The 113901-nt window shown below is 70.5% G+C and carries 98 protein-coding genes and 1 pseudogene (1 of these 99 only partly in view); 40 read left to right on the forward strand and 59 right to left on the reverse strand.

Features of this window, described 5'->3' with window-relative positions; genetic code table 11:
• Nucleotides 1–44 precede the first annotated feature (44 nt).
• A complete protein-coding gene (locus ACFT7S_RS25525; protein ID WP_382735624.1) occupies nt 45–347 on the reverse strand; it encodes a hypothetical protein in 303 nt (100 codons plus the stop codon).
• Between the two features lie 135 nt (nt 348–482).
• Nucleotides 483–1637, reverse strand: a complete 1155-nt coding sequence (locus ACFT7S_RS25530) for an adenosine deaminase (RefSeq protein ID WP_382735626.1) — start codon at nt 1635–1637, stop codon at nt 483–485.
• 103 nt (nt 1638–1740) lie between these two features.
• Between ACFT7S_RS25530 and ACFT7S_RS25535 the strand changes: the two genes are divergently transcribed.
• On the forward strand, nt 1741–2502 hold the full coding sequence (locus ACFT7S_RS25535) for an alpha/beta hydrolase (RefSeq protein WP_382735628.1): 762 nt from the start codon (nt 1741–1743) through the stop codon (nt 2500–2502).
• Nucleotides 2503–2597: 95 nt separating this feature from the next.
• Here ACFT7S_RS25535 and ACFT7S_RS25540 read toward each other — a convergent pair whose 3' ends face one another.
• Entirely contained in the window at nt 2598–3551 is a 954-nt protein-coding gene (locus ACFT7S_RS25540; RefSeq protein WP_382735630.1) for a LysR family transcriptional regulator, read from the reverse strand.
• Nucleotides 3552–3613: 62 nt separating this feature from the next.
• Here ACFT7S_RS25540 and ACFT7S_RS25545 point away from each other — a divergent pair, with 62 nt between their 5' ends.
• The 3 genes from ACFT7S_RS25545 to ACFT7S_RS25555 all read left to right on the forward strand — a co-directional run bounded on the left by ACFT7S_RS25545 (nt 3614) and on the right by ACFT7S_RS25555 (nt 6794).
• Entirely contained in the window at nt 3614–4909 is a 1296-nt protein-coding gene (locus ACFT7S_RS25545; protein WP_382735631.1) for an MFS transporter, read from the forward strand.
• Nucleotides 4910–4994: 85 nt separating this feature from the next.
• Complete coding sequence (locus ACFT7S_RS25550) at nt 4995–5711, forward strand: L,D-transpeptidase (protein WP_382735633.1); 717 nt, start codon at nt 4995–4997, stop codon at nt 5709–5711.
• A gap of 93 nt (nt 5712–5804) precedes the next feature.
• A complete protein-coding gene (locus tag ACFT7S_RS25555; protein WP_382735635.1) occupies nt 5805–6794 on the forward strand; it encodes a sigma-70 family RNA polymerase sigma factor in 990 nt (329 codons plus the stop codon).
• Between the two features lie 390 nt (nt 6795–7184).
• Here the strand turns inward: ACFT7S_RS25555 and ACFT7S_RS25560 are convergent, their stop codons facing one another.
• On the reverse strand, nt 7185–7556 hold the full coding sequence (locus tag ACFT7S_RS25560; RefSeq protein WP_382735637.1) for an STAS domain-containing protein: 372 nt from the start codon (nt 7554–7556) through the stop codon (nt 7185–7187).
• A gap of 289 nt (nt 7557–7845) precedes the next feature.
• Here ACFT7S_RS25560 and ACFT7S_RS25565 point away from each other — a divergent pair, with 289 nt between their 5' ends.
• Nucleotides 7846–11121 carry a S8 family serine peptidase gene (locus tag ACFT7S_RS25565; protein ID WP_382735810.1) on the forward strand — a complete coding sequence of 1092 codons (3276 nt, stop codon included), beginning with the start codon at nt 7846–7848 and terminating at the stop codon, nt 11119–11121.
• A gap of 73 nt (nt 11122–11194) precedes the next feature.
• On the opposite strand, the gene ACFT7S_RS25570 is transcribed toward ACFT7S_RS25565, so the two are convergent.
• The 7 genes from ACFT7S_RS25570 to ACFT7S_RS25600 all read right to left on the reverse strand — a co-directional run bounded on the left by ACFT7S_RS25570 (nt 11195) and on the right by ACFT7S_RS25600 (nt 19769).
• A complete protein-coding gene (locus ACFT7S_RS25570; RefSeq protein WP_382735639.1) occupies nt 11195–12472 on the reverse strand; it encodes a thymidine phosphorylase in 1278 nt (425 codons plus the stop codon).
• Between the two features lie 192 nt (nt 12473–12664).
• Entirely contained in the window at nt 12665–13063 is a 399-nt protein-coding gene (locus ACFT7S_RS25575; protein ID WP_382735641.1) for a cytidine deaminase, read from the reverse strand.
• Complete coding sequence (locus ACFT7S_RS25580) at nt 13060–14349, reverse strand: ABC transporter permease (RefSeq protein WP_382735643.1); 1290 nt, start codon at nt 14347–14349, stop codon at nt 13060–13062. The genes ACFT7S_RS25575 and ACFT7S_RS25580 overlap by 4 nt, the downstream gene beginning before the upstream one ends.
• Nucleotides 14346–15458 carry an ABC transporter permease gene (locus tag ACFT7S_RS25585; protein ID WP_382735645.1) on the reverse strand — a complete coding sequence of 371 codons (1113 nt, stop codon included), beginning with the start codon at nt 15456–15458 and terminating at the stop codon, nt 14346–14348. Before ACFT7S_RS25585 ends, ACFT7S_RS25580 begins: the two co-directional genes overlap by 4 nt.
• Nucleotides 15455–17077, reverse strand: a complete 1623-nt coding sequence (locus tag ACFT7S_RS25590) for an ABC transporter ATP-binding protein (RefSeq protein WP_382735812.1) — start codon at nt 17075–17077, stop codon at nt 15455–15457. Before ACFT7S_RS25590 ends, ACFT7S_RS25585 begins: the two co-directional genes overlap by 4 nt.
• A 268-nt stretch (nt 17078–17345) precedes the next feature.
• Nucleotides 17346–18386 carry a BMP family protein gene (locus ACFT7S_RS25595; protein WP_382735647.1) on the reverse strand — a complete coding sequence of 347 codons (1041 nt, stop codon included), beginning with the start codon at nt 18384–18386 and terminating at the stop codon, nt 17346–17348.
• A gap of 138 nt (nt 18387–18524) precedes the next feature.
• Nucleotides 18525–19769 (reverse strand): amidohydrolase, encoded by a 1245-nt coding sequence (locus ACFT7S_RS25600; protein ID WP_382735814.1) that lies wholly within the window; start codon nt 19767–19769, stop codon nt 18525–18527.
• A 386-nt stretch (nt 19770–20155) separates the two neighbouring features.
• Between ACFT7S_RS25600 and ACFT7S_RS25605 the strand changes: the two genes are divergently transcribed.
• Together ACFT7S_RS25605 and ACFT7S_RS25610 are read left to right on the forward strand one after the other, a co-directional pair.
• Entirely contained in the window at nt 20156–22630 is a 2475-nt protein-coding gene (locus tag ACFT7S_RS25605; RefSeq protein ID WP_382735649.1) for a SpoIIE family protein phosphatase, read from the forward strand.
• Between the two features lie 70 nt (nt 22631–22700).
• Nucleotides 22701–22976, forward strand: a complete 276-nt coding sequence (locus ACFT7S_RS25610; RefSeq protein ID WP_382735816.1) for a N,N-dimethylformamidase beta subunit family domain-containing protein — start codon at nt 22701–22703, stop codon at nt 22974–22976.
• 13 nt (nt 22977–22989) lie between these two features.
• Here ACFT7S_RS25610 and ACFT7S_RS25615 read toward each other — a convergent pair whose 3' ends face one another.
• From ACFT7S_RS25615 to ACFT7S_RS25630, 4 genes are read right to left on the reverse strand one after another with little or no spacing between them, the layout of a single operon-like run.
• Nucleotides 22990–24048, reverse strand: coding sequence for a hypothetical protein (locus tag ACFT7S_RS25615; protein ID WP_382735651.1), 1059 nt, complete (start codon nt 24046–24048; stop codon nt 22990–22992).
• A 10-nt stretch (nt 24049–24058) separates the two neighbouring features.
• The gene (locus tag ACFT7S_RS25620; RefSeq protein WP_382735653.1) at nt 24059–24988 is read right to left on the reverse strand and encodes an N-acetylneuraminate synthase family protein; all 930 of its coding nucleotides are present in this window, start codon (nt 24986–24988) and stop codon (nt 24059–24061) included.
• A 13-nt stretch (nt 24989–25001) separates the two neighbouring features.
• The gene (locus tag ACFT7S_RS25625) at nt 25002–26270 is read right to left on the reverse strand and encodes a cytidylyltransferase domain-containing protein (RefSeq protein WP_382735654.1); all 1269 of its coding nucleotides are present in this window, start codon (nt 26268–26270) and stop codon (nt 25002–25004) included.
• Nucleotides 26271–26320: 50 nt separating this feature from the next.
• Nucleotides 26321–27709 (reverse strand): DUF6716 putative glycosyltransferase, encoded by a 1389-nt coding sequence (locus ACFT7S_RS25630; protein WP_382735656.1) that lies wholly within the window; start codon nt 27707–27709, stop codon nt 26321–26323.
• 213 nt (nt 27710–27922) lie between these two features.
• Here ACFT7S_RS25630 and ACFT7S_RS25635 point away from each other — a divergent pair, with 213 nt between their 5' ends.
• Nucleotides 27923–28915: a glycosyltransferase family 2 protein gene (locus ACFT7S_RS25635; protein WP_382735817.1), complete on the forward strand. Its 993-nt coding sequence runs from the start codon at nt 27923–27925 to the stop codon at nt 28913–28915.
• On the forward strand, nt 28912–30327 hold the full coding sequence (locus ACFT7S_RS25640; RefSeq protein ID WP_382735658.1) for a polysialyltransferase family glycosyltransferase: 1416 nt from the start codon (nt 28912–28914) through the stop codon (nt 30325–30327). The genes ACFT7S_RS25635 and ACFT7S_RS25640 overlap by 4 nt, the downstream gene beginning before the upstream one ends.
• A 75-nt stretch (nt 30328–30402) precedes the next feature.
• Here the strand turns inward: ACFT7S_RS25640 and ACFT7S_RS25645 are convergent, their stop codons facing one another.
• The 4 genes from ACFT7S_RS25645 to ACFT7S_RS25660 all read right to left on the reverse strand — a co-directional run bounded on the left by ACFT7S_RS25645 (nt 30403) and on the right by ACFT7S_RS25660 (nt 34606).
• A complete protein-coding gene (locus tag ACFT7S_RS25645) occupies nt 30403–31467 on the reverse strand; it encodes an acyltransferase (RefSeq protein ID WP_382735660.1) in 1065 nt (354 codons plus the stop codon).
• Nucleotides 31468–31493: 26 nt separating this feature from the next.
• A complete protein-coding gene (locus ACFT7S_RS25650) occupies nt 31494–32837 on the reverse strand; it encodes a polysialyltransferase family glycosyltransferase (protein WP_382735662.1) in 1344 nt (447 codons plus the stop codon).
• Nucleotides 32838–32840: 3 nt separating this feature from the next.
• Nucleotides 32841–33806 (reverse strand): glycosyltransferase family 2 protein, encoded by a 966-nt coding sequence (locus tag ACFT7S_RS25655; RefSeq protein WP_382735663.1) that lies wholly within the window; start codon nt 33804–33806, stop codon nt 32841–32843.
• 155 nt (nt 33807–33961) lie between these two features.
• Nucleotides 33962–34606, reverse strand: a complete 645-nt coding sequence (locus ACFT7S_RS25660) for a TetR/AcrR family transcriptional regulator C-terminal domain-containing protein (protein WP_382735665.1) — start codon at nt 34604–34606, stop codon at nt 33962–33964.
• A gap of 38 nt (nt 34607–34644) precedes the next feature.
• Between ACFT7S_RS25660 and ACFT7S_RS25665 the strand changes: the two genes are divergently transcribed.
• Nucleotides 34645–36093 carry an FAD-dependent monooxygenase gene (locus ACFT7S_RS25665; protein ID WP_382735667.1) on the forward strand — a complete coding sequence of 483 codons (1449 nt, stop codon included), beginning with the start codon at nt 34645–34647 and terminating at the stop codon, nt 36091–36093.
• A 20-nt stretch (nt 36094–36113) separates the two neighbouring features.
• Here the strand turns inward: ACFT7S_RS25665 and leuE are convergent, their stop codons facing one another.
• The gene (leuE, locus tag ACFT7S_RS25670; protein ID WP_382735669.1) at nt 36114–36779 is read right to left on the reverse strand and encodes a leucine efflux protein LeuE; all 666 of its coding nucleotides are present in this window, start codon (nt 36777–36779) and stop codon (nt 36114–36116) included.
• 89 nt (nt 36780–36868) lie between these two features.
• Nucleotides 36869–38449 (reverse strand): methylmalonyl-CoA mutase, encoded by a 1581-nt coding sequence (locus ACFT7S_RS25675; protein ID WP_382735670.1) that lies wholly within the window; start codon nt 38447–38449, stop codon nt 36869–36871.
• A 235-nt stretch (nt 38450–38684) separates the two neighbouring features.
• Here ACFT7S_RS25675 and ACFT7S_RS25680 point away from each other — a divergent pair, with 235 nt between their 5' ends.
• Complete coding sequence (locus tag ACFT7S_RS25680) at nt 38685–39614, forward strand: L,D-transpeptidase family protein (RefSeq protein ID WP_382735672.1); 930 nt, start codon at nt 38685–38687, stop codon at nt 39612–39614.
• A gap of 207 nt (nt 39615–39821) precedes the next feature.
• On the opposite strand, the gene ACFT7S_RS25685 is transcribed toward ACFT7S_RS25680, so the two are convergent.
• Both ACFT7S_RS25685 and ACFT7S_RS25690 read right to left on the reverse strand, forming a co-directional pair.
• Nucleotides 39822–40982 (reverse strand): hypothetical protein, encoded by a 1161-nt coding sequence (locus tag ACFT7S_RS25685; protein ID WP_382735674.1) that lies wholly within the window; start codon nt 40980–40982, stop codon nt 39822–39824.
• Nucleotides 40982–41722, reverse strand: a complete 741-nt coding sequence (locus ACFT7S_RS25690) for an RNA polymerase sigma factor (RefSeq protein WP_382735819.1) — start codon at nt 41720–41722, stop codon at nt 40982–40984. Before ACFT7S_RS25690 ends, ACFT7S_RS25685 begins: the two co-directional genes overlap by 1 nt.
• 965 nt (nt 41723–42687) lie before the next feature.
• Between ACFT7S_RS25690 and ACFT7S_RS25695 the strand changes: the two are divergent.
• Nucleotides 42688–42966 (forward strand): annotated as a pseudogene (locus tag ACFT7S_RS25695) (sulfatase/phosphatase domain-containing protein); the annotation flags it as partial.
• A gap of 67 nt (nt 42967–43033) precedes the next feature.
• Entirely contained in the window at nt 43034–43276 is a 243-nt protein-coding gene (locus ACFT7S_RS25700; protein WP_382735830.1) for a hypothetical protein, read from the forward strand.
• Nucleotides 43277–43280: 4 nt separating this feature from the next.
• Here the strand turns inward: ACFT7S_RS25700 and ACFT7S_RS25705 are convergent, their stop codons facing one another.
• The 7 genes from ACFT7S_RS25705 to ACFT7S_RS25735 form a co-directional block, all read right to left on the reverse strand.
• Nucleotides 43281–47684 (reverse strand): trypsin-like peptidase domain-containing protein, encoded by a 4404-nt coding sequence (locus ACFT7S_RS25705; RefSeq protein WP_382735676.1) that lies wholly within the window; start codon nt 47682–47684, stop codon nt 43281–43283.
• On the reverse strand, nt 47681–48097 hold the full coding sequence (locus ACFT7S_RS25710; RefSeq protein WP_382735677.1) for a CU044_2847 family protein: 417 nt from the start codon (nt 48095–48097) through the stop codon (nt 47681–47683). Before ACFT7S_RS25710 ends, ACFT7S_RS25705 begins: the two co-directional genes overlap by 4 nt.
• A 77-nt stretch (nt 48098–48174) precedes the next feature.
• Nucleotides 48175–49149, reverse strand: coding sequence for a helix-turn-helix domain-containing protein (locus ACFT7S_RS25715; RefSeq protein ID WP_382735679.1), 975 nt, complete (start codon nt 49147–49149; stop codon nt 48175–48177).
• A 720-nt stretch (nt 49150–49869) separates the two neighbouring features.
• Nucleotides 49870–50688, reverse strand: a complete 819-nt coding sequence (locus tag ACFT7S_RS25720; protein WP_382735681.1) for a hypothetical protein — start codon at nt 50686–50688, stop codon at nt 49870–49872.
• On the reverse strand, nt 50685–51311 hold the full coding sequence (locus tag ACFT7S_RS25725) for an RNA polymerase sigma factor (RefSeq protein WP_382735821.1): 627 nt from the start codon (nt 51309–51311) through the stop codon (nt 50685–50687). The genes ACFT7S_RS25720 and ACFT7S_RS25725 overlap by 4 nt, the downstream gene beginning before the upstream one ends.
• Before the next feature lie 133 nt (nt 51312–51444).
• A complete protein-coding gene (locus ACFT7S_RS25730; protein ID WP_382735683.1) occupies nt 51445–51885 on the reverse strand; it encodes a hypothetical protein in 441 nt (146 codons plus the stop codon).
• Between the two features lie 269 nt (nt 51886–52154).
• Nucleotides 52155–53138: a hypothetical protein gene (locus tag ACFT7S_RS25735; protein WP_382735684.1), complete on the reverse strand. Its 984-nt coding sequence runs from the start codon at nt 53136–53138 to the stop codon at nt 52155–52157.
• A 189-nt stretch (nt 53139–53327) separates the two neighbouring features.
• Between ACFT7S_RS25735 and ACFT7S_RS25740 the strand changes: the two genes are divergently transcribed.
• Nucleotides 53328–53606, forward strand: coding sequence for a type II toxin-antitoxin system Phd/YefM family antitoxin (locus ACFT7S_RS25740; protein WP_382735686.1), 279 nt, complete (start codon nt 53328–53330; stop codon nt 53604–53606).
• 4 nt (nt 53607–53610) lie between these two features.
• Nucleotides 53611–53889 (forward strand): type II toxin-antitoxin system RelE/ParE family toxin, encoded by a 279-nt coding sequence (locus ACFT7S_RS25745; RefSeq protein WP_382735688.1) that lies wholly within the window; start codon nt 53611–53613, stop codon nt 53887–53889.
• 32 nt (nt 53890–53921) lie between these two features.
• Here ACFT7S_RS25745 and ACFT7S_RS25750 read toward each other — a convergent pair whose 3' ends face one another.
• Nucleotides 53922–54563 (reverse strand): DUF4328 domain-containing protein, encoded by a 642-nt coding sequence (locus ACFT7S_RS25750; protein ID WP_382735690.1) that lies wholly within the window; start codon nt 54561–54563, stop codon nt 53922–53924.
• 162 nt (nt 54564–54725) lie between these two features.
• The gene (locus tag ACFT7S_RS25755; protein WP_382735692.1) at nt 54726–55295 is read right to left on the reverse strand and encodes a hypothetical protein; all 570 of its coding nucleotides are present in this window, start codon (nt 55293–55295) and stop codon (nt 54726–54728) included.
• Nucleotides 55296–55497: 202 nt separating this feature from the next.
• Between ACFT7S_RS25755 and ACFT7S_RS25760 the strand changes: the two genes are divergently transcribed.
• Nucleotides 55498–58239, forward strand: a complete 2742-nt coding sequence (locus tag ACFT7S_RS25760; RefSeq protein ID WP_382735694.1) for an FG-GAP-like repeat-containing protein — start codon at nt 55498–55500, stop codon at nt 58237–58239.
• Between the two features lie 128 nt (nt 58240–58367).
• Here the strand turns inward: ACFT7S_RS25760 and ACFT7S_RS25765 are convergent, their stop codons facing one another.
• The 3 genes from ACFT7S_RS25765 to ACFT7S_RS25775 form a co-directional block, all read right to left on the reverse strand.
• A complete protein-coding gene (locus ACFT7S_RS25765) occupies nt 58368–58946 on the reverse strand; it encodes a hypothetical protein (protein WP_382735696.1) in 579 nt (192 codons plus the stop codon).
• A 133-nt stretch (nt 58947–59079) separates the two neighbouring features.
• Complete coding sequence (locus ACFT7S_RS25770) at nt 59080–59778, reverse strand: DUF4328 domain-containing protein (RefSeq protein ID WP_382735698.1); 699 nt, start codon at nt 59776–59778, stop codon at nt 59080–59082.
• Nucleotides 59779–60047: 269 nt separating this feature from the next.
• Nucleotides 60048–61658: a family 20 glycosylhydrolase gene (locus tag ACFT7S_RS25775; protein ID WP_382735700.1), complete on the reverse strand. Its 1611-nt coding sequence runs from the start codon at nt 61656–61658 to the stop codon at nt 60048–60050.
• 381 nt (nt 61659–62039) lie between these two features.
• On the opposite strand from ACFT7S_RS25775, the gene ACFT7S_RS25780 reads away from it, so the two are divergent.
• From ACFT7S_RS25780 to ACFT7S_RS25805, 6 genes are all read left to right on the forward strand, one after another.
• On the forward strand, nt 62040–62600 hold the full coding sequence (locus ACFT7S_RS25780) for a 2-oxo-4-hydroxy-4-carboxy-5-ureidoimidazoline decarboxylase (protein WP_382735702.1): 561 nt from the start codon (nt 62040–62042) through the stop codon (nt 62598–62600).
• A 166-nt stretch (nt 62601–62766) separates the two neighbouring features.
• Entirely contained in the window at nt 62767–63147 is a 381-nt protein-coding gene (sdhC, locus tag ACFT7S_RS25785) for a succinate dehydrogenase, cytochrome b556 subunit (protein WP_328905432.1), read from the forward strand.
• A gap of 5 nt (nt 63148–63152) precedes the next feature.
• Nucleotides 63153–63629 (forward strand): succinate dehydrogenase hydrophobic membrane anchor subunit, encoded by a 477-nt coding sequence (locus tag ACFT7S_RS25790; RefSeq protein ID WP_382735704.1) that lies wholly within the window; start codon nt 63153–63155, stop codon nt 63627–63629.
• A gap of 29 nt (nt 63630–63658) precedes the next feature.
• The gene (sdhA, locus tag ACFT7S_RS25795) at nt 63659–65413 is read left to right on the forward strand and encodes a succinate dehydrogenase flavoprotein subunit (protein WP_382735706.1); all 1755 of its coding nucleotides are present in this window, start codon (nt 63659–63661) and stop codon (nt 65411–65413) included.
• Entirely contained in the window at nt 65413–66189 is a 777-nt protein-coding gene (locus ACFT7S_RS25800; RefSeq protein ID WP_382735708.1) for a succinate dehydrogenase iron-sulfur subunit, read from the forward strand. Before sdhA ends, ACFT7S_RS25800 begins: the two co-directional genes overlap by 1 nt.
• Nucleotides 66190–66327: 138 nt before the next feature.
• On the forward strand, nt 66328–66924 hold the full coding sequence (locus ACFT7S_RS25805) for a hypothetical protein (RefSeq protein ID WP_382735710.1): 597 nt from the start codon (nt 66328–66330) through the stop codon (nt 66922–66924).
• Between the two features lie 12 nt (nt 66925–66936).
• On the opposite strand, the gene ACFT7S_RS25810 is transcribed toward ACFT7S_RS25805, so the two are convergent.
• Nucleotides 66937–67431, reverse strand: coding sequence for a MarR family winged helix-turn-helix transcriptional regulator (locus tag ACFT7S_RS25810; protein WP_382735712.1), 495 nt, complete (start codon nt 67429–67431; stop codon nt 66937–66939).
• Nucleotides 67432–67518: 87 nt separating this feature from the next.
• Here ACFT7S_RS25810 and ACFT7S_RS25815 point away from each other — a divergent pair, with 87 nt between their 5' ends.
• The 4 genes from ACFT7S_RS25815 (at nt 67519) to ACFT7S_RS25830 (ending at nt 70510) form a co-directional block, all read left to right on the forward strand.
• A complete protein-coding gene (locus ACFT7S_RS25815; RefSeq protein WP_382735714.1) occupies nt 67519–68754 on the forward strand; it encodes an MFS transporter in 1236 nt (411 codons plus the stop codon).
• Between the two features lie 91 nt (nt 68755–68845).
• On the forward strand, nt 68846–69280 hold the full coding sequence (locus ACFT7S_RS25820) for a hypothetical protein (RefSeq protein WP_382735716.1): 435 nt from the start codon (nt 68846–68848) through the stop codon (nt 69278–69280).
• Nucleotides 69277–69720, forward strand: coding sequence for a thiol-disulfide oxidoreductase DCC family protein (locus ACFT7S_RS25825; RefSeq protein WP_382735718.1), 444 nt, complete (start codon nt 69277–69279; stop codon nt 69718–69720). The genes ACFT7S_RS25820 and ACFT7S_RS25825 overlap by 4 nt, the downstream gene beginning before the upstream one ends.
• A 49-nt stretch (nt 69721–69769) precedes the next feature.
• Nucleotides 69770–70510 carry a TetR/AcrR family transcriptional regulator gene (locus tag ACFT7S_RS25830; protein WP_382735823.1) on the forward strand — a complete coding sequence of 247 codons (741 nt, stop codon included), beginning with the start codon at nt 69770–69772 and terminating at the stop codon, nt 70508–70510.
• A gap of 77 nt (nt 70511–70587) precedes the next feature.
• Here ACFT7S_RS25830 and ACFT7S_RS25835 read toward each other — a convergent pair whose 3' ends face one another.
• The 3 genes from ACFT7S_RS25835 to ACFT7S_RS25845 all read right to left on the reverse strand — a co-directional run bounded on the left by ACFT7S_RS25835 (nt 70588) and on the right by ACFT7S_RS25845 (nt 74048).
• Nucleotides 70588–72141: an ABC transporter substrate-binding protein gene (locus ACFT7S_RS25835; RefSeq protein WP_382735720.1), complete on the reverse strand. Its 1554-nt coding sequence runs from the start codon at nt 72139–72141 to the stop codon at nt 70588–70590.
• Between the two features lie 244 nt (nt 72142–72385).
• Nucleotides 72386–73720 (reverse strand): metallophosphoesterase, encoded by a 1335-nt coding sequence (locus tag ACFT7S_RS25840; protein ID WP_382735825.1) that lies wholly within the window; start codon nt 73718–73720, stop codon nt 72386–72388.
• 82 nt (nt 73721–73802) lie between these two features.
• A complete protein-coding gene (locus ACFT7S_RS25845; RefSeq protein WP_362836018.1) occupies nt 73803–74048 on the reverse strand; it encodes an SCO4848 family membrane protein in 246 nt (81 codons plus the stop codon).
• A 157-nt stretch (nt 74049–74205) separates the two neighbouring features.
• On the opposite strand from ACFT7S_RS25845, the gene ACFT7S_RS25850 reads away from it, so the two are divergent.
• Nucleotides 74206–75468, forward strand: coding sequence for a D-alanyl-D-alanine carboxypeptidase family protein (locus ACFT7S_RS25850; RefSeq protein WP_382735723.1), 1263 nt, complete (start codon nt 74206–74208; stop codon nt 75466–75468).
• On the opposite strand, the gene ACFT7S_RS25855 is transcribed toward ACFT7S_RS25850, so the two are convergent.
• Nucleotides 75416–76414 (reverse strand): YihY/virulence factor BrkB family protein, encoded by a 999-nt coding sequence (locus ACFT7S_RS25855; RefSeq protein ID WP_382735725.1) that lies wholly within the window; start codon nt 76412–76414, stop codon nt 75416–75418. The genes ACFT7S_RS25850 and ACFT7S_RS25855 overlap by 53 nt on opposite strands.
• 162 nt (nt 76415–76576) lie before the next feature.
• Here ACFT7S_RS25855 and ACFT7S_RS25860 point away from each other — a divergent pair, with 162 nt between their 5' ends.
• Both ACFT7S_RS25860 and ACFT7S_RS25865 read left to right on the forward strand, forming a co-directional pair.
• Entirely contained in the window at nt 76577–77926 is a 1350-nt protein-coding gene (locus ACFT7S_RS25860; RefSeq protein WP_382735727.1) for an FAD-binding protein, read from the forward strand.
• Nucleotides 77927–77999: 73 nt separating this feature from the next.
• Complete coding sequence (locus ACFT7S_RS25865; RefSeq protein WP_382735729.1) at nt 78000–78755, forward strand: decaprenylphospho-beta-D-erythro-pentofuranosid-2-ulose 2-reductase; 756 nt, start codon at nt 78000–78002, stop codon at nt 78753–78755.
• 73 nt (nt 78756–78828) lie between these two features.
• Here the strand turns inward: ACFT7S_RS25865 and ACFT7S_RS25870 are convergent, their stop codons facing one another.
• Both ACFT7S_RS25870 and trpS read right to left on the reverse strand, forming a co-directional pair.
• On the reverse strand, nt 78829–79419 hold the full coding sequence (locus ACFT7S_RS25870; protein WP_382735731.1) for a 2'-5' RNA ligase family protein: 591 nt from the start codon (nt 79417–79419) through the stop codon (nt 78829–78831).
• Nucleotides 79420–79509: 90 nt separating this feature from the next.
• Nucleotides 79510–80523, reverse strand: a complete 1014-nt coding sequence (gene trpS, locus ACFT7S_RS25875; protein WP_382735733.1) for a tryptophan--tRNA ligase — start codon at nt 80521–80523, stop codon at nt 79510–79512.
• 55 nt (nt 80524–80578) lie between these two features.
• On the opposite strand from trpS, the gene ACFT7S_RS25880 reads away from it, so the two are divergent.
• From ACFT7S_RS25880 to rocD, 3 genes are all read left to right on the forward strand, one after another.
• Nucleotides 80579–81301, forward strand: a complete 723-nt coding sequence (locus ACFT7S_RS25880) for an RNA polymerase sigma factor (RefSeq protein WP_382735826.1) — start codon at nt 80579–80581, stop codon at nt 81299–81301.
• On the forward strand, nt 81255–81800 hold the full coding sequence (locus ACFT7S_RS25885; RefSeq protein WP_382735735.1) for a hypothetical protein: 546 nt from the start codon (nt 81255–81257) through the stop codon (nt 81798–81800). The genes ACFT7S_RS25880 and ACFT7S_RS25885 overlap by 47 nt, the downstream gene beginning before the upstream one ends.
• Before the next feature lie 210 nt (nt 81801–82010).
• Nucleotides 82011–83216 (forward strand): ornithine--oxo-acid transaminase, encoded by a 1206-nt coding sequence (rocD, locus tag ACFT7S_RS25890; protein WP_382735737.1) that lies wholly within the window; start codon nt 82011–82013, stop codon nt 83214–83216.
• A 64-nt stretch (nt 83217–83280) separates the two neighbouring features.
• Here rocD and ACFT7S_RS25895 read toward each other — a convergent pair whose 3' ends face one another.
• Nucleotides 83281–84681 carry a PLP-dependent aminotransferase family protein gene (locus ACFT7S_RS25895; RefSeq protein WP_382735739.1) on the reverse strand — a complete coding sequence of 467 codons (1401 nt, stop codon included), beginning with the start codon at nt 84679–84681 and terminating at the stop codon, nt 83281–83283.
• A 47-nt stretch (nt 84682–84728) separates the two neighbouring features.
• On the opposite strand from ACFT7S_RS25895, the gene ACFT7S_RS25900 reads away from it, so the two are divergent.
• Entirely contained in the window at nt 84729–85271 is a 543-nt protein-coding gene (locus tag ACFT7S_RS25900) for a carboxymuconolactone decarboxylase family protein (protein WP_382735741.1), read from the forward strand.
• Between the two features lie 49 nt (nt 85272–85320).
• Nucleotides 85321–86070 carry an isocitrate lyase/phosphoenolpyruvate mutase family protein gene (locus ACFT7S_RS25905; RefSeq protein ID WP_382735743.1) on the forward strand — a complete coding sequence of 250 codons (750 nt, stop codon included), beginning with the start codon at nt 85321–85323 and terminating at the stop codon, nt 86068–86070.
• Between the two features lie 135 nt (nt 86071–86205).
• Here the strand turns inward: ACFT7S_RS25905 and ACFT7S_RS25910 are convergent, their stop codons facing one another.
• The 4 genes from ACFT7S_RS25910 to ACFT7S_RS25925 form a co-directional block, all read right to left on the reverse strand.
• On the reverse strand, nt 86206–87195 hold the full coding sequence (locus tag ACFT7S_RS25910) for a malate dehydrogenase (RefSeq protein WP_382735745.1): 990 nt from the start codon (nt 87193–87195) through the stop codon (nt 86206–86208).
• 152 nt (nt 87196–87347) lie between these two features.
• Nucleotides 87348–88481, reverse strand: coding sequence for a DUF2690 domain-containing protein (locus ACFT7S_RS25915; protein WP_382735747.1), 1134 nt, complete (start codon nt 88479–88481; stop codon nt 87348–87350).
• 440 nt (nt 88482–88921) lie between these two features.
• The gene (locus tag ACFT7S_RS25920) at nt 88922–89494 is read right to left on the reverse strand and encodes a DUF3017 domain-containing protein (RefSeq protein WP_382735749.1); all 573 of its coding nucleotides are present in this window, start codon (nt 89492–89494) and stop codon (nt 88922–88924) included.
• Between the two features lie 22 nt (nt 89495–89516).
• On the reverse strand, nt 89517–90401 hold the full coding sequence (locus tag ACFT7S_RS25925) for a bifunctional methylenetetrahydrofolate dehydrogenase/methenyltetrahydrofolate cyclohydrolase (protein ID WP_382735751.1): 885 nt from the start codon (nt 90399–90401) through the stop codon (nt 89517–89519).
• A 232-nt stretch (nt 90402–90633) separates the two neighbouring features.
• Here ACFT7S_RS25925 and ACFT7S_RS25930 point away from each other — a divergent pair, with 232 nt between their 5' ends.
• Complete coding sequence (locus ACFT7S_RS25930; RefSeq protein WP_382735753.1) at nt 90634–91359, forward strand: RDD family protein; 726 nt, start codon at nt 90634–90636, stop codon at nt 91357–91359.
• 79 nt (nt 91360–91438) lie between these two features.
• On the opposite strand, the gene ACFT7S_RS25935 is transcribed toward ACFT7S_RS25930, so the two are convergent.
• The 3 genes from ACFT7S_RS25935 to purN form a co-directional block, all read right to left on the reverse strand.
• Nucleotides 91439–92926: a DUF2079 domain-containing protein gene (locus ACFT7S_RS25935; protein ID WP_382735754.1), complete on the reverse strand. Its 1488-nt coding sequence runs from the start codon at nt 92924–92926 to the stop codon at nt 91439–91441.
• A 138-nt stretch (nt 92927–93064) separates the two neighbouring features.
• Complete coding sequence (gene purH, locus ACFT7S_RS25940; RefSeq protein ID WP_382735756.1) at nt 93065–94618, reverse strand: bifunctional phosphoribosylaminoimidazolecarboxamide formyltransferase/IMP cyclohydrolase; 1554 nt, start codon at nt 94616–94618, stop codon at nt 93065–93067.
• Entirely contained in the window at nt 94605–95261 is a 657-nt protein-coding gene (purN, locus tag ACFT7S_RS25945; protein ID WP_382735758.1) for a phosphoribosylglycinamide formyltransferase, read from the reverse strand. Before purN ends, purH begins: the two co-directional genes overlap by 14 nt.
• A 240-nt stretch (nt 95262–95501) precedes the next feature.
• Here purN and ACFT7S_RS25950 point away from each other — a divergent pair, with 240 nt between their 5' ends.
• A complete protein-coding gene (locus ACFT7S_RS25950) occupies nt 95502–96446 on the forward strand; it encodes a hypothetical protein (protein WP_382735760.1) in 945 nt (314 codons plus the stop codon).
• 45 nt (nt 96447–96491) lie between these two features.
• On the opposite strand, the gene ACFT7S_RS25955 is transcribed toward ACFT7S_RS25950, so the two are convergent.
• Nucleotides 96492–98234: a DUF6350 family protein gene (locus ACFT7S_RS25955; protein WP_382735762.1), complete on the reverse strand. Its 1743-nt coding sequence runs from the start codon at nt 98232–98234 to the stop codon at nt 96492–96494.
• A 108-nt stretch (nt 98235–98342) separates the two neighbouring features.
• Here ACFT7S_RS25955 and ACFT7S_RS25960 point away from each other — a divergent pair, with 108 nt between their 5' ends.
• Nucleotides 98343–99668, forward strand: a complete 1326-nt coding sequence (locus tag ACFT7S_RS25960; protein ID WP_382735764.1) for a helix-turn-helix domain-containing protein — start codon at nt 98343–98345, stop codon at nt 99666–99668.
• Between the two features lie 122 nt (nt 99669–99790).
• Here the strand turns inward: ACFT7S_RS25960 and sucD are convergent, their stop codons facing one another.
• From sucD to ACFT7S_RS25995, 7 genes are all read right to left on the reverse strand, one after another.
• Complete coding sequence (gene sucD / locus ACFT7S_RS25965) at nt 99791–100675, reverse strand: succinate--CoA ligase subunit alpha (RefSeq protein ID WP_185299005.1); 885 nt, start codon at nt 100673–100675, stop codon at nt 99791–99793.
• A 21-nt stretch (nt 100676–100696) separates the two neighbouring features.
• Complete coding sequence (gene sucC, locus ACFT7S_RS25970; RefSeq protein WP_382735766.1) at nt 100697–101878, reverse strand: ADP-forming succinate--CoA ligase subunit beta; 1182 nt, start codon at nt 101876–101878, stop codon at nt 100697–100699.
• Nucleotides 101879–102252: 374 nt separating this feature from the next.
• Entirely contained in the window at nt 102253–103281 is a 1029-nt protein-coding gene (locus tag ACFT7S_RS25975; protein ID WP_382735768.1) for a hypothetical protein, read from the reverse strand.
• 106 nt (nt 103282–103387) lie between these two features.
• Nucleotides 103388–104281, reverse strand: a complete 894-nt coding sequence (locus ACFT7S_RS25980) for a hypothetical protein (protein ID WP_382735770.1) — start codon at nt 104279–104281, stop codon at nt 103388–103390.
• 103 nt (nt 104282–104384) lie between these two features.
• A complete protein-coding gene (locus ACFT7S_RS25985) occupies nt 104385–105527 on the reverse strand; it encodes a VWA domain-containing protein (protein WP_382735828.1) in 1143 nt (380 codons plus the stop codon).
• Between the two features lie 113 nt (nt 105528–105640).
• Nucleotides 105641–107989 carry a DUF5682 family protein gene (locus ACFT7S_RS25990; protein ID WP_382735771.1) on the reverse strand — a complete coding sequence of 783 codons (2349 nt, stop codon included), beginning with the start codon at nt 107987–107989 and terminating at the stop codon, nt 105641–105643.
• Nucleotides 107986–109098, reverse strand: coding sequence for an AAA family ATPase (locus ACFT7S_RS25995; protein ID WP_382735773.1), 1113 nt, complete (start codon nt 109096–109098; stop codon nt 107986–107988). The genes ACFT7S_RS25990 and ACFT7S_RS25995 overlap by 4 nt, the downstream gene beginning before the upstream one ends.
• A gap of 118 nt (nt 109099–109216) precedes the next feature.
• On the opposite strand from ACFT7S_RS25995, the gene ACFT7S_RS26000 reads away from it, so the two are divergent.
• Together ACFT7S_RS26000 and ACFT7S_RS26005 are read left to right on the forward strand one after the other, a co-directional pair.
• On the forward strand, nt 109217–110608 hold the full coding sequence (locus ACFT7S_RS26000; protein ID WP_382735775.1) for an SWIM zinc finger family protein: 1392 nt from the start codon (nt 109217–109219) through the stop codon (nt 110606–110608).
• A gap of 78 nt (nt 110609–110686) precedes the next feature.
• Nucleotides 110687–112315, forward strand: a complete 1629-nt coding sequence (locus ACFT7S_RS26005) for a DUF5691 domain-containing protein (protein ID WP_382735777.1) — start codon at nt 110687–110689, stop codon at nt 112313–112315.
• 67 nt (nt 112316–112382) lie between these two features.
• Here the strand turns inward: ACFT7S_RS26005 and ACFT7S_RS26010 are convergent, their stop codons facing one another.
• Complete coding sequence (locus ACFT7S_RS26010) at nt 112383–112796, reverse strand: cobalamin B12-binding domain-containing protein (protein WP_382735779.1); 414 nt, start codon at nt 112794–112796, stop codon at nt 112383–112385.
• Nucleotides 112797–113140: 344 nt separating this feature from the next.
• On the opposite strand from ACFT7S_RS26010, the gene ACFT7S_RS26015 reads away from it, so the two are divergent.
• A protein-coding gene (locus tag ACFT7S_RS26015) for an esterase/lipase family protein (RefSeq protein ID WP_382735781.1) crosses the window boundary here: on the forward strand, nt 113141–113901 show its 5' portion. It continues 112 nt past the right edge of the window; the window shows 761 of its 873 coding nt (coding positions 1–761); its start codon is at nt 113141–113143; its stop codon lies beyond the right edge, outside the window.

Below are 113901 nucleotides of genomic sequence, written 5' to 3' on the forward strand. Positions count from 1 at the left end.
CACCCGGACCGGGTGCGCGCCCCACATGTGTGTGCGGGTGCTGTTCAGCCGCCGAGCGGCAAACCGTTCGCCGACACGCCCTTGGTGGGCAGGCCGCCGAGCAGGCCGGTGACGGGGGCGGTGACGTCGCCGCCGACGCTCTGCCGGCCCTTGAGGAGCTGTCCGGCCGCATCCTGCGCGGTGGGCAGCGCCGCGCTGACGGAGTCCAGCGCGGTACCGGCGGGCACCGCGGCGGTCGCGGCGTCGACGGGCAGCGCGGGGGCGGCGGAGGCCGAACCGGCGGCGGCAGCGGCAAAAGCGGCACCGAGAGCGGCGACGCCGAGAGTCCTGACAGCAGACTGCTTCATATGAATGTCATCCTTGGGGAAGGGGATGTGAGCGGCTCTGCAACGTAGTCATCCCCTTACCCGCCCCGCAAACATGCGGAGACACGGAAAACGGCCGGGACATTGCCTGCCCCGGCCGTTTCCTTCATCGCTCGATCAGCCGGTCATGGAGGAAGAACCGCTGGTCGTGGCGGTCTGACGGAAAAGCCACTCGGACTTCAGCTCCGCGTATCCCGGCTTGACGACGTCATTGATCATCGCCAGACGTTCATCGAAAGGAATGAATGCTGATTTCATCGCATTGACGGTGAACCACTGCATGTCATCGAGCGTGTATCCGAATGTCTCGGTCAGCCGCTCGAATTCCTGGCTCATGCTCGTACCGCTCATCAGCCGGTTGTCCGTATTCACGGTCGCGCGGAAATGCAGCTTACGGAGCAGACCGATGGGGTGCTCGGCGTAGGACGCGGCCGCACCGGTCTGGAGGTTGGAGGTCGGGCAGAGCTCCAGTGGGATGCGCTTGTCGCGCACGTAGGAGGCCAGCCGGCCCAGGGTCACGCTGCCGTCGTCGGCGATGTCGATGTCGTCGATGATGCGGACCCCGTGGCCGAGCCGGTCGGCGCCGCACCACTGGAGGGCCTGCCAAATCGACGGCAGGCCGAACGCCTCGCCCGCGTGGATCGTGAAGTGGTTGTTCTCGCGCTTGAGGTACTCGAACGCGTCGAGGTGCCGGGTGGGAGGGTAGCCCGCCTCGGCGCCCGCGATGTCGAAGCCGACGACGCCGAGGTCCCGGTAGCGGTTGGCGAGTTCGGCGATCTCCAGGGCGCGGGCGGCGTGCCGCATCGCGGTGAGGAGGGCGCCGACGCGGATGCGGTGGCCGTTGGCGCGGGCGCGGTTCTCGCCCTCGCGGAAGCCCTCGTTGACGGCCTCGACGACCTCTTCGAGGGTCAGGCCGCCTTCCAGGTGCTGCTCGGGGGCGTACCGCACCTCCGCGTAGACGACGCCGTCCTCGGCGAGGTCCTCGGCGCACTCGGCCGCGACCCGGACCAGGGCCTCGCGGGTCTGCATGACGGCGCAGGTGTGGGCGAACGTCTCCAGGTAGCGCTCCAGCGAGCCGGAGTCGGCCGCTTCGCGGAACCAGATGCCCAGCTTGTCGGGCTCCGCCTCCGGCAGGGCGTCGTAGCCCTGGGCGAGGGCGAGATCGACGATCGTGCCGGGGCGCAGGCCGCCGTCGAGATGGTCGTGGAGCAGCACCTTGGGCGCACGCCTGATCTGCTCGGGATTGGGAACATTGAGGGTCTGGCTCGTCATCTGGGCACTCTAGCGCCTACGCGCGTAGAGCGCTGATCGTCGATACGTAACAGAGACCGCGAAGTCGGGTGGAGTACACCCGCGCTTCTGACACTGTTCTGTCATGGCACAGCGCGCACTTCCCCTGCCTGCTGCGAGGCTGGGACGGGCCGTTCTCACGGCCGGAGCACCACCCGAGGTCAGCGGCGTCGCCCTGCTGCTCCCGGACGGAGAAGCGGACTCGCACCGCAGGCCGTCCTCCTTTTCGTACGCGGTCCAGCTGCCGTTCGCCCGGCATCTGGCCCGCGCAGGCCGGCCGGACGGGCTCGCGGTGCATGTCGTGCGGTACCGCTGGCGCGGCTGGAACGCCACGGACGCCGATCTGGCGGCCGACGCGGAGTGGGCGGCGGACGAGGTCGTACGGCGCTACGGCGACGTCCCCGTCTGTCTGGCCGGGCACGGCATGGGTGGCCGGGCGGCACTGCGGGCCGCCGGGCACACCGCGGTCACCTCGGTCCTGGCGATGGCTCCGTGGCTGCCGGACGGGACCGCGGACGAGGCGGAGCCGGTACGGCAGTTGGCGGGGCGGCGGGTGCTGATCGTGCACGGCACCAATGACGAACGCATCGATCCGGAGCTGTCGTTCCGGCTGGCCGAGCGGGCGAAGAAGTCCAACCGGGACATCTGCCGGTTCGAGGTCCACTCGGACGGGCACGCATTGCGGCAGCACCGGGCGGAAGTGGTGGCGCTGGCCGCGGACTTCGTACGCGGGTCGCTGTTCGCGCACTCGTACGCCCGCCCGGTCGCGGACGCACTGGCGGCTCCGCCGCCGCTGGGTCTGCGGATGCCGTTGGCCGCGGGGTTCGGGCGGTCGCTGCGGCACTAGCCGGGGGGTGCGTTGCCCGGGTGCGTCGCATTTCAAGCCCCTCCGGCGCTTGAGGAGCGGGGTCCGGGGCGGAGCCCCGGGGCCCCGGAGGGCGGTCAGTCCGGGAGCAGGTGGCCTCGGCGGGAGAGCAGGAAGTGTTTGAAGGCGGCGACCGGTGGCGTGTCCGGGTGGCCGTCCAGCCACGCGACCCCGATCTCGCGGGCCGCGCGCGGCGCCGTGACGGTGAGCTCGACGACTCCCGGGCGGGCCACCGCCGGTGGTGGCAGCAGCGCCACGCCCAGGCCCGCGGCGACCAGCCCGCGCAGGGTCTCGGCCTCCTCGCCCTCGAACGCGATCCGGGGCTTGAAGCCCGCCTCCGCGCAGAGGTCGTCGGTGATCCGCCGCAGGCCGTAACCCGGTTCGAGGGTGACGAAGGTTTCGTCGGCGGCCTCCGCGAGGCGCACGCGGCGACGGGACGCGAGGCGATGGTCGTCGGGGACGACCAGGCGCAGGCGTTGTTCGTCGAGGCGACGGGCGACGAGGTCCGGGGCGTCCGGGACGGGCGAGGTGAGGCAGAGGTCGAGGCCGCCCGAGCGGAGGCGTTCGATCATCGCCTCGCCGTAGTTCTGGACCAGCTGGAAGCGGACCCGCGGATGGTCGACGCGGAAGGCGCGGATGAGGGCGGGCACGGTCTCGGACCCCATGGTGTGGAGAAAGCCGAAGGCGACCTTGCCCGCGGTCGGGTCGGCGTCCGCCCGTACGGAGTCGGCCGCCTTCTCCACCTCGGTGAGCGCCCGGTCGGCGGAGGTCAGGAACGTACGGCCGGCCGGAGTGAGGGAGACCGTACGGCCCTTGCGGGCGAACAGGGCGACTCCCAGGTCCTGTTCCAGCCTGACCATGGCCCTCGAGAGCGTCGACTGCGGGACGCCGAGCTCGTGCGCGGCACGGGTGACGTGCTCGTGGCGGGCGACCGCCTCGAAGTACGCGAGGCGTGGCGCGAGCACGGCGCGGATGTCTTCTTCGTAACTACTCGGTGACAGCCGGGGCTGTGGCCTGCGTTCATGCACCATGGGAACGATTATGACGACTTCGTGCATTGGACGCATGAAACCTGGCGGCCTACTTTCGACGTATGCCTCCTGCCAGTACCAAGGCGTCCATCCGAACGGTGGACGCCCCCGCACCCCCCTCTTCCCCCGTCGCCACCCAGCGCCTGGAGCCCGGCCGCCCCGGTTACCGCCGGATGAGCTTCGCGCTCTTCGCCGCCGGAGTCGCGACGTTCGCTCTCCTGTACTCCACGCAGGCGCTGCTGCCCGCCGTCTCCGCCGCGTTCGGCGCCACGGCCGGGCAGGCGAGCTGGACGGTCTCCGCAGCGACCGGCGCGCTCGCGCTGTGCGTACTGCCGCTGAGCGCCCTCTCCGAGCGCTTCGGGCGTCGGCAGATGATGACCGCCTCACTGACGGTGGCCGTGCTGGTCGGACTGCTCATCCCCTTCGCCCCGTCCCTCGGCTGGCTGATCGCGCTGCGCGCCGTCCAGGGCGCCGCGCTCGCCGGACTGCCGGCGTCCGCGATGGCGTATCTGGCGGAAGAGGTACGGCCCAAGGCGCTGATCGCCGCGATCGGTCTGTTCGTGGCGGGCAACAGCATCGGCGGCATGAGCGGCCGTATCGTCACCGGCTGGGTGGCCCAGCTGTGGGGGTGGCGGGCGGCGCTCGGTGCGGTCGGGCTGCTCGCGGTGGTCTGTGCGGTCGTCTTCCACTTCATGATTCCGAAGGCCCGTCACTTCACGCCCGGTTCGCTCAACCCGAAGGCCCTGGCCAGGACCGTCGGCACGCACCTCGCCGATCCGCTGCTGCGACGCCTGTACGCGATCGGCGCCCTGTTCATGACGGTGTTCGGAGCGGTCTACACCGTGATCGGCTACCGGCTGGTCGAGGCGCCGTTCAACCTCCCGCAGGGCGTCGTCGGTTCGATCTTCCTGGTCTACCTGGTCGGTACGGTCTCCTCCGCCGCGGCCGGCAAGCTGGTCGGCCGGCTCGGCCGCCGGGGCGCGCTCTATCTGGCCGTCTCCACCACGGCCGCCGGTCTGCTGCTCTCGCTGGCCGACCAGCTGGCGGCCGTACTCCTCGGTCTTGTCCTGATCACGGCGGGCTTCTTCGCCGGGCACGCGGTCGCCTCCTCCTCGGTGAGCCGTACGGCGACGACGGGCCGCGCCCAGGCCTCCGCGCTCTACCAGTCCGCGTACTACCTGGGCTCCAGCGCGGGCGGCACCCTCGGGGCGGTCGCCTTCCACGCCGGGGGCTGGGCCGGGACCGTGGCGCTGGGACTGTTCGCGGTCCTCGGCGTCGTATCGATCACGCTGTACGGGACACGGGTGGCACGGGCCGAACGGCGCCGGACCCTACCGGCGATCGCGCTACCCAACTGAGACCTTCGCGCGTACAACCGGCACTCCCCTTCGCGCGTCTAGCAGGCGGTATCAACGCACTGCGCGCGAAGGGGAGTTGGCGCACATGGGAGTCATAGGAGACATTCGGAGCATACGGATACGGCGGGGCGTGGCCCTGTCCGTCGCCGGTCTGATGGCGGCACCGGCCCTCGTTCTGAGCACGGGCACGTCCGCGCAGGCGGCGTCCTGCACGACATCCACCGGGCCGTACCAGAAGAAGGTCGAGAAGTTCCTGGGCCGCCCGGTCGACGGCAGGCAGTCGGTCACCGACTGCAAGGCCACCCGGGCCTTCCAGGCGAAGCACGGCATCACCCCGACCATCGGATACGCCGGGCCGATCACCTGGCGCACGATGAACACGATGCTCGCGCAGAAGGCGGCCGGGAAGAACCCCAACAAGGCCAAGAAGTGCCCCACCAACAAGGGGCGCATCGCGTGCGTGGACCTGACCAGGCAGCTCAGCTGGATCCAGGACGGCTCGAAGCTGAAGTACGGCCCGGTGCCGGTACGGACGGGACGCAACGGCGCGGAGACGCGTACCGGTCCGAGCAAGGTCTACTGGCGCACCATCAAGCACTGGTCGACGATCTACCACGTGTGGATGCCGTACTCCCAGTTCTTCGACGGCGGCCAGGCGTTCCACTCCGTCACCAAGAGCATGTACAACCCGCCCGGCTCCGGTGGCTGCGTCAACATGCGGGGCAAGGACGCGAAGGCATACTGGAATCTGCTGCGCAACGGCGACGACGTCTACGTGTACGGACGCAAACCCGGAACGTGAGCGGCTTCCGCGCTTCCCGCCCGATTGTCAGTGGCCTGCGGTAGCTTCCACAGTGCTGAGTGAGTGGTGTCACAGCGCAACAGGGGTGGAGCAATGAGTGATCTGACCGTGACGGCCGATATCGACAGCCGTCTGGAGGGACACCGGGTCGAGCTGACCGGCTACTGCTACCGGATGCTCGGCTCGGCCTTCGAGGCCGAGGACGCGGTCCAGGACACTCTGGTGCGTGCCTGGCGCAACTTCGACAAGTTCGAGGGACGTTCCTCGCTGCGTTCCTGGCTGTACCGCATCGCGACCAATGTCTGCCTTGACATGCTGAACGCGGGCAACAAGCGGGCCAGACCGGTGGATCTGACCGGGCCGACGCCGCTGGCGCAGGCCGCGCTCAACCCGCTGCCGGAGAACGCCTGGCTGGAGCCGATGCCGGACGGCCGCATCCTGCCGTCGGTGGCCGATCCGGCGGAGGCCGCCGTGGCCCGCGAGTCGGTGCGGCTGGCCTTCGTCGCCGCGCTCCAGCATCTGCCGCCCAAGCAGCGGGCCGTGCTCATCCTGCGTGAGGTGCTGGCCTGGAAGGCGAGCGAGGTCGCCGAGCTGCTCGAGACCTCGGTCGCCTCGGTCAACAGCGCCCTCCAGCGGGCGCGGGCGACGCTCACGGAGACGGAGGGGCGGGCCCCGGACACGGCGAACCGGCTCAACGAGGAGCAGCGCAAGCTCCTTGAGCGGTACGTGGCGGCCTTCGAGGGGTACGACATGGCGGCGCTTACCGCGCTGCTCCACGAGGATGCCGTGATGACCATGCCGCCGTTCGACCTCTGGCTCCAGGGGCACGACGACATCACCGGCTTCATGCTCTCCTTCGGTGCGAGCTGCGCGGGTTCGCGGCTGGTGGCGACCGAGGCCAACGGGACCCCGGCGTTCGCGCACTACAAGCCGAATCCGGACGGTCCCGGGTTCGTGCCGTGGGCGGTGCAGGTCATCGATATCGAGGACGGGGCGATCACCGGGATGCACTGCTTCCTGGACACACCCCGCTGGTTCCCGCTGTTCGGACTGCCGGATCACCTCGACGCCGATCCGGCGTGAGAATCCGCCGGCCGGCCGTCGCCGTCTGGGTCCTGCTGGTGGCGGCCGGCCGGACAGGCCCTGGGGCCTGACGCACTGGCTGGACGAACCCGCCGCCACCGCAGGGCCCGGACCGGCCCGGGCCCCGGGCTCCGCCGCCAACCCCGCCCCGGGGCCGCAGCCCGAGGGCGGCCCGTGCGACGCGGCCTTCCGGGCCGCTCGGCCACCTTCTCCCTCCCCGTATCCGTCCCCGTCCCCGACTGTGTCCGCGTGGCCTTCCCCGTCGTACGGGCACGGTCCGGGGAGCGAGGCCGGGGCCGCGACGGCACGTGTGTACGACTGCGCGGTGGCCCGCTGAGGCGGACCGCCCGGCGCGGGGCCGGCCTTTCTCGGCCAGGTCCCGCGTCCGCGTCAGGCCGGGTCCCGCGCCGGGTCCCGGTCCCCCATGCCGACGGCGCCGGCCAGTCCGACCAGGTCCAGCAGGGACCGGAGTTCGGGCGGGACGTTGCGCAGCCGTAGCTCCCGGCCGCCTGCCCTGCGCGCGATCAGCCCCAGCCGGGCCACCGCCTCGACCAGGGCCAGGTCAGGACGTACGACTCCGCCCACGTCGCAGTCCACCGCGGTGACGGGCCCGGAGGTGTCCCCCGTGGGGCCGTACAGCAGCTTCTCCAGCTCGGCGCAGAGTCGCGGCACGTCGGCCCTGGTGACGCGGCCGGACACGACGAGCTCTATCGGGGTCATGGCATCCACATGAGAAAGACCGGCGCGGCGGCCGAAACTCATCGGAGTCCGGTGCGGGGAGCTCCGGAGGCGACCACCACACCCCTGTCGTCGGTGGGCGCGAAGCGCTCCTTTTCCGCCAACTCCGGACTCATGAGCCACTTTTGTGAACCCAGCGGCGTCTTTCCCCCTCTTGAATCTTGAACCGGTGGCACTGGCAGTCACACAGCTGCCCCGGACCTGCGGTTCCCAGGAACCACTTCATTCTCCAGGGGGAGAGTTGAGCAGACACGTCAAGAGCGCGTGCGTATCGACCATCGCCGCGGCGGCCGCCGTGGCACTCGCGGCCGGGATGACCACCCCGGCCGCGGCACAGACGGACCGCGTCCCCGCGAGGGGCGAGCGGGCCGCTGCCGCGCATCACCTCACTCTCATCACCGGCGACCGCGTCCAGGTGGACGCCAAGGGCCGGATCGTGGGATTCGAGCCCGCGAAGGGCCGCGAGCACATACCCGTGCAGAAGCAGGTACGCGGCGGGCACACGCTCGTCGTGCCCGCCGACGCGCGCCGGCTGATCTCGTCCGGCAAGCTCGACCAGCGGCTGTTCGACGTCACGGAGCTGAACCGGCCGGAGAACCGGCGGGCCCAGCACAAGGGCATCCGCCTGATCGTCGGCTACCGGGGCGCCCAGGCAGCCGCGGCGAAGGCCGAAGTGGGTGACGCCGGTGGCACGACCGTCGGCCGCACCCTGAAGTCGCTGAACGCCCAGTCGCTGACCACGCCGAAGGCCGACGCCCCCGACATCTGGCAGGCGCTCACCGACACGTCCGCGGGCGGCGACCGGCGCACCGCGGCGGCGGGCATCGACCGGGTCTGGCTGGACGGTGTCCGCCGGGCGAGCCTCGACAAGAGCGTCGCGCAGATCGGTGCGCCGACGGCCTGGGAGGCCGGTTACACCGGCAAGGGCGTCAAGATCGCTGTCCTGGACACCGGCGTGGACGCCACCCACGCCGACCTCAAGGACCAGGTCCTCGCGCAGAAGAACTTCTCCGACGCCGCCGACGCCGTGGACCGCTTCGGCCACGGTACGCACGTGGCGTCGATCGCCGCCGGTACGGGCGCCGCATCGGGCGGCACGTTCAAGGGCGTGGCTCCCGACGCCAAGCTGCTGAACGGCAAGGTGCTCGACGACGACGGTTACGGCAACGACTCCGGCATCCTGGCAGGCATGGAGTGGGCGGCCGCGGAGGGCGCCGACATCGTCAACCTGAGCCTCGGTGGCGGGGACACTCCCGAGATCGATCCCCTTGAGGCGGCGGTCAACAAGCTGTCGGCCGAGAAGGGCATCCTGTTCGCCATCGCGGCGGGCAACGAGGGCGAGGGCGGGGCCTCCACCGTCGGCTCCCCGGGCAGCGCGGACGCCGCGCTGACCGTCGGCGCGGTCGACGACAAGGACGTGCTGGCGCCGTTCTCCAGCCGTGGCCCGCGCATCGGCGACGGCGCGATCAAGCCCGATGTGACGGCCCCCGGAGTGGACATCACGGCCGCCGCGGCGCCCGGCTCCGTCATCGACAAGGAGGTCGGCCAGAAGCCGCCGGGCTACCTGACCATCTCCGGTACGTCGATGGCGACACCGCACGTCGCGGGCGCCGCCGCCCTGCTGAAGCAGCAGCACCCCGCGTGGAAGTACACGGAGCTGAAGGGTGCGCTGACGACCTCTTCAAAGCCTGGCGCGTACACCCCGTTCGAGCAGGGTTCCGGCCGGATCGCCGTCGACGAGGCGCTCGGTCAGACGATCGTCGCGGACCCGGTGTCGGTCAGCTTCGGGATGCAGCAGTGGCCGCACACCGATGACACCCCGGTCGCCAAGAAGGTGACGTACCGCAACCTCGGTACGACGGACGTCACCCTCGATCTGGCCGTGACGGGGACCGGCCCGAAGGGCAAGCCCGCTCCGGCCGGATTCTTCACCCTGGGCGCGTCGCAGGTCACCGTCCCCGCGGGCGGCACCGCCGATGTGGCGCTGACGGCCGACACCCGGCTGGGCTCCACGGTGAACGGCACTTACTCCGCGTACCTCGTGGGCACCGGCGGCGGGCAGACGGTCCGGACGGCGGCGGCGGTCGAGCGCGAGATCGAGTCGTACGACGTGAAGGTCACCTACATCGGCCGCGACGGCAAGCCGGCCCCGTACGCCGACAGCGACCTCTTCGGCATCGCGGGCGCCACCGAGGGCGTGTGGGCCTCCCCGCAGAACACCAAGGGCACCGCCTCGGTCCGGGTCCCCAAGGGGGCGTACTCGCTGAACGCCAACCTGTACGTGGACCCGGACGACTCCACCAAGGGCGTCGACTGGCTCGTGCAGCCGAAGCTCGACGTGAACAAAAAGACGGCCGTCACCCTCGACGCGCGCAAGGCGAAGGCAGTGAACATCACGCTGCCCGAGAAGTCGGTGACTTCCCTGCTGATGGCGCCGGACTACACCATCAAGTCCACGTCCAACTCCTATACGTTCGGCTGGTACCTGGACACGTACAAGAACTTCCGGACCGCGCACGTCGGTCCGAAGGTCACCGACGGTTCGCTCGCCCAGCACTGGCTGGGCAGCTGGTCCAAGGGTGCGTCCGCCGAGTACGACGTCGCGCTCGGCGGCCAGGCCAAGCAGTTCGCCACCGGCTACGCACGCAAGCTCACGGCCGGCCAGTTCGCCAAGGTGAAGATCGCCATGGGCGCCCCGGCGCCTAAGAAGACCGGAGAGATCACGGCCTGGGGCACCCTCCCCAGCATGAGCAGCGGCACGGCCACATCGACGACTCAGAAGCTCCCCGGCACCCGCACGGTCTTCGTCTCGACCGCCGACAAGGCCCGGTGGAACTTCGACTTCTCGCAGCTCGGCGGAGCCGACGAGGACGGCTTGCCGGTGTACGAGTCGCAGTACTCGCTCGGTGGCCCGCGGGCGTACGCGGGCGGCAAGACGTACACGAAGGCCGTCAACACGGCGGTGTTCGGGCCGCTGTTGGACGACACCTACGGCATCTACCGCACGGACAACGAGATCACCGGCCTGGTGCCGCTCCTCGCCGACGGCAACGGGAACGCCGGGTCGTCCGAACTGACCTCGGTCAAGACGGTCCTGTACCGCAACGGCAAGAAGTTCGCCCAGAACAACGACGCGCTGTACGGCGACACGCCGTTCGCTGTGCCGTCCGGTGCCGCCGACTACACGCTGAAGACCTCGGTGCGGCGCAGCGCCAAGATCGGTGCGGCCTCCACCCGGATCGACGCGGGCTGGACGTTCCGGTCCAAGAAGACGAGCGGCGCCAAGCTTCCGGCGTCCATGGTGCGCTTCACGCCCGCCGTGGGTCCGGACAGCAAGGTGGCGGCGGGCAGGGCCGCTTCCGTACCGGTCCAGGTGCAGGGTTCGGCTGCGGGCAAGAACCTGAAGTCGCTGAAGGTGTACGTCAGTTACAACGCCGGGAAGACCTGGAAGAAGGTCACGGTGAAGAAGGACAGGATCTCCGTGAAGAACCCCGCGAAGGGCAAGTCGATCTCCTTCGCGGCCAAGGTCACGGACAAGAAGGGCAACCTGTCGACGGTGGCCATCTACGACGCCTACTACGGCAAGTAGGACCGCCCACCGCATGACAGCGGCCCGCCCGGACGATCTCCTCGTCCGGGCGGGCCGTTCGCGTGCTGTGCCGTTACGCGATGCGCTCGCGTACCACCGGGGTCGGCGTGAACTCCGTGCCGGCGGGGGCGATGTCGTAGGCATCCGGCAGGGCCTTCAGCGCGTACTCGAACTTCTCCGGGGTGTCCGTGTGCAGCGTCAGCAGGGGCTGGCCCGCCGTGACGCTGTCGCCGGGCTTGGCGTGCATTTCGACGCCCGCGCCCGCCTGCACCGGGTCCTCCTTGCGGGCGCGGCCCGCTCCGAGGCGCCAGGCGGCGACGCCGATGTCGTACGCGTCGAGGCGGGTCAGTACGCCGGAGGAGCGCGCGGTCACCACGTGCTGCTCGCGGGCGACCGGCAGCTTCGCGTCCGGGTCGCCGCCCTGGGCAGAGATCATGCGGCGCCAGACGTCCATCGCGGAGCCGTCGGCGAGGGCCTTCTCCGGGTCGGCGTCCTTGAGGCCCGCCGCGTCCAGCATCTCCCGGGCGAGGGCGAGGGTCAGGTCGATGACGTCCCGGGGGCCGCCGCCTGCCAGGACCTCGACGGATTCCCGTACCTCCATGGCGTTGCCCGCGGTCAGTCCGAGCGGGGTCGCCATGTCGGTGAGCAGGGCGACGGTGCGTACGCCGCTGTCGGTGCCCAGCGCGACCATGGTGGAGGCCAGTTCCCGGGCGTCCTCGATGGTCTTCATGAAGGCGCCGGAGCCGACCTTGACGTCCAGGACCAGTGCTCCGGTGCCCTCGGCGATCTTCTTCGACATGATCGAGCTGGCGATGAGCGGGATCGCCTCGACGGTGCCGGTGACGTCGCGGAGCGCGTACAGCTTCTTGTCGGCGGGGGCGAGGCCGTCACCGGCCGCGCAGATCACCGCGCCCGTGCTGTCCAGGACGCTCAGCATCTCCTCGTTGGAGAGGTGTGCGCGCCAGCCGGGGATGGACTCCAGCTTGTCGAGGGTGCCGCCGGTGTGGCCGAGCCCGCGGCCGCTGAGCTGCGGCACGGCCGCGCCGCAGGCCGCGACGAGCGGGGCCAGCGGCAGCGTGATCTTGTCGCCGACGCCACCGGTGGAGTGCTTGTCGGTGGTGGGGCGGGAGAGTGCGGCGAAGTTCATCCGCTCGCCGGAGGCGATCATCGCGGCGGTCCAGCGGGCGATCTCGGTGCGATTCATGCCGTTCAGCAGGATCGCCATGGCCAGCGCGGACATCTGCTCGTCGGCGACCTCGCCGCGGGTGTACGCGTCGATGACCCAGTCGATCTGTTCGGGTGTCAGCTCGCCGCGGTCCCGCTTCGTGCGGATGACGGAGATGGCGTCCATGGGCGGGGAGTCCTTCCGGCCGGGTGCGTACGCAGGAGTCCGATTGACTCTACGCGCATAGAGGTTTGATCGAACCCCGGGCGAACCCGAAAACGGGCCCGCCCGGTGTGCGAGGAGAGACGAGAGGCCCTAGGGTCTTTCGTTTGGATCAGGCCGGGCTCGCGAGGTCTGGCCTGATCCAGACGAGAGGCCCTAGGCCAGGTGCTGGGGTCCGAAGGCCTGCGGCAGCATCTCGTCCATCGTACGGAGACCGTCCGGGGTCTCCAGGAGGAGCTCCGGCCCGCCGAACTCGTACAGCAGCTGCCTGCACCTGCCGCACGGGACCAGGATCGCGCCCGTCCCGTCCACGCAGGTGAAGTGGGTCAGCCGGCCGCCGCCGGTGGCGTGCAGCTGGGAGACCAGTCCGCATTCGGCGCAGAGCCCGATGCCGTACGAGGCGTTCTCGACGTTGCAGCCGACGATCGTACGGCCGTCGTCGACGAGGGCCGCGACGCCGACCGGGTAGCCCGAGTACGGCGCGTACGCACGGGACATGGCGTCCCGGGCGGCCGTGCGCAGGGCCTCCCAGTCGACGTCCGCGGCGGCCGTCACTTGCCCTGGCCCTTGCGGTAGCGCATGCCGTCCGCCTTCGGCATCCGCAGCCGCTGCGCGGAGAGCGAGAGCACGAGGAGCGTGACGACGTACGGCGTGGCGCTCACGAACTCGGTCGGCACCGTGTCCGTGGTGAGGTACCAGACCAGCACGAGGGCGGCGATCGCGGCGCTGATCACGCCCGGCACATAGCTCTTGCGGTAGAGCTTCCAGGCCGCGATGCCCGCCAGCATGACCACCAGGAGCAGCAGCAGCGCGTGGACGGACTCGCCGCCCTGGCGCAGCTGGAGCGCGTCGGCGAAGCCGAACAGGCCCGCGCCCATGGCGAGTCCGCCGGGCCGCCAGTTACCGAAGATCATCGCGGCGAGACCGATGTATCCGCGGCCGCCGGTCTGGCCCTCGTTGTAGATGTGCGAGGTGACCAGCGACAGGAACGCGCCGCCGAGCCCGGCGAGACCGCCGGAGGCGATCACGGCGATGTACTTGTAGAAGTAGACGTTGACACCGAGCGACTCGGCGGCCATCGGGTTCTCACCGCAGGAGCGCAGCCGCAGACCGAACGAGGTCTTCCACAGGACGAAGAACGTGCCGACGAACAGCGCCGCGGCGACCAGGGTCAGCAGCGACACACCGGTGACCAGGCCGCCGAGGATGCCGGCCACGTCGGAGACGAAGAACCAGTGGTGCGTCTCGATCGAGTGCAGCCAGTCGGAGAGGCCCGGGACCGTCACGGTCGTGATCTCCTCGGCCGGAGGCGACTGCTTGGGGCTGCCGCCCTTCGCCGCGGCCTCACCGGAGTTGAACCAGAGCTTGGCGAAGTAGGTGGTGAAGCCGAGCGCCAGGATGTTGATGGCGATACCGGAGATGATGTGGTCGACGCCGAAGGTGACGGTGGCGAACGCGTGCAGCAGCCCGCCGAGCATGCCGCCGACGACACCGGCCAGTACGCCGATCCAGGGGTTGGTCTGCCAGCCGGCCCAGGCACCGAAGAAGGTGCCGAGGATCATCATTCCCTCGAGGCCGATGTTGACCACACCGGCCCGCTCGGACCAGAGGCCGCCGAGACCCGCGAGGCCGATCGGCACGGCCATCGCGAGGGCGGCACTGATCTGGCCCGCCGAAGTGACGTCCTGGGCGCCGGTGATGGCGCGTACCGCGGACAGCGCGAGCAGCCCGCCCGCGATGATCAGGAGGATGACGGGGAACGAGAAGCGCTTGCGCCCGCCCTTGCCACCGGAAACCTTGGGGGCTGCGGGCGGCGGGGTGGAAGTCGCCGTGACGGTCACGCCGACACCTCCTGCTGGTCGGAGTTACGGGCCTGTGCGGCGAGTTCCGCGCCGACCTTGCTCTGCTGGCGCTTGAGGCCGTAGCGGCGGACGACTTCGTAGGCGATGACGACGCACAGGACGATGACGCCCTGGATGACGCCGACGATCTCCTTGTCGTACCCCTCGAACTCGAGCTTTCCTGTGCCGCGTTCGAGGAAGGCCCACAGGAGCGCACCGAGGGCGATGCCGACCGGGTTGTTACGGCCGAGGAGTGCGATGGCGATACCGGTGAAGCCGATGCCGACCGGGAAGTCGCCGCTGTACTCGTAACTGTCGTTGAGCAGCGTCGGCATACCGATCAGGCCGGCCATCGCGCCGGAGATGAGCATCGACGTGACGACCATCTTCTTCACGTCGACACCGCTGGCCTCGGCGGCCGAGCCGGACTGGCCGACGGTACGCAGGTCGAAGCCGAACCGGGTGCGCGAGAGCGCGAACCAGAAGGCGACGCCCGCGACGACCGCGACGACGATGAAGCCCCAGACCGGGGTGGGTGTGGTCGGGAACTCGAAGAAGTGCGAGGACTCCGGGATCGGAGTGGTCGAGATCTTCGTGCCGGCCTCGTCGAGGTGACCGAGCCGGCCCTGCTGGAGCAGATAGCCGATGATCGCCGTCGCGATGGCGTTCAGCATGATCGTCGAGACGACCTCGCTGACGCCCCGGGTGACCTTCAGGACACCGGCGATACCGGCCCACATCGCGCCGACGATCATCGCGGTGAGGATGATCAGCGGGATCTGGAGGGCGCCCGGCAGGGTCAGCGCGCCGCCGAGGGCGGCGGCGAAGAAGGCGGCGAGGCGGTACTGGCCGTCGACACCGATGTTGAACAGGTTCATCCGGAAGCCGATGGCGACCGCGAGACCCGCGAGGTAGTAGGTCGTGCCCTTGTTCAGGATGTAGACCTGGCTGTCCGACTTCAGTCCGTACTCGAACATGATGCCGAAGGCGTTGAACGGTTCCTTGCCCGTCGCGGCCAGGACCAGCGCGGTCACCAGGAACGCGACCACGATCGCGAGCAGCGGGGCCGCGATCCCCAGGAGCAGCCGCTCCTTGTCGAACTTCTTCATCGGTCCTCTCCCCCGTCGGGGTCGTTCACGGGGCGGGTGTCGTCCGCACCGGGTTCGGCGGGTGTGCCGTCCCCGGCCGGGGCTTCCAGGTGTCCGCTCGCCGCGCCGGTCATGGCGGAGCCGAGCTCCTCGGGGGTGACCGTCGCCGGGTCGGCGTCGGCGACCAGCCGGCCGCGGTACATCACGCGCAGGGTGTCGGAGAGCCCGATCAGCTCGTCGAGGTCGGCGGAGATGAGCAGCACCGCCAGGCCCTCACGGCGCGCTTCGCGGATCTGGTCCCAGATCTGCGCCTGCGCGCCGACGTCCACACCACGGGTGGGGTGGGCGGCGATCAGCAGCTTGGGGCTGTGGCTCATCTCGCGGCCGACGATCAGCTTCTGCTGGTTGCCGCCGGAGAGCGAGGCCGCGGTGACCTCGATGCCGGGGGTACGGACGTCGTACTCGCGCACGATCCGCTCGGTGTCGGCGCGTGCGGCCTTCAGGTCGAGCAGGGCGCCCTTGCTGTTGGGGCGTTCGGTGACGTGGCCGAGGATGCGGTTCTCCCAGAGGGGGGCCTCCAGGAGCAGACCGTGCCGGTGGCGGTCCTCGGGGATGACGGCCATGCCGCCCTCGCGGCGCTTGCGCGTGGCGGCGTGGGAGATGTCCGCGCCGTCCAGCGAGAGGGCGCCGGTGTCGAGGGTGCGCATGCCCATGATGGCGTCGACCAGTTCGGACTGGCCGTTGCCCTCGACGCCCGCGATGCCCAGCACTTCACCCTTGTGGATGGTGAAGGCGATGCCGTCGAGCACGGCGCGCACCACCCCGTCCGGGTCGGTGGCGGTCAGCCGCAGATCGTCGACGGTCAGCATGGGTACGTCGGTGACCGTGGACTCGCGGGTCTCCGGCGAGGGCAGCTCGCTGCCGACCATCAGCTCGGCGAGCTGCTTGGTCGTGGTGTGCGCAGGGTCGGCGGTGCCCACCGTCGTACCGCGCCTGATGACGGTGATCTCGTCGGCCACGGAGAGCACCTCACCCAGCTTGTGCGAGATGAAGATGACGGTGAGGCCCTCGGCCTTGAGCTCGCGGAGGTTGTCGAAGAGCGCGTCGACCTCCTGCGGCACGAGGACGGCGGTCGGCTCGTCGAGGATCAGGGTGCGCGCGCCGCGGTAGAGGACCTTGAGGATCTCCACACGCTGGCGGTCGGCGACCCCGAGGTCCTCGACCATGGCGTCCGGGCGGATGCCGAGGCCGTACGCCGTGGAGATCTCCTTGATCTTGGCGCGGGCCCGGTCCCCGATGCCGTACAGCTTCTCGGAGCCGAGTACGACGTTCTCCAGGACGGTCAGATAGTCGGCGAGCATGAAGTGCTGGTGCACCATGCCGATGCCGCGGTCGATGGCGTCACCGGGGTTGCTGAACGAGACCTGCTCGCCGTCCACCGCGATGGTGCCCTCGTCCGGCTTCTGCATGCCGTAAAGGATCTTCATCAGGGTCGACTTGCCGGCGCCGTTCTCGCCGACGAGGGCGTGCACGGTACCGCGGTTCACGGTGATGTCGATGTCGTGGTTGGCCACGACACCGGGGAATCGCTTGGTGATGCCGCGGAGCTCGACGGCATGAGGACTGCTGGACGCTTTGATGGCGCACTCTCCTTGGCAGGAGCGGAGGGCGGAGGCGGGGGATGGGTACGTCGGCGGAATCAGGACGGGGGCGGTGCGGGAGGGGCGGTGCGGGGGGCGTGGCGAAAAATACCGTGCCCGGCGGACGCTACGCGCGTAGCGCCACCGAATCGTTGGCCGCCTGGCGGCAGGTGGCGGAGGAGACGCCCGCAGCGCGCCCTCCGTACGCGAATCGGGGCCCGGAGCAACGGCCGAAGCCGCTCCACCGGGCCCCGAATCAGCGGGCAGGTCAGAGGGTGGTCTTGACCTTGATGTCGCCGTCGACGATCTTCTTCTTCGCCTCGTCGAGCTGCGCCTGGATGTCCTTGAGGTGGTCACCCGTAGTGGTCAGGCTGACGCCGTTCTTGGCGAGGGAGTACGTCTGCGTGCCGGTCAGCGGCTTGCCGTCCTTGACGGACTTGGCCAGGTCGTAGACACCGGCGTCGACGTTCTTGACGACCGAGGTCATGATCGTGGACGCGTACTTCGACAGGGCCGGGTCCTTGGCCTGGTCGGAGTCGACGCCGATGGACCAGGCGCCCGGCTTGGCCGCGACGGCCTCGATGGAACCGGCGCCGGAGCCGCCCGCAGCGGCGAAGATGACGTCCGCGCCCTTGTCGATCATGCCCTTGGCAGCGGCCTTGCCCTTGTCGGGGCTGCCGAAGCCGGACAGGTCCGAGCCCGTGGTCAGGTACTGGATCTGCACCTTGGCCTTGGGGTTCGTGTCCAGGACGCCCTGCTGGAAGCCCGCGGCGAACTTCTTGATCAGCGGAAGGTCGACGCCGCCGATGAAGCCGATCTGGCCGTCCTTGGACTTGAGCGCCGCCGCGACACCGGCGAGGTAGGAACCCTGCTCCTCGGTGAAGACGATGTTGGCGACGTTCTTCGCCTCGGCGACCGAGTCGACCAGGCCGAAGGTGACGTCCGGGTACTCGGGCGCGATCTTGTCGACCGCGTCCTTGTACGCGAAGCCCACCGCGATCACCGGGTTGAAGCCGCCCTCGGCGAGAGACTGCAGACGCGTCTCCCGGTCGGCAGGGGTCTCACCGCTCTTGGCGGTGAGCTCCTTGGTCTCGGCACCGAACTCGGCCTTGGCCTTGTCCAGGCCGCGGGCCGCGGAGTCGTTGAACGAGTTGTCGCCACGGCCGCCGACGTCGTAGGCCATGCCGATCTTCATCTGGTCCTTGTCGGAACCAGTGTCCCCCGTGGAGGAGTCGCCACACGCGGTGGCGGTGAAGGCGAGGGCCGCGGTGACAGTACACGCGGCAGCAAACTTGGATACCCGGCGCAAGGGAAGGCTCCTTCAAACCTGACCGAAGCGCCTCTTCCGGCGCTGGTTTCGCCGCGATCGTAACGCGCGTAGATGTCAGATAAGGACCCGTACGGAAGCCGTTATCGGATCGTCGCGAACAGGAGGTGACCTGTCCGGTTACGTGCGGTTGCCATCGAGCAACGCGGCTGCCGTGAAGAGCTCCACTCCCACCGTGATCGCCTCCTCGTCCGCGTCGAAGTTTCCGCGGTGCAGGTCGAGGCCGCGCGTGTCGCCCGCAGTACGTACCCCGAGCCGTGCCATCGCACCCGGAACGTGCTCCAGATACCAGGAGAAGTCCTCGCCGCCAAGGCTCTGTTCGGTGTCCTCGATCGCATACGAACCCCGTCGTTCCGTCATCGCGGCGCCCAGCAGATCGACCACCGACGCGTCGTTCACGACGGGCGGCACGCCGCGCACGTACTCGATCACGGTCTTGGCCCCGTACATTCCGGCCACCTCGTCGATCGCCGCGTGCACCAGGTCGGGCGCCTCGCGCCAGGCCGCCAGATCCAGACAGCGAACCGTTCCGGACATCTCGGCGTGTTGCGGGATCACATTGCAGGCATGTCCGGTCTCCAGCCGTCCCCAGGTCACGGCGAGCCCGGAGCGCGCGTCCACCCGGCGGGCGAGCAGCGCGGGCACCTCGGTGGCCACCTTGGCGGCGGCGGTGACCAGGTCGGTGGTCAGGTGCGGCCGGGCGGTGTGCCCGCCGGGCCCGTCGAGGGAGACCTCCAGCCGGTCGCAGGCGGAGGTGATCGCCCCGGCCCGGAGCCCGATCCTGCCGACGTCGACCCGCGGATCGCAGTGCACGCCGATGATCCGCCCGACGCCTTCCAGGACCCCGTCCCCGATCGCGTCGGTCGCGCCGCCGGGCAGCACCTCCTCGGCCGGCTGGAAGATCAGCCGGACGGCGTTCGGCAGAAGCCCCTGGCGGTCGAGCCCGGCCAGCACGAGGCCGGCGCCGAGGACGGTGGCGGTGTGGATGTCGTGCCCGCAGGCATGCGCCCGGTCGGGCACGGTGGACCGGTAGGACACGCCCGCCTTGGTGTCCGGGATGGGCAGCGCGTCGATGTCGGCGCGCAGCGCCAGCATGGGCCGTACGCCGTCCCAAGTACCGACGTCGCACACCAGGCCGGTCCCGGTGTCCAGCACCTGCGGCGCGAGCCCGGCCGCCTCCAGCCGGGCCTTGATGGCGGCGGTGGTACGGAACTCCTGGTTGCCGAGCTCGGGGTGCATGTGCAGATCACGCCGGAACGCGATCAGCTCCAGCCGGAGCTCGTCGGACAGAGCACCGGGCAGGGCACCGGGATGGGCCGCTCCCCCGGGCAGCTCGGCATCGGAGTCGGACGCGCGGGACTTCAACTGGTTCACCTGTTGAAGGGTAGAGCCCCTGCCCCCTCAACTGACCACAGATCAACAAAACTTCAGCCGCATAGAGGAACAAAAATTGGCTCGGCGGCGTGTGGCGTGAGATGGGGGTGGGTAAGCTCATCCATCACTCTTGGAGGGCGCCGCGGAATCCGCAGCGCCATCGACAGGCACATCACGCCCTTAAGCCACCCACTGGCTCAACTGTCGCCAAATATTCTGAGCCATTGGCACAATCCAGCCGAATGAAGTGATGCCACAAGAGGGCCAACGGACCGCCTCACCCCGCCCCGCCGCGCCGCGTCCGAGAGCGCCCTGCGCCCATGCACGTCACGCGGGCGAGCGGGACTATGGAGGGAGAAGGATGTTGAGGTGGGTGGATGTCATCGACACCTGAACAGGCGAGGGCTCGTCCCAACATACCGCCGCCTGCAGGTCAGGGTGCGCCTTTGGACGCGGCCAACGACGCGTCTGCGGTGGTGAACGATGTCGGCAGGATCGTGGCGTGGACCCGAGGGGCGGAAGAAACCCTCGGATACCCCGCGGCGGAAGCGATCGGCCAGTCCGCCGCGATGCTGCTGGCCGACCCGGGCGACCGGTTCCGGGCGACGGGAATCGCCGAGCACTGTCGCACCGGCGCAGGGTGGAGCGGGCTGATACAGGCCCGCCATCACGACGGCCGTCGCATCGAATTGACGCTGCGGGTGTCCGCGTCGTTCCACCTGGGCGGGGACGACTGCTATCTGGTCTCGGGGCGCGAACAGAGATCGCAATGGAGCATGGGGCAGTCCGGGGTGGACTGGTTCTTGACCCGGTCGCCCGTCGGCATGGCGGTCATGGACACGGAGCTGCGCTACGTCTGGATCAACGACACCCTGGAACGCTTCGGCGGGGTGCCCCGTGAGCAGCGATTGGGCAAGCGTCTGAGCGAGCTGCTGCCCGGGCTGCAGGCCGAGACCCTCGAAGAAGTGATGCGCAAGGTACTGCGGACCGGTATGGCGGTCGCCGACTACGAGTATTTGGGCTGGAGTTGGGCGGACCCGCACCGACAGCACGCCTACTCGACGTCCTTCTTCCCGCTGGTCGATGCCCAGGACGCCGTGACGGGCGTCTGCTACATGGTTCTCGACGTCACCGACCGGTGGAACGCCCGTCAGCTGCTGTCCATGGTCAATGAGGCCGGAGCCTGCGTGGGCAGCACCTTGGACGTCATGACGACGGCCCAGGAACTGGCCGATTTCGCCGTACCGCGGTTCGCCGACTTCGTCGTCGTCGACCTTCTGGAGCCGGTCCTCAGCACGCAAGGACACGGGACGTGGCTGTCCGATGCGGGACCGGCGGCTGCGCGGCCCCTCATGCGCCGGGCGGGAATGAGCTCCGTCCGGGAAGGCTGCCCGGAGGCGGTTGCCCGGGTAGGTGACCGGGTGGACTTCCTCCCTCCTCCGCGGGACGTCGGCCTCCTCGTCAACGGCGAACCGGTCCTCATACCGGTAATCGACCCGGACCATCCCGAGTGGACGGTGCAAGAACCCGCCAGGGCCTCGAGAATCCGCGAGTTCGGAATGCACTCCCTCATCTCCGTGCCGATGCGGGCGCGGGACACCATCCTGGGCCTGACCACATTCACCCGCTCGCAGAACCCCGCCTCCTTCGATCCGGACGACGCCCTGCTGGCCCGGGAAGTCGTCGCACGCGCGGCCGTCTGCGTCGACAACGCACGCCGCTACACCCGCGAACACAACGCGACCCTGACACTCCAGCACAACCTGCTGCCCCACATCTTGGAGGGCGGCACCGCCGTGGACGTCGCCTCCATGTACCTGCCGGCCGACGCCAAGGACGGCGTGGGCGGAGACTGGTTCGACGTCATCCCCCTGTCCGGCGCCCGCGTCGGCCTGGTCATCGGCGACGTGGTCGGGCACGGCATCAGCGCGGCCGCGACCATGGGCCGACTACGCACCGCGGTCCAGACACTCGCCGTCATGAACCTGCCCCCCGACGAGCTGCTGGCCCACCTGGACGACCTCGTGATCCGCCTCGGTGAGGAGGAACCCGACGACGCAACAGCCGACCAGAACCATATGAGCGTCATCGGGGCAACCTGCCTGTACGCCATCTACGACCCGGTCACGCAACGCTGCGAACTCGCCCGGGCCGGCCACCCCCCGCCGGTCGTCGTCACTCCCGACGGAGACGTCAGCTTCCTGGAACTGCCCCCCGGTCCACCGCTCGGCCTGGGCGGACTGCCCTTCGAGGCGATCGAGATCGAGCTCGCCGAGAACAGCCTGATCGGCCTGTACACCGACGGCCTCATCGAGGCGGGCGACCAGGACATCGACCGCGGAATGGCGCGCCTGGGCAGCGCCCTGGCCGAGCAACACGTCCCGCTCGAGATGCTCTGCGTCAACGCCGTGGGAGAACTGCCCGACGCCCCTCAAACCGACGACGTCGCGCTGCTGCTCGCCCGCACGCACGCCCTCACCACCGACAATGTCGCTTCATGGGACGTGGCCTGTGACCCCGCGGCCGTCGCGGGCGCCCGTGCCCTGGCCACCCGCCAACTCGAGGAATGGGGCCTGGACGAGCTGGCCATGACGACCGAACTCATCGTCAGTGAACTGGTCACCAACGCGATCCGCTACGCCCCCGGACACGTACGACTGCGACTGCTGCGCGAAGCCCGCCTGATCTGCGAGGTCACGGACACCAGCAGCACCTCTCCCCGGCTCCGGCACGCCCGGACCACCGACGAAGGAGGTCGCGGCCTCTTCCTCGTGGCCCAGCTCGCCCACCGCTGGGGCACCCGGTACACACGCGAGGGAAAGATCATCTGGGCGGAGCAGAACAATCCGTAGTGGGCACAGGGCGAGGCGAGGTAGGGGGCAGCGGTTCTCGCCCTCGGTAAACAGCGTCACGAGATTCCTGATCGTCGCGGTCGAGGCCGATGGGTTCAATCCGGCCATGCCCCGGCCCGTGGACGCCGAGCAGACCCTGCTCTCCGCGTCCCCGTACGTCGACAGCTGGGGGCGCGGGCGCACCATCCAGAACACCAGTCTCTGTGAGAACGGCGAGGGCACGCTCGTCTTCGTTGCAGGGACCTTCCACTGGCCGCTCGCGCTCAATGAGCCCGAGCACCTCAACCCGCAGGTGCAGCGGGCCACTCGTAATCTGCTGAGTCGCATGCTGGAGCCCCGCGACTGAGGCCGTCGTTCTCTCAGGCCTCCCCCAACGCCGTCGAGGTGACGCGCCACGGTGCCAGGCGCTGGACGTCGCGGGCTGTCTCCGTGACGCCGCTCAGGAAGCCCTGGGCGCGGGGTGAGGCCGATTCGCGGAGCCATTCCGGGGCGATGTCGCAGACCGCGACCTTCACTCCCGTGCCCGCCAGGGCCAGGGGCAGGGTGTGGACCACCGTGGACGGGAAGCTCAGGACCGTGTGGCCGATGGGGCCGCGGCGGGCGATGAGTTCCAGGGGGAGGTCCGGGCGGACGATCTCCAGGCCGGTGGCGGCTTCCAGGGCGTGCAGCTTCTCCGCGGACTCGCGGCGGTGCGCGAAGTAGCGGGTGGCGTTGTGGGTGCGGGCCAGGGCGAGGACCGCCTCCTGGTACGGGACCGGGTCGACCACACCCGTCTCGACCAGGGAGGTGCCGACCAGGTCGGCGCCGCGGGTGATCAGGGGCGGGCCGAAGCGCGCCCGGGTCCAGGCGAACTCGTTCGGGGTCACCACGATGCCGGGCGGAGCCTCGACCGGCATCGCGGTGAACACCTCGACCGTGTGGGTCGCCGAAGGGGTGAAGCGGCGGCGGGCGACCGCCGTGACCGGGGCCAGCACCAGTTCGCGCGGGCCGTTGCTACCACCCCTGCGGTGCCAGCGCACGAGGCGTTCGCCCCGGGCCAGCTGGGCCACGAACTCCATGGTGGCCGTGCCGTCGTCGACCACCGTGAGGCGCCGGGCGCGGACCATCGTGAGGAGGAGCTGTACGTAGCGGGAGAACGGGTCGCCGATAACGACGTGCTCGGCCCGGCGGACGAGGCCCGCCAGGGCGCGCAGGGTCTTCAGAGGCGCGCCGGCGTCGCCGCGCGCCTCCTGCCATCGGACGGCGATGCCCTCGTCGCGGGCCAGCTCTGCCATCCGGCGCAGCTGACCGCGCGACATCGGGTCGACCGGGGGGAGGACGACGACCGTGGTGGTGGTCGCGTCGGGTCCTCCCCTTACGTGGGTCCACTCCAGGACGTTCAGGAGCTGGACCGGGCTCTCGACGAAGGCGAGGTTCACCGGTCGGCGCTCAGACCGCGACCGGCTCGGCGGACGCGTCGCTCTCGGCGACGACGCCCGTGACCCGGCGGAGCTTCTTCATCGGGCCGAGCTCCGACTCGTACACCTTCTTGACGCCGTCACCGAGGGAGGCCTCGATGGTGCGGATGTCGCGGACCAGGCGGGTCAGGCCCTGCGGCTCGACGGAGGCGGCCTGGTCGGAGCCCCACATGGCGCGGTCGAGGGTGATGTGACGCTCGACGAACGCGGCGCCGAGGGCGACGGCGGCCAGCGTGGTCTGGAGGCCCGTCTCGTGGCCGCTGTAGCCGATCGGGACGTTGGGGTACTCCTGCTGGAGGGTGTTGATCACCCGGAGGTTGAGCTCCTCCGCCTTCGCCGGGTACGTCGAGGTGGCGTGGCAGAGCAGGATGTTGTCCGAGCCCAGGACCTCCACCGCGTGGCGGATCTGGCGCGGGGTCGACATGCCCGTGGAGAGGATGATCGTGCGGCCGGTCGCGCGGAGGGCGCGCAGCAGCTCGTCGTCGGTGAGGGAGGCGGACGCCACCTTGTGGGCGGGGACGTCGAACTTCTCCAGGAAGGCGACGGCCTCGGTGTCCCACGGGGAGGCGAACCAGTCGATGCCGCGCTTGGCGCAGTGCTCGGCGATCGTGCGGTACTCGTCCTCGCCGAACTCGACGCGGTGGCGGTAGTCGATGTACGTCATCCGGCCCCAGGGGGTGTCGCGCTCGATGTCCCACTGGTCGCGCGGGGTGCAGATCTCCGGGGTGCGCTTCTGGAACTTGACGGCGTCGCAGCCGGCTTCGGCGGCCACGTCGATCAGAGCGAGGGCGTTGTCGAGGTCACCGTTGTGGTTGATGCCGATCTCACCGGTGATGTAGACGGGGCGGCCGGGGCCCGCGGTGCGGGTGCCGAGCGTGCGCAGACGGGAGGCGTTGCTCATGGTGGTGCGTTCCTTACTTGGTGGGGGTGGAGACGGGGGTGGTGGATACAGGGGTGGTGGTGAGGGTGGGGCCCAGGAGCCAGGCCGCGATCTCGCGGATGGCGCCGAAGCCGCCGGGGGTGGTCGTGACGGCGCGCGCCGCGGCGCGTACCGAGTCGTGGGCACTGGCGACGGCGACGGGCCAGCCCGCGAGGCCGAAGCAGGGCAGGTCGTTGACGTCGTTGCCGACGTAGAGGACGCGCTCGGGGGCGATGGACTGCTCCTCGCACCACTGCTTGAGCGCCTCGTCCTTGCGGTCGATGCCGTGCAGGACGGGGATCTTGAGCTTGCGGGCGCGGGCGGCGACGACAGGGTTCTGTTCCGTGGAGAGGATCAGCAGCGGCAGGCCCGCCTTGCGCATGGCCGCGATGCCCAGGCCGTCGCCCCGGTGGACGGCGACCGTTTCGCGTCCGTCGGAGTCGATGAAGACCCGGTCGTCGGTCTGTGTGCCGTCGAAGTCGAGGACGACGGCGTCGATGTCCTCGCGGGTCGGCAGCGGTGAGGGGTCCAGGAGCGGCGCGAGGGCGCGGGCGCGGGCCAGGTCGTGCGGGTCGTCGATCTCCAGCACGCGGGCCGGGTCGGTGCGCACCAGCGCGGTGTGGCCGAAGAAGCGGTGGCGGTGGGTACGGAAGCCCGCCACGTTCATGGCGTACGCGGCGCCGGTCTCCAGCAGGTCCTGCGGGCGGTCCTGACGGCGGGGGCGTACGGCCTTGTCGTGGTTGACGCCGTAGGTGTCGTCCTCCACCGCGTGGCCGTCGCGCCAGACGAAGCCGTGGAAGGGGGCGACGGTGACCGCGGTGTCGGCGCCTTCGTGGGCGACCGCAGCGGCGACGCCGTCGATGTCCTCGCGGGTGACGAAGGGGCTGGTGCACTGCACCAGGAGCACCACGTCCGCGGTCCGGCCGGGCAGTTCCTCGTAGGTGTCGAGCGCGTGCAGGACTGCGGCCTCGCTGGTCGCGGTGTCCCCGGCGATGGCCTCGGGGCGCTGTACGCAGTGCAGCCGGTCGGCTTCGCCGAGCGCGGCGGCCGCTTCGGTGGCCGCTTCCGCGATGGCCGGGTCGTCGGTGGTGACGACGACGTCGGTGACCTCGGTGGAGCCGAGGCAGGCGCGTACGGCACGGGCGACCAGGGGGACGCCGCCGACCTGGGCGAGGTTCTTGGCGGGGACACCCTTGGATCCGCCGCGGGCGGGGATCACTGCGAGCACGGTGGGCGGCGGCGTCGGGGCCGGGGTCGGTGTCACAGAAACTCCTGAAGTGGTGGTCTCGGCGCGGGAGTTCGCGGTTCGCCCGGTCACAGCTCGCCCATCCGGCGGATCACCGGGGCGACGCGCTGGACGCCCTGCCGGTAGGCCCCGCGTGCCGCGTTGCGTACGGTTTCGCGGACCGCTCCCCTGACCCGGCCGGTCTCCTTGGGTGTCGCGGCGCCCGGCAGCGGGTGGCCGTCGGGGCCCAGGTGGTGGCGGGCGAGGATGCCGGGGAGGTATCCGGGGGCGGTGGCGGGCGTGTAGTAGGGGGCGAGGGGCGGGAGCTGGTCCCGTTCCAGCAGGGCGGTGACCGCGGCTCGGGCGGTGTCGTACGCCGTGGCGTACGTACCGTCGGCGGCGACGCCCTGGCCGGACAGCCACTCCTCGTCGGGTCGGGGCCGGAATCCGCCGTCCAGCCGGTCCCAGGACGTGAGGAGTCCGGAGCCGATGAAGTGGTGGTTGCCGAGGGTTTCGCGGACGCCGAGGTCGGAGAGGACGGCGGTGGGAATCCGCCGGTGCAGGGATTCGAGCGCGGCGGTCGAGGAGACGGTGACCAGCAGGTCGGTGCGGTCCAGGACCTCGCCCATGTGCCCGTACACCAGGCGGAAGTTGGGCGGCAGGCCGCCCGGGAGCTTCTCCGCGAGCCGCTGGTAGGGCAGCTCCTCGATGTGCGTGGTGTGCTCGCCGGGCTTGGAGCGCAGCTTCAGCAGCACCTCGCGGCGGGGGTGCAGCCGGGCGTGCTCGATGAGCCTGCGCAGCAGATACGTACGGTCGGCGCGGGATGCCGGTACGGAGGGCTGGGCGGCGAACACGACGGTGTCGCGGCCCTCTTCCGGCCGGTGCGGAGCACCGCCGAGGAACGGCAGCGCGGCCTCCGTGACGGCCGAGGCGTCGGCGCCCACTCCCTCGTACACCGCGCGGAACCGCTCGGCGTCGTGGCGGGAGTTGGCGAGGACGACGTCCGCGCCGTGACGCAGGAGGAGTCCGTCCGCAAGCTTCTCGTAGACGACCCCCACGTAGCCGGTGACGATCACGGGCCTGCGGGGCAGGTCCAGCGCGGCGAGTCCGTGCAGCATCGCCTGGACGGCGCCGCCGACGAGGGCGAGGACCACGATGTCGTACCCCTCGTCCCGCACCGTGTGCAGAAATTCGACCGCCGTCACCTCACGTACGCGAGCGGCCTCGATACCCACCTCGCCGACCTCGGCGAGCTGCCGGGGAGTGGGCGTGGCCCGGCCGCGCAGCAGCAGTCCGCTGACCTCGACGGGCCGTTCGTGTTCGAGCGACGCGTCGGTGCCGGTGGTGAGGCGGCGCGCGGTGAGCGCGCCCCATTTCCACCGGGTGTCGGAGTCGGCGAGCACGGCTACGCGGAGCGCCGTGCTGCCGTCGGAGGCGGTAACGGCCTGATCAGCCGTATTGCTGGTACGTGGGGGCACGTCCTAGAAGTTAGGAAGGCATTCCGAGGAGCGGCCCAACGTGGCGGCAACAAACGGTTAACAGCCCACCGACTGTTGGCGAATCAACCCAGGAATGGGCCTTTTCAGGCCCGAAATTCCTTAGCAATCAACCTGGTTCATCATTCCGACATTCGCCGTTCACCCAGCATCCTTGCGGGGGACAGGGCAAATGCCGGGGTCCGCCCTAGCGTGATGCGGGTGGTTAAGCTCTCCGTCATCGTGCCGTTCTTCAACGTGCAGACATACGCGCCCGACACCCTCAGAAGCCTGCGGGCCAATGCCCGGGAGGACTTCGAATTCATCCTCGTCGACGACTGTTCGACCGACGGGACGGCGGACCTCCTGCGCCGCGCGCGGGAGGAGATCCCCGGGGTGGTGCTGAGACGGCACGAGCGCAACGAGGGGCTGGCGACGGCCCGCAACACCGGCCTCGACGCGTCGAGGGGTGAGTACGTCACCTTCCTCGACGGCGACGACTGGCTGGCCCACGGCCACTGCGCCGCCCTGGTCGCCGCGATGGACCGTCTGGACTGCGACTTCCTGCGCACCGACCATGTGCAGTGCAACGGCAAGTCCCGCTCGCTGCGGCGGGTTCCGCACGGTCTGCGGGATGTGCCGATGAGTCCGCGCGAGGCCATCCTCCCGGCCGGCCGCACCACCTCCGTCGACTATCCGTACGCCTGGGCCGGGGTCTACCACCGCCGCCTGGTCGACCGAGGACTGATCCACTTCACGGCGGGCCTGCGCACCGCCGAGGACCGGCCGTGGATCTGGCGGCTGCACCGGGAGGCGGAGTCCTTCGCTGCCGTCGGCCTGCTCGGGGTCTTCTACCGGCGCGGTGTCGCGTCCTCCCTCACTCAGACCGGGGATATGCGGCAGCTCGATTTCATTCGCGCTTTCGATCAGGTCATCGAGGAAACGGCACAGGACCGGGAGGCGGAAACGCTTCTGCCGAAGGCAGTACGTACCTACTGCGCCGTCATCTCCCATCATCTGAGCACTATGTCCAAACTCGAACCCGGCGTGGCCCGCAAGCTGCGGTCGATGAGCGCCGCCGCACTGCGCCGTATGCCGCAGGACATTCTGGAAGAGACGATCGACTCCATGGGCATCGACAGGGCTTCCCGGCTGCGGCGGCTGCGCCGCCGTCCCGCCACGGGCACGGGCACGGGTGCTGCGGCATGACCACTCAGATCTTCTGCGCGTCCACCCTGCACGGTGCGGCGACCGTGGCCGCCGCCATGGACGCGGGCTGCTTCCGCCCCGCCCGCCGGCGGATTCTCCTCGTCAGCAACAACGCCGCCGTGCCCGAGGTCAGCCCCTCCCTCGACGAGCTGCCGGGCTTCGACGCACTCCGTGACCGGTTCGACGAGGTGCTCTCCTGGAACGCGGCGATCGCGCCGTTCCACCCGTCGGGCTGGTCGCCCCGGTCCGGGGACGCCCCGATGTGGGAACGCCATCTGCGCCGGCTGTGGGAACTCGGCGACGACGACGTGGAATTGACCGTCGAGTCCGTCGAGTCCGTCGAAGGCGGCGCGTCCGGACCGGCCGTCGCCGTCACGGGCATCTTCCTGGGCACGCCCGTACATGTGTACGAGGACGGGCTGGCGGGCTACGGGCCCACCGGCAGCAAGCTCGACCCGCTGCTGGGCACGCGGGTGCGCCGGCTCCTGCACCTCGGTCTGGTTCCGGGTGTGAAGCCGTTGCTGCTGATGGAGTTCGGTGTGGAGGCCGAGGTCATTCCGGCCGACGCCTTCCGCACGGTCCTCCGGAAGGCCGCCGCGGCCGCGCCCGCACCGGAGGTGCCGTACGGCGCTCCGGCGCTCCTCATCGGCGAGTGCCTCTCGGGGCTCCCGGGCTTGGGCCCGGAGGAGGAAGAGGAGTTGCATCTGCGGATGCTGCGCGGCGCTGTCGAGCGCGGTCACCGGAACCTCGTCCTCGTACCGCATCCCACGGCGCCTGCCCACGCCTACGGCCCGCTGGAGTCGGAGGCCGAACGGCTGGGTGTGGAACTGACCGTGCTCGAAGCGGCCCTGCTCGAACCGTCCGCACTCGAACCGTCCGCACTCGAACCGTCCCTGCTCGCCGAGACGCTGTTCGAGCAGATCCGGCCCGCGCTCGTCGTGGGCTGCTTCTCCCCCGCACTGTTCACCGCCCGGCAGTTGTACGGTCTCGACGTGGCGAGCACCGGGACGCGGGAGGTGCTGGAACGTCTCACCCCGTTCGAGCACAGCGACCGCGTCCCCGTGGTCCTCGCCCATACGCTGCTGCCGGAGCTGGAGAAGAGGCCGGGGACGGGGCCGGAAGCGGGACTGGAGACGGGGCTCACCCGGACGCCCGGCAATCCGGGCCGGCTCGTCACCGCACTCGGGTTCGTGATGCAGCCCCGCATCCATGCCGGACTGCGGCCCGCCGCAACCGCGTATCTCGCGGGCGGCATCACCCCCGCCGAGCAGGAGCTCTTCCCGCGCCGCAGGCTGACGGTGCTCGGTCTCCCCGGCGGTCTGCCCGGCAGGCTCGCCGCCCTCACCCGTAACCCCGCCCTGCGCAGGGCGGCGGGACGGGCACGCCGGCTGGGACGGACCGTGCTGCGCTGAGCGCACACAGAAGCCGGGCCCGCTTCTGAGCGCGGGCCCGGCTTCTGTGCGTGCGGGTCTGTGCCCGTCCGGGTCTCAGCCGAGCAGGCGGGTCAGCCCCAGACGGCCCCAGAGCAGGGCCGCGCCGAACGACAGCAGCGTGGTCGCGGTGACGAGCCCGATGAGAGCGGCAGCTGCCGCGGCCGTTCCCAGGTCGTCGGAGATGAACCACCGCGAGAGCGCGGTGAGCACCAGCAGATGGACCAGATACGCGCCGAACGAGGCGTTGCCCAGTCGGACCAGCTGCGGCCGCAGCCGGGCGGGAATCCGCAACCGGTGCAGCGAGAGCAGCACGCCGCCCGTGAACAGGGCGACGAACAGGCTGCCGTACGGAATCGCGTAGTGGATGTCGTGCTGGTACCAGGCCACGCCCCCGAACGCCGCCGCCGCCAGCAGGGCCCACGGGGTACGCCACCGGCCCGCCGCCCCGGCCGGCAGGGCCACCAGCAGCGCACCCGCGACCGCGTACACGAGCTGGTACGGGGCGAACGTCCAGCCGAGCCGGGGCATGTCCCAGCCGGTGAGCCGGCCCACGTCGCCGAGGAGTACCGGGGCCAGCGCGAGGCCCAGCAGGGCGGCGCCGAGGCCCCACGGTCGCTTCCCCGACTTCACCATCACGACGAACGCCAGCAGCAGGATGACCGGCACATACGCGTACAGGTACCAGAGGTGGAACGCCGGCCGGATCGAGCCGAAGAGTGCGTCCCGCGCCAGCCCGGTGACCGGCCCGTCGTTCGTGCCGCGCCACCTGCCCCAGGCGAGGTAGAGCACGGTCCACGCGGCGAGCGGCACGAGGATGCGCACGATCCGCTGCCGCAGCCGCCTGCCGTCCTTCGGCGGGGCGCCGACCAGGATCACCCAGCCGGCGATCGCGAAGAAGACCGGCACGGCGAACCGGCTGGCGGAGTCGCCGACGATCCCGGCCCAGTACACACCGGGGCCGCCCGACTCCGTACGCCCCACGGCGTCCAGGAACGCGGAGCCGGAGTGACAGAGGATCACGCCCACGGAGGCCAGCAGCCTGATCAGGTCGACGTCGTACCGGTGTTCACGCTCGGTCCGGCCGGCCGGAGCGGCGGCTTCCGGGGTCACGGTGGCCATGGGGACGGTGGATGACATCGAAGCCCTCAGAAGCCCAGGCCGGCACGAGTACGCCGGGCGGTCCGGCGCAGTCGGACCGCGGCGCCCTGGACGCTGCCGCCGGGCAGCGACAGCTTTCCGAGGCGACGCCGCTTGAAGTAGTGCTGCGTGCTGCTGTCCAGCCGCTCCCTCAGCCAGGCCTCGGCCTCGCCGCGCAGCGCGGGATGGAGGCGGGACTGCATGCAGTAGCCGACCGTACGGACCAGCGGGGCGAGGGTGTCCGGCGCGATGGCGGGCAGAGCGGGCACCCCGTCGGCGGCGTGCTGCTCCAGATCGGGCACGAGGTGGTCGACGATCGTCAGCGGCACGCGGTTGCTGTTCTCGTACGGGGTGAGGCGGTCCAGCAGCGGGCCCGTGCCGACGCGGGCGACGGGAATGCCGTAGTACGCCGCGGCCGTGAGCATCGCGGTGGAGAAGCAGCCGACGACGAGCGTGGGCGCGCACCGCTCGAAGAGGGTCTCGGCCAGCAGCGGGGTGTTCATCGTGGTGAGCCGGACCCCGGCCTCGGCCGCCGCGGCGTCCAGCGCCTCGGAGTAGCGGGCGGGGGCGGTGGGGTGCGGCTTGAAGAGGATGGACGTGTGGCCGGCCCGGGCCGCGCCCCGCAGCATGCGGATGTGCAGGTCCTCCTCCTCCTCGGCGGTGAGAATGCCGAGGGCGGCGAGATACTGCCCCAGAAGTACGGCGGTGGGTGCCTGGGCCACCACCTCGGTGAGCTGCCGGTCGCCGTCCGCGGACCCGGCGATCTCACCGAGGACCTTGCGCATGGCGTCCGCGGGGACGAGCTCGGGCTCCACGTCGAATTCGGACAGGAGCATCGGCCTGAGTCCGGGGACCAGGTCGAGATGGAGGACGCGCCGGATGCGGCAGCCCAGGGACACCGGCAGCTTGTTGCGGGTCGGCCCGTAGCTCATGAGGCCGTCCGCGTACACATGCAGGGGGCTCTCGGAGAAGATCGCGGCGAGTGCGCGGGCGGGGTTGACCTGGATGGATTCCAGGGCCAGTTCGACGGGTCCGTCGCCCAGGTCCCAGGCCAGCCGGAAGGCGCGCTGCCAGAGCACGGTCTCCTCGGCGCGCGGGCCCCAGCCGTTGGGGTGGTACGGGCGGATCGCCTCGTTCCAGCTGATGACGGTGTCGAAGCGGGCGGCGATGCGGTCGTAACCGCGCATCTCGTCCAGGCCGGGACTCGCCTCCGGGACCGCGGCGTTGTTGCACACCAGCAGAATGCGGCGGCTGTCCGACGGTGGTCCGAACTGTCCCGCGTCGAGCGCGGCGGCGAGAGTGGCGGCCCCGTACAGGGTCGACACCTGGAAGATCTGGGTGCGCGTGGGCATGGGTCAGACGGCCTTCTGCTTGTCACGCAGGCGCCGGAGCACTGTGCTGCGCTTGGTGTCCATCGTGTTCAGGGTGTCGTCCAGCACCTGCTGGGGCATGCGGTGCAGCGCGCCGGTCGACGCGAGTCTCAGCCGGCGGGCGGTGGCGGCCTCGTAGTCGGTGGACCGCTCGCCGTGGAAGGCGATCAGCGCGCAGTACGTACGGACCGCCTTGGGCAGCAGGAGTTCCGCGTCCCGGTCCGCTGCGAGTTCCCGGAGGAGGGTGTCGTAGGCGGGGAAGAAGTCCAGCTGACGGGAGTCCTTGATCTGGGTCAGGGACGTGGTCACTCCGCGCCGGTAGAAGATCCCGTAGAGCCCCAGTGCCGCGTAGCTCCGCGCCCGCAGATGCAGCCGCCAGGTCCACAGGCGGTCCTCGGCGGTGCGCAGTTCCGCGTCGAAACGCATGGCGCCGTCCTCGAAGAGCCTGCGGTGGTAGAGCCCGGCCCAGACGAAGGGGTAGTCGACCATCGTCTCCATGTCGGGGTACGCGATCCCGGCCCGCGGGTCGATCGCCTCGTCCCGGACCCGGGCGGGGGCGCGGCGGATGACACGGGTGGTGTCCGTCGACTGGACGTGGTCGTTGCGGACGAAGTCGACGTCCAGCTCCTCGGCGGCACGCAGCAGCTGGGACAGATGGCCCGGGGCGTACCAGTCGTCGCCGTCGAGGAAGGTGAGGTATTCACCGCTCGCGGCCTCGATCCCGCTGTTGCGCGCGGCTGCGATGCCCACGTTCGTGTCGTGTCTGATGACCCGGGCCTGCGGGAGCCGCCCGGCCCAGCGGTCGATCACGGCCGGTGTCCCGTCCGTGGAACAGTCGTCGACCAGCAGGAATTCGACATCCGCGTCCGTGTTGCGGGCGAGACTTCCCAGGGTGGTGTCGGCGTACGGGGCGACATTGTGGAGTGGTACGACAACGGACAGTTTTGGCACGCCGGCCCTCGCCTTCGATCATGTAGCCGCCCAAGCTAATGAAGGGCGTCAAGGATCGAGTGGCCGTTGATGCGACAGAGGATGAACTCTGAGCGAAGCCGGTATGACACCGGACGCGAGGCGGTGGGCCGGAACGTCGTGCGGGCGCGTCCCCGTCAGCGCGGCCCGTACCGTGCCTCGATGCCCGCGACGATCAGCCACAGGCCGTCCTCGAAGCGCTCGTCGTAGCCGCTGAAGATCTCCGCCCCGGCCGCCGCCGCGAGCGGGAATTGCTCCATCCGCTCCGCACGCTCGCCGATGTCGAAGCCCTCGCGCCGTTCGCCGGGCATCGGCTGGACGCCCTGCTCCTCGGTGACGAAGCCCATCGTGTACGAGTAGGCGACGGTGCCCGCCCGTACGGCCTGCCGCAGTTCGAAACCGGCGTCGGTCATGGTCCGCAGATGGGCTTCGAGCCCGGCGGCATGGTCGTTCCCGGTGAATTTGGCGCCGCTGTAGACCTTCGCGCCATCGCGGTAGCGCAGCAGCGCCGCACGGAGTCCGCTGTTGTACGCGACGAGCTGCTGCTGCCAGGTCCCCGGGGTGACCCCGGGCAGGTCCTCGTCGAGCATCCGGCGGTACATGACCGTGGCCATCTCGTCGAGCAGCGCCTGCTTGTCCTTGAAGTGCCAGTAGAGGGCGGGCGCTTTGACGTCCAGTTCCCTGGCGATGGCACGCAGGCTCAGCCCGTCGAGACCCACGTCGTTCAGCAGCCGCAGCGCCGTGTCGGCGACGCGCGCGCGGTCGATCTTCGGAGTACCCACCTTGACAATTTAACAGCGTTAAGCACAGACTCCCAACCATGGAACTTAACAGCGTTAAGGAAACACGGGTACTGATCGTCGGCGCCGGCCCCACCGGCCTGGCCCTGGCCTGCGATCTGGCCCGCCGGGGCGTGCCCGCCCTCGTCGTCGAGCAGGCGCCCGCGCTCTTCCCGGGCTCACGCGGCAAGGGCATCCAGCCGCGCACGAGAGAGGTGCTCGACGACCTCGGCGTGGGGGACGCCGTCCGGGCCCACGGTGCCGCCGCACTCATCGGGATGACGTGGCAGGAGGGTGAGCGGCAGGGCGAGTACGACATGTTCCGCCGGGCGGCGCCGACCGACGCGGAGCCGTACGGGGAGCCCTGGATGGTGCCGCAGTGGCGGACCCAGGAGATCCTGCTCGCCCGGCTGCGCGAACTGGGCGGCGATGTCGTCCTCTCGACCGCCCTGACCGCACTCACCCAGGACGAGCACGGGGTGACCGCCCACCTCTCCACCGGGCAGGTCCGTGCCTCCTACCTCGTCGCGGCGGACGGCGGACGGTCCACGGTCCGGCGGGCGCTCGCCGTCCCGATGACGGGCGAGAGCGTGGACCCGGCGCCGATGCTGGTCGCCGACGTCCGGATCGCCGGGCCCGCCCTCGACCGGCTCAACTGGCACATCTTCGTGGGCGAATCCGGCTACACGACGCTCTGCCCGCTGCCCGGCACGGCGGACTTCCAGCTGGTCGCCCAGTTCAAGGACGGCGAGCCCGACACCTCCCCGGAGGGCGTACGGGCGCTGATCGCCGCCCGTACCCACCTGACCGCCGACGAGGTCACCGAGGTGCGCTGGTCCTCGGACTTCCGGCCGCGCGCCGCGCTGGCCGACCGCTTCCGGGCGGGCCGGGTCCTCCTCGCGGGCGACGCCGCCCATGTGCACTCCCCGGCGGGCGGCCAGGGACTGAACACCAGCATCCAGGACGCGTACAACCTGGGCTGGAAGCTCGGCCTGGTCCTGCTGCACGGCGCGGACCCGGCCCTCCTGGACAGTTACGAGGAGGAGCGGCGGCCCGTGGCCGCCGAGATGCTCGGCCTGTCGACCCGCATCCACCGGGGCGAGCAGGAACGCGGCACCGCCACCCAGCAGCTGGGACTCGGGTACCGAGGGAGTCGGCTGTCCGTCGGCCGGGCGGGCGCCCTCGTATCCGGGGACCGCGCCCCGGACGGACCGGCGGACGGCGGACTACGCCTCTTCGATGTCTTCCGGGGCCCGCACTTCACCCTGCTGGCGGTCGGCGTGGACACCGAACTGCCGTCGTTCGACGGTGAGTTGGTGCATACCCACCGGACGACCGCGTACGAGGCGTACGGGAAGGGACTGTTCCTGGTGCGGCCCGACGGGTATATCGGCTGGGCCGGCGACGACCCGGCGGGACTCGCCCCGTACCTCGCGCCGCTCGGCATCACGCCGCTCGACATCGCGCCGCTCGGCATCGCGCAGCGCTGAACCCGGCGGGCCCGCCCCGGCTACACGCTGCTGAACGAGAGCTTCGCCGCGAAGCCCAGGAACAGCACGCCCGCCGCCGACGTGGCCCCGGCCGACAGCCGCTTGCGGCGGCGGAAGGCGGCGGCCAGGCGGGTGCCGCCGAATATCAGCATCGAGAGGTAGAGGAAGCTGGCGACCTGGAGCAGCGTGCCCAGGAGCAGGAAGGACAGGGCCGGGTAGGCGTAGCCCGGGTCGACGAACTGCACGAAGAAGGAGATCAGAAACAGGATCGCCTTCGGGTTGATGAGGCTGACGACCAGGGCCCGGCGGTAGGGCCGCTCCATGGCCGCGGCCGTCACCGGTGCGTCGGACGCCGTCGCCAGCTCCTCCATCTGCCTGCGCCGGTCGCGCCACATGGACGCGGCGGCCCGGAGCATGCCGATGGCCAGCCAGGTCAGATAGCCCGCGCCCGCGTACTTGACGAGCGCGAAGAGCAGCGGCGTCGTCTGGAGCAGGGAGGCGGCGCCCAGCGCCGACAGGGTCATCAGGACGGTGTCCCCGGTCCAGACCCCGGCCGCGGCCACATAGCCGGTCCGTACGCCGCGGCGGGCGGCGACGGACAGTACGTACAGCGAATTCGGCCCCGGCAGCAGAATGATCAGCAGCAGGCCGGCGAGATAGGTCGGAAGATCGGTGACACCCAGCATGAACGGAGTGTCGCACGGGGGTACGACACTCGGTCATGGGGTCTCACGGCAGGGGCGGACGAGGGGCCCGGGATCGGAAGGCGCGCTGCTCAGAACGCGTCCGTGGGGACGTATGTCCCCCAGACCTCTCGCAGCGCGTTACAGACCTCGCCCACCGTCGCCCGGGCCTTCAGCGCGTCCTTCATCGGGTAGAGGACGTTGTCCGTACCGCCCGCCGCCTTCTTCAGCTCCACCAGCGCCGCGTCCACCGCGCCCTGGTCGCGTTCGGCGCGCAGTTTCGCCAGCCTGGCCGCCTGCTGGGCCTCGATCGCCGGGTCGACGCGCAGCGGCTCGTACGGCTCCTCCTCGTCGAGCTGGAAGCGGTTGACGCCGACGACCACGCGCTCCGCGCTGTCCGTCTCCAGCGCGACGCGGTAGGCGCTGCGCTCGATCTCGTTCTTCTGGAAGCCGCGCTCGATCGCGTTGACGGCGCCTCCCATGTCCTCGACCTTGAGCATCAGGGCCGCCGCCGCAGATTCGACGTCGTCGGTCATCTTCTCGACGACGTACGAACCGGCGAACGGGTCGACGGTGGCGGTGACGTCCGTCTCGTACGCCAGGACCTGCTGCGTACGCAGGGCCAGGCGGGCGGACTTGTCGGTGGGGAGCGCGATCGCCTCGTCGTAGGAGTTGGTGTGCAGCGACTGCGTGCCGCCGAGGACGGCCGCCAGGCCCTGCACGGCGACGCGTACCAGGTTGACCTCGGGCTGCTGGGCGGTGAGCTGGACGCCCGCGGTCTGGGTGTGGAAGCGCAGCATCAGCGACTTGGGGTTCTTCGCGCCGAACTCCTCCTTCATCACCTTCGCCCAGATCCGGCGGGCGGCACGGAACTTGGCGACCTCTTCGAGGATCGTCGTACGCGCCACGAAGAAGAAGGAGAGCCGGGGCGCGAAGTCGTCGACATCCATGCCGGCCGCGACGGCCGTACGGACGTACTCGATGCCGTCGGCCAGGGTGAACGCGATCTCCTGCGCGGGCGAGGCACCGGCCTCCGCCATGTGGTAGCCGGAGATGGAGATGGTGTTCCACTTCGGGATCTCGTCCCGGCAGTACTTGAAGATGTCGGCGATCAGCCGCAGGGACGGCTTCGGCGGGAAGATGTACGTGCCCCGGGCGATGTACTCCTTCAGCACGTCGTTCTGGATCGTGCCGGTGAGCTTGTCCGCCGTGACCCCCTGCTCCTCCGCGACCAGCTGGTACAGGAGCAGCAGCAGGGAGGCGGGGGCGTTGATCGTCATCGACGTCGAGACCTTGTCCAGCGGAATCCCGCCGAACAGCACCCGCATGTCGTCGACCGAGTCGATCGCGACCCCGACCTTGCCGACCTCTCCGGAAGCAAGGGGCGCGTCGGAGTCGTGGCCCATCTGAGTGGGCAGGTCGAAGGCGACTGACAGACCCATCGTGCCGTTGGCGATCAGCTGCTTGTAGCGGGCGTTCGACTCGGTGGCGGTGCCGAAGCCCGCGTACTGCCGCATCGTCCACGGCCGGCCGGTGTACATGCTGGGGTAGACACCACGAGTGAAGGGGTACGCGCCCGGCGCGCCCAGCTTCTCGGCCGGGTCCCAGCCGTCGAGGGCCTCCGGCCCGTAGACCGGCTCGATGGGCAGTCCCGACTCGGACTCACGTGTCATGTGCTGTGCCTCCCGTGCATACCGGCCAGGGATACGAGGTTCGCGACGGACTTTAGCGGCGGCCGGTCGCAGCAGCGGAGAGCCACCGGCTGGGACCTTGCTCACAGGACCTGCCCCCGGGTCTGGACCGACGCTCCCCATCATGCGCAGGATTCGGCAACCGGGCAGGGCGGGAATCCGTCCAAGGAGACACCGGAGCAGTGCCGGAGCAGTGGACGAGCCCAGGGGGCAGCGGATGATACGCACCAGCGTGAACGCGAAGGGCCGCAGAGCGCGCACCACGGCGGGCGGAGCGCGCACCACGGCGGCGGTCGCCGTCGGGATGCTCGCCGTCACCGCCCTGGCCACGGGCTGTACGCCGGAGGCCGCAGGCGGAGCGCAGCGGGTGGCGCCCCCGGCGACGACGAGCCCCACCGACGCGAAGCCGGGCAGCGGCGCGACCAGCCCGGCCGCGAGCCCGTCCACGGCCTCGACGAAGCCGTCGGCGTCACCGTCACCGTCACCGGCGAAGAGCACCGAGGCGCCTCCGAAGTCCAGGATCCTGATGTCGACGGGCTCTCAGGGCACGCAGGTACGGGAGCTCCAGGCCCGGCTCCGCCAGATCGGCCACTTCGGCCGCACTCCCACGGGCTATTACGGGACCGTCACCGTCACCGCCGTGCAGTCCTTCCAGGGCAAGCGGGGTCTTCCCCGCACGGGCGGGACCGACACCGTCACCTGGCAGAAGCTCCTCGGAATGACGCGGAAGCCGACGGCCGCCGAGCTGACCCCGCCCACCGGGCGTCCCGCGGCCAAGCCCGACGAGCGCTGTATGACGGGCCGCGTCCTGTGCATCAGCAAGAACAGCCGGACCCTGTCGTGGATGATCGACGGCCGGGTCCTCTCCTCGATGGACGTGCGGTTCGGCTCGCAGTACACGCCGACCCGCGAGGGCACGTTCTCCGTGTACTGGAAGTCCCGTCACCACGTCTCGACGATCTACGACACCCCGATGCCGTACGCGATGTTCTTCAGCGGCGGCCAGGCGGTCCACTACTCGCCGGACTTCGCGGCCCGCGGCTACAGCGGCGCCTCGCACGGCTGTGTGAACGTCCGGGACGAGGGGAAGATCGCCTCGCTCTTCGCCCAGGTGAAGAACGGCGACAAGGTCGTCATCTACTGGTGAGCGGGGGGCCGTGACGCGGGGATAAGAGGCGCGGGCGGGACCGGGGGAACGTGTCCCGCCCGCGCCAGGTGCGCTGAGCCGAAGGTACGGGGGGAACCCCGGCTCATTGCGCGGCCGATGACCAGTCGGCTCACTCAGTACTGCGCCAGACGGTCGAAAAGTGTCACACCTGGGGTCCGGGCGGTCGCCCGGGAGGGTGAACGGGACTCAGCGGGAGGCCGGCGCGGCGGTGGCGGACGCCGCCGGAGCGGACCCGGTGCCCGCGTCGGTGCCCGCATCGGGTGACGCGTCGGGGGTCGGCGCGGCCGTGCGGAAGGAGCTCGACGGGAGCGAGCCCGAGCCGTCCTCGTCCTGTTCGTCGCCGCCGTCGGAGCCGCCGTCGGAGCCCGGGGCACCATCAGCCGAGCCGGAGTCGGAGCCCGAGCCCGAGTCGCCCTCTTCGGCTCCGCTGTCCTTGTCGTCCTCGTCGTCGAGGCGCGCGCAGAACCGGTCCAGGTTCTCCTCGCTCTTGGCCAGCTCGACGAGGCGGCGCTTGGCGGCCCGGTCGAGCGTGCCCGCGCGGTAGTCCCTGCACGCCTGGGCGACCTTCTTGTACACCTCGCCGGAGTCGGTCCCGCCCGGTCCCTCGGTCGCGTCGTCCCCATCGGCCCCGTCGCGGGGAAGCTGCGTGCTCCCGGACTTGTCCGGACCGCTGTCACCGCTACCCGGGCCTTCGGTGGGACCGTCGTCGCTGTCCTGGCCGCTGTGCCCGCTTCCAGGCGTGGAGTCCTCGGACGGGTCCGAGGTACGCGGGCCGGGGTCCGTGCCGGGCGGGGTGCCTGAGGGGTCCTGGTCCGACGGCAGTCCGGAGGCCAGTGCGTCCGGGGAGGCCGCCGCCGATACGGAGGCCGCCGGGAGCGGCGAGCCCTGGCCGCCGAACGGTCCGGGGAGCATCCCCGCACCCGAGGCGACCGCCACCCCGCCGATCGCGCAGCCCGCGAGCGAGAGCACGAGGCCGTAGCGGGCGGGCCGGCTCCAGCGCGGGCGACGGTCGGCGGGCGGGCGGGGACCCCCGATCCGTACGGACGGAAGCCTGTCCTGCCATGCCGTGGGCTGCCCGGCCTTGGCGTCCTGGCCCTTCAGGGCGGCCCGCCGCGTACCGGCTCCGCTCTTCTGCCGGGCGTGCGCCGCCTCGCGGAAAGCGGCGAGCGCGGTGGTCTCGCCGGGCAGTTCGACGCCGGCCTGCGGCACGGTCCTGGCCGTTTCCAGCGCGGCGGCGAGCCGCAGGGCGTCGGTGCGGGCGCGATCGTCGGCGGGTTCGACGGGCTCGCCGCGGAGCAGTCGCTCCGCCGCGTCCTTGTCGAGCCATTCGTACCGATCGTCGGCCATCACATGTCCTTCTGCGTCCACGGACGCGAATGCGTCACACCGTGGGTGACACCGGCGGGAGCCGCCACACCGTTGCGGGCCGGGCGCTGCGAGGGTACAGCTCCGAGCTCACCGCCCTGACCCGTGCCGGTGTTTTCCGGGCCGGCGGTGCCTGGGTCCGTGCCGGCCGGGCCGCCGTCCGGAAGACCGCCCTCCGCGCCGACCAGCTCCGCGAGCCGCTTCAGTCCGCGGTGGGCCGCGGTGCGTACGGCGCCGGGGCGCTTGCCGAGTGTCTGCGCCGCGCTCTTCGCGTCGAGGCCGACGACGACCCGCAGGACGACGGCTTCGGCCTGGTCCTGCGGCAGCTGGGCTATGAGGGACATGGTGCGGCCGGTCGCCAGCGCCTCGATCGCCTCGCCCGCTGTGTCCGATTCAGCCGGTTTGCCCGTCAGTTCGGTCTCGTCGCCGCCGATCGCGGGGCGTCTGCTGCGCATCCGCAGGTGATCGAGGGAGCGATTGCGCGCGATCCGCGCCGCCCACCCCCGGAAGCGGTCGGCGTCACCGCTGAACCGCTCGAGGTCCCGGGCTATCTGCAGCCAGGACTCCGACGCCACGTCCTCGGCGTCCGGGTCCCCGACCAGTGTCCGTATGTAGCCCAACAGCCGTGGCTGCACAGCGCGGTACACAGCACGGAAGGCGTCCTCGTCCCCGTCCTGTGCCGCGAGCACCGCGGCAGTCAGCTCCGCGTCGTCCCCCAGCACTCCCTCAACCCGTCCTGCTGTCATGAATCGCAGCTGGTCACCACTGCTGCGCCACTCTGCGCGACTCAGCACGCTACGTGCTCGCCCGGTGCCGCGTCCATGACTTGTACAACTCGCAACAGCTCGCCGACATGGTGCGGTGTGACAGAAAACGCATCCATGACGCTGAGATGAGTACGGGGCCGCTCTGCGGCCTCGTGGAAGACGGCCGGGGCCTCTCCTGTGGGGGGTGGCGGCCCCGGTCGTCGTCCCATTTCCCCCGCTCTGACCAGGTAATACCCGGGATGCGGGGCCTCTGCATGACCAACGCGTGACCAACGCATCCGGACGTTACCTCGATCCTCCCCAAACAATGCGCTTCCTCCCACCCGCGCCGCTCTCCCCATGACCGCCTCACCCTCGGCCCTGACATGCGGGCTGCCTGGTCGACTCATGGAAAGACAATCCGCAGCGACAGATGTGTTCCCGTCACCCCGCAGGCGGTCAGACCTGACATTCCCGTGTACGACCGGGCGCGCTTTGCCGATGCCGTCGCTGAGCACGACGACAGCGGCTTGCCCAACGTGCCCGTCGACTTCGCCGCCTCCAGCGCGCAAAAGCGCGTGTGCTCACGGGCAGTTACGAGTGGAAGCCGCCGCCGGCAGCTGACGGCAACCGCCCGAGTATCTGGACCCTCATCACCGGTCTGTTCGTCGCCACCAGCGACCTGGACACCTTGCTGGAGGATCCAAGGGCACTCGCCCGCCCCGGAGCCCACCAGCCCCCTGGAGGCCCCCTATGAACCAGAGCCTGTCCGCCACCCTGCTGGACGACCTGTGCACCCTCGTCGGCAAGCCCCTCCCCGAACGTGCTGAGATTCGTGTCTGGGGCATGCCCGGGTGCAGCAAAGCCGGCCTGGTCCTCGTCCGCCTCGCCGAACTCGGCCTGGAACAGGACACGCTGGTCTCTTCACCACCGACCACGGCGTGGCCCTGCCGCGCGCCAAGTGCACCCTGTACGACCCGGGCGTGGAGGTCGCCTTCCTGTTGCGCTGGCCGGGCGGCGGCCAGGTCCAAGCGGAGCTGATCTCCCACCTGGACCTGGTGCCGAGCCTGCTGGACGCCCTCGGGCTTGGCATCCCGGCGAACGTCCACGGGCGGAGCTTCCGGCAGCTGGTGGAAGGCGCCGCGTACGAGGCGAGGGAGGAGATCTTCGCGGAGATCACCCACCACGACTACTACGACCCGCGCCGCGCCATCCGCACCCACCGCCACAAGGCTGATCGCCAACTTCAGCTCGGCGCCCGCCGCGATGGACTCAAGCCGGTCCTGGATGCGCCGCTCCACACCGAAGACCGACGCCCTGGCCAGTCATCCACCCGTCGAGCTGTACGACCTGACCACCGACCCAGACGAACTGACCGACGTCGCCGAGGACCCCGCGTACGCGGACATCCGCGACAACCTCGGCCGACGGCTGTCCGACTGGATGCGGGAGATGGGCGACCCGTTGCTCGACGGGGCGGTCACGCCACCGCTGCACCGTCGGACGGCGGCGGCGCTACTGGGGAAGTAGGGATCTAGTCCGTCAGTTCCGGCCGGCCAGGATCCGGCTCCCCGGTGCGGGACCCCGGCTCCGGGCAGAGAGACCCCCCTGACACCTCGACCGGCAGCCCCTCGCGCTCTTCGTCGGTCATCTCGCGGTAGCCGATGGCGCTGCAGAGTGCGTGACGCCATACGCCGGGGTCCAGCCGGAGAGGGGCGCTGCGGCCTTCGCCGTCGGTGTACAGCACGGTCCGGCCGTCTCGCGAGACGGACTGGAAGGTGTACGGGCTGGATGCGAAGGGCGCCTGCCCGAGGTTGTAGGCGTCCTCCTCCCTGGCCGGGTCCCCGAGCCGGTAGATGCGGACCAGGCCATGGCTGGCCAGGAGAAACGACTCCCCACCGACGAATCCGGCCGCGTAGTTCACACTGCTACTCCCCAGTCCCACGGGGCCCATCACCCTGCTCAGCGGATCATGCCGCCACAGCTCCACCGCACCGCCCCTGCGCAGCAGCGCGAAGTACCGGCCGTCCCTGGCGAACATCACGGTGTTGGTGTCCGTGCCCGTAGCCAGCGTGGTTTCGGTGCGGCCAGTGGCCAGGTTGATGATGCGTACGTTCGGCTCGCCCCATACGGTGACCGCGACCCGGCCCGGCTCGGGGTAGGGCGCCACCATCAGGTCTGGTGAACTGTCTCCTCCGGACGGGTGGAGGATTTTGGCGTCGTAGCGTGCCAACTGCCGCCCGCTGGACGCCTCCCAGCGCTGGATCACCGTGCCGGAGACCGTGATCAGGTTCCCCGACGGATCGAAGAAGTACCTGATGTCCCCGGTGGAGCCGGTCGGCAAAGGCACAGTGGTGATCTCACGGACCGGCTGGAGCGTGGCAACCGTTCGGATCATCACACGGTTACTGCCGACCCGTTCTGCCAGGTTTTTCTCCGCGCGATCGAACAAAATGAGGTCGATCTTCTGCGGCTGCCAGTACGGCTTGGGGCGGTAGACCCTGACCGTCGGCTCGGAGGCGCCGACGGGCACAATCCCGATGCGTGAACCGTCCGAAAGCACGGTGATCACCTTGCTGCCGTCGCCGGTGAGTGTCATCGCGACAGCGGGAATGATGCGGTTGGGCGGGGAGAGCCGGGAGTAGACCACGCGATTGTTCCCCACGCCGATCAGCGCGGGCCGGCCGCCGACGGTACCGAGCAGTGGATACGGGCTCAGCGCGTCGCCTTCGCGCGTCTGCCCCGTACTGGCCGTAATGGTGCGGCGGTCCAGATCGACCAGGTTGTTCCCGCCGTCCTCCTTGAGCACGACGTGGCGGCCGGTGGTGTCGACGCTCTGCATCGCGCCACACCCAGGAACCTTCTCCGTATAGCCGAGCGGCCTGCTCTTCGGCGGTCCGTCCGTGACGGGCTGCCGCCATATGGTGACGCCGTCGCTGATGCCGTGCTCCTCGCAGACTGCCACGGCCGAGCCGTCCCCGGAGATTCTCGCACCGTTGATGTTCTTGCCGTCCACCACCGTCCGGGTCTTGCCCGTGATCCGGTCTACCGCCAACACCCCTTGCCTGAATCCCTCCTTGGCGTACCGGGTGACCTCGATGAGCACGGTGCGGTCGCCGGGTGCGAACCGGAGTTCCTGTGTCACGTCGTGCGGGAAGGGCACCCGACCGCTGGCCTTGGCCCCGTCCGGGGCATCAAGGTCCCACCAGAGCAGCTCCTCCCAACCAAGGGCTGCGACGTAACGGCCGTCGGAGGACATCACCGCCTGGTAGCCGTCGTACTCGCCGCTCTTGCCGCTCGCCCCGGGCACCGCCTTCAGCCGGTGCGTCGTGGACCCGAGCAGCTGCCCCTTGGTGCCCGAGCGCACGTCGTACCAGATCAGGCCACCGCTCAGAGCGAGGAACCCGGCCTTCCGCCCGTCGCCTGAGACCAGCGGCCGCGCGGCCACCGCGCCGGCGTCGATGCGCTGGCTGCGTACGCGGCCGCCGGTCGCGTGCGTGAAGACCGTGGCCCGGCCGCCGCCCGAGTTGGCGACCACCACATCACCGTTGAGGCTGGTCCGAATGGCACCCGCGTCACCAGCGAGGACGCGGTTGGCGGGCGAGGCTCCGATGGGGGCGTCCTGGGACCCGGTCAGGACGCGGTCGGAGAAGCTGTTCGCCAGGTACGCCCGCATCAGTGCGTCCCGCGCCTCGCGGGTGTGGGACGTGCGGTATGCCGCAAGGGCGAGTTGCGCCGACAGCACAGGATCGCCGTCGGCCTGGTCGGCGGAGTATCGGGCGAGCTCCCGGGAGGAGGACTCGGCGGCGCGGACGTTACTGACCTGCCGGTAATAGCCGAAGAGCGAGCCGAAGACGAGCACGAGTACGGCGATGACGGCGAGGCCCGACCGGAACGTGCGCCGCCTGCGGATGCGGGAGCGCTGGTGCGCGCGCCCTTGGTCGAGGTAGGCACGTTCCGCGGCGCTGAGGTCGGCGGGGCGCTCGTACAGCCAAGGGGCTGCGGTGGCCAGTGCGGCGGGGCCCGGCAGCAGGTCGGCAGCCCGATCGCCGCGCTCCCAGCGGTCCAGGTCGTGCCGGAGCGTCTCCCGCCAGACGAGGAACGCCCGGTCCTCGGCCACCTGGGCGACCAGCCGCCGCCAGCCGCTGATCAGAGCTTCATGGGCGAGCTCCACCGTCTCGGCGCCCTCAGAGCTGTGCCCGGTGACCAACAGCCGGGTGGCGGCGAGCCGTTGTGCGATCCGCCACTGGGCGTCGTCGAGTTCGGCGCGCCGGGCCGTGCGGCGGGTGGCGGCGGTCGAGCCGAGCGGCACCCGGATCAGCGCCGTGAGCAGGCGCCGGCCCGCCGGCTCGTCCTCCTTGGGCACCCGCGTGGTCCACGCACGGTCGGCGTGCCGGCCGAGGGCGCCAGTGACGCCGCCGAGCTCCTCGTACGCGCGGTGGGTGAGCAGGCCGCCGGTCTGCCGCAGCCAGAGCTGGTCGAGGGTGAAGCCGAGCAGCGGCAGGGCGCCCGGTGCGTCGCCGGTGTCGGTGAGGATGCGTTCGACGAGGCCGGACTCGTAGCCGACACCGGGTACCGCGTCGACCGGGGCCGTGACGACCTCCCGCAACTGCCCTGGTTCCAGCGGGCCGAGTGCGTACAGGCAACGCCGCAGTGCGGGACCTGTTGTGGGGTGCGCGAGAGCTGCTTCGAGGAAGTCGGCGCGCAGGGTGGTCAGCACGTGCACGGGGGCCGGGAGCCGGTCGGTGAAGAGCAGGCCGGCCAGTACAGCTGCGGCTTCGGGCGTGGCGCCGAATGCCTCCTCCAACTGGTCGACGACGATCAGCAGGCGGTCGCATTCCTGGCGCTGGAGGACCCGGGCGACGACGTCGGGCAGTGTGCCTCGGGTGAGGAGGGCGGTGACGTTCGGCAGTATGGCGAGCCGGGCGCTCTCGGAGAAGTCCGGTTCGAGCAGCGGCAACAGGGCCGCGGCGAGCGCCGCGGCGGGGCTGCTTCCGGCAGAGGGCCGCAGTACGGCCACCGCGAAACCCCCGGCACGCAGCGGCGGTACGGCTCCGGCCAGCGCGAGCGACGACTTGCCGCAGCCCGACGGGCCGACCAGGCAGGTCCACTGCTGACTGATGACCTGCTCCACCAACTCCGCGCTCTCCGCCGCCCGGCCGTGGAAGAGTCCGGCGTCGGCCTCACGGAAGGCGGCCAGGCCCCGGAACGGCGACGGCGGCAGGGTGAGCGCCCGCAGTTCTGGCCGGGCAGCGAGCAACGTATCGGTCGGGATCAGATAGCTGGCCGGGGGATCACCCGCCTCGGCCACGGTGATCATGCCGACCACGCCGCCGAGTTGGTCGTCCCATACGGGGCTGCCGCTGAACCCGCCAGTGACCCGGTAGCCACCACTTGCCGCGAGGTCGGCCTGCACCCATCCGCCGGCCTGCCGGGCGCGCAGCACGCCCGAGTGCCAGGCACCTCCCGGCCGCCCGGCGGGAAACCCGAAGGCACGCGCCGCATGTCCCCAGGTGTCGACTGCCTCGACAAGACGCACCGGTCGCGCCCCCGGTATCGGCGACAACAGCTGCAGTATCGCGATGTCTCCCGCGCCGGAGTCGTGCGCGGGCACCCAGTGCGCGATACGGGCTCTCACCCGGGTCTGGGGCAGGGGGCCCGGGGCGGGAGGGGCATCGGGTTCCGCGGGCCCGGGGGCGGCTGGAGCATGCGCCAGGGGCAGGTCGACGACGACCTCCGCGGCAGCGGGTGGCTGCCCGCCATCCATCAGGCCGAGCGCGGCGGAGACGACATGTGCGCAGGTGAAGGCGAGGTCGTCGGTGACGAGGAATCCGACGCCGCGGGGACTGCCGTGGACGTCGCTGATCCGCAGCAGCGCAGCGGCCAGCACGGCGGGCCCCGGCCCCGTACTGTCCGGCTGTCCAACGGAGACGCTCACGCGGGGGTGACGGGCGGGGGGACCATCACTTGGCCGCCGGGGGCTCCGGGCGGCGAGTCCGGTGCCCCTTCTCCGGGCGCACGGCGGTCCCAGGTCAGCCGTACGGCGAAGTTGGCCTGGGCGGAGGTGCTGCTGATCACCACATCGGCCTCGGCGGATAACGAGAGTCCGAACTCAAGGGTGATCTCGTCGGGCCCGCGCGCCATCCCGCTGAAGGTGTCCACGAAGTTCTCGGCCACCGGCCGTACACCGGAGAGCAGTTCGCCCAGGGACCGGGTGGCGCGTGCCACCACCTGCCCTGGCCGCGCGACCTGGACCAGACCGTCCCCGGGCTGCTCCACGATTGCCACCCTGACCATCTCCCCCGGCTGCTCGCCGGCTCTGCTGAGCGGAAGTTCCACGAGATATGCCATGGGCGCAGCTCCCTCCCGGCCACCCGGAAGGGAGGCCCTGTTCCCAGAGTGCCCTATGGTGATCCAACTCCGCCCGGCTAAGCGCGAATCCGGCTTTGAACGGTCTCACGCCTCCAAGCGGCAGAAACGACCGCCACGTGATCGTGCTCGAACCGCCAGCTGGTGCTGACGGACGTTTTCACACGTTGAAGCGGAACTCGATCACACGCCCCGTCCTGCATGACATACTCCTTGGCCTCCACGCGGGCCGTCCCACCAGCGAGATAAGACTTCTGGCGCGACAGCCCGCAGGGTCCCCGACGACTGGACGCGTGGCCAGCAGCGGCCAGGCGTCCACCCGAACCTTCCCAGGCCAATGCGCTGCGCCGTCCCCGATGCGAGCTTCCGGGCCCCGTCCGCTCGGCGCTTACCGCACTGGACAATCGCGCAGCCCGGCAAGTGGTGCCGCACGTCAGCGGAGGGATGGTGTCCGTGGTGCGGCTGAGGCCCGCGTACCAGCGGCCGTCACGCCGCTCCAGCCGGCAGGTGTAGACGACCGGCACCAAGGACTCCGACACGGTGGCCGGGGCCGCCGCGACCGTACCGGCGCGGTCGTCCGCGATCTTGGCGCGGGCATCGGCGAGCCGCACGGCCAGCAGGAGCACCGCGGAGACGGACAGCACCAGGGCCACCGCTCCCGCCGTGACCAGGGCGCGCGGGTAACGCCCGTACGGCTGCCGCTCCGTGGGCGTGGGTGCCGGCGTCGACGGGGCGCTCTCCGGGGCACCGGCGGTGACCACGCAGCCCTCCACCCAGCGTTCGGCGGCGATCTCGCGCAGCACCAGCAGCCGGGTCGGATCGTCACCGCCGATGCGGGCCATCGCCTCGACGGCCTTCCGCGGCGGCAGTGTCCGGCCGTTCAGATACCGCTGCCACGACCTCGCGCTGTACCCCGTCTTCGCCGCCAATTGTCGCGTGCTCAGTTCGCTGCGGTCCTTCAGTCTGCGCAATCGCACGATCAACTGGTGGACGTGTGGATGCAGTTCCACAGGCAGCGCCTTCCAACGCGACATGTCTCCCCCACTCGCGTCAGGGCCTGTTGGGCCGACCCTCCGTTTCCGGCCTCATTCTGCATCAGCCGTCACAGCACTCACGGAACGGCGACCCCGCCCTGATACAGGATCAGCCACTCCCGCCCGCGGTTGTCCCGCCGTACCGACTCGGCGGGCGACGTCCCAGCAGGTCAGCGAGTTGGACGTCCCTGGATGACGCCACTTTCACGTCAACTGTGGCCGGATATCGGCCGGACCCGCAGTCTCGTTGTGGAGCCGGCCGGTGCGGTCGGCTCCGCCCATGCCACCTCATCAGGAGCGTTTCCATGAAACTGACCAGAAAGCTGGCGGCGACTCTGCTCACGTCCGCCGGACTGGCCTCGGCCCTCAGCCCGCTGGGGGTCTCGCCCGCCTCAGCCGCCAGCATGCACGGCTGCTCGTACCCGCGTGTGTGTGTCTACAACGGCTCCTACTCCAGCGGCACCCTCATTGGCTGGTTCCAGGACAACGGCTACCAGAACATGCCGGCGGCGACAGGGCACCGTCCCCGCCAACTGGCCCTGACACACGCAGCCGTCCCCGGGCCTCAGGTCCGGGGACGGCCGTTCGCGCTACAGCGGGACGCTCACGATCCTGCTGGCAGGCCGGCCCCCGTAGAGGTTTCAGTAGCGCAATGAAGACTTCAGCGCAGCAACCGAGGGTGGCTGGAGCGCTTTGGCTCGTACAAGCCGTTCACGCCGGTCAGCCGGCGGCCGCGCCGTTCCTGCCGCCGATCTCGGCACCGCTCGGACCGCCACCGACCGCTCCGGCCGAGACACCGCCGCCCGTCCCTCTCGGCGGCACAGGCCCGTCCTTCTCCGCCTTGCCGCTCCCGTCCGGGGCCCCCTTCGACCCCGGTGCCGGCCGGCCGAGCACTACGTCGCAGTAAGCGTTCACCGCCGCCTCCGACGCCTCGCCCGCGGCCGCCTTCAGACGGGCGAAAGCGGTGGAGTCGACCGCCTTCCCGCTGTCCCGGTGCTTGGCGTACACCCGGCAGAGCGCGGCCTCGTCCCGTCCCCTGCCCGGACCGTCGGACGGCAGGAGGAAGCCGGGCGTGGTCGTCGCCGCCTTCCCCGTACCGTCACCGCCAGGCGTCGGCGACTCGCGAGGGGCACCGCCCTCACCGGAGCGGTGCCCCTCGGGAGTCGCCGACGTGTCGCGCGTGGGGTGTACGGAGTCCGGCGCACCCTTCCCTCCGTCACCGAACGGCGTCGGCAGCGTCCCGGTACCGGCGGCCACCGCGACCCCGCCCAGCGTCGCCGCCACCACGAACCCGCCGAGCATCACCCGGACCGGGCGCATTCCGCGCCACCGCCTCACCGGACGCCAGTCGTCGCGCCGGCGCCACCAGGGCGACCGCACGGCGTCGTGGGCTCCCCCGTCCCGCGCGGCCCGGAAGGCGGCGGTCGCGCGCAGCTCGTCGTCCGCGTCGGGCGCCGCCGTGCGCCGGGCCGCCGCGAGCAGCGCGGCGAGTTCGGGTGTCTCCGGCGCTTTCGGCTGCCGCTGCGATTCGTTTCTCATACTTCATCCCTCAGCGTACGGCGCGTCCTGTTTGTCACAGCGCCCGTCCCGCCCGGGGACAACTGCTCGGCCAGTCTCTTGAGTCCGCGGTACGCCGAAGTGCGCACGGCACCCGAACGCTTACCGAGTACGCGCGCCGTCGCGGCGCCGTCCAATCCCACCACGACCCGCAGCAGCACGGCCTCGGCCTGTTCACGCGGCAGCGTGCCGATGATCTCCAGCGCGGCTTCCGTGGAGAGCGTCTCCAGGGCCGCGGCGGCGGTGTCGTGTCCGCCGGGCAGCTGAAGGACGTCCTGCTCGATCATGGTGGTGCGGGGCCGCCGCTTCTGCTTCCTGAGGTGGTCGAGCGCCCGGTTGCGGGCGATCATCGCGGTCCAGCCGCGGAACCCGGCCCCGTCGCCGCGGAAACGCCCGAGGTCACGGGCTATTTCGAGCCACGCCTCGGAGGTCACGTCCTCGGCGTCCTCGCCCACCAGCCCGCGCACATAGCCCAGCAGGCCGGGCTGCACCCGCCGGTATGCGACGGCGAATGCTCCCTCGTCCCCCTGCTGCGCCCGCTCGACGGCATCACCGAGCTCGGCGTCGTACTGCTCCTTGCGGCGCTGTTCCCCGCCCGTGCCCAACACTTCCCTAATCAACGCCTGTTCCGGCACCTACCGCCGAGCCCGTACCCCCGTCGGGGCAGCGCCCCTCTTCCCGTTCTGCGCCCACGGGCACAGAAACGTCACAGGATTCTTACCGGCGGAATCGAACAGGTTACCCGCATACGGCCTTTCGCCGAGCCGAGCGGCCGTGCAGCAGGAGATACAGGCGCTGCACCGACTCCTCGGGCCCCGACTCGAAGCGGTTGACGACCTTGCCGAGCGGATTCCACACCCGCCCGTCGGGCATGCGCACACCCACCGTCTGCCGGAACAACTCCCGTTGCGCGGCGTCGAAGTCCACCCACACACCACCTGCCCTGCGGACGATCACCTCGCCCGTGTACGCGCCGAGACCCAGCAGGATTCCGTCCACCTGGTCCCGCCGCGGCTGGTCGCGCCGCAGGCCGTCGACGACGAGATCGACGAGCCGGAGACTGGCGACGGAGTAGTCCAGGGGCAGCCGGTTGCGCGTGGTGAGCCGGGTGACGAACGCCGATGTGTAGGCCCGCATCGCCGAGGCCCCGGGCAAGGCCGCCCGCTCGTCCCCACTCATGATTCCCCCTGCCCTCGCAGTGCCGGCGATCGCCGACACTGATCCAGCGACGAGGAGCCCGGAAACATCACGCGAACGGGGCTGTGTTCGTTCTCACGGCCTGGAACAGGCCGAATCGCTTCCAGCAGCACAACCATTACCGCTCCCCGAGCGTCTGTTGTGCCGCCTCAGCCGATAGCGATAGGCGGATGCGCACCGGCCTGAGATCCGGCCGCGACCACGCGCACCTTTCACCCATAACACCGCACAGAGCACCAAGTCGCCGCCGCTCACGCCGTGGAGACTGGCGCCTCACGCAGCGCGGCGAAGCGTTCTCGCCAGGGCGGGGGTTCGGGCAAGGTTGCCGCCTCCTCCTTCCAGGCGGCCCAGACCGCCCGCATCTCCTCCCGCCCGCACGGCCCGCAGTGCGTCTCGCCACGCACGGACCGGAACACATGCTCGTCGCCCGGTCCCGCACACACAACGAGCTCCGCCACCGGCTCAGGCGGCCGAGGCTCCGCACGAGGTGCCGCCTCGGGCAGCTTGTGTACGAGGCGGTGGCGCAGGAACCCGACGGCCGACCGCACGCCACCCTCCGGCAGCCCACTCACCAACGCCCGCCGCAGGTCGGCGGCACTGACACCCCGCCGCAACCACTCAGCCGCCACCTCAGCGAGCCCTCGGGCCTCCCGCACGCCCAGATGCAGTTCCCTCCGGTCATGCCGCAAGGACAACAACACCCGCTCGCCTTCGACCACTTCGGGCTCGGGCTCGCCGCCATCAACCTCAACTACGGCTTCGGCTTCCGCTTCCGCTTCCGCTTCCGCTTCGCGGGGTGGGTGGGGAAGGTTCTTACCTTGTTCTTCATCTACCGGTAGTAGACCGCCGACCGCCCGATCACCCGGCTGACCGACCGTCGGAATCGGCACACCAGGAGATGCCGTCGCCTCCGCGCGCAGCCTCGCCACGTCCTCACGCGTAAGCGGAACATTCGAGTAGACCTGCACGGTGACCCAACGGCCGCGCTGCACAGACTCTTTGATGTCGTGGACGAACCCATGCATCACCAACAGCTTCTTCGCCGCCTTGAACGAGGCCCCGGTGATCCCGACATCCCGCGCGTGTTCACTCAGCGCCTGGTCGACATCTTCCTCGCGAAGCCCCTGCACATGCAGGAGCAGAATCTTCGCGTCACTGTTCAGACGCTTATGGCGCAGAACGTCGTGCGCCGCCTTCGTGTAGCACCGAACCGGCGCGATAACATGCCGAAGCATCCCGGTGGACTCCTGTATCCACTCGTGGTGAAGGTCCTCGGCTGGTGTTGGTAGCACCTCCGGGGACCGCCCCATGCGCGGATGCGCACGGAGCGTAATGACCCGATCACCGTACCGCACCGCGCGACCAGCCGGTCACACAGCGCTGCCTTTCTCGTGTAGCACATGTACATCTGCTACATTTCCTACATGAGCGAGCCGGTTACCGAGTCCATGGCAGAGGTCCGCCGTCATCTCGCAGACGTCATCGACCGAGCACGCCGCGACGAGACGCCGACCATCATCACGCGCCGAGGAAAGAGCGAGGCAGTGTTGGTCGACATCGACGAATACCGACGCCTGCGGCAACTCGCCGAGCGGGTCGAGGACGAATGGCTCAACCGACTCGCCGACGAGGCCGAGTCCGAAGGCACGGACGGCTCGGTCTCCCTGGAAGAGATGGCCAACCTCCTCCGCTCCGCTCCCTGACCCCATGGGCTACGTCACGCGGTTCACCCCGCACGCCCAGCGGGATCTGCTCAAAATCCCCCGCCAGGATGCACTGCGCGTCCTCATCCGCCTCACTGAACTACAGAGGGCACTCGACGCAGGAGATGTCACCGCCTTCGACACCAAAGCTCTCCAGGGACATCCGGGACGCTGGCGGCTGCGAGTCGGCGACTACCGCGCCGCGTACACCATCGAAGACGGTCAATTGATCCTGTGGGTACTGACCGTCGGCAATCGGAGCGACGTCTACCGAGGCCTGTAGCTGTCCCGCATGGACCGGCGCCGGGTGATGTTCTATGCGGGCTCAGGACTGAGCGATGGACCCGCCATGGCCTTCTCGTGCTGCATCGAGGTCATCCTGCGGACCATCGCGACGGCCAGGCAGGCGGCAGTGAGGTCGAGGAGCGAGTAGCCGACCGCATATGTGACCGCAGTGTCGAAAGTGGGAGTCCCCATGTCCTTCTCAGCCATTTCAGGGGCTGCCAGCATCACGCCCTGAGATACCAGCCAGAAGCCCCACCAGAGATTGACGAGGCCCGTTCCCGACGGGCCGGACCGCTCGGTTGTACCGGCCCGCCAGATGTCCACGACGATGCGGCGCGGGTACCAGAAATTGACGAACGGGACGAACCAGCCCCACCAGATCCAGGGGCGGCTGTGCTTGTGGCCGTCGGGACGGAAGACCTCGGCATTGACCCGGACCCGCCACAACCAGGCACAGAAGACGATCCCGCAGGCGACGTTAGCGAGCCCCTGGATCCCCACGAGCACCTCGTAGAGCGTGTCGAAGCGGCCAGGGTTCACGACGAGGCCGGACTGCGCCATCGCGGAGAGGCCGAGCAGGGCCTCGAAGACGTCGGTCAGCGCGCAGAGACCGAGCAGGGCCACGGCGGCGTACGAGAGCCCTGCCGGCGAACGCAGTTGCGGAACGGACATGACCTGGAAACCCCCACGGTTCGGCACCGCCCTGCGGACCTCTCACGGATCACGCAGTGACGAGCCAGTGGATCCTAACCGCGAAGAACGGGCTGCGGCCCCGGCCCCCTGCTCGGATACCGGTCCGACGCCCGGTACGCTTCACCACCAGGCAGCGCCTCCCTACCGGTTCGCACTGTGGGCCGCCGCATACGCACGGGCCCGGTCGATAAGCTCCTCCGCGAGGGGATAGTCCGTCTCGACCTTCTCGAACAGTGATTCCAGGTCGGCCGGAGCCACTTGGTCCACGTCCAGGAGGACCTCGGCCCAGCCCGGCGGACGCCGACGGCGGATGTCCGGCGCCGGGTCCCTGATTTCCGCGCGCAGCGCGGCCCGGTCGAGCAGCCGCCGCATCCGGGGAACGGTCTCCTCGCGCAGGGTCCGGGCCAGCTCACGAGCGCAGTCTTCCGGCTCGATCCCCGCTCCGTACGCCCAGTAGCTCCGGGCCGGCATGTCCGCCCCGGGCTCCCACGCGACCGCGACCGGCGGAATCAACTCCCACTCGGCCACGGCCTCGGCCGGGAGCGCGGGCCGCTCTCGCATCTGCTCCCAGTGCTTGCGGTACAGCCAACCGCGCTGGGGAGCCAGGACGATGGAAGCCCGGACGAAGAAGACTTCCCGCCGCAGGTCGATGCGGTGCGGACGGAATTCGAGGAGGGCGCAGTCACCGTCGGTACCTGCGAGGCGGAACACCTTGCCGTCCTGGGCGAGTCATTCTTCCTTCGTGATCCGTGTCACTCCAGCGGGGTTCGGGGTGACGTTTAATCCTCAAGCACCGCTGGGTATTGCGGGGCGCTCGTGTGACGGGCGAGGCCAAAAAGAGAACTTATGGGTATTTGAACTCTATTGAGGAGTGGGGCATTTGAGACCGCGCAGTTCACATGCGTACAGACCGATGAGCTTGAAGCGCCGCGCCTGGCTGACCATCGGTGCGGTCGTGCTCGGTGGCGCGGGGGCGGTCACCGTCGCCATAGCCAATCCCGATGCTCCCGAGGATCAAGGGGCGAAGGCCCGTAAGGCATCGGTCCACGAGCTGACGCTCAAGGGCACGGGCGACTCCAAGCGTGCCCTGCCGCGTACCGACACCGACCCCTTCTCGATGGTCGGCGTCATCTGGGCGGACCCGGAGGCGACGGTCGACGGCAAGGCGGAGGTACGCACCCGCAGCCGTGAGACCGGCCAGTGGAGCAACTGGCTGGAAGTACACCTGGAGCAGCACCTCGGCGCGGAGCGTGACGACGACGAGGCGAAGCTGCCCGGCATGTCCGAACCGCTGTGGGTCGGGCCCTCCGACGCCGTCGAGGCGCGGGTCGTACGTGCCGACGGCACCGCCGCCGACGGGCTGCCCAAGGGTCTCGAACTGTCACTGGTCGACCCGGGCGTCACCGCCAAGGAGGCCGCGGCGCCGGGCGCCGACGCGCAGAACGCGTCGTTCGCCGTCGAGGAGACCGTGACGCCCACTCCGACGGACAGCGAGACCCCGGGCGAAACGCCGAGCGAGACGCCGAGCGAAACAGCCTCGGAGACCGCGACGGCGGCGCCGACGGAGACGGCCACCGAGACGGCCACCGCCACGCCGACGGACACCACCTCGCCGACCGCGACCCCGACCGACACCCCGTCGCCCACGCCGACCGTCCCGACCGCGCCGCCTTCCACGGTGAACCGGCCCGCGATGACGCTGCGCGCCGGCTGGGGCCCGGACAAGTCGCTCGCGACGAACTACAGCGACCCCGAGTACATCGAGAAGGTCCAGGCCGTGTTCGTCCACCACACGGTGGGCTCGAACGACTACAGCTGCGCCGAGTCCGCCGCGCTCATCCGCGGTATCTACGCCTACCACGTCACCCCGCGCGGCAAGGACACCGCGACGACGGCCGACGACTACGACGGCTGGAAGGACATCGGTTACAACTTCCTCGTCGACAAGTGCGGTCAGATCTTCGAGGGCCGTGAGGGCGGCGCCGACCTGCCCGTCCTCGGCGCGCACACGTACGGCTTCAACTCGTACTCCACCGGCATCGCGCTGCTGGGCAACTTCGAGACGGGCAAGCCCACCCCGGCGGCCCTCAACTCGGCCGCACGCGTGGCCGCGTGGAAGCTCGGCCAGTACGGCGTTAGCCCGAACGGCTCGGTCACCCTGACGGCCGCCGCCGACACCGGTGTGTACAAGAAGGGCCAGCAGGCCACGCTCAAGACGATCTCCGGTCACCGCGACGGCTTCGCCACCGAGTGCCCCGGCCTCAACCTGTACAACAAGCTGCCCGCGATCCGCGCCTTCGCCACCGGAGCGGGCCGCAACTCGGCAGTCCCGACCGCCGACTTCAACCGCGACGGCATCAGCGACCTGATCGTCGGCCTCCACAAGGTGTCGGGCAGCGCCGGCCGGGTCACCGTGCTGCCGGGCAGTCAGAACGGCCCCGACGCGGCCACGAAGCGCACGCTCGACCAGGGCAGCGCCGGCGTACCCGGCGGCAACGAGGCCTATGACTACTTCGGTTACTCCAACGCCTGGGGCGACCTGAACGGCGACGGCCACGCGGACTTGGTCATCGGTGCGCCGGGCGAGGACATCTCGCAGTCCGACAACGGCACGGTCGTCGCGATGTACGGCCCCGGCCTCACCACCGGCAAGGGCCACGCGATCACTAGCTCGTCCCGCGTCGGCGGCGACAAGCTCGGCTACGCGGTCGCCGCGGGCGACTTCAACGCCGACGGCATGGACGACGTCTTCTCCGTAGCCCCCGGAAAGCCCGGCCGCTGGTGGACCTGGGACAGCAGGAGCGGGTCCCCGAAGGCGGGTTACCTGGGCTCGTCCGCGTACACCGGCGCCGTCGGCTACCCGACCTCCGCCACCGGCGACTTCAACAAGGACGGCTACACGGACGTCGCCGTCGGCTTCCGCGACCCGGGCGGCCTCGGCCGGCTGCTGTGGCTGAAGGGCTCCGCGACCGGACTCCAGCGGGTCGGCGTGCTCGCCGTGCCCGGCGGACGCTCGCTCGCCGCGGGTGACGTCAACGGCGACGGCGCCACCGACCTCGTGGTCGGCCAGCCGTACAACAGCGAGTCCGGCCACACCGCCAAGGGCGGCGCCGTCACCGTCGTGTACGGCTCCTCGACCGGTCTCACCTCGACCGGCCGCAAGCTGTACCACCAGGACACCTATGGTGTGCCCGGCGTCGGCAATAGCGGCGACAACATGGGCTGGTCGGTCTCCGTCGGCGACGTCAACCTCGACGGTTACGCCGACATCCTCACCGGAATCCCGGGCAAGGACATCTCCCGCTCCGGCACGCTCCGCACCAACGCCGGCACCGCCCTCCTGGTCCGCGGCTCGGCCACCGGGCCCACCAGCACAGGGTCCGTCGTGATCGGGCAGGACACCACGGACATTCCCGGGGTCAGCGAGACCGACGACCGGCTCGGTTCGTCCGTCTCACTGGCGGACCTCACGGGCGACACCCGGGCGGACATGGCCCTCGGTGCGGACGGCGAGGACGCCGACAACGGCACCGTGCTCCAGCTCGACAACATCGTCGGCCAGGGCATCCTGCCCTCGACCAGCGTGTACTACGGGACGTACCAGCTGGGTTCGCCCAAGGGCATCCGGATCGGGCTGAACGTCCTGGCCCCGTAACGCCCGACCCGCAACACCCCGCCGGTCCGCGCCCCGTGTGCGCACACCGACACCGGAGCCCCTCGGCCTGACCCGAGGGGCTCCGGCCTGTGTCCGGGGCGCTTCGGCCTGCGTCCGGGGCGCTTCGGTCAGGCCCGGCCGCGCGCCCGGCGCGACATCACCGCACGCAGCACGCGCCGGCCCTCGGTCGACCGCTCCAGGGCGCCGCGCAGGCCGCTCGCGCCACCCGCCGGGTCCGCGGACTCCGCGAGGGTCTCCAGGATCTCGGTCTGGCGCCGGAGCTCCCCCGCCACGAGGGGCCCGGCACACCGTGCGTCACCCGCGCTCCAGCGCTTCAGCTGCTCGGCGGGGTCCTCGGCGACGTCGCCGCCGACGGGCATGTCGAACCGGCGGTGGAACTCCAGCGAGAGCAGCGAGCAGGTCCGCGCCCACTCCCGCAGCGGTTCGGCGGCCCAGTCGGACGGGGCGGCGCCGAGCATCTCCGGTACGGGCGAGGCCGCCTCGTCCACACCTGCCATCGCCGCACGCGCGTCCGTCAGCCGGTCGGCCCATGCGCGGCCGTCCTCGCAGCTCGCCCAGAGCGGGCGCAGCGGTTCGGATTCGCCGCCGCCGACGGCGGCGGGCGGCAGACAGCGTTCGAGGCAGGCGAGCGCACTCGCGGCCAGCCCCCGCTCGTCCGCCTCGGCGATCCGTTCCAGCAGGCTCATCAACGTCTCCCTCGTCCGGGGCGTGGTATCCCCCTTGCCCCGTACTGCGCCGAGTGGCCGAAAATCGTCACTGGTTACGGATGCGTTGGCTTTCGGGGCAGGGGTACGTCGGGATACGGACGGCGAATTCAGGTCACCGCGGAGACGTACCGAAGGCGGCCCGCTCCCCCTGCATCCGAGTCAGCGTGCGGACGAAGTGGATCGCCAGCGCCGCGGCCACGATGTCGAGTGCGTCGGACGCGAGGACCATCCCGGCCGCGTCCATGATCTCCTGCGGCAGCTCGGCCTGTTCGTACCGCTTGGAGGCGAAGCGGGAGATGAGCACCGAGAAGACCCACACGCCCCACCAGAGATTCATCGGCGCCTGCGAGACGGTGCGCCAACTGCCGTCGGTGTTGGTCTGGGCACTTGCGGTCCAGATGCCGCCCGCGATCCTGCGGGGCAGCCAGAAATTGGCGATCGGGACGAACCAGGCGCCGATCGTCCAGCCCGGCTTCATCGGCTGCGCGCTCGCGTCGAACACCTCGGCGTTCAGCCGCACCCGGCGGAACCAGATGATGAAGACGACGGCGGTGGCCAGCATCGCCATCACCTGAAGGGAGCCGGCGCCGACGTACAGCCAGTCGGCGCGGTCTGCCGCGGCCTCGTCGAAGCTCTCGAAGTCGTCCGCGATGGCGGCACCAAGCAGGCTGCGGACATTCAGCCCGGCGGCGAGGGCGAGCACGTCCGTCGCGATGACGACGGCGAGCAGGATCACGACGGCCTTGGCGAGCCCCTCCGGGGAACGCAGCTGATGCCGCGACTCGGCCATCGGTACCGGAGTCGCCGTCATGAGACCGTGCGGCGGAGCGGTGCTGGTACCGGCGCAGAGTGTGCAGCGCCCGTCAGCGGTGACGGACGGTCTGGTGCCGCATGTGGTGCAGAGCATGGTGCGAAAGCCCCCCAGGGCATGAAGTCGGCGCATGAGCCGAGGCCCCTCCCCGGAGCGCACGGCAAGCGGAACCTAGCCCTCGGCACAGGGACCTGTCCATGGGGTTGCGGTCCATGGGGTTGCGGTCCATGGGGTTGCGGTCCATGGGGTTGCGTCCATGCGGCCGCCGTTCAGCCCGTCCGGTCGATCTCCTTGGCCAGGTCCTGGAACTGCGCCCAGCTCAGCTCCGGCGTCCGCGGATCCCACAGCTTCTGGCTGACCGCCCGCAGCGGCATCCGGATGCCCTGCGCCACCTGCTCCGCGGTCTGCGCGTTCGGCAGGTCGCCCCAGACGGCGAACCGGCCGCCCAGGATCTGCCCGGAGTAGCGGGAGTTCACCGGCTGGGTGCCGCGCAGGACGAGCGGTGTCCACTGCTCGTAGATCCGCTTCCCCGTCGGGTAGACGAACTGGTTGGGCTCGCCGAGCACGTAATAGAGGAACTCGTCGTTGAGGTTGACCACGCGCCGCCCCTCGCTCAGATACTCCTGCGGCTCCCGGGCCCCGATCTCCTTGCCCGTCCAGTACTCGACCTCGATGTCCTTGTCCGCGTCGACGGCTCCGCCGTTGAAGAACCCGTCGTTCCACGCCTTGGGCGTCCTGTCATCGCCACGGACCACTGCCGCGCGATCGTTGAGCCAGCCGGTGGCGAGGTCCTCGATGTCGGCCTGCGCGCCGTACTTCTGCTGGGCGGCACGGAGCAGCTGCGGGTACGAGGCCGAGGGGTTCTGCACCGTCAGCGCTCGGTATTCGTCGGCGCCGAGATGAAAGTACGAGCCGCCGAACGTCTCGGTGTACTCGTCGATCAGCTCGTCGATGATCTTCGCTGCTCCGGGCTTCGAGATGTCGAGGGAGCCGGTCGACGCCACACCCTGCACGTTGCGCAGCTGGAGATCGGGGTGGGCGCGGAGCACGGCGCCGAGATGTCCCGGGGAGTCGATCTCCGGCACGACCTGGATGTGCAGCGCGCCGGCGAGGTCCACGATCCTGCGTACCTCGGCCCGGGTCAGATGCTCGGCCGAGACGATTTCGGGGTGGGACTCGGACTCGACACGGAACGCCTGGTCGTCCGAGAAGTGCAGTCCGAGCTGGTTGAGCTTCAGGTCGGCCATGACGCGCAGCCGGTCCTCGATCCACTCCGCGGTGTAGTACTTGCGCGCGATGTCGAGGTTGAGTCCGCGCTGCGGCCGGTCGGGCCGGTCGCGCACCTCCCCCTCGGGCACGACCCCTCCGGTGCGCAGGGCCTGCTTCAGGGTGCGGGTCCCGTAGAAGACCCCCGCCTGGTCGGGGCCGCTGATCGTGACGCGCCCGTCGCGGGTCTTGAGGGTGTACGACTCGGGGGCGCCCTTGCCCGCGGTACCGAGCGCAAGCTCGACATCGCCCGCGCGGGCGGAAACCTCGCCCCGGTAGCGGATCTTCAGCTCCTTGGCGAGCAGCTGGGCCTCGTCCGCGAGCGCGTCACTGCCATCGGCGATGACGACCGTGCTGCTCGGGCCGGGCTTCCAGCCCGGCCCGCGGGCGGCCTTGTGCTCGCGCACGGCGGGGATGGTGCGGGGCTCGGAGGAGAGCGGATAGCTGCGCGACGGAGAGGGGGAAGCGGAAGGGGTGGCACGGGCCGGTGACGCCGCCGTGCCACCCCTGCGCGCGTCGTCGGAGTCGTCCGGCCAGACGACGACAGTGAGGGCGACGGCGGCGGCAGCCGTGACAGCGGCACCGGTCAGGAGAGCACCGCGTGAGGGCGACATCGGTCAGTACCTCCGAAATAGGGGGACAACAGATCATATGTGAGGGTAAAGCGGTCCTTCTTCTCCCCGATCGATCCATCGGGTGTCCAGAAGCCGCACATCAGTAGTCCGAAACTCTGCCGTCCGGGTGATTTTCGTGCGTACTTCGGACAGCCGTTGCCCTCTCTCGCTAGCGTTACGGCGCATTCGTCTCTCCCTTCACCTTCTTCGCTCTCTCCACCCGTGCAACCTCGTTGCCCTCCGTCCCCTCTTCAGGGGCACAGATGTCGTTCGTTCGAGGAGTCCACGCTGTCCAGGTCCAGCGAGTCCCACGCCGGCCTGCCGAAGCGACCGCACCAGCGGGCCGGGCGGGCGGCCATAGCGTCCCAGACCCGGGACCCCGTGCCGACGCCCGCACCGGCACCCGCACCGGCGGGCGACGGTGCGGGCGACCAGTCCGCGGGCCTCGCCCGCTTCAACACCGCGCCGCACGCCGAGGCCGAGGCCGCGCTCCTGGAGTGCTGCGGCAGCCACCGCTGGGCCCTGCGGATGGCCGCCCACCGCCCGTACCCGGATCTCGACGCCCTGCTCGCCGCCTCCGACGAAGCCGGCTACGACCTGTCTCCCACGGATATAGCCGAGGCGCTCGCCGGAGAGACCGCCCCCTGCCTCCACCACGCCGCGCCGCGCGCCGCGCACCTCGCGCTCCGGGCCGCCCACGCCGCGTACGAGAGCCGGTTCGGCCATGTCTTCGTGATCAGCCTGGCCGCCCACCGCCCCTCCCAGCACGTGGATCAGGTGCTCGCCGGGATCAGGACCCGACTGGCGCACGACCCGGACGAGGAGCGGGCCGTCACGGCGGACGAGATGCGGAGGCTCGCCCGGGAGCGCATCATCGAGCTGGTGACGGACGAGGACCTGATGAGGGGCCCGGTCGCGGGTGTGCCCTTTGGGATGCTCTAGCCCGTCCGTGCCTGTTTGATTGCCACTTTGATCACACCAGAGGCCCCGGGGCGAACGAACCGACAAAGCGTCGCTACGATGGCCGGGGCCGGTGGACCGTACCCGGCCGGGTCAGACCGACAGTCAAGCCGGCCGACCCCAATCCCCGCTCCCGGAGGGTTCTTCCGTGCCGGCTGGAACGCTGTACCGCGGCCGGGAAGGCATGTGGTCATGGGTGGCTCATCGAGTCACCGGTGTCCTCATTTTCTTCTTCCTGTTCGTACACGTCCTGGACACCGCTCTCGTGCGTGTCTCTCCCGAGGCATACGACGACGTCGTGGCCACGTACAAGACGCCGCTTGTCGCGCTCCTCGAATACGGCCTCGTGGCCGCCATTCTTTTCCACGCGCTGAACGGTCTCCGCATCGTCGCCGTTGACTTCTGGGCCAAGGGCCCGCGCTTCCAGAAGCAGATGCTCTGGACCGTGCTGGGCATCTGGGTCGTGCTGATGGTCGGGGCGCTGTATCCCGTCCTCGGTCACGCCGTACGCGAAGTCTTCGGGAGCTGATGCCAATGTCCACCGAGAGCACTTCCGCGATCGGCGATGTCGAGGGCGTGAGCCTCTACGACGTCGACCACCCGGCCCCGGTCATCGAGCCCCCGCGCAAGCGGACAGGCAAGACGCCCAAGGGGTCGCGCACCAACTTCGAGATGTACGCCTGGCTCTTCATGCGCCTGTCGGGCATCGTGCTGGTCGTTCTGGTCCTCGGCCACCTGCTGATCCAGCTCGTGCTGGACGGCGGCGTGTCCAAGATCGGCTTCGCCTTCGTGGCGGGCCGCTGGGCTTCGCCGTTCTGGCAGGCCTGGGACCTCACCATGCTGTGGCTCGCCATGCTGCACGGTGCCAACGGCCTCCGTACGGTCATCAACGATTACGCCGAACGGGACAACACCCGCTTCTGGCTGAAGATGCTCCTGTACACCGCCACGGTGTTCACCGTCCTGCTGGGCACGCTGGTGATCTTCACCTTCGACCCGAACATCCGCTAGGCGCCGGGACAGAGGGACCAGAGGAAACCATGCAGATCCACAAGTACGACACCGTCATCGTCGGCGCCGGCGGCGCCGGCATGCGCGCGGCCATCGAGTCGACCAAGCGCAGCCGCACCGCCGTGCTGACGAAGCTCTACCCCACCCGCTCCCACACGGGCGCAGCGCAGGGCGGCATGGCCGCCGCGCTCGCCAACGTGGAAGAGGACAACTGGGAGTGGCACACCTTCGACACGATCAAGGGCGGCGACTACCTGGTCGACCAGGACGCCGCCGAGATCCTGGCGAAGGAGGCCATCGACTCCGTCCTCGACCTGGAGAAGATGGGCCTGCCGTTCAACCGCACGCCCGAGGGCAAGATCGACCAGCGCCGCTTCGGCGGTCACAGCCGTAACCACGGCGAGGCCCCGGTCCGCCGGTCCTGCTACGCCTCGGACCGCACCGGCCACATGATCCTCCAGACGCTGTACCAGAACTGCGTCAAGGAGGGTGTGGAGTTCTTCAACGAGTTCTACGTCCTGGACCTCCTGCTCCAGGAGGTCGACGGAGTCAAGAAGTCCGCGGGCGTCGTGGCGTACGAGCTGGCGACCGGCGAGATCCACGTCTTCCAGGCGAAGTCGATCATCTTCGCCTCCGGCGGCACCGGCAAGTTCTTCAAGGTGACGTCGAACGCGCACACCCTGACCGGTGACGGCCAGGCCGCCGCGTACCGCCGCGGTCTGCCGCTGGAGGACATGGAGTTCTTCCAGTTCCACCCGACGGGCATCTGGCGCATGGGCATCCTGCTGACGGAGGGCGCCCGCGGTGAGGGCGGCATCCTCCGCAACAAGGACGGCGAGCGCTTCATGGAGAAGTACGCGCCCGTCATGAAGGACCTCGCGTCCCGTGACGTCGTGTCCCGCTCCATCTACACGGAGATCCGTGAGGGCCGCGGCTGCGGTCCCGAGGGCGACCACGTCTACCTCGACCTCACGCACCTCCCGCCGGAGCAGCTGGACGCGAAGCTCCCGGACATCACGGAGTTCGCGCGTACGTACCTCGGCATCGAGCCCTACACGGACCCGATCCCGATCCAGCCGACCGCGCACTACGCCATGGGCGGCATCCCGACCAACGTCCAGGGTGAGGTCCTCTCGGACAACACCACCGTCGTCCCGGGCCTGTACGCCGCGGGCGAGGTCGCGTGCGTGTCCGTGCACGGCGCCAACCGTCTGGGCACCAACTCGCTCCTCGACATCAACGTCTTCGGACGCCGGTCGGGCATCGCCGCCGCCGAGTACTCCGCGAAGAACGACTACGTCGAGCTTCCCGAGAACCCGGCGCAGCTCGTCATCGACCAGGTCGAGCGCCTGCGGAACTCGACGGGCACCGAGCGCGTCGCGACGCTCCGCCTGGAGCTGCAGGAGTGCATGGACGCCAACGTGATGGTGTTCCGCACCGAGCAGACCATCAAGACGGCCGTCGACAAGATCGCCGAGCTGCGGAAGCGCTACCTGAACGTGTCCATCCAGGACAAGGGCAAGCGGTTCAACACCGACCTCCTGGAGGCCGTCGAGCTGGGCAACCTGCTCGACCTGGCCGAGGTCATGGCGACGTCCGCGCTGGCCCGCAAGGAGTCCCGCGGCGGTCACTACCGCGAGGACTACCCGAACCGCGACGACGTCAACTTCATGCGCCACACCATGGCGTACCGCGAGGTCGCCGACGACGGCACCGAGTCGATCCGGCTCGACTACAAGCCGGTCGTCCAGACCCGCTACCAGCCGATGGAGCGTAAGTACTGATGGCTACCCCCACCCTGGAGAAGTCCGACAAGGCTCCCGAGCCCGAGGCCGGCTTCGCCGACTCCCCGTACATCACGGCCACCTTCCGGATCCGCCGCTTCAACCCCGAGGTCTCGGAAGAGGCCCAGTGGCAGGACTTCCAGATCTCGATCGACCCGAAGGAGCGTGTCCTCGACGCCCTTCACAAGATCAAGTGGGAGCTGGACGGCACGCTGACCTTCCGCCGTTCCTGCGCGCACGGGATCTGCGGCTCCGACGCGATGCGGATCAACGGCAAGAACAGGCTCGCCTGCAAGACGCTGATCAAGGACCTGAACCCGGAGAAGCCGATCACGGTCGAGGCCATAAAGGGCCTCACGGTCCTCAAGGACCTCGTGGTCGACATGGACCCGTTCTTCCAGGCCTACCGCGATGTCATGCCCTTCCTCATCACCAAGGGGAACGAGCCGACCCGCGAGCGTCTGCAGTCCTCCGAGGACCGCGAGCGCTTCGACGACACCACCAAGTGCATCCTGTGCGCCGCGTGCACGTCCTCGTGCCCGGTGTTCTGGAACGACGGGCAGTACTTCGGCCCGGCGGCGATCGTCAACGCGCACCGCTTCATCTTCGACTCGCGTGACGAGGGCGGCGAGCAGCGCCTGGAGATCCTCAACGACCGTGACGGTGTGTGGCGTTGCCGCACGACGTTCAACTGCACGGACGCCTGCCCGCGTGGCATCGAGGTCACGAAGGCGATCCAGGAAGTGAAGCGCGCGCTGATCACGCGTCGTTTCTGATCTCCTCCTGGTTCATGTATTGCTCAGGGGCCCCGTTCTCCGCAGTGACACTGCGGAGAACGGGGCCCCTGCTGCGCCCGCCCTATGTGGGCGGTACGGTCGTGCGGAGCTTGTGACGAGAAGAGAACGGGGAATGCTTTGAGCGATCCGAATCCCTACGCGGACGACTCGTACACGTGGGGACCGCCGCAGCAGCCCGGTAATCCGCCCACGATGCCCGACGGGCAGGGGTACGGCTATCCGGCCGGTGCCACTCCCGGTTACGGCTACCCGCAGCCCCTGCCGGACAACGCGGCTCAGCCCGGGCCCGGTTACGGCTACCCGGTGGCCGGTCACAGCCAGCCGACGATGCCCGGCCATCACCTTCCGCAGCAGATGGGGATGCAGGGCGGGGTGCCGATGCTGGCGTTCGGCGACATCACCGTCATGAACGACTCGATCGTGACGCCGTCCGGGACCATGCCCCTCAAGGGTGCGATGTGGACGGCCACCGACATGTCGCGCACGGAGGAGAAGATCCCGACCGTCGCGATCGTGCTCGCGATCGTCTTCGCGCTGGTGTGTCTGATCGGTCTGCTCTTCCTCCTGATGAAAGAGCGGAGGACCACCGGCTTCATCCAGGTCACGGTCACCAGCGGCGGCAGGCACCATGCGACGCTGATCCCGGCGATGGGCCCGGAGACCTTCCCGATGGTCATGGCCCAGCTCAACTCGGCCCGCTCGATGAGCGCCTGAGCAGACCGCGTATCAACCCCGGTCCTCCGCGACCAGCATGACGCGCCGCAGCATGTCGTTGAGCAGGACCCGTTCGTCGGGGCCGAGCACGCCGAGCAGCCGGGACTCCTCGTTCCCGAGGAAGTCCATCGCTCCCAGCCAGGTCGAGTGCCCCTCCTCGGTGAGCTCCACGACGACCCGCCGCCGATCCTGGGTGGACGGTGTCCGCCGCACGAAGCCCCTGCGCTCCAGGGCGTCCAGGCGACCGGTGACGGAGGCCGGGGCGAGGTCCAGGTCGGCGGCGAGTTCGGAGGGGGCGGCCGTGCCGCCGCGTCCGGCGAGCTTGTGCAGGGTGTCGAATTCCTGACGGTCCAGCTCGAAGTCGAGCAAAGCCTGTTCCCGTACGCGGCGCAGATGCACGGAGAGCTTGTTCATCCGGGTGACCGCGCCCTCGATATCGGGGTCGAGGTCGGGCAGCACGGGCTGCCAGCGCTCCACGTGTCGGTCGGTCCAGTCACGTTGCTCCATACAGAAAGCGTACGCCTGTCGGCCGTGATATTTCGGTACCGAATATTTCTTTGACGAATAGTTCGTCACCGAAATACATTGCGTCCCATGCCACACCCCCTGCGCACGCGCGCCTTCCGCCTGCTCTTCGCCGGGCGAACCCTCTCCCTGCTCGGCGACGCCGCCATCCCCGCCGCGCTCACCGTGGCCGTCTACGAGGCCACCGGATCGACCGGAGCCCTCGCCCTGGTCCTGGCCTGCGCGTTGATCCCCAAGCTCCTCCTGCTACCCCTGGGCGGCGTCGTCGGCGACCGCTTCAACGCCCGTACGGTCGCCCTCGCCACCGATCTCGTCCGGTGCGCCACCCAGGTGTTCGTCGGCGTCGAGCTCCTCGGCGGCGCCCCGCAGCTGTGGCAGCTCGCGGTGGCCGAGGCGCTCGGCGGCGCCGCCGGCGCCTTCGCCATGCCGACCGTGGCGCCGCTGATCCGGGGCACCGTGGCGCCCCGGGGGCTCCTGCGCGCCAACTCCCTGATGGCCGTGACCGGCAGCGCGACCCGCCTCGGCGGCCCGGCGGTCGCCGGGACCCTGATCCTCACCGTGGGCCCCGGCTGGGCCTTCGTGCTGGACGGCGCGAGCTTCGCCGTCAGCGCCGCACTGCTGGCCGCGATCAAGGTCCGGCACGTGCCGATCCCCCGGCGCTCCCTGCTCGCCGACCTCAAGGAGGGCTGGGGCGAGGTGCGCTCCCGCGACTGGTACTGGACCAGCCTCGTCGCCCACGCCGCCTGGAACGGGGCGGCCGCGGTCCTCATGACGCTCGGCCCGGCCCTCGCTCTCCGCGAACCCGGCGGCCGGGGAATCTGGATCACCCTGCTCCAGGTCGGCGCGGTGGGCCTGCTGCTCGGCTCGCTGCTCGCGGGCCGGGCCCGGCCGCGCCGCCCCGTACTGGCCGCCAACCTGGGCCTCGCCACGTACGCCCTGCCGCTCGCCCTGCTCGCCGCGTCCGCCCCTGCCTGGCTGACCATCACCGCGTACGGCGTCGCCCTGGCCGGTCTCGGCTTCCTCGGCCCGGTCTGGGACACCTCGGTCCAGTCGGCCGTGCCCGCCCACGCGCTGGCCCGGGTGACCTCGTACGACTGGCTGCTCTCGCTCGGCGCGATGCCCCTCGGGTACGTGCTGGCGCCGCTCGCCGCAGCCGCCTGGGGCGCCGAAGTCCCGCTCGCCGCGGCGGCCGTGACGGTCGCGGTGGCCTGCCTGGCCACGGCCGCCGTGCCGGGCGTACGGAGGTTCACACCCGCGGACACGGCGGCGCCGACGCCGGAACGCTCCACGGCCGGCACGCCCTGAACCGCCACCGAACTGCCGTCTTGAACATGTTCAAAGATAGGTCTACAGTCCATGACAACAGCTTTTGAACACGTTCAAGGGAGCTCGGGGCATGGACCTCACTGTTGTCGCCTACGTCATCTACCTGCTGATCAGCGTCGCCCTCACGATCTGGGTCGCCCGCACACTCAGCCGCAACGGCAAGGTGTTCCTGGCCGACGTCCTGCACGGCAACGAGAAGCTGGCCGATGCCGTCAACCACTTGCTGGTGGTCGGCTTCTACCTGGTCAACCTGGGCTTCGTGACGCTCTATCTGAAGAACGCCGACAGCGTGACCGACGCCAGGCAGCTCTTCGACGCGCTGTCGACGAAGGTCGGCGTCGTGCTGCTGGTCCTCGGCGGGATGCACCTCGGCAACGTCTACGTACTCAACAAGATCCGCCGCCGCGGTCTGATGGAGCGCGAGCAGACCCCGCCCGTACCGCCGCAGGGCTGGACCGGACCGGCGAACCAGGGCCCGTGGGCCGCACCGGCCGCCGGGAGGTGACTCAGGTGACCACCGGCGGACCGCGCACCCCCGTCGCACGGCTCACCGTGTTGTACGACGCCCAGTGCTCGCTCTGTATCCATGTGCGTCACTGGCTGCTGAAGCAGCGTCAGCTCGTCCCGCTGGACCTCGTGCCGGCCGCCTCCGAGGAGGCGCGCCGGCGCTTCCCCGGGCTCGACCACGCGAGCACGCTCACCGAGATCACGGTGATCGGCGACCGGGGCCAGATCTACCGCGGGACCTCCGCGTGGATCGTCTGCCTCTGGGCGCTGGCCGAGCACCGGCACCGGGCCCACTGGCTGACCACCCCGGCGGGCCGGCCCTTCGCGCGGGCGACGGTGCTCGCCGCCGCGAAGTACCGCTCGGTGACCGCCGCTCCGTGCGGCGGCGAGGGCGCGGCCTGCGAGGTCCCGGTTCTGGGCAACGGGGCGGGCGGCTAGCCTTGGGGCCGTGGCGAGCGACGAACGAGATGAGACGGACGAGCCGGGCGTGACGGGCGTGACGGACGAACACAGCGGGAAAGAAGCCAAGCCGGTCAAGGCCCAGAAGAGCGAGCAGACCCGCACCCTCATCCTCGAAACGGCGCTCCGGCTCTTCCAGGAGCGCGGCTTCGACAAGACGACGATGCGGGCCATCGCCAAGGAGGCCGGTGTCTCCGTCGGCAACGCCTACTACTACTTCGCCAGCAAGGAACACCTCGTCCAGGGCTTCTACGACCGGATCGGCGCCGAACACGGGGCGGCGGTCCGTGAGGTCCTGGACAAGGAGACGGACCTGGAGACCCGGCTCGCCGGGGTGCTGACGGCCTGGCTGGACATCGCGGCCCCGTACCACGAGTTCGCGGCGCAGTTCTTCAAGAACGCCGCCGATCCGGAGAGCCCGCTCAGCCCCTTCTCCGCCGAGTCGGAGCCCGCCCGCGAGGCATCCATCGCGATTCACCGCGAGGTACTGGCCGGCTCCAAGGCGAAGATCCCCGCGGAACTCGAGGACATCCTCCCCGAGTTGATGTGGCTCTCCCAGATGGGACTCGTCCTGTACTGGGTGTTCGACCGCTCACCGGAGCGCGAGCGCAGCCGCCGCCTCGCGGCCCGCGGCGCCCGCCTCACCACCCGGGGCGTCGCCCTCGCCCGGTTCCGGGTGCTCCGGCCGCTGGTCCACGAAGTGCACGAGCTGTTCACGGACTTCCTGCCGGGCATGGCCGAGACGGCCACGGCCCGCAAGAGGTCCTAGGGCACCCACCGTGAACGCGAAGCGGCCCCGCACTTTCCCCTTGAGGAAGGTACGGGGCCGCTGCGCGAACGGGCCGGTCAGATCCAGTTCAGTTCCCACAGGCGCCAGATGCCGGTGCCGTCCGAGAGGTACTGCGAACCGGACACGTCCGTCTTGCTGACGACGTAGTCCTTCTTCTGCCACAGCGGTACGAGCGGCACGTCCTCACCGACCAGCGCCTGGAGTTCCTTGAAGTCGGACGAGGTGCGGCTGCGGTCGCTGTACTGGAGCGTCGACGTGATCAGCGCGTCCATCTTCTTGCTGATGTAGCCGTTGTGGAGGCTGCTCTCGCGGCCGACCAGCGGCTGGCTGAAGGTGTCGGGGTCCGGGTAGTCGGGGAGCCAGCCGACGGTGTACGCGTCGTAGTCGCCCGCCGCGTACCCCTTCTGGAAGTCCTGCCACTCCACGGCCTTCACCGAGACCTTGAACAGGCCGTCCTTCTCCAGCTGGCGGCGCAGCTCCGCGGTCTCCTTCGTGTACGCGGAGTCGGCGCGGTAGGCGAAGGTGATGTGCAGCGGCGTCTGCACGCCGGCTTCCTGCATCAGCTTCTTGGCGCGCTTGGCGTCGGGCTGCGGGTACGCGTCGAAGAACGGGGTGCTGTGCCCGATGTAGCCCTGCGGGATCAGCGAGTAGAGCGGTTCGACGGTGCTCTTGTACACGTCGGTCACCAGCGGGCCTCGGTCGATGATCGACGCGATGGCCTGGCGGACCTTCTTGTTCGCCAGCGGGGCGCCCTCACGGACGTTGAAGACGAGGTTGCGGATCTCGGCGCTGTCCGCCTCGGTGATCCGCAGGTCGGGGTCGGCCGGGTTCAGCTCGGCGAGCCTCGCGGGCGGCAGCTGACGGTGCGTGATATCGAGCACCGAGGCGTTCCACGCCGTCAGGAGCTCTTCGGATCCCTTGTAGTAGCGGATGGTGACCGGCACGCCGGTCTTCTTCAGCGCACCCTTGTACGTGGGGTTGGGCACGAGTTCGGCACTGACACCGGGCTCGTACGCCTTGAGCACGTACGGCCCCGAGCCGTCGACCTGGCTCCCGGAGCGCAGCGTGTCGTCCGGGTACTGCTCGCGGTCGACGATCGATCCGGCTCCGGTGGCCAGCTTCTGCGGGAACGTCGCGTCGCGCGCGGAGAGGTTGAAGGTGATCGTACGGCCGTCGGCCACGACCGACTTGAGGCTCGGGAACAGCACCGAGGGGCCGACGTCCGTCTTGATCCTGAGCATCCGCTCGAAGGAGTACTCGACGTCCTTCGCCGTGAGCTTCCGGCCGTTGGAGAACGTCAGGTCGTCGCGGAGCTTGCACTGGTACGTCTGGAGCTTCTGCCCGATGAAGCCACAGCTCTCGGCCGCGTCGGGTTCCGGCACGATCGCACCGGACTTGAAGCTCATGAGGGACTGGTACAGGTTGCTGTAGATCGCCCAGGAACCGGCGTCGTACGCACCGGCCGGGTCCAGTGAGGTGACTTCGTCCGTCGTACCGACCGTGATGGGGTCCTTCTTCACCTCGTCCGAGGGAAGCAGTTGCCAGGCGCCGACGCCTGCGATGACCAATACCGCGAATATCGCGAGAATCCGTACCCGGATCGACCGCATTGCCGTGCTCTCCCTTACCAGCCCCACCTCGGCAGATGTGCTCAGACACGCACATCACCGCATGCTCGCGCCTACCTAATCACACGATTTTCACATCTGGAAGAGTAAATCGGACACTCACAGCCTTTTGTTCGGCACTTGAAACCAGGCGCGTCCGAAATGGCTGAATTAGCTCCTTCGACCAGGAGATTTCGTCGCTGACTGTGATGATCCTGTGCGTATTTCATGCACACCGGTGCGGGCGCTACGCCTGCCGGGAAGCGAGCTCCACGACCGTGATGTCGGACGGCGCGCCCACCCGCACGGGCGGACCCCAGGCCCCCGCGCCGCGCGAGACGTAGAGCTGGGTGTCGCCGTAGCGTTCGAGCCCGGCGACCGTCGGATTGGCCAGCTCGGCGAGGAGGTTGCCGGGCCAGAGCTGACCGCCGTGGGTGTGCCCGGAGAGCTGGAGGTCGACGCCGTGCTCGACGGCGTCATGGATGACAACGGGCTGGTGGGCGAGGAGGACGGAGGCACGGCTGCGGTCCCGGTCGCCGAGTGCGCGTACGAAGTCCGGGCCCTGGCCCTCGCTCTCGCCCGCGACGTCGTTGACTCCGGCGAGGTCGAAGCCGTCGATCTCGACCCGGGCGTTCTCCAGCGGGTGCAGACCCAGCTCCCGCACATGGTCGACCCATTGGGCGGCGCCCGAGAAGTACTCGTGGTTCCCGGTGACGAAGTAGCTGCCGTGGCGGGCTTGGAGCCCGGCCAGGGGCTCGGCGGCCGTGCCGAGGTCGGCGACGGAACCGTCGACGAGGTCACCGACGACAGCGATCAGATCCGGCCGCGTCCGGTTGATCGTGTCGACGATCCGCCGGGTGTGGGCGCGCCCGAGGACGGGCCCGAGGTGGATGTCGCTGACGACGGCGATGCGGTAACCGTGCGCCGAGCGCGGCAGCTTGGCGAGGGGCACCGTGACCCGCTTGACCCGGGGGCCGCGCAGCACCCCGTAGGTGCCGTAGCCGACGGTGCCGAGCCCTGCGACGGCGGCCGCGCCGCCGACCGCCCGGGCGACGAACAGCCGCCGCGAGGGCAGCGCGAGGGACGGGGCGGCGACGTCCGGTTCGCGGGCCGGGGCGCTGTCCGGCTCGGGGACAGCGGGTGTGCGTGAGGGCGCACCGGACGGAACCAGTGCGTCGTTACGGTTCCTGGCGTCGGCGCGCGGTTCGGTGCCCGTCGCCGTACTCACCGCGGATTCGGTCTGCCGCTCCGCCGCCGCGGCGCGGTCCCGGCGGTCGAGCACCCGGCGCAGGACGGGCCGTACGGCCTCGCCGACCAGCAGAGCCAGCGTCAGATAGAGCAGCGCCGCCAGCCACAGGAAGCCCGGCCAGGCCAGCACCTGCTGCAGCCAGAAGGGGGCTCCGGCGCGGCCGGAGACCAGCGCCCCGACGGACAGCAGCGGCAGAACGAAGGCCGCCACCGTGCCCACCTTGCGCAGCGCGCTGCCCGGCGCCGTCGTGTCACCGACGAAGCGCCGCCACACATAGCGGTGCACGCCCGCGAGCAGCGCCAGTACCGCAACGGCCACCAGAACGAAGACCACTACCACTTCTGCTCCCCCACCCACGCGTCGACCGGTGCCCGCTCGTGCCCCGGTTTGTCACCCGGCACTCGTCCCCGGCTTGTTATGTGCGCTCTGCGCGCAAAGCCCTGACGCCACGGAACCCGATCACGCCGACCGCCGTCCCCAGGAGAAACGACGCGATGGCGAGCAGCAGATGCACCCAGAAGTACGCCGTCGGGTCGCCCGCGTCGTCGAACGCGAGCCCGCTGCCGTCCTTCCAGAGATTCTTGGCGAAAGTGATCCAGATGAACCAGCTCCACACTCCGAAGGCGAGCAGGAACCAGGACACGGGGCGGCTGAGCTTCATGGATTCAGTATCGCCTTCGCCCGCCGGAGGGCTCGCCCGGGGTGGGGACCGCGAAGAGGGGCCGACCGGTGCCCCGTGTGGGCTGTCCCGGCGGTATGCCCGGCGGGTCAGAGCATCGGGGTCCCCATCCAGAACTTCGCCCTGTACGTTTCCGACCGTGCCTGCACTAAAAAAGATCGTACTGACGGTCACCTCTGCCGCGTTGCTGTCCGCATTTGTCGTTAGCCCCGCTGCGGCGGCCGACAAGGACAAGACCAACGACAAACAGCCGAAGCCCACCCAGCCGATGTCGCAGGTCGGCGGGGAACAGCTGGGACGGGTGGGCACCCAGGTGAAACTGGGACCCGGCGCCCCGGTCCTGCCCAAGAGGCTCACCGGCCGGTCGTGGATCGTCGCGGACGCGGAGAACGGCCAGGTACTCGCCGCGCACAACTCCCACTGGCGGCTGCCGCCCGCCTCGACGCTGAAGATGCTCTTCGCCGACACGCTCCTGACGCAGCCGGAGCTGCTGCCGAAGACCAGGGCCCACAAGGTGACCGAGCCGGAACTCGCCGACATGGGCGACGGAAGCAGCCTCGTGGGCCTCAAGGAGGACTACACCTACACGGTGCACGACCTGTGGCTCGGTGTATTCCTGCGCTCGGGCAACGACTCGGTGCATGTGCTGTCGTCGATGTACGGCGGTGTTCCCAAGACGGTCGACGCCATGCAGAAGCACGCCGAGGAGTTGCAGGCTCTCGACACGACAGTGGTCTCGCCCGACGGTTACGACTCCCCGAAGCAGGTCTCCAGCGCGTACGACCTCACGCTGTTCGCCCGCAGCGGGCTGCAGAAGCCGGACTTCCGGGAGTACGCCGCGACGGCCACCGCCACGTTCCCCGGCGAGAAGAAGAAGGGGAAGAAGCGCGAGACCTTCGAGATCCAGAACACCAACCGGCTCATGACCGGTGACATCGGCGTCGATCCGTACAAGGGCATCGCGGGCGTCAAGAACGGCTTCACGACCCATGCGGGCAACACCTTCACCGGTGTCGCCGAGCGCGACGGCAAGGTGCTGCTCGTCACCGTCATGAACCCGTCGTCCGAAGAGAGCCACGCCGTGTACAAGGAGGCGGCGAGCCTCCTCGACTGGGGCTTCGCCGCGAGCGGCAAGGTGACCCCGATCGGCGAGCTGGTCCCCCCGAAGTCCGTGGACACCGGGGCCGGGAAGGGCGCCCAGCCGGCCAGTGGTGCCAACGAGGCCGCGGAGGACCGGAAGGACGCCAAGGCCGTCGCCGCCAGGGCCCGTGCCGACTCCAGCGGGGTCGGGATCGCCCTGGCGATCGTCGGCGGGCTGCTGCTGGTGCTGTCGGCCGCGGGGTTCCTGGTCAACCGGCGCTGGCCGCTGCCCGACCTGGTCCGGCGTCTCCCCCGCCGCTGACGTTCGGCCCCACGTCAGGCGCCTCGTCGCCCTGCACCTCGTCCAGCTCCTCGTCCTGCTCCCCGGTCGGCTCCCCGGTCGGCTCCTCGGTCTGTTCCCCGCTTCGCGTCGCCGTCCAGGCGGCGCAGAAGAGCAGGAGCTTGGCGCTGAAGTTGATCCACAGGAGCAGGGCGACCGGCACACCGAACGCGCCGTACATGCTCTTCCCCGCGACGTCCTTCATATAGCTGCCGAGCAGCAGTTTGAGCAGCTCGAAGCCGACCGCGCCGATCAGACCCGCGACCACCAGCCGGCGCCGCGGCGGCTGCACTCCCGGAAGCAGTGTCAGCAGGTAGAGCAGCAGCAGGAAGTCGGCGATTACCGCCACCACGAGGGCCGCCACCTGCAACAGCACGCCGCCCCAGCCGGCGCCCGGGACGCCCAGCCGGTCGGCGGTCCAGCCGACCGCCGTGGACCCGATCGCGGAGACGGCGAGCGTCACGAGCACCGCGCCGCCGAACCCGAGGAGCACCCCGGCGTCCTTGAGCTTGCGCAGGACCGGATTGCCCTCGTCGACGTCGTCCATCCCCCAGACCGCCCGCAGACAGTCCCGCATCGAGCCGATCCAGCCGATGCCGGTGAAGAGCAGCAGCGCACCGGCAACCAGCCCGACCGTGCCCGCGTGGGCCACCAGATTGTCGATGCCGAGCTGGTCGGAGATGCCGGGGACCTGATCGGAGATCTTGTCCTCGATCTCCTTCAACTTGTCGGCGGAGAGCAGCGCGGCCCCGATCGCCGCGCCGACCGCGATCAGCGGGAAGAGCGCGAGAAAGCTGATGAAGGTGATCGCGGCGGCGAGCCGGGCCCAGTGGGCGCGGTCCAGCGTTTCGTACGAGCGATAGGCATGCGTCAGCATCAGCCGGGAGACGAGCGGCCCGATGACGGGAAGTTTTTTCAGCCAGTCCATTACCTACGCGTACCCCCCGGGGCGTGGAAAACGGGACGCCGCTCTCCGGTTGCCGTCGAAAGATTTACCTCAATGGGCCGCGACACCTACCCAATCCCCCATTTCGGTGAGTCTTGTAACAAATCCCTCAAAGGTGTTTTCTCTGGCGATAACGTCACCACCATGTCTGTCGACACCGTCTCCATGACCGGCTGGGGCCGCACCGCCCCGACGACCGCACTGCGGTTCCGGCCCCGTACGTACGAGGAGGCGGTGGCCGCGGTGCGCGGTTGCGGACCCCGCGGCTCCATCGCCCGCGGCCTCGGCCGCGCCTACGGCGACGCCGCGCAGAACGCGGGCGGTTCCGTCCTCGACATGACCGCACTCAACTGCATCCGCAGCGTCGACACCGCCGGTGGCACCGTGGTCTGCGACGCGGGGGTGAGCCTGCACCGGCTGATGCAGGCTCTGTTGCCGCTCGGCTGGTTCCTGCCGGTCACCCCCGCGACCCGGTACGTCACCGTGGGCGGCGCGATCGGCTCCGACATCCACGGCCGGAACCAGCACGTTGCCGGGTCCTTCTCCCGTCACGTACACGCCCTGGAGCTGCTGACCGCCGACGGCGAGGTCCGTACGGTCCGCCCCGGCACCGATCTCTTCGACGCGACGGCGGGCGGCATGGGGCTGACCGGCGTCATCCTCTCCGCCACGATCGGCCTCCGCCCCGTCACGACCTCGCTGATGTCGGTCGCCACCGAACGGGCTACGGATCTCGACGATCTGATGGCCCGTCTCACCGCGAGCGGTCACCGCTCCACGTACACGGCCGCCTGGATCGATCTCCTGGCACGCGGCCGGTCCACGGGGCGTGCCGTACTCACCCGTGGGGAGCACGCACCGCTGGACGCGCTCCCGGCGCGCGCTCGGCGCACCCCTCTTCTGTTCCGCCCCGTCCACCTGCCCGCCGTTCCCCCGTACGTACCGGAAGGGCTGCTGGGCCGGGCGTCCATCGCCCTGTTCAACGAACTTCGCTACCGCACGGCCCCCAGGCGCCGCACCGGAGAGCTTCAGCGGATCTCCGCCTTCTTCCACGCCCTGGACGGTGTCCCGCACTGGAACCGCGTCTACGGGCGCAGCGGCCTGGTGCAGTACCAGTTCGTCGTCGGGCACGGTCAGGAGGAGACGCTGCGGCGCATCGTCCGCCGGATCTCGCTGCGCCGCTGCCCCTCGTTCCATGCGGTGCTCAGACGGTTCGGCGCAGGCGACCCGGGCTGGCTGTCGTTCCCGATGCCCGGCTGGAGTCTCGCCCTCGGTCTGCCCGCCGCCCTCCCCGGTCTGGCGGGCTTCCTGGACGAACTCGACGAGGAGGTGGCCGCCGCCGGCGGCCGGGTCTATCTGGCGAAGGACTCGCGGCTGCGCCCCGAGACGCTCGCCGCGATGTATCCGCGGCTGGCCGAATTCCGCGCGCTGCGGGCGGAGCTGGACCCGGCCGGAGCGTTCCGTTCGGACCTGTCCCGCCGTCTCGCTCTCTGATCCTCCGGCCCTCACCCCCCTGCGCTTCCTTCCGCTTCTCTCCCCTCCCTCCGCCATGACCAGGAGTGTTTCCATGAAGGACGCCTTCGGTGCTCCGCAGTCCCTGCTCATCCTCGGCGGCACATCGGAGATCGGCCTGGCCACTGCGCGCCGGCTGATCAGCCGCCGCACCCGCACGGTCCGACTGGCCGGACGGCCGTCCCCTGCCCTGGAGCAGGCCGCCGCCGATCTACGGGCGCTCGGCGCCGACGTCCGTACGGTCGCCTTCGACGCCCTGGACCCCGAGTCGCACGAGACGACGCTCGGCACGCTGTTCGCCGAGGACGACATCGACATGGTGCTGATGGTGTTCGGCGTACTCGGCGACCAGGCGCGCGACGAGGAGGAACCTCTCTCCGCGGTCCGGGTCGCCCAGACCAACTACACGGGGGCGGTCTCGGCCGGGCTGGTGTGCGCCGGCGCGCTTCAGGCGCAGGGGCACGGCTCGCTGGTCGTGCTCTCCTCGGTGGCGGGCGAACGCGCCCGGCGCGCCGACTTCATCTACGGGTCGAGCAAGGCCGGTCTGGACACGTTCGCCCAGGGCCTGGGGGACGCGCTGCAGGGCACGGGGGTGCAGGTGATGGTCGTACGCCCCGGCTTCGTACGGTCGAGGAGGACTGCAGGCCTGCCGGAGACACCGCTCGAGACGACACCGGAGGCGGTCGCGGACGCGATCGTGACAGGGCTGCGGCGGCGCTCGGAGACGGTGTGGGTGCCGGGGTCGCTACGGGTGGTGATGTCGGCGCTGCGCCACGTACCGCGCCCGCTGTTCCGGCGGCTCCCGGTCTAGGGTCTTTCGTTTGGATCATGCCGGGCTCGCGGGGTCCGGCATGACCAAACGAAAGGCCCCAGGGGCAGGACTGTCAGGTGTGCAGGGACGGCTGGTCCACGGAGCTGCCGCCCTGTGCGGGCACGGCGGGTGCCCCGCCCCCCGCGCCGAACGGGAACTCGTTGATCTTGCGCCAGACGCTGTCGGCGCCCTGCTCGTACAGAGCGAAGGAACCGCAGGTCCAGGCCGCCTCGTAGACGGACAGCTCCTCGTAGGCACGGTCCATCGCCTCCTCGGCGATGCCGTGCGCCACGGTCACATGGGGGTGGTACGGGAACTGGAGCTCGCGCACCAGCGGCCCGGAGGCGTCCCTGACCCGCTTCTGGAGCCAGGCACAGGCGGAGGCACCCTCGACGACCTGGACGAAGACGACCGGGGAGAGGGGCCGGAAGGTCCCGGTTCCGGACAGCCGCATCGGGAAGGGGAGGCCGGCCGCCGCGATCTGCGTGAGATGCGTCTCGATCGCGGGCAGGTCGGCCGCCTCGGCCTCGGTCGGCGGGAGAAGGGTGACGTGGGTGGGAATGCCATGCGCGGCAGGGTCCCCGAAGCTCGCGCGCCGCTCCTGGAGCAGGCTGCCGTAAGGCTCCGGGACCGCGATCGAAACGCCAAGCGTTACGGTCCCCACATCGTTCTCCTCAGTCTTCGATGGTCGATTTTCGGTCGTGCCGACGCCAGTGTGCCGCTTGGGACCGCGTTCTCGCCAGGGTCCTTGGACTCAGTGCTTGGCGGGCAGAAGGCCCATTCGGTCGTAGGTCTGCGCCAGGGTCTCAGCGGCGACGGCCCTGGCCTTCTCCGCGCCCTTGGCCAGGATCGAGTCCAGCGTCTCCGGGTCGTCCAGATATTCCTGCGTACGGGTGCGGAAGGGGGTGACGAACTCCACCATGACCTCCGCGAGGTCGGTTTTCAGCGCACCGTAGCCCTTGCCCTCGTACTTCTGCTCCAGATCCGCGATACCGGTCCCCGTGAGGGTGGAGTAGATGGTCAGGAGGTTGCTGACGCCCGGCTTCTTCTCCGGGTCGAAACGGATGACCGTGTCGGTGTCGGTGACCGCGCTCTTGACCTTCTTGGCTGTGACCTTCGGCTCGTCCAGGAGATTGATGAGGCCTTTCGGCGTCGACGCCGACTTGCTCATCTTGATCGCCGGGTCCTGGAGATCGTAGATCTTCGCCGTCTCCTTGAGGATGTACGGCGCCGGGATGGTGAACGTCTGTCCGTACCTGCCGTTGAAGCGCTCGGCGAGGTCGCGGGTGAGCTCGATGTGCTGACGCTGGTCCTCGCCGACCGGGACCTGGTTCGCCTGGTAGAGCAGGATGTCGGCGACCTGGAGGACCGGGTACGTGAAGAGGCCGACGGTCGCCCGGTCGGCACCCTGCTTGGCGGACTTGTCCTTGAACTGCGTCATGCGGGACGCCTCACCGAAGCCGGTCAGGCAGTTCATGATCCAGCCGAGCTGGGCGTGCTCGGGGACGTGGCTCTGGACGAAGAGCGTGCACCGCTCGGGGTCGAGACCGGCCGCCAGCAGCTGGGCGGCCGCGAGCCGGGTGTTCGAGCGCAGCTCCACGGGGTCCTGCGGAACCGTGATCGCGTGCAGGTCCACCACCATGTAGAAGGCGTCGTGGGATTCCTGCAGCGCCACCCACTGGCGGACCGCACCGAGATAGTTGCCGAGGTGGAACGAGCCTGCGGTGGGCTGGATTCCGGAGAGCACGCGGGGGCGTTCAGAGGCCATAAAACTCATTGTCTCAGGTGCGGAACCGATCTCCGGCAACCGGTGTATCAAAGGTGTGAGGACGCGGGAGGGGGCCCTGCAACAAGGGCCGGAGGGGGGCCGCACCGTCGACGGCAGGGCCGACGGCGAGGCCGCGGTAATCGCTCGTGTGCGCGCCGGGGAGGCGCAGGCATACGCGCAGCTCGTGCGCGCCCATACGGGGGTCGCGCTACGAGTCGCGGTCGCCTTCGGCGCGGGGGCCGATGCGGAGGACGTGGTGCAGTCCGCCTTCTTCAAGGCCTATCAGGCCCTGGGGAGATTCCGGGACGGTGCGGTGTTTCGTCCATGGTTGTTACGGATCGTCGTGAATGAGACGAGAAACACAGTGCGATCGGCGGGCCGGGCGCGGGCGGTGGCCGGTCGCGAGGCCGGATTCCATGGTGCCGACCCGCTGATACCGGAGTCCGCGGACCCGGCACTGGCGGCGCTCGCTGAGGAACGGCGAAGCCTGCTGACCGCCGCGCTGGACGCGCTGAGCGAGGAGCAGCGGCAGGTCGTCACCTACCGCTATCTGCTGGAGATGGACGAGGCGGAGACGGCGCAGGCGCTGTGCTGGCCAAGAGGGACGGTGAAGTCCCGGCTGAACCGCGCGCTGAAGAAGCTGGAGAAGGAGCTGCGCCAGGAGCCGGAGCGGGATGGGGACGGGGATAGGGATGGGGATGGGGAGCGGACTCGGGAAGGAGGTGGGAGGCATGGGAGACGTGGGGCGGACGGCAGGAGAGGCGGCGGACGTGGGTGAGCCGGGCCGGGAGCCCGGGGCGGACCCGGACGACTCCCGGGCCCGGCTCCGGGCGGATCTGCTGGCGCTGGGGCGCGGGCTGGACGTTCCGGCGACCGATGGTCTGACGATGGCCGAGCGGGTGATGGCGCAGCTCGTCGCGGAAGCCGTGCCGGTGCCCGTCCGGGAGCCTCCGGGGCGTGCGGAGCGGGTTGGGACGTGGCTCCGCGGGCACGCCCGGCTGCTCGGCGCCGTGCTCTCCGGACTACTCGTCGTACTCGTCCTCACCTCGCCGGTCCGGACGGCGGTCGCGGACTGGTTCGACTTCGGCGGGGTCGAGGTCCGGTACACCCCGGCATCGCCGCCGCCGAAGAGCCCGCCGGGTGAGTCGGGCGTGGCCGGACCGGACTGCGGCAGGGCGGAGCGGGTGGTGGTGGGCGGTACCGGGGCTGGTCGCGGGCGCGGTCAGCGCACTGAGGCTGCGGCAGCGGCTGCGTCCGCCCTTCGGAGGGAGTGGTGACGGGAGTGGTGACGGGAGCGGTGGCGGTGGCGGTGGCGGTGGCTGCGGGCGTGAGCCGGGTCCGCGCCGGCAGTTGCTGAATCTGTGAGAAGGGGACACAGAGGGAATCCGGGGCGCGCCGCGCAATGAAGGTTTCCTCGCCAGGTAACCGACCGACGATACAAAGTGGGCACGACCCCCCGCCCACGCCGCACGACGAACGGAGATCCCGTGTCGACCACGGAAACAGCCATCGCCTCCGCCGAGGCGCACAGTGCGCACAACTACCACCCGTTGCCCGTCGTCGTCGCCTCAGCGGACGGTGCCTGGATGACCGACGTCGAGGGCCGCCGCTACCTCGACATGCTCGCCGGGTATTCGGCCCTCAACTTCGGCCATGGCAACCGCCGGCTGATCGACGCCGCCAAGGCCCAGTTGGAACGGGTGACGCTCACCTCACGCGCCTTCCACCACGACCGTTTCGCCGACTTCTGTACGCAGCTCGCGGAGTTGTGCGGGATGGAGATGGTCCTGCCCATGAACACCGGGGCGGAGGCCGTGGAGACCGCGGTGAAGACCGCCCGCAAGTGGGGGTACCGGATCAAGGGCGTCCCCGACGGCATGGCGAAGATCATCGTCGCCGCCGACAACTTCCACGGCAGGACCACCACGATCGTCAGCTTCTCCACGGACCACGAGGCCCGGGCGGACTTCGGGCCGTACACACCGGGGTTCGAGATCGTGCCGTACGGGGACCTCACCGCGCTCCGTGCGGCGATGACCGAGAACACCGTGGCGGTGCTGATGGAGCCGATCCAGGGCGAGGCGGGGGTGCTGGTGCCGCCCGCCGGGTATCTCCCCGGAGTCCGTGAGCTGACCCGCGAGCGGAACGTGCTGTTCATCGCGGACGAGATCCAGTCGGGCCTGGGGAGGACCGGAAAGACCTTCGCCTGTGAGCACGAGGGCGTGGTGCCCGACATGTATGTGCTCGGCAAGGCACTCGGCGGGGGCGTGGTGCCCGTGTCGGCTGTGGTGTCATCGGCGGCGGTGCTCGGTGTGTACCGACCGGGTGAGCACGGCTCGACGTTCGGCGGGAATCCGCTGGCCTGCGCGGTCGCGCTGGAGGTCATCGCGATGCTGCGCACCGGAGAGTTCCAGCAGCGTGCGGCCGAGCTGGGCGACCATCTCCACCGCGAACTGGGCCTGCTGGTGGGCCAGGGGGCTGTGGACGCCGTCCGGGGCCGGGGTCTGTGGGCGGGCGTCGATGTCTCGCCGGCCCATGGGACAGGCCGGGAGATCTCGGAGAAGCTGATGGATCGCGGCGTGCTGGTCAAGGACACCCATGGGTCGACGATCCGCATCGCCCCGCCCCTGGTGATCAGCAAGGAGGACCTGGACTGGGGCCTGGACCAGCTCCGCGGCGTCCTGAGCGACTGAGCTACGAGGTTCACCACACCGGCCGGGCGGCGCCCGGAGCGTTCCGGGTCAGGGACGTTCCGGGTCAGGGCAGTACGCGGCAGAGGGCGTCCAACGTGCCCGACCAGGCGCTGTCCGGGGGTGAGCCGTAGCTGATGACCAGGGCATCGCGCCCCGGCGCCGCCTCCGGGTGCCGGTAGCGGGACACGCCTTCCAGGGCCAGGCCCTGGAAGGCGGCGGCCTGGATCACCGATCGTTCGGTGCCCTCGGGGAGTTCGAGCACGGCGTGCAGGCCGGCGGCGATGCCGCTGACCCGGATGTCCGGCGCCCGTTCCGCGAGCGCGGCGACGAGTTGGTCGCGCCGACGCCGGTAACGCAGCCGCATGGACCGGACATGACGGTCGTACGCCCCCGACGTGATGAACTCCGCGAGCGTCAGCTGGTCCAGCGCTCCGGACGCCCAGTCGGAGACCCCCTTCGCCTCCGCCACCTCCCCGGCCAGCCCTTCCGGGAGCACCATCCAGGCCAGCCGCAGCCCGGGCGCCAGGGACTTGCTCGACGTACCCAGGTAGACGACGCGTTCCGGGTCGAGGTTCTGGAGCGCGCCGACCGGCTGGCGGTCGTAGCGGAACTCCCCGTCGTAGTCGTCCTCCAGGATCAGGCCCCCCGAGGACCGCGCCCAGTCGACCGCGGCGGCCCGCCGGTCGGGATGGAGTGAGTCACCCATCGGGAACTGATGCGCCGGAGTCATCAGGACCGCGCCCGCTCCCCTCATCGCCCCCAGCTCATCGGTCCGGGAGCCCAGTTCGTCCAGCGGCAAGCACGGAGTGCGCAACCCCGCTTCCCTCAGGAGATTCCAGTGCACATCCAGTCCGTACGACTCGACAGCGACGTCCCTCACCCGGTGCTGCCGCAGCACCTTCCCCATCAGCATCAGACCGTGGACGAATCCGGAGCAGATCACGATCCGTTCGGGGTCCGCGTGCACACCGCGGGCCCGGGACAGATAGTCGGCCAGCGCCGTGCGCAGTTCGATGCGCCCGCGCGGATCTCCGTAACCGAGGGCTTCGTTGGGGGCCGCGGTCAGTGCGCGCCGGGCCGCCTTGAGCCAGTCCGCGCGAGGGAAGGACGCGAGGTCCGGGGTCCCGGGGTTGAGGCTGTAGGCGGGCCGGCCCCGTACCGGCCGCGACCTCGGCGCCCTGGTGGCCGACCGGCGTGGGGCGGCCCGCTGGGCGACCGTGGTGCCCGACCCCTGCCGGGCGGTGAGCCAGCCCTCGGCGACGAGTTCGGCATAGGCATCGGCGACGGTGTTCCGGGCGACGCCGAGATCGGCGGCGAGCGTACGGGACGACGGCAGCCGGGTGCCCGGTGTCAGCCGCCCGCTGCGCACGGCCTCCCGCAGCGCCTCCATGAGTCCGCTGCGCAGTCCCCCGCCGACCGGTTCGATATGCAGGTCGGCCCCGAAAGTGGCCCAGGAATCCGTCATGGAAATGGACCATACCTGTGCGCCACCTGCCCCGTAACGTCGTTCCCATGACGACGCACGCGCACGACCTCACCCCTTCCGACCTCGCCCCTTCCGACCTCGCCCCGTCCGGCTACGCCCCCGAGCACCCCGCCCGCCTGCCCTGGGCCCAGCTCGCCCCCGAGGTCTACAAGGCCATGGTCCGGCTCGATGTCGCCTCCCGTAAGGGTCTCGACCCGAAGCTGGTCGAGCTGGTGAAGATCCGGGCCTCGCAGATCAACCACTGCGCGTTCTGCCTGGACATGCACACGAAGGACGCGCTGGCGGCGGGCGAGTCCGTCGAGCGGATCATCCAGCTCAGCGCCTGGGAGGAGTCGCAGCACTTCTACACGGAGAAGGAGCTCGCGGCGCTCGAACTGACCGAGGCCGTGACGGTCCTGACCGACGGTTTCGTACCGGACGAGGTGTACGCGAAGGCCGCCAAGCACTTCGAGGAGGCGGAACTCGCGCAGCTGATCGCCGCCATCACGGTGATCAACGCCTGGAACCGGTTCGGTGTGGCCGCCCGGCTGGCCCCCGGCCACTACGCCCCCGGCGACATCAAGCACTGACCACGAACCGGCCGAGCATTACTAGCCCTACCGCCCCGGGAGTCCTCTCATGTCCACGTCCGATCCGGTCTCCGTCTTCCGTGCGCTCCACCAGGGACGCGCGCCCGGCGACCCGCTGGTCCTGCCCGGCCCGTGGGACGCCGCGAGCGCCCGTACCTTCGAGGAGGCCGGCTTCCCTGCGCTCGCGACACCGAGCGCCGGCGTCGCGGCCTCGCTCGGTCACGAGGACGGCCGGACACCGGCCGCCGACATGTTCGCGGCGGTGGCCAGGATCGTGCGGTCGGTGTCCGTTCCCGTATCCGCGGACATCGAGGCCGGCTACGGGCTGGACCCGAAGGAACTCGTGGAACGCCTCCTGGCGACGGGCGCCGTGGGCTGCAATCTGGAGGACTCCGTGGACGGTGTCCTTCTCGACCCGCACCAGCAGGCCGACCGGCTGGCGGAGGTGCGGTCCTTCGCGGGCGGCCGTCTCTTCGTCAACGCCCGCGTCGACACGTATCTCCGGGGCGGGCGGGACGGCACGGACCCCGAGACGGAGACCGAGACGATCGAACGTGGCCGTCTCTACGCGGCGGCCGGTGCGGACTGCGTCTACCCGATCACCGCGCCCCCGGCCGCCCTCCCCCGCCTGGCCGCGGCGATCCCGGTCCCGCTCAACATCAACGGTTCACCGCACGACCCGCCGGCCCTGCGCCGCCTCGGTGAGCTGGGCGCGGCGCGGATCACCTTCGGCCCTCTGATGCAGCAGCAAGCCATGGCGGCCGTACGGGACATGGCCGGGAAGCTGCACAGCCGCTGACGCCCTGCCCATGTCCATGCCCATGCCCATGCCCATGCCCGTGCCCGTGCCCGTGCCCGTACAGCAAAGCGCCCCCGGCAGCGTGTGCTGCCGGGGGCGCTTCGTCGAACAGAATGCCGAACGAAATGGGGCCGGTCAGATCAGACCGAGCTCGCGCACCGCGTCGCGCTCCTCGGTGAGCTCCCGCACCGACGCGTCGATGCGCGTACGGGAGAACTCGTTGATGTCCAGGCCCTGCACGATCTCGTACGTGCCGTTCTTCGTGGTGACCGGGAAGGACGAGATGATGCCCTCGGGCACACCGTAGGAGCCGTCCGACGGGATACCCATCGAGGTCCAGTCGCCCGCGGCGGTGCCGTTGACCCACGTGTACACGTGGTCGATGGCGGCGTTGGCGGCCGAGGCGGCCGAGGACGCGCCACGGGCCTCGATGATCGCGGCGCCGCGCTTGGCGACGGTCGGGATGAAGGTGTCGGCCAGCCACGCCTCGTCGTTGACGAGCTCGGCGGCGTTCTTGCCGGCGATCTCCGCGTGGAAGATGTCCGGGTACTGGGTCGCCGAGTGGTTGCCCCAGATCGTCAGCTTCTGGATGTCGGAGACGGCGGCGCCGGTCTTGGCGGCCAGCTGCGAGATCGCGCGGTTGTGGTCCAGACGGGTCATCGCGGTGAAGCGCTCCGCCGGTACGTCCGGGGCGGCGGCCTGCGCGATGAGCGCGTTGGTGTTGGCCGGGTTGCCGACGACGAGGACCTTGATGTCGTCCGCGGCGTTGTCGTTGATGGCCTTGCCCTGCGGCTTGAAGATGCCACCGTTGGCGGCGAGCAGGTCGCCGCGCTCCATGCCCTTCGTGCGCGGGCGGGCGCCGACGAGCAGAGCGACGTTCGCACCGGCGAAGCCGACGTTGGGGTCGTCCGTGATCTCGATGTTCCGCAGCAGCGGGAAGGCGCAGTCGTCGAGCTCCATCGCGGTGCCCTCGGCCGCCTTGAGGCCCTGCGGGATCTCGAGGAGTCGCAGGTTGACCGGCACGTCCGGGCCGAGCAGGTGGCCGGAAGCGATGCGGAAGAGCAGCGCGTAGCCGATCTGGCCGGCTGCGCCGGTCACGGTGACATTCACGGGAGTGCGGGTCATGGCGATCTCCGTTAGACAGCTGGCGGTGGGGGTCCCTGCCCCTGGTGCTGGATACCTCTGAATCTTGACGTGAAGAGATATCCAGCGATCAGGCTATCGGACCCGGGGACCCACGGCCGCCCGCCCCCCTGTGGGACAGCGCACAGGCGCCCCTACTGGGGCGTGGTGCAGCCCTTCGTGCCGGAGGCGAGGGTCGCGCAGGCCGTGGCGTCGGCCGGCTTCTTCACCGCGACCATCGGGGTGTACGCGTCGGTGTCCGCGGCTGCATCCGTACCCGCGGCCGCGCCCGCATCCGCGTTCACCGTGCCGTCCTGCCCGTCCGCTCCCGCGCTGATCCGTACGGTGTCCCCCGGCGCCGCCTTGGTGATCCGGGCCCACGAGGCCGCGCAGGTCTTGCTGTACCTGACCTCGACAAGGCTGCCGCCGACGGTGGCACTGGCGACCGTCCGGGCGAGTTCACCGCCGCAGCCCATGGCCTCCGGGTCCTGTCCCGTGCAGTCGGCACCGGCGCACTCGACGCCTGCGGGAAGGGGCGGCGCCTTCTTGGTCGGCGAGGCGGACGGCTTCGCGTCGTCCGTCCTGCCCTCGTCATCGCCGCCCGCGGCGGCCAGCAGCACCCCGCCGACGGCCACCAACAGTGCCCCGGCGATGCCCACGAGAAGCATCGTCAGCTTGCGGCGCCCACCGGGCTCCCGCACCCCCGTACCACCGGGTCCGGCTCCGGGCCCTGGCCCTGGTCCGAAGCCGGCCGGGCCGCGCGATGGCACCCCGGGCTCCTGGCGCGGGGACTGCCGCGGGGCCGTGGGTATCGGACCGCGCTGGACCGGCACGGACGGCAGACGGACTCCGTCGAATACGTCGCCGCCACGGCCCGCGCCCGCACCCGGGGCCGTGGACACCCCCGTACCGGCGCGGCCGCCCTTCCCACCGGCAGCCGGAACGGAGCCGAACTCGCCGAGCGCGGCACGCGCCTGGGTGATCCGGATGGCTTCCATCGTCATGTCGTGGCGCATCTCGGAGCGGCTCCAGGCGCGCTCCGCCAGCTCCCACATGGTCGTCAGATGATTCTGGCTGGTGCCCGTCACCTCGGCCAGCGCGACGATCGCCCCCTTGGGGGCGAGCAGCCGGCCGTTGAGATAGCGCTCCCACGACGTCTTGCTGTAGCCCGTGCGGTCAGCCACCGCGGCGAGGTTCAGTCCGCTGCGGTCGACGAGCCTGCGCAGCTGGCCGGCGAACTCCTTGACCTGTGGGTCGAGTTCCTCCGGTAGTGCCTTCCAACGAGGCATTGCTCCCCCTTGTGTTCCCCCGAACGTGCCTGATGTGCCCCGCTCCGCGACGCCGGTCCCGATGCCCCCTGCCCAGATCCGGCGGTCTTCCGTTCTGAGCTACCCAAGAGGATGCGCGATGTCGGGCGGTCAGTTCCTGACATGGGAGCGCACGGGAGCATTCGGTACGTCAGCGCACTCCGTCGAGCGCCCCGAGCCGGATGCCGTGACAGTCTGCCACCGTTGCGGAGCGATCACACCGTGGCGGAATGGTCACTTCCGTGCCACAGGCCCCAAGCATCTCTTGTCCCACCACGGCATGTCCATGACGCTGGAGTCAGGACGGGGCAAGGCCGCTCAAGTCACCGCATTCCGGGGCTTTTTCGTACGGAACCCTCGTCCTCGGGTGTCCGTCCCTTCTCGGGGGAGGGGACGGACACCACAGCACACAGCAGCCGTGCCTATCGGATGGTGAAGTGGACCGCGTCCTCGAGGATCGGGACGTCCAGCCACGGCTCCGGCTGCGCCACCAGCGCGAGCAGCACGATGAGCGTGCCCATCAGTCCGTACGTGACCAGGTCGGTGAACCGGGACCGCACGGCGAGCATGCCGACCGCCGGGACCACCCAGCGCAGCACGGCCCCCGTGATGAGGGCGATCCCGATCAGCATCGCGCCGATCCGGAATGCCTCGACGAAGGGATCGGTGGCGACGATGAGCAGCCCGGCCGCGGCCGTGCAGAGCACGGTGAGCAGCGGCCACTGACGGGCAGGGGCGGGCGCGTCGCCCGGCGCGGCCCGTCCGCCGCCCTCGGGCCGTGCGGTGTCACGGGTCAGCGAGGGGAAACGCCGGGAGCGCGGAGCGACGGCCGCAACCGGTTCGCCGGCCGCACCCTCTTCCGCGGCAGCACTCGCTTCCCCGGCCGCACCCTCTTCCCCGCCAGCACTCGGTTCACCCGCCGTCACCGGTGTCTCGCGGTCCTCGGACTTCGGGTCGACGGAGTCCTGGCCGGCCGGACTGGTACCAGCACCCATGACGTTCCTTCCGGGGGTCGGGTCAGCCGGAGACGGCAGCGGCGTCGGCGGCCTCGGCGGAGGCACGCTCGGCCGCCTCGACCACGTTGACCAGCAGCTGGGCGCGGGTCATCGGGCCGACACCACCGGGGTTCGGGGCGACCCAGGCGGCCACCTCGGCGACTCCCGGGTGCACATCGCCGACGATCTTGCCGTTCTCGTCGCGGCTGACGCCGACGTCGAGCACGGCGGCGCCCGGCTTCACGTCCTCGGGCTTGATGAGGTGGGGCACACCTGCGGCGGCAACGATGATGTCGGCCTGCTTGAGGTGGGAGGAGAGGTCACGGGTGCCGGTGTGGCACTGGGTGACGGTGGCGTTCTCGGACTTACGGGTCAGCAGCAGCGGGATCGAGCGGCCGATGGTGACACCGCGTCCGACGACCACGACATGCGCGCCGTTGATCTCGACACCGTGGGCGCGGAGCAGCTGGACGACGCCCTGCGGCGTGCAGGGCAGCGGGCCGGTCTCGTTCAGTACGAGCCTGCCCAGGCTCATCGGGTGGAGGCCGTCGGCATCCTTGGCCGGCTCCATGAGCTCCAGGACACGGTTGGTGTCGATGCCCTTGGGGAGGGGAAGCTGCACGATGTAACCCGTGCACTCGGGGTTGTCGTTGAGCTCGCGTACGACCTCCTCGATGTCCTCCTGAGTGGCGGTGTCGGGGAGCTCGCGCTGGATCGAAGCGATGCCGACCTGTGCGCAGTCACGGTGCTTGCCGTTCACGTACCACCGGCTGCCCGGGTCGTCGCCGACCAGCAGGGTCCCCAGGCCCGGCGTGATGCCCTGCGCCTTGAGGGCCGCCACGCGGACGGTCAGATCGGATTTGATCGCAGCTGCGGTGGCCTTGCCATCGAGAATCTGGGCAGTCATGTACCCATCCTCGCGGATGACCCCGCCCGCTTACCAATTGCGGGTGCGGCCGTGGACGCGAGGTTGCACTTGCACAACGCCTTGTCCATCCGACTGGACAAACTTACGTGCGGCTTATAACGATTAAGGTCGCAGTGCCGCGCAGCACGGGGGGTGGCGCACCGCTGACGTGATTCCTTCCTCCGTGTGGCCGAAATCCGTCCCCGCACGTCTGTTTGAAGGAACACCCCATATGAGCTTCGGCGACCCGAACAACCCGTACGGGCAGCAGCCCGGACAGCCTCCCCAGCAGCCCCAGGGCCAGCCCGGGTACGGCTACCCGCAGCAGGCTCCTCAGGGTGTCCCGCAGCAGGGCTACGGCTACCCGCAGCAGCCGGGTCAGCAGCCCGGCCAGCCGTACGGCGCCTACCCGCAGCAGCCCGGCACCCTCCAGGCCAACAACGGCTACATCAACGTCCCGGTCCTCGGCACCGTCCAGGTGGCTTCGATGGGGCGGCGTCTTGGCGCTCGTGCCATCGACGGCGTCGTCATCGGTGTCATTCTCAGCATCATCATGGGGGTGGGCCTGGCCGGTGCCGTGGGCATCGCCAATACCTGCGACCCCAACTCCGCGGACTACACGTCGTGCATGGATGAGGCCAGCGCCGGCATCGTCACCGTGATGTTCACGTGGATCGCCGTGATCGCCGGTTTCACTCTGCTCTACGAGTGGCTGATGATCTCGTTCGTCGGTGCAACCGTCGGCAAGCTGGCAGTCGGCCTGCGCGTCATCAAGGAGAACAGCGGTCAGAACCCGGGTCTCGGCGCGGGCTTCGTCCGCTACATCATCCCGATTGTCGGCGCGTTCCTCTGCTACATCGGCGCCATCCTCGTCTACCTCTCCCCGTTCTTCGACAACTCGGGGAAGCTGCAGGGCTGGCACGACCGTGCCGCAGGCACCCTGGTGATCAAGAAGTAGGGCGTACCGACCGCTCACACACCGTACGAAGGGCCGGAGCTACTCCGGCCCTTCGTGCTGTCCGGGCCCGACGAGCGGATCAGGGCCGGAATCCGGACGGCGCAGGAGTGGTCCGCTCCAGCACCACGAACGACCCCGACCGGTGCTTGAGCCGGTAACGGGCCTCCGGGTGCAGCTGTTCCGCGTACGCCACCGGGTCCTCGATCGGCTGCGACCAGCTGAAGTCCAGGTTGACGGCGACGATGTCGGGCGCCGTGCCCGGCGCTCCGCCGATCCAGTAGACCGTGCGGTCACCGGTCAGGTGGGCCATGAGCGTGATGTCCGTCTCGACGCGCGCCCCCGCAGGAATGGCCTCCAGCGCCTCCCGGGCCGCGTGCGTGCGTGCGTCGGTGCGGTAGGTCTCGGGGCGCAGCAGGTCACGCAGCGGAAGGTGCTGGGTGAGGGCCACGGCGACCGCGGCGGCGACGGGCACGGCGACCTTCGCGTACGAGACGAGCCAGGGCCGCGACGAACCGCGGCTGCGGCGGACACCGTCGGCCATGGCGAGGAAGAGCACCGGCATCAGGATGGCGCTGTAGTGCCAGACCATGCCCCAGTGGTTGGAGTCCTGGGACAGCAGCCGCCAGCCGAGCGTGGGCAGGACGAGGAGGATCAGCGGTGAGCGCAGCGCCATGAAGGCGGTGATGCCGACCAGGAAGACCAGCATTTCCAGCTTGACGGCGGAATTGAGGATTCCGAAGACGGAGTCGAGCAGGGAGACGTCCTGCTCGCCGTTCTTGTCGATCTTCTTCCAGTAGTCGTACGTCCCCTGGCTGCTGGCCGCCGGTATGAGGACCAGCACGGTGAGGGCGAAGGCCACCACGCCGAAGGCGGCCAGCAGTGCGCCCTGGAGGCGGCGGCCGTAGAGGAAGAGCAGGAAGCCGACGACCGCCACGGTGGCGCCCAGGTCCTCCTTGACCAGCACCAGGGGCAGCGACCAGAGGACCGCGGCGGTCCAGCGCCGGGTGAGCAGGGCCCGGCATACGAGCGCGAGCAGGGGCACCGCGAACGCGATCTCGTGGAAGTCGGACTTCACCGCCTCCTGGAGACCCCAGGACAGCCCGTACGCGACGGTGGCGCAGAGCCCCGAGCGGCCGCCGAGAAGCTGCTGGGTGGTGCGGCCGACGACGACGGCCGAGACGGCGAACAGGGCGGCCTGGGCGAACAGCAGGGCCAGGGCCGACGGCCAGATCCAGTAGAGCGGCACGAGGAGCGCCACGACCGGGCTGAAGTGGTCGCCGAGGATCAGATAGCCGGGGCCTTTGATATCCACGACCGGGGCGTTCAGTCCGGCGTAGGCGCGGACCTCCTGCTCGAATATCCCCAGGTCCCAGGAGGGCGAGCCGAAGTTCCTGTACTGGAGGTACGAGTAGAGGAAGTACAGCGCGCACAGGGCGGCCGCCGCGATGAGATACGGGCGCAACGGGACGCGGTCGCCGGGTGTCCCGGTGTCGGCTGCCGACGCGGGAGCCGGAGGGCCGGCATCCGTTTCGGACCGGTCCGGTTTCCTCTTGTTCAGTTCGAGCACAACGCCCCCGCAACGGAATCTCTGGCCGTTTATTAGAACAGAGAGACGAGGGGGTACGGCACGCCGCACGCGGCGCAGGCCGCACCCCGGTGTGCGGGGTACGGCCTGCGCGGTGCCAGTGGGAGACGCCGGAGCGGTTCAGTGGAAGAAGTGGCGCGTGCCGGTGAAGTACATCGTCACGCCCGCCTTCTTCGCCGCCTCGATGACCAGCTCGTCGCGGACCGATCCGCCCGGCTGGACCACGGCCTTGACGCCGGCCGCGGTCAGGATCTCCAGACCGTCGGGGAACGGGAAGAACGCGTCGGACGCGGCGTACGCACCCTCCGCGCGCTCCTTGCCCGCCCGCTCCACGGCGAGCTTCGCGGAGTCCACCCGGTTGACCTGGCCCATGCCGACGCCGACCGAGGCGCCGCCCTTGGCGAGCAGGATCGCGTTGGACTTGACCGCGCGGCATGCCTTCCAGGCGAACGAGAGCTCGGCGAGCTCGTCGGCGGAAAGGGCCTCACCGGTCGCGAGGGTCCAGTTGGCCGGGTCGTCGCCCTCGGCCTGGAGGCGGTCGGTGACCTGGAGCAGCGCACCCCCGTCGATCGGCTTGACCTCGACCCGGGCGGCCGGGGCGTCGGGGCAGCGCAGCACGCGGATGTTCTTCTTGCGGGCGAGCACCTCGACCGCGCCGTCCTCGTAGGCGGGGGCGACGATGACCTCGGTGAAGATCTCCGCGACCTGCTCGGCCAGCTCGACGGTCACCGGACGGTTGACGGCGATGACCCCGCCGAAGGCGGACAGCGGGTCACAGGCGTGGGCGCTGCGGTGCGCCGCGGCGACGTCGTCGCCGATCGCGATGCCGCACGGGTTGGCGTGCTTGATGATCGCGACACACGGCTCGGCGTGGTCGTACGCGGCCCGGCGCGCGGCGTCGGTGTCCGTGAAGTTGTTGTACGACATCTCCTTGCCGTGCAGCTGCTCCGCCTCGGCGAGGCCACCGGCGCCCGAGGTGTAGAGGGCGGCGGGCTGGTGCGGGTTCTCGCCGTACCGCAGGACGTTGCCGCGCTCGTACGTCGTACCGAAGAAGTCGGGGAAGCCCGAGTCGTCGGCGGCGGCGTAGTCGGCCGCGAACCAGGACGCCACGGCCACGTCGTACGCGGCGGTGTGCTGGAACGCCTCGGCGGCGAGCCGCTTGCGGGCGGTCAGGTCGAAGCCGCCCGCCTTGACCGCGGCGAGGACGTCGGCGTAACGCTCCGGGCTCGTGACGACGGCCACGGACGGGTGATTCTTGGCCGCGGCGCGGACCATCGACGGGCCGCCGATGTCGATCTGCTCCACGCACTCGTCGTCGGAGGCGCCGGAGGCGACGGTCTCCTTGAACGGGTACAGATTGACGACCACGAGGTCGAAGGGCTCGACCCCGAGCTCGGCGAGCTGCTCGCGGTGGGCGTCCAGGCGCAGGTCGGCGAGGATGCCGGCGTGCACGCGGGGGTGGAGCGTCTTGACCCGGCCGTCGAGGCACTCGGGGAAACCGGTGAGCTCCTCGACCTTGGTGACCGGCACGCCGGCGGCGGCGATCTTCCCGGCGGTGGAGCCGGTGGAGACGAGCTCGACACCCGCTTCGTGCAGACCGCGCGCGAGGTCTTCGAGCCCCGTCTTGTCGTAGACACTGACCAGGGCGCGGCGGATGGGCTTATTCACCGACATGACCGAGATGAACCTTTCGTCCCTCAATGCGATAGCCGTCGCGGGCGAGCCGCCCCACGGCCTCGACGAGCAGCTTGCGCTCGACTTCCTTGATGCGTTCGTGGAGGGCGGCTTCGCCCTCCGGGGTGTCCTCTTCGGTCACCTCGACCACGCCCTGCGCGATGATCGGACCGGTGTCGACGCCGTCGTCGACGAAGTGGACGGTGCACCCGGTGACCTTCACGCCGTACGCGAGAGCGTCACGCACTCCGTGGGCACCGGGAAAGTTGGGGAGCAGGGCGGGGTGGGTGTTGACGACCCGGCCGCCGAACTCGGCGAGAAACCTCTTGCCCACGATCTTCATGAAGCCCGCCGATACGACGAGGTCCGGGCGGTACGCGGCGGTGGCCTCGGTGAGCGCAGCGTCCCACTCCTCGCGGGTGGCGTGCTCGCGGACCCGGCACACGAAGGTCGGGAGTCCGGCGCGCTCCGCGCGTTCCAGACCGACGATGCCGGGACGGTCCGCGCCGACCGCGACGACCTGGGCCCCATAGCCCTCGGGATCGTCACCGATGGCGTCGAGCAGGGCTTGGAGGTTCGTACCGGAACCGGAGACCAGCACGACCAGGCGGGCCGGAGCGGGGGAAGGGGGCGGGGAGGCCACAGCTGGGCCCTTTCTCGCGTGGTAACGCAGGTGCGAAGTGCTTGCGGTGCTACTTGTACGGTCGTACGAAAGAATCTCGCCCCTTGATACGGGGAACTCTACGAACGGGCCGACCGTCAGCAACGATACCGGCACTCCCAGCGGCCCCCACGGGACGGGGGCAAGGCCGGGAGGTAGCGTCTGGGGACAGCGAACCGTCCACCGGGCGGGAAACGACGAGATGGGGAAGACGTTCACCACATGCCGGACCGACGCCGCCGCACCGCCTTCCGCCTCCCGCCGGCCGAGCGGGTCCCGATGATGCTGCGGGAACGCCAGTCCTCCTCGCCGGGCTCCTCCTCTTCTTCCGGATCATCCGGGTCCTCTTCTTCGGACTCTTCCGGCTCCTCCGGGTCCTCGAAGCCGCAGGACGACAACCCGTTCGCTGCTCCGCCCGAGAACCGGCCCGACCAGCCCTGGCAGCCGCGCCACCCCGCGCAGACCGGCGGCGGCAACGGCAACGACGGGAACGACGGCGACGACAAGTCCGGCGACTCCGGTGACCGCCCGGCCTGGGGCAGCCAGTGGAGCAACCAGCAGCCCGGCCGGCAGAACGGCGGCTTCGGCAGCCGCCCCGGCAGCACAGGCCCCGGCGGCCAGGGCGGTCAGGGCGGCGGCAAGGGCGGCCCGGACGGCGGCTCCGGCGGCATGCGCTGGGACCCGACCGACCCCGCTCAGCGGCGCGCCCGCTACGCCGTACTGGGCGGCATGTGGGCCTTCTTCTTCGCCCTGTTCGACTTCCCGGAGATCGCACTGCTCCTCGGCGCGCTCTCGGTGTACTGGTCGATCAGCGCACTGCGGGCCAAGCCGAAGAGTCCGTCCTCCTCCACCCACGCCACCGCGGAAGACGTCGCGGGGATCACGCGACCGACGGTCACCGGTGACGCGACCGGCGCGGCGCCCGGGGACGGGGCCGCGCCCGGCACCGGCCGCGTCGGCTACGGCAGGCCGCAGACGACCGCCGCGGTCAGCGGCCTCGTGACGGCGCTGCTCGCGCTGTCGATCGTGGCGACGACGTTCACCGTGCAGCTGGTCTACCGCGACTACTACACCTGCGTGAACGACGCACTGACCAAGTCCGGCGCCCTGGCCTGCAACGATCTGCTGCCCGAGCCGCTGGAACCCTTCTTCGGCGTCAAGAAGTAACCCCCCTGGGAGCCGGGGCCCGACAGGACCGGCTCCCAGAAACTCTCAGGAAGCAGTACCCCGGCCGGACTCCGGAGGCTCCGACGCCTCCGGGGCCCGGCCGTTGTGCGTGACCTCCGCGGCCGGAAGGTCCGCCGTGGGGACCTCCGGCGCCGGGAAGTCCGGCATCAGCCCGCCGGAGTCCTTCTTGAGCGAGACCCAGCGGGTCCCCCTGGCCGTCTTCTCGTGCCACGGGTCGGTCGGCAGGAAGTCGTACGGTTCGAAGGCCGCACTCTCCTCGTCCGCCACGGGCGCCGAGGGCGGGACGGGCGAGGGCACCGCAGCGGCCCCGGCTCCGCCCTCGTCCTTGCCCCGGCGGCGCCACCACCGCCCATTGCCGCTGTGCCAGCTCCGCTCCGGTTCACCGGCGGCCCCGGTCTTCCCTTCCGCCGTTTCCGCGGCTCCGGCCGACATGCCACTCGCGTCCTGCCCGGAGCCCGCGTCCGTACGGTCCCGGCGCCACGCCCAGCCGCGCTCCCGCAGCCGCCACGACCTGAGCAGCAGCGCCACCGGTACGCCGAGCAGGGCCGTCCAGACGAGTGCGGCCGGGCCCACCAGCCACCACACCGGGCCGAACTCCGCCAGCGCCCCCGTACCGAGCGGACCACCGGACGCCGCCGTCAGCAGCGCCGTACCGGCACCGCAGCCCACCGCGGCCAGCACCGCCACCAGCACCGTCTCGCGCCCGCTCCAGACCTCGTCACGTGCCGCCCGGACGGGAGCCGCCCGCCCCGCGGTGAACCAGCCGACCGCCAGACCGGCCGCCAGAGGCACCGCCAGGGCCGCCCAGTCGGCCACCGTCCCCGGGCCCGGAACGGGCACGGCGGCCAGGAGGGGAAATTCCACAAGCGCCGGGCGCCCCTCGACGGCGTACGGCGTGACCGTGGACGCCGCACCGAGGGCGAAGCCGGGCCCCAGGCCGTACGCCGCACCCCACATCGCCGCATTCGGTACGAGGGCCAGGGCCAGCAGCAGTACGGCAAGCCGCCCCGACCAGTCGTCGGAGAGCGCCAGGAACGAACTCTGGGCGGCCTGGACATGCCACACCAACGCCACCGCGACCAGCAGCACGCCGCCGCCGAGCAGCACCGTCACCCCGGCAGCGGCGGACCGGAACGCCGCTTCCGCCCGGGTACGGAACAGGGTCCGCGCGACACCTTCCTGGAGCCTCAGCGGCGCCCAGGACGGCAATGGGCCCAGCGGCCGCCCCGAGGCCGTCCACACCCCGGCGGCCGCGGAAACGGCCACCACCACGGCGAGCGGGAAGCCGAGCGAGAAGCGGTCCGCGGGCATCGACCCGCCCCGCGCATAGGCGGCGACACCTGCGGCGACCAGCAGATATCCGGCGGTCACCGCGCAGAACGCACCGCCCGCCGAGGGAGCGGAGCGCCCCTCCCCGAGCTCCAGGGCGTCACGGGCGGCCCGGTGCGTCAGCCACACGGGGCCGACGACGAGCAGCAGCGGGACGGTCGCGACGGGGGCCGGAATCCCGCTGAGGGTGTCGGTCCTGACCAGCTCGGCGCCGTGTGCGAGCAGCCAGAGGCCGGCCGCCACATGGAGGGCGCCGCCGGGGCCGCTGTCCGGGTAAGGGGAGCTGATCCACAGCACCATGACCAGCACGGCCAGCGAGCCGAGCCCGAGGCCGGCCGCGATCACTCCACGGAAAAAGGAGGAGGCCAGCGCGGCGGTCCGGCTCCGCTCGGCCGACAACATGGGGCTGCGCTCGGTCACTTGGGTCACGCCCGCCATGCTCCCAACGACACGCGCTTATTTCGCGTAACAGGCGAATAGCCGCTGTGTCGCTCAATATACGTTTATGTACTTTTTCACCCAGTGGAGCGCTCCCGGGGGCGCCTCATGACCCAGAGCACGGCCGCGTCCGCCGCCACCACCCCGCTGCCCTCCCCCAAGGAGCGGCGCAGGCTGCGCGAGGAGCAGTCACTGAGTGAAGGGCAGGTGGCGGCCGCTGTCGGCGTCACCCGGGCCACCGTCCGCTCCTGGGAGACGGGGCGCACGAGCCCCAAAGGGCGTAAGCGAGAGGCGTACGCCCGGCTGATCGGCTCCGCCGGGAAGCCGCAGCCAGCGGCGGAGCGGCCTGCTGCCCCGGCCGACCGAACCCGACCATCAGCCCCGAACGCCCGGCCGAAAACTGCCGCCGAACGGGCGGCCCGGCCGTCGCCACCGCCGACCGTGCCCCGCTCCCCGGTGCGGGGCACACCGCAGCCCTCCGTCGAAGCCCCCGGGAGCGCCACCATGTCCCCGACCGAGCCCGACACCGGCACGGACGCCGAGCACCTCACCACGGCCGATCCCCCAGAGGCCGGTGAGACCCCAGAGGCCCCGGCCGGCATCGCCGACACCTCCGGCATCTCGGCCGAGGAGGCGTTCGACGCCCTGTACACCCACGCCGCGCCGGGACTGGTCCGCCAGATCTACCTGCTGTCCGGCCGGCGCGGCCTGTCCCGGGAGTCCGTCGAGCAGGCGTTCCAGCTGGCCTGGCAGCGCTGGCCCGAGGTCGCCGTGGACCGTGACCCGGCGGGCTGGGTACGGGCCGCCGCGTACGAGTACGCGATGTCGCCCTGGCACCGGCTGCGCCGCGCCCACCGGCACCCGGACGCACCGACCGAGCCGCAGCGCCGGGCCCTGTTCGACGCGCTGCTCGACCTGCCCCCGTCGTACCGTCGCACCCTGCTGCTCTACGACGGGGTGGGCCTGGACCTGCCGGAGACCGCTGCCGAGACCGAGGCGAGCACCCCGGCGGCAGCGGGCCGGCTGATGACCGCGCGGGCCGTGGTCGCCGAGCGGCTGCCCGAACTGGCGGACACCTCGTCCCCTGACGAGGCGTCGGCGCTGCTGCACGACCGGCTCGGCGCGCTCGCCCTCGCCGAACACGTACCCACACCGGCCCCGGCCCGCGCGGTCCGCACGGTCAGCGAACGCAAGGTCCGGCTCTGGACCCGGGCGGCCATCGCCTTCGTGGCGGCCCTCGTCGGCGTAACGGCCCTCACGCTGCACACGGCCCCCACCCAGTACGAACAGCCGCTGGCGCCCGCCGAACGCGTCGGCGGCGTGCCACCCAGGGGCGGCCCGCAGAAGCTCACCCCGCAGGACGTGAAGCTGCAGAAGGCGCTGCGCGGCGAGCTCGCGCACGGTCCGGAGCGGCTGGTACCGCAGATTCCGTGACGGCGTTCCCTACGTATCGCGCACGAAAACGGCGCGGGCCCGCACCCTTCGTTCAGGGTGCGGGCCCGCGCCGTCTGTGCGGTGACACGGTGGCGCGGCGACAGTCCGCCGCGCCGCGTCAATCAGGCGCCGAGGATCTCGCGCGCCAGCTTGGCGGTCTCGGTCGGCGTCTTGCCGACCTTCACGCCGGCGGCCTCGAGGGCCTCCTTCTTCCCCGCGGCGGTGCCGGAGGAACCGGAAACGATGGCGCCGGCGTGGCCCATCGTCTTGCCCTCGGGGGCGGTGAAGCCCGCGACGTAACCGACGACCGGCTTCGTGACGTTCTTCGCGATGAAGTCGGCGGCACGCTCCTCGGCGTCGCCACCGATCTCGCCGATCATCACGATGAGGTCGGTGTCGGGGTCGGCCTCGAACGCCGCGAGGGCGTCGATGTGCGTCGTACCGATGATCGGGTCGCCACCGATGCCGACGGCGGACGAGAAGCCGATGTCACGGAGCTCGTACATCATCTGGTAGGTCAGCGTGCCGGACTTGGACACGAGACCGATGCGGCCGGGCTTGGTGATGTCGCCCGGGATGATGCCGGCGTTGGACTGGCCCGGGGTGATGAGACCGGGGCAGTTCGGGCCGATGATCCGGGTCTTGTTGCCCTTCTCGCCCGCGTACGCCCAGAAGGCGGCCGAGTCGTGAACGGCGATGCCCTCGGTGATCACGACGGCCAGCGGGATCTCGGCGTCGATCGCCTCGACGACGGCGGCCTTCGCGAAGGCCGGCGGAACGAAGAGCACGGACACGTCGGCGCCCGTCTTCTCCATCGCTTCCTTGACGGAACCGAAGACCGGAACCTCGGTGCCGTCGAAGTCGACGGACGTGCCGGCTTTGCGCGGGTTCACGCCGCCGACGATGTTGGTGCCGTCAGCCAGCATGAGCTTGGTGTGCTTCATGCCCGTGGCGCCGGTCATCCCCTGGACGATGACCTTGCTGTCCTTGGTGAGGAAGATAGCCATGGTGTTGGAGTCCCTCGTCCCTTACTTCGCAGCCGCGGCGAGCTCGGCGGCCTTGTCGGCCGCGCCGTCCATGGTGTCCACACGCTGCACGAGCGGGTGGTTGGCGTCGGAAAGGATCTTGCGACCCAGCTCCGCGTTGTTGCCGTCGAGACGCACGACCAGCGGCTTCTCGACCTTCTCGCCCTTGGACTCGAGCAGCGCCAGAGCCTGGACGATGCCGTTGGCGACCTCGTCACAGGCGGTGATGCCACCGAAGACGTTGACGAAGACGGACTTGACGTCCGGGTCGCCGAGGATGATCTCCAGGCCGTTCGCCATGACCTCTGCGGAGGCGCCGCCACCGATGTCGAGGAAGTTGGCGGGCTTCACGTTGCCGTGGTTCTCACCGGCGTACGCGACGACGTCCAGGGTCGACATGACCAGACCGGCACCGTTACCGATGATGCCGACCTCGCCCTCGAGCTTGACGTAGTTGAGGTTCTTGGCCTTGGCAGCAGCCTCGAGCGGGTTGGCTGCGTCCTTGTCCTCGAGCGCCTCGTGCCCGGGCTGGCGGAAGTCGGCGTTCTCGTCGAGCGAGACCTTGCCGTCCAGCGCCAGGATGTCGCCGGAGGCGACCTTGGCGAGCGGGTTCACCTCGACGAGGAGCGCGTCCTCGGCGACGAAGGTGTCCCACAGCGTCACCAGAACCTCGGCGACCTTCTCGGCCACCTCGGCCGGGAACTTCGCCTGGGCGACGATCTCTCGGGCCTTCTCGATCGTGACTCCGGAGTTGGAGTCGACCGGGACCTTCGCGAGGGCCTCGGGGGTCTTCTCCGCGACCTCCTCGATGTCCATGCCGCCTTGCACCGAGGCCATGGCCAGGAAGGTGCGGTTGGTGCGGTCGAGGAGGTACGAAACGTAGTACTCCTCCAGGATCTCCGGAGCGGTCTCGGCAAGCATCACCTTGTGGACCGTGTGGCCCTTGATGTCCATGCCGAGGATGTCGGTCGCACGGGCGACCGCCTCGTCGGGGGTGGCGGCCAGCTTGACGCCGCCGGCCTTGCCTCGGCCACCGACCTTCACCTGCGCCTTGACGACGGACTTGCCGCCCAGCCGCTCGGTCGCCTCGCGGGCTGCCTCAGGCGTGTCAATGACTTCACCGGCCAGCACCGGTACACCGTGCTTGGCGAAGAGGTCCCTCGCCTGGTACTCGAACAGGTCCACGCGCGTCCGTCCCTTTTAGTGGTCTCGCGGTTCGTTCTTCTGCGTGGGCAGTGCCGCGAAGGGCAACGTGACTGCGCTGTCACCAGGGAGGCGCACACGGTGTCCGAGTACGCGGCATGTCCATCCGGCAGGTTATCCCCGTGCTCCGCAGGACCCTAAATTGCAGATCACAGGAGGGCGGTGATAACCGTCACAGATCGCCCTCCCGGCCGGGTCGCGGTGGACAGAACGGCCGGTGACAGCCCCGTACGAGGACGAGCGCGGCGCCGGGCGGTTCCCCCCTCACCTACGGTGCGAACCGAAGGGGCGGGGAACCGCCCGGCGCCGTGAACGGTCACCGATCTTTCACCGGACCCGGGGGGCCGGCTTCCGGATCAGATCCGGTAGGCCGGGTACGCCGGAGTGGTGAACGAGTCCGCCGCGTCGGTCACGAAGGCGGGCGCGACCGAGGTCAGACCGGCAGCTCCGTACGCAGCGTTCTCCGCGGCCGGACGGGCGCTGTCGTCCACCGCGCCCACCACTCCGCCGGCGAACGGCCGGGCCTGACCACCGACGCCCTGCGCCAGCGGCTGCACCTGGGCGGTGACCCCCTGCGCGAACGGGGCGACGGCGTCCTGCGTCACGCCTTGCACCGGCGGCAGTACGTCGGCGACGACACGCGCGGCGATGGGCTGGACCTCACCGGTCACGCCGTACGCCAGCGGCTGGACCTCGCCCGCCACGCCCTGCACGAACGGAGTGACGGCCTGGCCGACGAGGCCGTCGGCGAAGGGGCCGACCTCGCCGACGACGCCCTGGACGAGCGTGCCGAGGTCGCCGAGCGCCTGGCCGACGACGGGGAGCAGCACGGAAACGGCCTGTCCGACGATGGGCGGCAGCACGGCGTCGGAGGTCTGGCCGACTGCGGGACCCGCCTGGGCGGCCGCCGTCCGGGCCGTGCCGCGGGCGGTGTCCTGGGCGTCGCCGAGCACGGTGGGGGCCGTGTCCTGCGCGTAGCCCGGGATCTGCTCGATGGGCCCGAAGAGGTAGTCGATCTCGGCCTCGGGGGCCGCCGGGAGGTCGGTGCGGGTGGTGACGCGCTCGGCGGCGCCTGTGGCCTTGCCGGTCACCGAGCTCGTGGCCTTCTCCGCCGAAGACCCGGCCTGTCCGACCACCGGAGCGGTCCTGTCGGCCGCGGCGGTCTTCACTGCCTCCGTGCTGGTACCGGCGGCGTCAGCGATCCCGTCGACCGCGTCGACGGCGTCGATCCCGCTGACCGCGTCCGTCGCTTCGGCAGCGAGGTCCGGGGTGGACAGCGGTACGGAGACGGGCAGTTCGTCCGCGCTGGCCGCAGCGGTGCCGAGGGCCCACATTCCGGTGGCGGTGGCGGCGACAGCGATGGAACGGCGCATGTTCTTGTGCATGTGTGTGTCAGATCCTTCGAATTCGATCGGCGGTCCGGAACGTTCCGGACGGCGGGCAGACCTGTTCCGCCCCCGCGCGGCAGGTCGAGGCGGGGAACGGCCTGCCCTAGCCGGGGAATTCGAGGATCTGGCCCGATCGGTCGCGGACCGGGGCGGCGGTCGCCGGAAGGCCGACGCCGCGTGTGAGCCCGAAGGAGGGCCCGTGCGCAACGGGTGCGGCCTGCTGGTCGCCGCTGCGCGGGGTGTGGGTCTCGGCCGCCGGCGTACGGCCTGTGCCGCCGCAGGGGTCGACGGGCGAGCGGCCGTGACCCTGCCGGAACTCCGGCGCGGCTGCCCGGTCGGTACCGTCACCGGCTACGACCGGGCCGGCCGGCGGGGCGTAGGAGCCGCAGGAGATGGTGTCCGCCGCTGCGCGTGGTGCGGTGCCGGGGTGGGCGGAATCCGCGGAACCGTCCGAAGGGACGGCGGGCGGTGCGTCCGTGGGCCCGGGCAGCAACGGCACGAGCGGTACGGACGGTGCGGACGGCATCTGGTTCGGAAGGGGCGGGACGGGCGGGAGTGCGCCGGATACGGAGCCGAGGACGCCGGTGAGTCCTTGGACGGTGTCCTCGACAGTGTCTTGGACGGTGTCCTGGGCGGACTGCGTGACCGCGTCCCGTACGGGACGGGTGACACTGCCACGCACGGTTTCGACGGCCGCACCCCGCGCCCGCTCGGGCGCCTCGGGGTTCGTGTCCCGAACCCGCCGGGCCGCCGTGGGTGCGGACTCCTCGGCGCGCTCCGTGACCCGGTCCGCCGTCGTGTCCGCCTCCGCCGTCACCGCCGACCCCGCGTCAGGAGGCTCCGGGGCGAGGCGAGGCGTCGCGTGTGCCTCGCCGCCGAAGAGGAGGCCGAGTGCGAGCAGCGCCCCGAGGAACAGCACCACGTGCAGCGCGCGTCGGCCGCCGGTCCCGCGCGCAGGGCGCGGGCCGTCAGCCGGACGGGCAACAGCGGTGGTCATGTCGGGGTGAGCCTTCCCAGAGGGCGCGGACTGCGGAATGCAATCCTTCGCGGGCGACGGGGCGATGCTTGCACGAACCTCGGGGGGTCACGCAAGTCCCCTGTTACTGATGGGTCTCCTTGTCCGGTATGGGCAGTGGGCGCCTTTCGATCGCCGCCGCCATGATGTCCGGGAAGAGATCGGGGGTGCAGGCGAAGGCGGGCGCACCCAGTGCGGCGAGCGCGGCGGCATGCTCCCGGTCGTACGCGGGCGCCCCTTCGTCGGAGAGCGCGAGCAGCGTCACGAACTGGACACCGGACGCCTTCATCGCGGCGACGCGCTTGAGCATCTCGTCGCGGATGCCGCCCTCGTAGAGGTCGCTGATGAGGACGACGACGGTGTCGGCGGGCCGGGTGATCTTCGACTGGCAGTAGGCCAGTGCCCGGTTGATGTCCGTGCCACCGCCGAGCTGGGTGCCGAAGAGGACGTCGACCGGGTCGTCGAGCTGGTCGGTGAGGTCGACGACTGCCGTGTCGAAGACGACGAGCCGGGTGTCCAGGGTGCGCATGGAGGCGAGTACCGCCCCGAACACCGAGGCGTAGACGACGGACGCCGCCATGGAGCCCGACTGGTCGATGCAGAGGATGACGTCCTTCTTCACGGCCCGGGACGCGCGCCCGTACCCGATGAGCCGTTCCGGAATGACCGTGCCGGCGCCGTCCTTTCCGGGAATGGGCAGGTAGTTCTTGAGGTTGGCCCGGATGGTCCGGTCCCAGTCGATGTCCCGGTGACGCGGCCGGTTGATCTTCGCCGAGCGGTCCAGAGCGCCGGTCAGTGTCGCCTTGGTCCGGGTGGAGATCCGCTTCTCCAGATCGTCGACGACCTTGCGCACGACGGCTCGTGCCGTCTCCTTCGTCGTCTCGGGCATCGCCTTGTTGAGCGAAAGCAGGGTCCCGACGAGGTGGACATCGGCCTCGACGGCCTCCAGCATCTCCGACTCCAGCAGCAGCGCCGACAGCCCGAGCCTGTCGATCGCGTCACGCTGCATGACCTGGACGACGGAACTGGGAAAGTACGTACGGATGTCGCCGAGCCAGCGCGCGACGGACGGGGCCGAGGCACCGAGCCCTCCCGAGCGCTCCGAGCTCCCACGGCCGGCGGCCTTGCCCCCGCCGCCGTACAGCGCGGTCAGCGCGCCGTCCATCGCGACATCGCGGCCGGTGAGGGTGCAGCCGGTGCTCTCGGCGCTGTCGCCGCCCAGCACCATCCGCCAGCGCCGCAGCCGTTCGTCGTGGGCGGATGTCCCCGTCGTCGTCTCCCCCGCCTCCGGGCTTTCCGATTCCGTCGTCGTCGATTCCGTCGTCGTCACGGTCCGGGTGGTCATGCCGTCGCCCCCAGCGGTCGCTCGGTGTGGTCGTTGCGTGGAGCGGGCCCGGTGTCGAGGCCGAGCAGCAGGCGGAGCACCGGCACCACCGCGTCCGCCCGCGGCTCGTCGAGTCCCGGTCCGAAGCCGGACGGGGCGGCCTCCGCGCTGCCGCGGTGCGGCCCCTCGGGAACCGGGCCCCGGCGGACCAGCTCGCCCAAGGTGCGCCGTACGCCCGGCTCGTAGGCCGAGAAGGTGCGCCGCAGCAGGGGCAGCACACCGGTGAACTCCGATGCCCGCACGCCGGTCAGCCAGGTGTCGATCAGGCTCAGCAGACGCTCGTCGTGGACGAGCAGCATGCCGCCGCCCGCCGCTCCTCCGACGAATCCCTCGATCCAGGCCGCGGCGTCGGCGGGAGGGGTGCCGGGTGACAGGGCGAGGCCCATGAGCCGCGCGGCCTCGTCCTGGGTGAGCTGTCCGTCGTCGAGCAGGAGCCGGGCAGCGCGGCCTCGGATGACGCCCGCGACGGTGTCCCTGGCCGCCAGCTTGCGCAGCACGGCCGCCCAGCGCTCGCGCAGCCCGTCCGCGGCTCCCGCTCCGGCTCCGACCCCGACTCCGGCGAGCAGCCCGATGGCGGTGTGCACGCCGTCGATGCGGCGGCGCAGCTCCTCGGCTCCGTCGTTGTCGAGACCGGTGCAGGCCGGGGGCAGACCGACGCAGATCCGCTCGGCGAGCCCGACGGCGACCGCTCCGAGCGAGGCCGTGTCCGTGGCCCGCACGTCCCCGTACCGCAGTGAGCGGGCCAGGGCCGGCAGCGCCTCCGCCAGATGGCTGACGTCCGCGTCCAGGGCGGCCCGGTCGGCGAGGGCGTTCATCACGACGGGAAGCGCGTCGGCCAGCTCGGCGAGGAGGCAGCGCTCGGCGAGCGCGGTGACCTCGGCGAGCGCGGTGGCCGAAACGGCCTCCGACTCGGCCTTGGCGGTCGCGGCGGAGAGCACGGTGGTGCCCCAGACGCCGGCCTCCGCGACCCGTACGTGCAGTTCCGGTTCCCAGCGCAGCCGCCAGGTCTCCCGGAAGGTGCCCGTACTCCCCCGGCCTGCGGCGCGGTCGCCCCAGCCGACGTCGAGGAGGCGGAGCCGGTGCAGGAGTCTGCTGCGGGCCGCGTCGGTGTCCTTGCGGAGGTCGAGCTCCAACTCCCGCTCGGACGCCTCCGGTTTCAGCCGGAGGGTGCGCTGCTGCCGGTTCAGGTCGCGTTGCAGCGGGACGGCGGGGGCGCTGTCCGGCACCTCTCCGAGCGTCTCGCCGACGACGAGCCTGTCCCGGACGAGGGCCAGGGGCACATCGGAGCCCTCGCACATCACGGCCCGGATCGCGTCGGTCGTCTCGGTCAGGCCGGGAAGCGGGCGGCCCCGCACCGCCGCCAGACCTCCGGCGAGCCGGACGGCTTCGATGACATGGGCGGAGGAGATGAACCGGTCCTCGTCGCGCAGGAGTCCTGCGACCTTCGTCATCCACCGCTCGACCGGCCGGTCGGGGACGCCGAAGAGGTGCCCGTACCAGCCGGGTGAGTCGATCCCCGCGCCGTATCCGCTGCGCCGGGCGAGCCTGCGGTGGGTCCAGGGCACCCAGGTCAGCTCCGTTTTGACCTTCGGGACGCCCTTGAGGAGTGCCTTGTCGGCGGCGAGCGTGGTCTTCGCAGCGAGCGCGGGGACGTGCCAGGCGCCGCAGACCACGGCGATCTCGTCGCCGAACTCCTTCCGTGCGGCGCGCAGTTGGATGCGCATATACGCCTCGCGGACCGCGTCCCTGGGGTGGCCGCCGTCCCCGTACACCTCACGCAGGGCGGTCATGGCCTCGGCGAGGACGGCGAAGGATGCCAGCGGGTCGCCCGCACCGCCGTCGGGGGCGCGGTGCTCGACGACGTCTTCCCACCAGCGCTCCGGATCGTCGTACCCGGCGGTCTCGGCGAGCACGCCGATCGGGTCGACGGCGGGCGAGCCCGGCGGCTCCTCGGTCCCGGGCTCCGCGAGGGCCAGGGAGTGCGTGGCGGGGAGGTCGATGAAGCGTGCGGGGACCTCGTGCGCGAGGGCCCAGCGGATCGCCACCCACTCGGGCGAGAACTCGGCCATCGGCCAGAACGCGGCCCGCCCCGGATCGTCCACGGCATGGGCGAGCAGCGCGACCGGCGGCTTCATCTGCTCGTCGGCGGCGAGCGGCAGCAACGCGTCGCCCTCGGGCGGCCCTTCGATGAGGACGACCCGCGGGCGGGCGGCCTCCAGTGCGGCCAGAACCGCACGGGCGGACCCGGGACCGTGGTGACGCACCCCCAGCAGCAGCGGCCCGGCGGACGCGGTGGCCCCCGTCATGCGGAGACCTCACGGCAGGCGCGGTAGAAGTCCTTCCAGCCGTCCCGCTCACGGACGACCGTCTCCAGGTACTCCTGCCACACCACGCGGTCGGCTGCCGGGTCGCGGACGACCGCGCCGAGGATTCCGGCCGCCACGTCGCCCGGGCGCAGGATGCCGTCGCCGAAGTGCGCGGCGAGCGCGAGCCCGTTGGTGACGACGGAGATGGCCTCGGCCGTGGAGAGCGTCCCGGAGGGCGACTTGAGTTTGGTGCGGCCGTCGGTGGTGATGCCGCTGCGCAGTTCGCGGAAGACGGTGACCACGCGGCGGATCTCGGCGAGGCCGTCCGGGGCCGCCGGCAGGTCGAGCGAGCTCCCGATCTGGTCGACGCGGCGGGACACGATGTCCACCTCGTCGTCCGGGGTGGCCGGCAGCGGGAGGACGACGGTGTTGAAGCGGCGGCGCAACGCGCTGGACAGTTCGTTGACCCCGCGGTCTCGGTCGTTCGCCGTGGCGATGAGGTTGAAGCCCCGGACGGCCTGGACCTCCTGCCCCAGCTCCGGCACGGGGAGCGTCTTCTCCGACAGGATCGTGATGAGCGCGTCCTGCACATCGGCCGGGATACGGGTCAGCTCCTCGACCCGGGCGGTCATGCCTTCGGACATGGCCCGCATGACGGGACTGGGAACCAGCGCGTCACGGCTGGGCCCGTGGGCCAGCAACTGGGCGTAGTTCCAGCCGTAACGGACGGCTTCCTCCGGGGTGCCCGCCGTGCCCTGGACGAGCAGCGTCGAGTCGCCGCTCACAGCGGCGGCGAGATGCTCGGAGACCCAGGTCTTGGCGGTGCCCGGCACGCCGAGCAGCAGCAGGGCCCGGTCGGTGGCGAGCGTGGTCACGGCCACTTCGACGAGGCGGCGCGGACCCACGTACTTCGGTGTGATCACTGTTCCGTCGGCGAGGGTGCCGCCGAGCAGATAGGTCGATACCGCCCACGGCGAGAGCTTCCAACGGACGGGCCTCGGCCGGTCGTCGGCAGCGGCGAGCGCCTTCAGCTCGTCGGCGAAAGCGTCCTCGGCATGCGGTCGCAGAGCCTCGTTCGCGACGGCGGTGGTGGTTGCGGACACGGTCATGGATCCCCCTCCAGATCGTTCGGCCCGATGTGGTTCCCACCGTGCACCATGGCACTGACAATCGGCCTCCGCCGCAGGTCAGAGGCGATTGTCAGTGGTGCGCCCTACCGTCGTTCCCATGCTGCTATCTCACGGGGGAGAACCCTCGCGCACCTCTGATCCGGTGGCGCGCTGGACGGTGGAGCAGGTACAGGCCCTGGCTCCTGACGAGGCATCACGCAAGGCGGGAAACAAGCTGGGTTCGGCCGGTCCGTGGTCCGAAGTGGGCCACGAGGCCGCGGGCGCGGTATGGGGGCTGTGCAAGGGCAGCGGCAGCAAGCCGTACCGGACCGTGATCGACACGGCCGGGCCCGCGTACAAGTGCAGTTGCCCGAGCCGCAAGTTCCCCTGCAAGCACGCGCTGGGACTGCTGCTGCTCTGGGCGTCCGACGGCGCGGCCGCCCTGCAGGGCGAGGCGCCGGACTGGGCGCAGGAGTGGCTGGGCGGCCGCCGCAAACGCGCGGCGGAGCAGTCCGCCGCGGACGGGGCGCCCGCCTCCGGACCGGCCGATCCGGAGGCGGCGAGGCGTCGCGCCGAGCGGCGGGCGGCCCGGATCACCGGAGGCGCACAGGAGTTGGAGCAGCGCCTCAACGATCTGCTGCGCGGTGGGCTCGCCGCGGCCGATCAGGCGGGATACGGACAGTGGGAGGAGACGGCGGCCCGCATGGTCGACGCCCAGGCCCCGGGACTCGCCGCGCGCGTACGGGAATTGGGGGCGATACCCGCCTCCGGCTCCGGGTGGCCGGTTCGGCTGCTGGAGGAGTGCGCGCTGCTCCACCTGCTGGACACCGCCTGGCTGGGCGTCGACCGGCTGCCCGACCCGCTGGCCGCGACGATTCGTACGCGCGTGGGGCTGACGTCCGCCGCCGACGGGGCACCGGTCCGTGACCACTGGCTGGTCCTCGCGCAGTACGACACACCGGACGGCAAGATCGTCACCCGCCGCATCTGGCTGTACGGGAGGGAGTCGGGACGCACCGCGCTGCTGCTCTCCTTCGGGGCGGCGGGGCGCTCCCCCGGCCAGGCCCTGCCGGTGGGCGTGACGATCGACGCCGAGCTCACGCCGTATCCGGGCGGCGGGCAGCCACGGGCTGAGCTGGGGCGGCAGTTCGATCCGCCGGCCACGAGGGGGACACCACCGGCCGGGGGGCCGACGGCCGCAGCGCTCGCGGCGTACGGGCACGCGCTGCGGGACGATCCCTGGCTGGATTCCTGGCCGGTGACGCTGCGCGATGTCATACCCACGCCGTCCGAAGGCGGTTGGCAACTGACCGACGAGGACGGCACATCGGCCCTGCCGCTCGCACCGTCGGCACTGTCCGGACCGGGACTGTGGAAGCTCGTCGCGCTGTCGGGCGGCGGCGCCGTCACTGTCTTCGGCGAGTGCGGTCACCGCGGCTTCGCCCCGCTCGCGGCCTGGACGACGGGCGCGGGCGACGACAGCGACGGGCAGCCCGTCCCGCTCATCTGACCCATGCGGCCCTGCAACCCCTGGACCTGTGAACCGGCATATCCGGCTCCGTGGCTCCCTGAGACCTGGACGGGACCGATGACCCCACCACACACGAACACGACCACGCCGATGCCGATGCCGTGGGAGGAGCTCGTCACATCGGCGCTGCTCGGCACCGACCGCCGACCGCCGGCCCCCGGGCCCGGGGGCGCCGACGGCCCCGTCGCCCTGCTGGACGCGGTGGCGCTCCACACCGTGCGCCGCAGAGCCGGGCTGCTGCCTGCGGCGCCGGCCGAGCGGCCGGAGCCCGCGCCATCCGACCCGCGCCCGCCGCTCCCCACCGCCGCCCGGCACAGACTCGTCCAGTTGCTCGCCGACCGCGCCGCACCGTCCGGGGGCAGCGGGCGGCGCGGTACGGCTCCCGATCTCACGGAGCTCCTTCCGCAGTGGCTGGCCGCGGCCAACCAGCACGGGTTCCGGGCACCGGCGGTCGTGCTGCCGGCTCTGCTGGACGCGGCGCGTGCACGCACGGACCTGCGTGCGCACGTCCTGGGTTTCGCCGGTCCGCGCGGGCTGTGGCTCGCCCGGATGAACCCGGAGTGGAAGTTCGCGCTGCGCGGCGCCCCGGGCGGTTCGCTCCCGTCCGTCGCGACGGACCCGGACGCGGTGCGGCGCCTGTGGGAGGAGGGCCTGTTCGCCGAACGGGTCGCGCTCCTCGGAGCCGTACGGAGACGGGAGCCGGCTGCCGCGCTCGCCCTGCTCGCCACCACCTGGTCCACGGAGCGCGCCGAGGACCGGCTGATGTTCCTCGACTCGCTGCGGACCGGTCTCTCCGGCGCGGACGAGGCGTTCCTGGAGCAGGCCCTGACCGACCGCAGCCGCAACGTCCGTGCGACAGCGGCCGAGTTGCTGTCCGCGCTGCCGCATTCGGCCCTCGCCGAGCGCATGGCCGCCCGCGCCACGTCCTGCGTGAACCCCGACCGTACGGGCGAGGCCGCGTCCATCGCGGTGGAGGCCCCGCACGAATGCGACGCGTCGATGCAACGGGACGGCGTCGTGCCCGTGCCGCCGTCGGGACGCGGGGAGCGGTCCTGGTGGCTCGGCCAGCTGGTGGAGGCCACTGGGCTGACCACCTGGCGTGAGCGGTTCGGCGGGCGTTCCGCGCAGGAGATCGTCGGGCTGCCGGTCGCCGACGGCTGGACCGAGGAACTGCACGCCGCGTGGTGCCGGGCCGCGGTGCGGCAACGGGACCCGGAGTGGGCCCGCGCCCTGCTCGGCACGCCCTCGACACCCCCGGCCCACGGCCCCGGAACGGCTTCGCTGGCCGAGCGGTCGAAGCTCCTCGCCACCTTGCCGAGCGAGGAACGGGCCCTCTGGGTCGCCGACTTCATCGCCGCGCACGGATTGTCGGAGGCGTTCCAGCTGCTCGGCGTCTGTGCGGTGCCCTGGGCGGAGCCGCTCGGCCGCTCGGTGGTCGACGCCCTCGACATAGCCCGGGACGCCGGGAGTTACCCATGGAGCTTCAGCGGAGTGATGGGTCTCGCCGAACGCTGCCTGGATCCGGCCGAGGCGGACCGCCTCGAAGTCCTCACCACCACCCCGGACGAGCCGGAAGGCGCCTCACCGGGTGCGGGAGGCTACTGGTCGGAGGCGTTCCAGCGCCTGGTCTCCACATTGCGCCTGCGCTCGGCCATGGGCAGGGAGCTGACCCCAGGGGCGCCGTGAACCGGGGCGGTCGTGCCGCCCCGCGCGGCCGACGGGCCCGGTCGGTCCGTCAGCCGTGCGCGGTCGGTCAGGTACCCGCCGTCTGACGGACGTTGGCGTTCACCCAGTCGACGATCGACGTCGTCGTCGCACCCGGGGTGAAGATCTCCGCGACGCCCTGGTCCTTCAGCGGCGCGATGTCCGCCTCCGGGATGATGCCGCCGCCGAACACCTTGATGTCCTCGGCCTCGCGCTCCTTGAGCAGCTCGATCACCTTCGCGAAGAGCGTGTTGTGCGCACCGGAGAGGATCGAGAGGCCGATGGCGTCGGCATCCTCCTGGATCGCCGTGTCGACGATCTGCTCGGGCGTCTGGTGGAGGCCGGTATAGATGACCTCCATACCGGCGTCCCGCAGCGCCCGCGCGATCACCTTGGCTCCACGGTCGTGGCCGTCGAGTCCCGGCTTGGCCACCACCACACGGATCGGACCGGTCACACCCATCACTGCCTCCACATGGATCTCCCGCGCCTGAAGGGCCGGGGATGTGAACGAACGTTATCTACAGCATCCCGCAAGCCGCCGTTTCGCGGTGGACGGGGAGGGGGAAATCACACATGGGACATGTTCGCTACGCGTCGTTCCTGAACCATGTGGCCCATCCGCCGCACGGGGACGGTCGCAAAGGGAGCCGCTGCGAGGTCGCCGTACCACCGCGCCGTCAGCCGCACGGCACGGTGGTACGGCTCCACGGCCGATCACCCGACGACCGCCGCCCTCGCACCGACACCCCATGAGGGCATACGGGACCGGAGCCGCTTCCCGTAGGTCATTGCAGGAGGTCGGCCATGAAGGTCCTGTCCTTCCTTTCCCCACCACTGCGCACGCTCTCCGCCCGGCTGTCGTCGGCGCTGGTCAAAGCCACCGTGCTGGAGCTCGCGATCCTCGCCGGGCACATCCTCATCTACCCCTCAGGCATCGCCCCGGAGCGCTGGGACGCGACACCGGCACCGGACCCGGCAGCCCCTGAGCCCACCGGCACGAAGCCCACCGGACCCACCGTCCTGCTCGCCGACGGGGGAACCGACCGGCCGCCCGTCGTGCTGCTGCACGGGTTCATCGACAACCGCTCGGTGTTCGTCCTGCTGCGGCGCTCGCTCGCCCGGCACGGCTGGCGCCATCTGGAGTCCCTCAACTACTCGCCGCTGACCTGCGACATCCGCACGGCGGCGGAGCTGCTCGGCCGGCATGTCGAGGAGATCTGCACCCGCACAGGACACCGCGAGATCGACATCGTCGGACACAGCCTCGGAGGGCTGATCGCCCGCTACTACGTGCAGCGGCTCGGCGGCGACCAGCGGGTGCGCACCCTGGTCACGCTCGGCACCCCGCACAACGGCACATCCGTCGCCCCGCCGGCGAGCGCCCACCCCATCGTGCGGCAGATGCGCAGCGGCTCCGCCCTCATCGCGGAACTGCGCAGGCCCGCTCCCGGCTGCCGGACCCGGTTCGTCAACTTCTGGAGCGAACTGGACCGGGTGATGGTGCCGGTCGAGACAGCCTGCATGGACCACCCCGACCTCGACGTGCTGAACGTGCGTGTCACCGG

Origin of the sequence: Streptomyces sp. NPDC057136 (assembly GCF_042670885.1) — a bacterium.
GTDB lineage: Bacteria > Actinomycetota > Actinomycetes > Streptomycetales > Streptomycetaceae > Streptomyces.

What these genes read in the sequence shown, in the direction of transcription:
- ACFT7S_RS25525 (WP_382735624.1), bottom strand. Translation starts at nt 347, where the DNA reads ATGAAGCAGTCTGCTGTCAGGACTCTCGGCGTCGCCGCTCTCGGTGCC.
- ACFT7S_RS25530 (WP_382735626.1), bottom strand. Translation starts at nt 1,637, where the DNA reads ATGACGAGCCAGACCCTCAATGTTCCCAATCCCGAGCAGATCAGGCGT.
- ACFT7S_RS25535 (WP_382735628.1), top strand. Translation starts at nt 1,741, where the DNA reads ATGGCACAGCGCGCACTTCCCCTGCCTGCTGCGAGGCTGGGACGGGCC.
- ACFT7S_RS25540 (WP_382735630.1), bottom strand. Translation starts at nt 3,551, where the DNA reads ATGGTGCATGAACGCAGGCCACAGCCCCGGCTGTCACCGAGTAGTTAC.
- ACFT7S_RS25545 (WP_382735631.1), top strand. Translation starts at nt 3,614, where the DNA reads ATGCCTCCTGCCAGTACCAAGGCGTCCATCCGAACGGTGGACGCCCCC.
- ACFT7S_RS25550 (WP_382735633.1), top strand. Translation starts at nt 4,995, where the DNA reads ATGGGAGTCATAGGAGACATTCGGAGCATACGGATACGGCGGGGCGTG.
- ACFT7S_RS25555 (WP_382735635.1), top strand. Translation starts at nt 5,805, where the DNA reads ATGAGTGATCTGACCGTGACGGCCGATATCGACAGCCGTCTGGAGGGA.
- ACFT7S_RS25560 (WP_382735637.1), bottom strand. Translation starts at nt 7,556, where the DNA reads ATGAGTTTCGGCCGCCGCGCCGGTCTTTCTCATGTGGATGCCATGACC.
- ACFT7S_RS25565 (WP_382735810.1), top strand. Translation starts at nt 7,846, where the DNA reads ATGACCACCCCGGCCGCGGCACAGACGGACCGCGTCCCCGCGAGGGGC.
- ACFT7S_RS25570 (WP_382735639.1), bottom strand. Translation starts at nt 12,472, where the DNA reads ATGGACGCCATCTCCGTCATCCGCACGAAGCGGGACCGCGGCGAGCTG.
- ACFT7S_RS25585 (WP_382735645.1), bottom strand. Translation starts at nt 15,458, where the DNA reads ATGAAGAAGTTCGACAAGGAGCGGCTGCTCCTGGGGATCGCGGCCCCG.
- ACFT7S_RS25605 (WP_382735649.1), top strand. Translation starts at nt 20,156, where the DNA reads ATGTCATCGACACCTGAACAGGCGAGGGCTCGTCCCAACATACCGCCG.
- ACFT7S_RS25620 (WP_382735653.1), bottom strand. Translation starts at nt 24,988, where the DNA reads ATGAGCAACGCCTCCCGTCTGCGCACGCTCGGCACCCGCACCGCGGGC.
- ACFT7S_RS25635 (WP_382735817.1), top strand. Translation starts at nt 27,923, where the DNA reads ATGCGGGTGGTTAAGCTCTCCGTCATCGTGCCGTTCTTCAACGTGCAG.
- ACFT7S_RS25640 (WP_382735658.1), top strand. Translation starts at nt 28,912, where the DNA reads ATGACCACTCAGATCTTCTGCGCGTCCACCCTGCACGGTGCGGCGACC.
- ACFT7S_RS25645 (WP_382735660.1), bottom strand. Translation starts at nt 31,467, where the DNA reads ATGGCCACCGTGACCCCGGAAGCCGCCGCTCCGGCCGGCCGGACCGAG.
- ACFT7S_RS25650 (WP_382735662.1), bottom strand. Translation starts at nt 32,837, where the DNA reads ATGCCCACGCGCACCCAGATCTTCCAGGTGTCGACCCTGTACGGGGCC.
- ACFT7S_RS25665 (WP_382735667.1), top strand. Translation starts at nt 34,645, where the DNA reads ATGGAACTTAACAGCGTTAAGGAAACACGGGTACTGATCGTCGGCGCC.
- leuE (WP_382735669.1), bottom strand. Translation starts at nt 36,779, where the DNA reads ATGCTGGGTGTCACCGATCTTCCGACCTATCTCGCCGGCCTGCTGCTG.
- ACFT7S_RS25675 (WP_382735670.1), bottom strand. Translation starts at nt 38,449, where the DNA reads ATGACACGTGAGTCCGAGTCGGGACTGCCCATCGAGCCGGTCTACGGG.
- ACFT7S_RS25680 (WP_382735672.1), top strand. Translation starts at nt 38,685, where the DNA reads ATGATACGCACCAGCGTGAACGCGAAGGGCCGCAGAGCGCGCACCACG.
- ACFT7S_RS25685 (WP_382735674.1), bottom strand. Translation starts at nt 40,982, where the DNA reads ATGGCCGACGATCGGTACGAATGGCTCGACAAGGACGCGGCGGAGCGA.
- ACFT7S_RS25700 (WP_382735830.1), top strand. Translation starts at nt 43,034, where the DNA reads ATGCGCCGCTCCACACCGAAGACCGACGCCCTGGCCAGTCATCCACCC.
- ACFT7S_RS25710 (WP_382735677.1), bottom strand. Translation starts at nt 48,097, where the DNA reads ATGGCATATCTCGTGGAACTTCCGCTCAGCAGAGCCGGCGAGCAGCCG.
- ACFT7S_RS25715 (WP_382735679.1), bottom strand. Translation starts at nt 49,149, where the DNA reads ATGTCGCGTTGGAAGGCGCTGCCTGTGGAACTGCATCCACACGTCCAC.
- ACFT7S_RS25720 (WP_382735681.1), bottom strand. Translation starts at nt 50,688, where the DNA reads ATGAGAAACGAATCGCAGCGGCAGCCGAAAGCGCCGGAGACACCCGAA.
- ACFT7S_RS25730 (WP_382735683.1), bottom strand. Translation starts at nt 51,885, where the DNA reads ATGAGTGGGGACGAGCGGGCGGCCTTGCCCGGGGCCTCGGCGATGCGG.
- ACFT7S_RS25735 (WP_382735684.1), bottom strand. Translation starts at nt 53,138, where the DNA reads ATGCTTCGGCATGTTATCGCGCCGGTTCGGTGCTACACGAAGGCGGCG.
- ACFT7S_RS25740 (WP_382735686.1), top strand. Translation starts at nt 53,328, where the DNA reads ATGAGCGAGCCGGTTACCGAGTCCATGGCAGAGGTCCGCCGTCATCTC.
- ACFT7S_RS25745 (WP_382735688.1), top strand. Translation starts at nt 53,611, where the DNA reads ATGGGCTACGTCACGCGGTTCACCCCGCACGCCCAGCGGGATCTGCTC.
- ACFT7S_RS25750 (WP_382735690.1), bottom strand. Translation starts at nt 54,563, where the DNA reads ATGTCCGTTCCGCAACTGCGTTCGCCGGCAGGGCTCTCGTACGCCGCC.
- ACFT7S_RS25760 (WP_382735694.1), top strand. Translation starts at nt 55,498, where the DNA reads ATGAGCTTGAAGCGCCGCGCCTGGCTGACCATCGGTGCGGTCGTGCTC.
- ACFT7S_RS25765 (WP_382735696.1), bottom strand. Translation starts at nt 58,946, where the DNA reads ATGAGCCTGCTGGAACGGATCGCCGAGGCGGACGAGCGGGGGCTGGCC.
- ACFT7S_RS25770 (WP_382735698.1), bottom strand. Translation starts at nt 59,778, where the DNA reads ATGACGGCGACTCCGGTACCGATGGCCGAGTCGCGGCATCAGCTGCGT.
- ACFT7S_RS25775 (WP_382735700.1), bottom strand. Translation starts at nt 61,658, where the DNA reads ATGTCGCCCTCACGCGGTGCTCTCCTGACCGGTGCCGCTGTCACGGCT.
- ACFT7S_RS25790 (WP_382735704.1), top strand. Translation starts at nt 63,153, where the DNA reads ATGTCCACCGAGAGCACTTCCGCGATCGGCGATGTCGAGGGCGTGAGC.
- sdhA (WP_382735706.1), top strand. Translation starts at nt 63,659, where the DNA reads ATGCAGATCCACAAGTACGACACCGTCATCGTCGGCGCCGGCGGCGCC.
- ACFT7S_RS25800 (WP_382735708.1), top strand. Translation starts at nt 65,413, where the DNA reads ATGGCTACCCCCACCCTGGAGAAGTCCGACAAGGCTCCCGAGCCCGAG.
- ACFT7S_RS25810 (WP_382735712.1), bottom strand. Translation starts at nt 67,431, where the DNA reads ATGGAGCAACGTGACTGGACCGACCGACACGTGGAGCGCTGGCAGCCC.
- ACFT7S_RS25815 (WP_382735714.1), top strand. Translation starts at nt 67,519, where the DNA reads ATGCCACACCCCCTGCGCACGCGCGCCTTCCGCCTGCTCTTCGCCGGG.
- ACFT7S_RS25820 (WP_382735716.1), top strand. Translation starts at nt 68,846, where the DNA reads ATGGACCTCACTGTTGTCGCCTACGTCATCTACCTGCTGATCAGCGTC.
- ACFT7S_RS25835 (WP_382735720.1), bottom strand. Translation starts at nt 72,141, where the DNA reads ATGCGGTCGATCCGGGTACGGATTCTCGCGATATTCGCGGTATTGGTC.
- ACFT7S_RS25845 (WP_362836018.1), bottom strand. Translation starts at nt 74,048, where the DNA reads ATGAAGCTCAGCCGCCCCGTGTCCTGGTTCCTGCTCGCCTTCGGAGTG.
- ACFT7S_RS25855 (WP_382735725.1), bottom strand. Translation starts at nt 76,414, where the DNA reads ATGGACTGGCTGAAAAAACTTCCCGTCATCGGGCCGCTCGTCTCCCGG.
- ACFT7S_RS25860 (WP_382735727.1), top strand. Translation starts at nt 76,577, where the DNA reads ATGTCTGTCGACACCGTCTCCATGACCGGCTGGGGCCGCACCGCCCCG.
- ACFT7S_RS25865 (WP_382735729.1), top strand. Translation starts at nt 78,000, where the DNA reads ATGAAGGACGCCTTCGGTGCTCCGCAGTCCCTGCTCATCCTCGGCGGC.
- trpS (WP_382735733.1), bottom strand. Translation starts at nt 80,523, where the DNA reads ATGGCCTCTGAACGCCCCCGCGTGCTCTCCGGAATCCAGCCCACCGCA.
- ACFT7S_RS25885 (WP_382735735.1), top strand. Translation starts at nt 81,255, where the DNA reads ATGGGAGACGTGGGGCGGACGGCAGGAGAGGCGGCGGACGTGGGTGAG.
- ACFT7S_RS25895 (WP_382735739.1), bottom strand. Translation starts at nt 84,681, where the DNA reads ATGACGGATTCCTGGGCCACTTTCGGGGCCGACCTGCATATCGAACCG.
- ACFT7S_RS25900 (WP_382735741.1), top strand. Translation starts at nt 84,729, where the DNA reads ATGACGACGCACGCGCACGACCTCACCCCTTCCGACCTCGCCCCTTCC.
- ACFT7S_RS25905 (WP_382735743.1), top strand. Translation starts at nt 85,321, where the DNA reads ATGTCCACGTCCGATCCGGTCTCCGTCTTCCGTGCGCTCCACCAGGGA.
- ACFT7S_RS25910 (WP_382735745.1), bottom strand. Translation starts at nt 87,195, where the DNA reads ATGACCCGCACTCCCGTGAATGTCACCGTGACCGGCGCAGCCGGCCAG.
- ACFT7S_RS25915 (WP_382735747.1), bottom strand. Translation starts at nt 88,481, where the DNA reads ATGCCTCGTTGGAAGGCACTACCGGAGGAACTCGACCCACAGGTCAAG.
- ACFT7S_RS25920 (WP_382735749.1), bottom strand. Translation starts at nt 89,494, where the DNA reads ATGGGTGCTGGTACCAGTCCGGCCGGCCAGGACTCCGTCGACCCGAAG.
- ACFT7S_RS25925 (WP_382735751.1), bottom strand. Translation starts at nt 90,401, where the DNA reads ATGACTGCCCAGATTCTCGATGGCAAGGCCACCGCAGCTGCGATCAAA.
- ACFT7S_RS25930 (WP_382735753.1), top strand. Translation starts at nt 90,634, where the DNA reads ATGAGCTTCGGCGACCCGAACAACCCGTACGGGCAGCAGCCCGGACAG.
- purH (WP_382735756.1), bottom strand. Translation starts at nt 94,618, where the DNA reads ATGTCGGTGAATAAGCCCATCCGCCGCGCCCTGGTCAGTGTCTACGAC.
- ACFT7S_RS25950 (WP_382735760.1), top strand. Translation starts at nt 95,502, where the DNA reads ATGCCGGACCGACGCCGCCGCACCGCCTTCCGCCTCCCGCCGGCCGAG.
- ACFT7S_RS25955 (WP_382735762.1), bottom strand. Translation starts at nt 98,234, where the DNA reads ATGGCGGGCGTGACCCAAGTGACCGAGCGCAGCCCCATGTTGTCGGCC.
- ACFT7S_RS25960 (WP_382735764.1), top strand. Translation starts at nt 98,343, where the DNA reads ATGACCCAGAGCACGGCCGCGTCCGCCGCCACCACCCCGCTGCCCTCC.
- sucD (WP_185299005.1), bottom strand. Translation starts at nt 100,675, where the DNA reads ATGGCTATCTTCCTCACCAAGGACAGCAAGGTCATCGTCCAGGGGATG.
- ACFT7S_RS25975 (WP_382735768.1), bottom strand. Translation starts at nt 103,281, where the DNA reads ATGCACAAGAACATGCGCCGTTCCATCGCTGTCGCCGCCACCGCCACC.
- ACFT7S_RS25980 (WP_382735770.1), bottom strand. Translation starts at nt 104,281, where the DNA reads ATGACCACCGCTGTTGCCCGTCCGGCTGACGGCCCGCGCCCTGCGCGC.
- ACFT7S_RS25985 (WP_382735828.1), bottom strand. Translation starts at nt 105,527, where the DNA reads ATGGTGCTGGGCGGCGACAGCGCCGAGAGCACCGGCTGCACCCTCACC.
- ACFT7S_RS25990 (WP_382735771.1), bottom strand. Translation starts at nt 107,989, where the DNA reads ATGACGGGGGCCACCGCGTCCGCCGGGCCGCTGCTGCTGGGGGTGCGT.
- ACFT7S_RS25995 (WP_382735773.1), bottom strand. Translation starts at nt 109,098, where the DNA reads ATGACCGTGTCCGCAACCACCACCGCCGTCGCGAACGAGGCTCTGCGA.
- ACFT7S_RS26000 (WP_382735775.1), top strand. Translation starts at nt 109,217, where the DNA reads ATGCTGCTATCTCACGGGGGAGAACCCTCGCGCACCTCTGATCCGGTG.
- ACFT7S_RS26005 (WP_382735777.1), top strand. Translation starts at nt 110,687, where the DNA reads ATGACCCCACCACACACGAACACGACCACGCCGATGCCGATGCCGTGG.
- ACFT7S_RS26010 (WP_382735779.1), bottom strand. Translation starts at nt 112,796, where the DNA reads ATGGGTGTGACCGGTCCGATCCGTGTGGTGGTGGCCAAGCCGGGACTC.